Raw genomic sequence first — 111,179 nt, 5'->3', positions numbered from 1 at the left:
TCGGACTTGGCCACTGCGGCGTCCGCCTTCGCTTCAGTTGTCGTCATCAGGTGTCACTCCTTGATCAGGAGTTACACCGAAAACCGTACAGTCCCCCGGCACCGTCACGCGCTGCCGGGGTTCTGTGGCGGGGTGTGTGTCTGGTTGGTGGGAGTTGGCGGGATTTGAATCCGCTGTTCGGCGTGGAGGTTGGTGGTGCGGCGGATGGGTGGTTTTGGCGGGGGGTTGAGTGGCGTGCTGGTTTTGGGATTGTCACGCGGTGTTGAGGTTTTGTGGCGGGGTGTGTTTCTGGCTGGTTGGGGTCGGCTGGTTGGGGGGTGTGGGGCGGTGTGTTTGGTGGGTGGTGCGGAAGGTGGGGGTGGGTGGGGCTGAACATTTATGGGTGGTCGGGGTGTTGGGGCGGTTGTTTGGGTTTGTGTCGGCGTTATATGGGGGCGGGATCCAATTTCGGGGGTGAAGGATTCTTGCGGTCGTTGTTGTCGTTGTCAACGTCCGCTTCTTGTCATGGGCGCGTCGTGGATATTCGGATTGCGCTGACTGGCGGTGTGGTGGTCTCGGGGGGTGGTTCGGTGGGGTGCTGTAGGGCCAGTTCAGGGGCTTGGCGCAGGTTCCGCTGGGGGTGTCGGACGGGGTGGGGGCTGTTGACCACATCAGGTCAGGGAGATGACTCGTCTCTTTAAAGGTGCCTATATATAGGGGCGTCGACGTCGCCGGGAAACAGAGTCCATCTTCGAATCCCTCTTGTGGTGCCACAGCAGTTCCCGTCCGGCTGTCCGACCATCTCCCGGAGACGGCCAGTGACCAGCGCGGCGGATTCGTGAATTGTGCCGTGACCTGGTCTTACCCCTCGGTGCGGCCATGAATGGCCGTACTGGTGAAAGGCGAATTGCGCATGAACAACCCCCTCGGCGGCGCCGTGCGGCGCTGGAGAAGAACCGTGGTCGTGGCCGCTGCCGCGGCTTCGCTCGGCACGGTGACGTTCGGGCTGCCCGCGGCCGGCGCCGCGGCCACGGCGACGCCGGACCGTAAGGTGGCCGCGGCGAGTGCCGACACGCCGGTGGCCAGGTCCAGCAGCGGCAGGACGTCCGTCGGCCAGGCGCCCGTGGCCAAGGCGACCGCGAACTCGTCCAGCGGCTTCCGCGGCACGGGAGATCTCGCCGACGCCGACGGCGTCAGCTTCTCGCGCAAGTTCCCCAAGAATGTGAAGATGCTCGGCGGGGACTTCACCACCCAGAGCGTCATCGGCACCGATGAGCGGACGCAGGTGACGGCGACCACCACCTATCCCTACACGGTCGCCGGGAAGCTGACGTTCACCGCGCCCAACGGCCTCACCTACGGCTGCACCGCGTGGCTCTACGACGCCGACACCGTCGCCACCGCGGGGCACTGCGTGTACTTCCATGAGGGGAGCACGCACGGCTGGAGCAGCAACTTCGTGTTCTGGCCGGGACGCAACGGCTCGTCGACGCCCTACGGCTCGTGCGGCTGGGCTACTGCCTACTCGGTGAACGGCTGGATCAACGACCAGAACCCGGAGTACGACTACGGCGCGATCAAGCTGAACTGCAGCATCGGCAACACCACCGGCTGGCACGGGCTGCGCTGGCAGGCCGCCTCCTACGACGGAACGCAGGCCAACATCACCGGGTACCCGGGCGACAAGCCGGCCAACACCATGTGGCAGATGTCGGGTCCGATCGCCTCGTCGGCGACGCGGCAGCTGTTCTACTCCATCGACACCGCCGGCGGGCAGAGCGGCTCGGCGGTGACCATTCCGGGTTGCGGTGCCAACTGCGGGATCGCCGTCCACGCCTACGGCGTCTATGGCGGCTCGGCCTACAACCGCGGCACCCGCATCACCGAACCCGCGTTCAACAACTACGTCAGCTGGAGTGCATGACGCGGTCATCTTCCCGTGAGGACGTCGGGGCTTCGGTGTCGGGCGACGCCGGAGCCCCGGCTCACGTCGTTGAATCGAGGCCATGAGACGACATCGGCTGCTGACGGCCGTGACGCTGACGGCGGCCTGCATGACCGGCGCGCCGATCGGAGCGGACGCCTCGCGTTCCAGTGACGATCCACCGCCGGACACGGGTCCGGCCTCCCCGCGGTCAGGGGTGGTCACGGGGCGTGTGCTGACACGGTCCGGTGCACCGGTGGCCGGTTGTGCTGTGGTGCCGGAGGCGACGTCCCGGCCGCGTCCGCCCGTTCCCGAGATGGCCGTCCTGTCGGACGCCGACGGCCGTTACCGCTGGCCGCTGCCGCGCGCCACCTACGACCTCACCGCGCGGTGCCCGGACGCCCGCGGGAGCGGCCGGGTCACCCGCGTGACCGTCCGGCCGGGCGAGGAGACCGTCGCGGACATCGTCCTCGGCTGAATCGCCGGTGGGATCCCGCGCGTCACGGCGTCCGGCCGGGGGACGCCATCTCCTCGGGTGGCCCGTATGGCGGCACGCCCCTTCCGCCCCGTGACAGATCCGCGGCCGGTTCGTCGTCCGCTTCGATCGTCCACCTCCGGGGTACGGGTTGACCGGGCCGGTTGCGGCCGGGTGCGTCGCGCGGTGTCCGGCGGGGGCGGGCGTCCGTTGTGCCGGGGGTCACAGGCGTCGTAGGCTGCACGCAGTCGAAGCGTTTCGAAAGTTCTTCGGGGTCATCGCCGAAAGCTTTCGCGAACCCCTCCGAGGAGGACCATGCTCGTCGCCGGGATCGACTCCTCCACACAGTCCACGAAGGTCGTGCTCTGCCGGGCGGAGGACGGCCGGATCGTCGACCAGATCTCCGCGCCCCACCCCGACGGTACCGAATGCCACCCGCGGCACTGGAGCCATGCCCTCGACCAGGCCCGCGAGCTGCTGGAACGCGCCGACGCCGTGGCGGTGGCCGCGCAGCAGCACGGCATGGTGGCGCTGGACGAGGGCGGCGAGGTGGTCCGCCCCGCCCTGCTGTGGAACGACACCCGCTCGGCGCCGCAGGCCCGCGCGCTGGTCGACGAGCTGGGCGGCGCCAAGACCTGGGCCGAGCGGACGGGCTTGGTGCCGGTCGCCTCGTTCACCGTCACCAAGCTGCGCTGGATGGCCGAGCGGGAGCCGGACAACGCCGCCCGCACCGCCGCCGTGCTGCTCCCGCACGACTGGCTGACCTGGAGGCTCGGCGCCGCCGGGCACGTCACCGACCGCGGCGACGCGTCCGGCACCGGGTACTGGTCGCCCGCCGAGGGCCGCTACCTGCCGGAGATCGCGGCGGCGGCGCTCGGCCACGAGCCCGGCCTGCCCCGCGTGGCGGCGCCGGGGGAGACGGTCGGCGAGACGGCCTGGGGCGCGCGCATCGGCCCCGGCACCGGCGACAACATGGGCGCCGCGCTCGGCCTCGGCCTGCGCACGGGCGACGTCGTGCTGTCGATCGGCACGTCCGGCACGGCGTACGCGGTCGCCGACCGTCCCGCCGGGGACCCGTCCGGGCTGGTCGCCGGATTCGCCGACGCGACCGGACGGTTCCTGCCACTGGTGTGCACGCTGAACGCCGCGCGCGTCCTGACCTCGGCCGCCGCCATGGTGGGCGCCGACCTGGACGAGCTGTCGCGCCTGGCGCTGGCGGCCGAGCCGGGGGCGGGCGGGCTGACGCTGCTGCCGTACCTGGACGGCGAGCGCACCCCCGACCGCCCGGACGCCACCGGCGTGCTGTCCGGGCTGACCACGTCCAACGCCACCCGCGAGAACATCGCGCGGGCGGCCGTCGAGGCGCTGCTGTGCTCGCTGGCCGACGCCGTCGACCACCTGGCCGCGCAGGGCGTGCGGCCGCGGCGCACGCTGCTGATCGGCGGCGGCGCGCGGTCGGCGGCCGTGCGGGCGCTGGCGCCCGCGATCCTCGGCACGCCCGTCACCGTCCCCGAACCGGCCGAGTACGTGGCGCTCGGCGCCGCCCGGCAGGCCGCCTGGGCGCTGGCCGGGACGCCCGAACCGCCCGCCTGGCCCGACCGTCCCGCCAGCGAGCACGAGGCCGCCCCCGGCGACGCGGCGGCGGCCGAGTCCGTCCGGGCCCGCTACGGCGTGCTGCGCGACGCCACCGCGACCTGGTGATCCCACCGCAACGGCAACGCATGAGGAGGAATTCGTGACCGAGGAGCGCTTCACCCCGCGCCCGGAGGACAAGTTCTCGTTCGGGATCTGGACGGTGGGCTGGCAGGGCGTCGACGTGTTCGGCCCCGGCACGCGGCCGCCGATGCCCGCCGAGCGGGCCGTGCGCAAGCTGGCCGAGATCGGCGCGTACGGCGTCAACTTCCACGACAACGACGTGTTCGCGTTCGAGGCGACCGCGGCCGAGCGCGACGAGCGGATCGGCGCGTTCCGCAAGGCGCTGGACGAGACCGGCCTGGTCGTGACGACGGCGACGACGAACCTGTTCGGCCACCCGATCTTCAAGGACGGGGCGTTCACCGCCAACGACCGCGACGTGCGCCGGTTCGCGCTGCGCAAGGTGATGGACAACATCGACCTGGCCGCCGAGCTGGGCGCCCGGGTGTACGTGTGCTGGGGCGGCCGGGAGGGCGCCGAGTCCGGGGCGGCCAAGGACGTGCGGGCCGCGCTGGACCGTTACAAGGAGGCGTTCGACATCCTCGGCGCCTACGTCCTGGACAAGGGCTACGACCTGCGGTTCGCGATCGAGCCCAAGCCCAACGAGCCGCGCGGCGACATCCTGCTGCCGACCGTCGGGCACGCGCTGGCGTTCATCGAGGAGCTGGAGCACTCCGAGCTGGTCGGCCTCAACCCCGAGGTCGGGCACGAGGAGATGGCCGGGCTGAACTACGCGCACGGGCTGGCCCAGGCGCTGTGGCACGGCAAGCTGTTCCACATCGACCTGAACGGGCAGAACGGCCCGCGCTACGACCAGGACCTGCGGTTCGGGGCCGGCAACGCGCGCGGCGCGTTCTGGGTCGTCGACCTGATCGAGGGCAGCGACTACGACGGGCCGATCCACTTCGACTTCAAGCCGCCGCGCACCGAGGACGACGAGGGCGTGTGGGAGTCGGCGCGCGGCTGCATGCGCAACTGGCTGATCCTGCGGGAGAAGGTCCGGGCGTTCCGGGCCGACCCCGAGGTGGGGGAGGCGCTGCGCGCGGCCCGTGTGGACGAGCTGGGCACCCCGACGCTGGCCGAGGGCGAGGACTGGCGGTCGGTGCGCGAGTTCACCCCGGACGTCGAGGCCCTGGCGGCGCGCGGCGCGGCGTTCGAGCGGCTGGACCAGCTCGCGCTCGAGCACCTCTACGGGGTGCGCTGACCAGGGCACTTGAGAGTAAGCGCTTTCCGGCCTAGGGTGCGGGAAAGCGCTTACTTCATTTTTCCTCCGGCCCCAAGGAGAACGATGACCGTACGCACCCTCGGCGTGGTGATGAACGGCGTGACCGGCCGCATGGGCTACCGCCAGCACCTGCTGCGTTCCGTTCTGGCGATCAACGAGGCGGGCGGCGTCCCGCTCACCGGCGGCGGCCGCGTCCGGCTGCGGCCGATCCTTGTCGGCCGCAACGCCGGCAAGCTGCGCGAGCTGGCCGGACGGCACGACATCGCCGACTGGACCACCGACCTGGACGCCGCCCTCGCCGACCCCGACACCGAGATCTACTTCGACGCCCAGGTCACCTCCGCCCGCGTCGGCGCGGTCACCCGGGCGATCGAGGCGGGCAAGCACGTCTACGCCGAGAAGCCCACCGCCGAGTCCCTCGAGGACGCCATCACGCTGGCCAAGACGGCGCAGGCGGCCGGCGTCAAGAACGGCGTCGTCCAGGACAAGCTGTTCCTGCCGGGCCTGCGCAAGCTCAAGCGGCTCATCGACGGCGGCTTCTTCGGCCGCGTGCTGTCGGTGCGCGGCGAGTTCGGCTACTGGGTGTTCGAGGGCGACTGGCAGGACGCCCAGCGGCCCAGCTGGAACTACCGCGTCGAGGACGGCGGCGGCATCGTGCTCGACATGTTCCCGCACTGGCACTACGTGATGGAGAACCTGTTCGGGCGGGTGGAGGCGGTGACGGCCCGCGCGGTCACCCACGTGCCGCGCCGCTGGGACGAGAGCCGCTCGCCCTACGACGCCACCGCCGACGACGCCGCCTACGGCATCTTCGAACTCGCCGGCGGCGTCGTCGCGCAGATCAACTCGTCGTGGACCACACGGGTGTTCCGCGACGAGCTGGTGGAGTTCCAGGTGGACGGCACCGAGGGCAGCGCCATCGCGGGGCTGCGCCGCTGCCGCGTCCAGCACCGCGCGATGACGCCCAAGCCGGTGTGGAACCCCGACCTGCCCGCCACCGAGAGGTTCCGCGAGCAGTGGCAGGAGGTCCCCGACAACGAGGACTTCGACAACGGCTTCAAGGTGCAGTGGGAGATGTTCGTCCGGCACGTCGTCGAGGACGCCCCGTTCCCGCACGACTTCGCGGCCGGCGCGCGCGGCGTGCAGCTCGCCGAGGCGGGCCTGCTGTCGTCCGCCGAGGGACGCCGCGTCGAGCTGGACCCGATCGACCTCGGCGAGGAGTGAGCCTCATGATCACGCCGAACACGTTGAAACTGCCGACCGCGGACGGCCGTCTGGAGCCGTACTCCCCGGGCGAGCCGCGCGCCTGGCGGACGCCGTCCGGGCCGCCGTCGTCCCGCATCGCCTATGCCGCCGGGCACGTCGTGGCGGACCCGCGCGCCGACAACGGCCCCGGCGTCCCCGCGACCGTGGACTGGGACGCCACGCTGCGCTTCCGCCGTCACCTGTGGTCGCTCGGGCTGCGCGTGGCCGACGCGATGGACACCGCCCAGCGCAACATGGGCCTGGACTGGGACGCCACCCGCCAGCTGATCCGCCGCAGCGCCGCCGAGGCCGGGGCGCACGGCGACCCGGCCGAGCTGGTGGCCTGCGGCGCGGGCACCGACCACCGGCCCGACGCGGCCACGCTGGACGACGTCGTCGCCGCCTACGAGGAGCAGATCGAGGTCGTCCGGGACGCCGGCGCCGGAGTGATCATCATGGCGAGCCGTCAGCTCGCCCGGATCGCCGCCGGCCGTCCCGAGGACTACCGCGCCGTCTACGGCCGCCTGCTGGAGCAGGCCGACCGCCCGGTGATCCTGCACTGGCTGGGGGAGATGTTCGACCCGAACCTGGCGGGCTACTGGGGTTCGGACGACCTGGACAAGGCCATCGGCCACTTCCTCGACCTGGTGCGCGAGCACGCGTCCCGTGTCGACGGCGTCAAGGTGTCCCTGCTGGACGCCGACCGGGAGATCGAGATCCGCGCCGGGCTGCCCGACGGCGTCCGCCTCTACACCGGCGACGACTTCAACTACCCCGACCTCATCGCGTCCGGCAGCGACGCGCTGCTGGGCATCTTCGACGCGATCGCGCCCGCGGCCGCCGCCGCCCTGCACGCGCTGGACGCGGGCGACACCGCCGCCTACGCCGAGATCTTCGGGCCGACGGTGCCGCTGTCGCGCAAGATCTTCGAGACGCCCACCTACAACTACAAGACCGGCATCGTGTTCCTGGCCTGGCTCGCCGGGCACCAGGAGGCGTTCACAATGGTGAACGGCGCGCAGAGCGCCCGCTCCGTCGTCCACCTGGCCGAGGTGTTCCGCCTGGCCGACGCCGCGGGCCTGCTGCCCGACCCCGACCTGGCCGTCCGCCGCATGCGCGCGCTGCTGGCCGTCCACGGGGTGGACGCATGAGCCGGCTGTCGCTGAACCAGTGGACGACCCGGCGCTGGTCGGTGCCCGATGCCGTGGACGGCTGCCGGCGCCACGGCATCGAGGCCATCGGCCTGTGGCGCGAGCCCGTCGCCGAGCACGGCCTCGCCGCCACCGCCAAGCTCGTCCGCGACGCGGGCCTGCGCGTCTCGTCGCTGTGCCGGGGCGGCTTCCTGACCGGGGGCTCCGGGCTGGACGACAACCGCCGCGCCATCGACGAGGCGGCCGAACTCGACGCGGCCTGCCTGGTGCTGGTGGTCGGCGGCCTGCCGGGCGTCGTCCCGGGGGAGCCGCTGGGCGACGGCGTCTCCCGCGACCTGGGGGCCGCCCGCGCGCGCGTGGCCGAAGCGCTGGAGGAGCTGGCGCCCTACGCCGCCGAACGCGGCGTCCGCCTGGCGCTGGAGCCGCTGCACCCGATGTACTGCGCCGACCGCGCGGTGCTGTCCACGCTGAAGCAGGCGCTCGACCTGGCGTCCCCCCACCCGGCCGACCAGGTCGGGGTCGTGGTCGACACCTTCCACATCTGGTGGGACCCCGAGGTCTACGACCAGATCGCCCGTGCGGGCGCGGAGGGCCGCGTCGCCAGCTACCAGGTGTGCGACCAGCTGCACCCGCTCCCGCAGGACGTGCTGCTGGGCCGCGCCATGATGGGCGACGGCGTCATCGGCTTCACCCCGCTGACGGAGGCCGTCACCGCCACCGGCTACGACGGCGACATCGAAGTCGAGATCTTCAATGCCGACGTCTGGGCCGCCGACCCGGACACGGTGCTGGCGACGATGAAGGAACGCTTCGCCACCCTGATCGCCCCCGCCCTCGCCTGAACCCCGGCGGCCGGTGCCGCACCCCTCCGTGGCACCGGCCGCCTTCCGGCGTCATCTCCGGTCCCGTTACGGCGTTCTCGAACAGCTGCCAGACGACTCCGGACTTTTCAGTAAATGACGCCACTTGTTGAGTAAAGGCATGGCAAATACGCTCGGGCCGACCTTGCGGCAGCACCGTTCCGACACAGGAAGGCCCCCGCCATGCTGCATCGCACCGTCGCGCGCACCCTCGTCGGTGCCGGCGCGATCGCCCTGTCCCTCACCCTCGCCCCCGCGGCCGGCGCCGCCCCGTCCCTCGCCGTGACCACGCTGTACTACGACGACAGCCAGGCCGCGGAGTTCAAGAGCGCGGTCGCCGCCGGCGCCCAGTCGTGGAACTCCAGCGTCCAGAACGTCCGCCTGGTCAAGGCCCCCGCGGGCACCCGCGCCCAGATCCGCGTCATCGCCGACGACGGATGGCCCCGCGCCACGCTCGGCCCCGTCCGCCCCGGCGGCCAGGTCACCGTGTGGTTCGGACGGCAGGCGGTGAACGAGGGCTACAACACCACCCGCATCGCCGCCCACGAGCTCGGCCACAGCCTCGGCCTGCCCGACCGCAAGCCCGGCCCGTGCTCGTCCCTCATGTCCGGCTCGACCGGCGGCGTGACCTGCACCAACGCCACCCCCAACGCCTCCGAGCGCGCCGCCGTCGAATCCAACTACGCGAGCCTGGCCGCGACCCGGAGCACCGCCGGCGCCGTCGTCGTCGACGCGCCCTGACCCACGGTCTCCCGCCCGTCGCCCTGACGCCGAAAGGCTGAGAGGGCGACGGGCTATTCGCGATCGGCCAGGGGAGCCGGCGGTTCCAGCATGGGCACGAGGAACCGCCGGGCCACCATGGCCAGCTGCTCGTCGTCGTCGAGGTCGACGAGGTGGCTGGGGATCCCCAGGAACGAGGCGGAGATCCGGACCATCATCTCCGCCACGAGGTCGGCGTCCAGGTCGCTCGACACGTTGCCCGCGCGTTGCTCCTGGCGGAGCTGGCCCGCGACGAACTGCCGCACGGTGGCGAGGGTGCGCCCCCCGTCATTGATCATGGAGGGCACGAGCAGGTCCGGTTCCGTGGCGATCAGACCGCCGATCAGCGGGTTGCTCCGGATGGCGCGCAACGAGCTCACAAAGCCCAGCACCACCCGGTCGGCGGCGGTCTCGGCCTGCTGGATGTCGCGCAGGAACTGGTCGAAGTACCGGCGGAACTCCCGCCGCACGACATGTTCGACCAGCGCGTTCTTCGTGGCGAACCGCCGGTAGACCGTGATCCGCGAGACCCCCGCCCGCCGGGCCACGTCCTCCATGGTGGAGCGCTGGACGCCCATCCGGCAGAACTGCTCGTACGCGGCGTCCAGTATCTGTGCGCGGGTCTCGTCCATGTCGTCGACCTGTTCGACGGCGTCGATGTACGCGCGTTCGAGCAACGACTCCGCGCCCGAGGCCGTCATGAGGGCGGACAACGCAGGTTCCATGGGCTCCTCCTGAGTCGCCTGATTCTGCCTCACCCTCCGACAGCCTCCCTCACGTTCGGGTCTTGTGGCGGCCGCCACAGTGTGCTGTATTGGACATGCCGTCGATGATACGCAGATACGAACCACGTATCACCGTATCAGAACGGCTCTCGGCCCCGAGGAGGAGCAAGGCATGGAGAATCCCAGCAGGCGCAACGTGTTGATGGCGGGCGGGACGCTGGGCGCAGTCGGCGCGCTCAGCGTCGCCGCGCCCGCGCAGGCGGGCTCACTGTGGACGTGGTCGCCCAAGGGCTCGGTGGCGGGCGCCGGAGAAGGCGCCGACCCGCGGTGGGTGTGGGACCCGGAGGCCGATGAACTCGTCGCCTCGATCATCGACCGGGGGGACGTCGCCAAGGCCAACAGGGCACTGCGCAAGTGGACCAAGAACGGCCAGCCGCTGCCCAGCGACCTGCCGGCGGACCTGCGGGACTTCATGGAACGCGCCCGCCGGATGCCGGCCTGGGCCGACCAGGGCAAGCTCGCCACCGCGGTCGACTTCAACGAGAAGCGGGGCCTCTACCTCGGCGTCACCTACGGCTTCGCCAGCGGGATGATGAGCACGGTCATCCCCAGGGAGGCGCGCGCGGTCTACTACTCCAAGGGCGGCGCGGACATGCGCGACCGCATCACCAAGACCGCCAAGCTCGGATACGACATCGGGTCGTCGAACGCCTACAGGCCCGACGGCGAGATGATCGTGACCTGCGTCAAGACCCGGCTGGCGCACGCCGGCGTACGCCACCTGCTGCCGAAGTCCCCGCACTGGAACAAGGTCGCCGAGGAGACGATCCCGATCAGCCAGGCGGACATGATGGTCACCTGGCACAGCCTGCCCACGACCGTCATGCAGAACCTGGTCAAGTGGAAGGTGCCGATCCCCGCCGCCGAGTCCGAGGCGTTCCTGCACTCGTGGCAGCTGTGCGCGCACATGCTCGGCATCAGGGACGAGTACATCCCCAGCTCGTGGGACGAGGCCAACGCCCAGGCCAGGCAGGTCCTGAACCCGATCCTGGCCCCGACGCCCGAGGGCATCAAGCTGGCCGACATCCTGCTCAACCTCGCCACGATCGTCCCGGGCGGCCCCCTCAGGTACGTCACCAAGCCCATCCTCGGTTCGCTCACCCGCTACGTGCTCGGTGACGAGATCGCCAACTGGCTGAAGATCCCCAGGGAACCGCTGTGGGACGGCGTCTTCGAGACCCTCTGGGAGCCCTTCGTCGCCGTCCGCGAGGGACTGCTCTCGATGGAGCAGGCGCCGGGGGCCCTGCAGAAGTTCTACTGGGCCTTCGACGAGATCCTCCGCCTGGCGGCCCTGCTCGTCCTGTCCGGCGGGGACCTGCCGATCAGCATCGAGATCCCCGACGCCAACAACCCCAACTACCCCTGACCCACCCCCTGCGGCCTCAAGGCCGCAGCAAGCACCCCGCCCCCGGCCGCACCTCCCGCAGGCCGGAGCGCCGCCTCGATCCCAGGGCTCGGAACCCGTCCGGTTCCGAGCCCGAGGCGTTCGCGTCCCGTATCGGGGCACGATCCCGCGGCGGCGGGAGACGAGCCCTCCAAGGCGCCGGGCCCGTTCAGACCCGGCGGGTGCTGGTGCGGAGGATGACCTCGGCGGTGATCTGCTCGGTGGTGGGTTCGGGGGTGTCGGAGAGGGCCAGGTCGAGCGCCCGCTCTCCCATCTCCGTCAGGGGCAGGCGCACGGTGGTCAGGGCGGGCACCAGGTCGCGGAGGGTGGCGATGTCGTCGAAGCCGGCCACCGAGACGTCGCCGGGAACGTCGACGTCGCGGTCGCGCAGGGCGGCCAGGGCGCCCAGGGCCATGACGTCGTTGACGGCGAACACGCAGGACACGTCGCCGAGGCCGGAGCCGGCCAGCTCCGCCGCGGCCGCGTAGCCGCCGTCGCGGTCGAAGTCGCCGTGGAGCACGCGGGGGGCGGGGAGGCCGAGGTCGGCCAGCGCCGCCGTGAATCCGGCGGTGCGGTCGGCGGCGGTGAGCAGGCCGGGCGGACCGGCCAGCACGGCGAAGCGGCGGTGGCCCAGTCCGGCCAGCGACCGGGCCAGGGCCGCCGCGCCCTCCCGGTTGGCGGGGGCGACGGTGTCGACGCCGAGCAGGTCCTGGCCGACGCACGCCACCCGCCCGCCGGAGTCGCGGTAGCGGGCCAGCTCGGCCGCCAGCCGCTTGGTGATCGTGTCGTCGCTGGTGCGCGAGCCCGCCAGCACGATCGCGCGGACCCGCTGCACCCGCAGCGTGGACACCACCGCGATCTCGCGCTCCGGGTCGCGGTGCGTGGTGCCGACCATCACCGTCAGCCCGTGCCGGTCGGCGGCGCGCATGGCGCCCTCGGCCAGCGCCGCGAAGTAGGGGTCGGTCAGCGCGTGCACGACCAGTCCGATGACGTTGCTGGACCCCCGGGCCAGCGCCTGCGCGGTGACGTCCGGCTCGTAGCCGAGCTCGGCCGCCGCCAGCTCCACGCGCTGCCGGAGGGCCGCCCCCACCCGCCGGTTGCTGCCGTTGAGCACCCGCGAGGCGGTGGCGAGGGAGACCCCCGCGTGCCGCGCCACGTCCTCCAGAGTGACCATCTGACCCCCCGCCAGGTGGAAAGCGCTTTCGACCAGTCTAGTGAACCCATGAAAGCGTGAAAGAGCCGTTCACCCGACCCGTCGGCGCCGGTTACGTTCCAGCGCGACGGACGTCGCCGTCCGGCGACGGCCAGAGGCCACCATCAGGGGCGGAGAACGGAGGCGTTTCGATGAGTCAGCGGCGGCGGGCGGTGCTCGCCGGAGGAGCGCTCGGAGCGGCGGCGGCCGTGTTCGGATCCGTGTTGACGGCCGCCCCGGCGTCGGCGCACGGCGCGATGATGGTTCCGGGGAGCCGCACGTACCTGTGCTGGAAGGACGGGCTGACCTCGACCGGCGCGATCCAGCCCAAGAACCCCGCCTGCGCCGCCGCGGTCGCGCAGAGCGGCACCAACTCCCTCTACAACTGGTTCGCGGTGCTGCGCTCGGACGGCGCCGGGCGCATGCGCGGCTTCATCCCCGACGGCAAGCTGTGCAGCGGCGACGCGAAGGTGTACGACTTCAGCGGCTTCGACCTGCCGCGCAACGACTGGCCGGTCACGCACCTGACGTCCGGCGCGCAGATCCAGATGCGCTACAACAAGTGGGCCGCGCACCCGGGCACCTTCCGGTCGTACATCACCAAGGACAGCTGGAGCCCCACGCGCCCGCTGACCTGGGACGACCTTGAGGAGCAGCCGTTCGACTCGGTCACCGACCCGCCGAGCGTCGGGTCGCCGGGCAGCGAGAGCGCGTACTACTACTGGAACGCGCGGCTGCCGTCGGGCAAGAGCGGCCGGCACCTGATCTACTCGGTGTGGCAGCGCTCCGACAGCCAGGAGACGTTCTACAACTGCTCCGACGTGGTGTTCGACGGCGGCAACGGCGAGGTCACCGGAATCGGCTCGGGCAACGGCGGTCCCACGACCCCGCCGACCACGCCGACCGACCCGCCCACGCAGCAGCCCGGCGCGGTGTGCACCGCCTCGTTCCGCACGGTGAGCTCGTGGAACGGCGGGTTCCAGGGCGAGGTGAAGGTCACCAACTCCGGCACCGTCCCGATCAACGGCTGGCGGGTGCACTGGACGTTCGCCAACGGCGGCACCGTCGACGGCCTGTGGAGCGGCTCCTACACCCAGACCGGGGCGGACGTGGAGGTCGCCAACGCCTCCTGGAACGGCTCGCTGGCGGCCGGCGCGTCCACCACGTTCGGCTTCACCGCCAAGACGTCCAGCGCCGTCAGCGGCCTGGACACCCACTGCATGACCTCCTAGCCCATGACCCCTGGACCATGACCCCTGGACCATGACCCCTGCAAGAGCGGACAGGCGCCCCCGGGGACCGGCCGAATAAGCTGCCAGGCATGTCGCAGATCCCCGGGGGCCGTCTGGGCGGGCGCTACCAGCTGGTGGCGCCCGTCGGCTCGGGTGGCATGGCGACGGTGTGGCGCGCCGTCGACCTGGTCCTCGACCGGCCGGTGGCGGTCAAGCTGCCGCGCGACGGCTGGCCGCGGGAGCTGACCCCGCGGCTGCACGAGGAGGCCAAGGCCGCCGCGAGCCTGACCCACCCGCACATCACCGGCGTCTACGACTACGGCGAGGCGGACCTGCCGGACGGCGAACGCCTGCCGTACGTGGTGATGGAGCTGCTGGACGGCGAGAGCCTGGCGACGCGGCTGGCCCGCGGCCCGCTGCCGTGGCGGGAGGCCGCGGTGCTGGGCGCGCAGCTGGCGGACGCGCTGGCCGCCGCGCACGCCGCGGGCGTGGTCCACCGGGACGTCAAGCCCGGCAACGTGCTGCTGACCGCGACCGGCGCGAAGATCCTCGACTTCGGCATCGCGTTCACCGCCCCGGCCGGCGGGCGGCCGGACGGCGCCGGCCCGGTGCTCGGCACCCCCGCCTACGTCGCGCCCGAGCTGCTGGGCGGCGCCGCGCCGACCCCCGCCGCCGACGTGTACTCCCTGGGCGTTCTGCTCCGCGAGTCCCTGGCCGGCGACGAGCCTGCGCAGGGCGCGCCGGAGCAGGTCGAGCGTTTGTGGCGGCGGTGCGTGGACGAGCGGCCCGAGGCGCGGCCGTCGGCGGCCGAGGTCGCCGCGGTGCTGCGCGCGGCCGCCGGGATCCCGCAGGACGCCGTCGTCGGGGCGACCACCGCGCCGCCGCCGCACGGCCCGGCGCGCGACCACCACACGCGTGTCCTGGACGACCCCGACCCCCCGCCGGCGCCGTCTCCCGGCGGCGGCGCCCGCAGGCCGCTGCTGCTGGTCGTCGGCGGCGTGGTGGGCGCGCTCGGCCTGCTCGCCCTGCTGCTCGTCGCGCTGTCCCCCGAGTCCTCCGGCGGAGGGGCGGCGGGGCCGGCGCCCGGTCGCGGCACGTCGTCGTCCGGGGCCGGCGAGTGCGCCGTGTCGTACGACGTCGTCGGCGAGTGGCCGGACGGCTTCCAGGCGCGGGTGCGCGTCACCAACCTGGCGGACGCGCCGCTGGACGGATGGCGGCTGGCCTGGTCGTTTCCCGACGGGCAGCAGGTCGCCCAGCTGTGGAACGGCGCGCAGCGCCAGCAGGGCTCCGACGTGGAGGTGACCGCGGCCGGCTGGAACCGCACCATCCCGCCGCGCGGCGTCGTGGAGTTCGGGTTCATCGGCCGCCAGGACGGCGGGAACGGACGTCCCGGCCGGTTCACGCTCAACGGCCGGGACTGCCGGTCCGCGCAGTGACGGGAGGCGCCATGCCCAGGGTGCTCGTGTTCGCCAAGACCACCGGCTACCGTCACGACTCGATCCCCGCGGGGGCCGAGGCCGTCCGCGAACTGGGCGCCCGCAACGGCTTCACGGTGGACGTCACCGACGACACCGTGCTGTTCTCACCCGACATCCTGGCCCGCTACCGGGCGCTGGTGTTCCTCAGCACCACGGGGGAGCTGTTCGCCGACGCGCACCGGCGGGCGCTGGAGTCCTACGTGCGGGGCGGGGGCGGTTTCGCGGGCGTGCACGCCGCCGCCGACGCCGAGTACGACTGGCCCTTCTACGGCGAGCTGGTGGGGGCGCGGTTCGCGCACCACCCGCACGTGCAGCCCGCCACGATGCTCGTCCAGCACCACGACCATCCCGCCACGGCCCACCTGGGACGGACGTGGACGCGCACCGACGAGTGGTACGACTTCGCGTCCGCTCCAAGCGCGCGCGTCCGGGTGCTGCTGACCGTGGACGAGTCCAGCTACGAGGGCGCCCGCATGGGGGAGCCGCATCCGCTCGCCTGGTGCCACGACATCGATGACGGCCGTTGCTTCTACACCGCGCTCGGCCACACCGTCGAGTCGTTCGCCGAGCCGGAGTTCCGCGCCCACCTGCTGGGCGGCATCCTGTACGCGGCCCGTCTCGCGGGGGCCTGAACGTTGGCAGACCCCCCGCACCGGGGCAGGGTAGGGGCGCCGGTGCGGGGAGCCTTCATCGCCATAGTCGTCTGGGGCGCCCCAAGAGGTTGCCGCGGTTCCCCAGAACTTCTCGAGTGTGTTGACGCGGACGCGCGGAGTGTTTAACGTCGGCGGCAAGCGCTTTCCTTCTGGGAGGTGATGCGCGCACCGCAACGAGGGAACGCAAGCGTCTCCGCTCGTCGCCTGGGTCAGAAGTGGCCTTCGGCTGGGTCGGACGGGCCGTCCCGCACGGCCGCCCGCACCGAGTAGACGTCCTTGCCCGGATCGTGGGCGGCGGTCCGGCTGTACTGGGCCGCCAAGGTGTACGAGCCCGGCGACACGGTACGTCCGGGCAGCAGCGTCCACTTGTAGACGATGACGTCCGGCGTCGTCTCGATGGACGAACGGAAGTCGCCGTTGGGCAGCGACAGCCACGAGCCCGTGGACGACACGCGTTCGCCGCGCCGCACCCGGATGGTGACCGTCAGCGCGTGCAGCGGCTCGTGCACCCGCAGCACGACGTTGTTCTGCGCCCAGTACTCGTTGCTCCCGGAGTCCAGGGCGCCGCGCGCCGCGAACGGCGACTTCTCGGGACGCTCCGTGCGCCTGCCCTCGCCGGACGCGGAGCGCCGGGGCGGTGGCGAGGACTCGCTCTCGCCCCGTGAGGACGGTGCCGCCGGTGCGGTCCTGCCGGTCAGCGGGCTGCCGGCCGGCGTGGAGGAATCGGTGCCGGCGGGCGACTCGGGCTGGTTGCCGCTCCGCCCGGCCAATGGCAGCGCGGGGCCGGTGTCCCCTTCGTTGAATCCCCAGAACACCCCTGAGGTCAGGCCGACGACGCCCGCCGTGGCCAGGGACGCCACGCCCGCGCGCAGCCAGCGCCGCCTGGAGTCGTGCGGCGGCTCGGCCGCGTGACGGCCGCCGCGCCGTCCACCCTCGTGGCCGCCCACGCGCACCCCTTCGCGGCCGCCGCGCGCGCCCTCGTGGCCGCCCTCGGCGCCGTCCGCGTGCCCGTTTCCGGCGGGGTCGCCGGGGTGCGTGCCGCCCGCCGTGATCGTCTCGGCGGGACGGTCCATGGCCGCCTCGATCCGCGCCCAGATGCGTTCGCGGTCGGGCTCGTGCCGCTCGGCCTCGGCGTGCAGCCAGTCCCGCAGCCGGGCCAGGGACTCCTCGGTGCGCTCCGGATCGTTCCCTCGGCCCCCCATCACGCGCCCTCCTGCGGCCGTTCACCCGCCCGGACCGCACCCAACAGGACGCCGACCGCGCCGCGCCGCCACTGTGCCCCGCCGGGCCGCCCGCCGCCCGGCCGCCTGCCACCCGAGGCGGTCTCCTCCGGCCGTGCCGAACCGGTGAGCATCGCCCCCGGCCGCCGGTTCCCGGAGCGTCCGCCGTCGTCGCCGGACCGCCCGCCGTCACCGCCCGCGTCCGCGGGCCCGTTCTCCTTAGCATGCACGTCCGCGAGCCGCCTGTCCTCCTGATGGGCGTTCGCGCTCGGCTGCGGCCCGGCGCCGCGGCCCTCCCCGCCCGGCCGCTCCGCACGCGGCGACTCCGGGTCGCCGAGCGCCCGCTGCAACTCGGCGATGCCCTTGGAGGTCTGGCTCTTGACGGTGCCGACCGTGATGCCCAGCACCCGCGCGGTCTCCTTCTCCGACAGGTCGAAGGCGAACCGCAGCACCACGCAGGCGCGCTTGCGCTCGGGCAGCCGCTGCAGGGCGGCGCGCACGTCCAGCACGGCGGGCACGTCCGGCCCGTCGGCGTGCTCCTGCACGGTCGCGCCGAGCGCCGCCAGCCGGTCCCGCTCGCGCACCAGGGCGCGGATGCGGCTGTGGCACATGTTCAGCACGATCCGGCGGACGTAGGCCAGCGGATGCTCGGAGCTGCGCACCCGGTCCCAGCGGTGCCAGGCGGCGGCCAGGGCGTCGGCGGCCAGGTCGTCGGCCGAGTCGGGGTCGCCGAGCATCAGGTGCGCCAGCCGGGCCAGGTCGCGGTGGTGCCGCTCGAAGAACCGCCGGAACTCCAGGCGGAACGCCTCCTCGTCGCGCTCCTCCTCCGCCGCCGCCCCGCCCGCCTCCCCCGGCATCCCGCCCGGCTGTGCGGCCTCCTCGTCGTGCGTCCGGTCGCCGGACGCCATGTCGTCGGACGCCGGGTCGAACGTGTCGTCGGTGGACCTCATGAGGAGCACTCCCGCGCTTGCTGCGGCACGGCCGCCACCGCCTTCGGGTCGACTTGTCCTGATCATCCCTGGCTTCCGGGCGTCCGAGGGTAACAGCGGCGTGCCGCCGCGGCCGCCGGAACGGGGCCGGGCCGCCGATGCTGGGAGCGCTCCCATAGAAAACCCCTGGTCAGCTCGGGTACAAGGGATCTTTCGGTAACTCTCCTATTGTGTCCCAGGTCACGCGGGTCTACGATCCCACAATCGAAGCGCTTCGACACCCCTTTCGACACCCGCGTTCACGACCGAGCGTCCACCGGCCCGTCCGCGACCGGAACGTTCGCGTCGCCCGGCGCGGGGGCCGCGAGTTCCCACCCCCGGAGGAGCACCGATGAACAGACCAGGCAGGGGCACGGCGCTGCTGGCCGCGCTCGCCGCGGGCTCGCTGGCGCTGACCGCGTGCGGCGGCGGAGACGACCAGTCCAACCCCAACGAGCTGCGGCTGTGGCACTACGAGGCGCCCGACAGCGCCATGGGCGTGGCCTGGAACCAGGCCATCAAGGAGTTCGAGCAGACCCACCCCGGGGTGAAGGTCAAGTTCGAGGAGAAGGGCTTCGAGCAGATCCAGAAGACGGCGCCGATGGTGCTCAACTCCAACGACGCGCCCGACATCCTGGAGTACAACAAGGGCAACGCCACGGCCGGGCTGCTGTCCAAGCAGGGGCTGCTGGACGACATGTCCGCCGAGGTCGCCAAGCGCGGCTGGGACAAGATGCTCAGCCCGAACATCGCCGCCACGTCCAAGTACGACGCCAAGGGCACCATGGGTGGCGACAAGTGGTTCGGCATCCCCAACTACGCCGAGTACACGCTGATCTACTACAACAAGGACCTGTTCGACAAGCACGGTGTCAAGGTTCCGACCAGCTACGACGAGCTGGTGCGGGCGATGGACCAGTTCGTCGCCAAGGGCGTCACGCCGTTCACCAACGCGGGCGCCGAGGTCATGGCGCAGCACTTCATCTACCAGCTCGCCCTCGACAAGGCCGACCAGAGCTGGGTGGAGGCCTACCAGCGCTACACCGGCAAGGCCGACCTGACCGATCCGGCGTGGACGGCCGGGGCCACCACGTTCGCCGACTGGGTGAAGAAGGGCTACGTCGCCAAGAGCTCGGTCAGCCTGAAGGCCGAGGACGCCGGGGTGGCGTTCATGCAGGGCAAGTTCCCGATGATGTTCTCCGGCACCTGGTGGTTCGGCCGGGTGGTCAAGGAGGCCAAGTTCGACTGGGACACCATGGTGTGGCCGGGCGGGAAGATGACGGCCGGCTCCGGCGGGAACCTGTGGGTGGTCCCCAAGGGCTCCAAGAACAAGAAGCTGGCCTACGACTTCATCGACATCACGATGAAGAAGAACATCCAGAACGCCCTGGGCAACGCGGGCGGCGTGCCGGTCGCGGCCGACCCGGCGGCGATCACCGAGCCGAAGGCCAAGAAGCTCATCGAGAACTTCGACGACCTGGCCAGGAACAACGCGCTGGCGTTCTACCCGGACTGGCCCGTGCCGGGCTTCTACGACAAGTGGGTGTCGGCCGGGCAGAAGCTGATGAACGGCAGCTCGCCCGGCTCCGTCCTGGGTGACCTGCAGAAGGACTACGACAGCGGCGTGCCGAAGTGACCGAGCGGGCCCCGAAGCAGGCGGCTGCCCGTCACCGCGACAGCCGCCTGGCCTACCTGCCGTACCTCGTCCCCGGGGTGCTGCTGTTCGCAGGCGTCATCGGCGTGCCGTTCCTGATGAACCTCTACACCAGCTTCACCGAGTGGGAGGGCATCGGCACGCCGCGCTGGATCGGCCTGGACAACTACACCGAGCTGGCCGGGGACGGCGAGTTCTGGTCGTCGTTCCGCAACAACGTCCTGGTCATCGTGGGCATGGCGATCGCGCCGACCGCGGTCGGGCTGGTGCTGGCCGCCGTGCTCACCGACCTGATCGACCGGCACTTCGGGCCGCGCACCGCCAGCGTGCTGCGCGCCTGCGTCTACCTGCCGCAGGTGCTGCCGGTCGTCATCGCCGGGATCGTGTGGAGCTGGCTGCTCAACCCCGAGAACGGCGCGGTGAACGAGCTGCTGGACGCGGTCGGCCTGGGCTCGCTGGCGCACGACTGGCTCGGCGACCCGGGCACCGCCCTGTGGACGGTCATGGCCGTGATGGTGTGGGTGCAGATCGGGTTCCCGCTGGTGGTGTTCATGTCCGGGCTGCAGCGGGTGGACCCGTCCCTGTACGAGGCGGCCGAGATCGACGGCGCGTCCTGGGCGCGGCGGTTCCGGCACGTCACCGTGCCGCAGATCCGCCCGGAGATCTTCGTGGTGCTGCTGTGGACGACGATCGCCGCGCTCAAGGCGTTCGCGCACATCTTCGTGCTCACCAAGGGCGGGCCGGGCGGCGCGACGAACGTGCCGTCCTACTACTCCTACGTCAGCTTCTTCGAACGCACCGACGTCGGCTACGGCTCGGCCATCTCCACCGTGCTGACGCTGATCATCCTGGCCCTGACCGTGGTGTTCCTGCGGATGCAGAGCCGTGACCTGGGGGAGGAGCGGTGACGACGCTGACCACGAGCACGGCCGGGGCGCCGGCCGGCGAGGAGCGCGGCCCCGCGCGGCGGACCCGGCGGCGGCGCCGGCGCGGGCCGTCGGCGTACGCGGTGCTGATCGGCATGACCGCGCTGGCCGCGATCATGCTGATCCCGTTCGTGGTGGTGGTGTTCAACGCGCTGAAGTCGCCGGCCGAGTACACGGCCAACGGACCGCTGGCGCCGCCCGAGGGCGTGCACCTGCAGGGCGTGCGGGACTTCTGGGAACGCGTGGACTTCGGCCGGGTGCTGCTCAACAGCGCACTGATCAGCGGGTCGGTCGCGGTCGGCGCGGTGCTGCTGTCGGTGCTGAACGCCTACGCGCTGGGCATCGGCCGGGTCAAGGGCCGCATGTGGGTGCTGGTGGCGCTGCTGATGGCCAACACGCTGCCGCAGGAGGCGCTGGTCTACCCGCTGTTCTACCTGTCCAAGCAGTTCGGGCTGTACGACACCCGGCTCGGCGTGATCATCGTGTTCACCGTCATCCAGAGCGCGTTCGGCACCTACCTGCTGTCGTCGGTGCTGTCGACGTTCCCGCGGCCGCTGCTGGAGGCGGCGCGGATCGACGGCGCGGGCCGCCGGCAGATCCTGTGGCGGGTGGTGGTGCCGGTGGTGCGGCCCACCCTGTCGGTCCTGCTGGTGTTCTTCTTCATCTGGACCTGGAACGAGTTCCTCATCCCCATGGTCTTCCTGCAGTCCAACGACAATCAGACGGTCTCGGTCGCGCTCGGCGTGCTGCACGGGCAGCGGCTGATGGACGCCACCATGTCCAGCGCCGCGGCGCTGCTCGGGCTGATCCCGACCGTCGTCTTCTTCCTGATCTTCCAGCGCACGTTGTCGCGCGGGCTCACGGCTGGAGCCATCAAATGAAGTTCACCGACGGCTACTGGATGATGCGCGAGGGCGTGCGCGCGTCCTACCCGGCGGAGGTGCTCGACGTCGACGCCGGGACGGGCTCGTTCGTGGTGCACGCGCCCGTGCAGCGCATCCGGCACCGCGGCGATCTGCTCAAGGGCCCGGTGGTGACGCTGACCTGCTCCTCGCCCATGCGGGACGTCGTCGGCGTCACCGTCACCCACTTCGCCGGGGAGCGGGCGCCGCGTCCGGAGTTCGAGGTGGCCGCCGACCCCGACGTCGCCGCGACGGTGGCCGTGGACGACGACGCGGTCGCCCTCACCTCCGGCGACCTGACGGTGCGGGTGGCGCGCGGCGAGGAGTGGCGGGTGGAGTTCCTGGCCGGGGGACGGCGGCTGACCGGCAGCGGCTCCAAGGCCATGGCGTTCATCGACACCGACGACGGCCGCCACTACGTGCGCGAACAGCTCGACCTGGGCGTCGACCACTTCGTCTACGGGCTCGGGGAGCGGTTCGGGCCGCTGGTCAAGAACGGCCAGTCGGTCGACATCTGGAACGCCGACGGCGGCACCGCCAGCGAGCAGGCGTACAAGAACGTGCCGTTCTTCCTGACCAACGCCGGGTACGGGGTGTTCGTCGACCATCCGGGCCGGGTGTCGTTCGAGGTGGCGTCGGAGGCCGTGGCCCGCGCGCAGTTCAGCGTCGAGGGCCAGTCGATGCGCTACTACCTGATCTACGGGCCGACGCCCCGGGAGATCCTGCGCAAGTACACGGCGCTGACGGGCCGTCCGGCGCGCGTGCCGGACTGGTCGTACGGGCTGTGGCTGTCCACCTCGTTCACCACCTCCTACGACGAGGAGACCGTCACCTCGTTCATCGAGGGCATGGCGCGGCGGGACCTGCCGCTCAGCGTCTTCCATTTCGACTGCTTCTGGATGCGCGAGTTCCAGTGGTGCGACTTCGAGTGGGATCCGCGGGTGTTCCCCGACCCGCCGGGCATGCTGCGCCGCCTGAAGGACCGCGGGCTGCGGATCTGCGTGTGGATCAACCCCTACATCGGGCAGCGGTCCCCGCTGTTCGAGGAGGGCAGGGCGCGCGGCTACCTGCTGACGCGGCCGAACGGGGACGTGTGGCAGTGGGACAAGTGGCAGCCGGGCTGCGCGGTCGTCGACTTCACCAACCCGGAGGCCCGCGAGTGGTACGCCGCCAAGCTGGACGCGCTGCTGGACATGGGCGTGGACTGCTTCAAGACCGACTTCGGCGAGCGCATCCCCACCGACGCGGTGTTCTTCGACGGCTCCGACCCCGAGCGCGCCCACAACTACTACACCTACCTCTATAACCAGACGGTTTTCGAGTTGCTGCGCAAGCGGCGGGGCGAGGCCGAGGCGGTGGTGTTCGCCCGGTCCGCCACGGTGGGCGGGCAGCGTTTCCCGGTGCACTGGGGCGGCGACTGCGAGTCGACGTTCGAGGCGATGGGGGAGAGCCTGCGCGGCGGCCTGTCGCTGGGCCTGTCCGGGTTCGGGTACTGGAGCCACGACATCGGGGGCTTCGAGGGGACGCCCGACCCCGCCCTGTTCAAACGGTGGATCGCGTTCGGTCTGCTGTCGTCGCACAGCCGCCTGCACGGCAGCCACTCCTACCGGGTGCCGTGGCTGTTCGACGAGGAGTCGGTGGACGTCCTGCGCGACTTCACCCGGCTGAAGATGCGGCTGATGCCCTACCTGGCGGGCGCGGCGCGGCAGGCGTACGGCGAGGGACTGCCGATGATGCGCGCGATGGTGCTGGAGTTCCCCGGCGACCCGGCCTGCACGCACCTGGAACGGCAGTACATGCTGGGCGACGACCTGCTCGTCGCGCCGGTCTTCTCCGCCGACGGCCAGGTCGCCTACTACGTGCCCGACGGCGTGTGGACGCACTACCTGACGGGCGAGAAGGTGCAGGGCGGGCGCTGGGTGCGCGAGCGGCACGGCTTCGACAGCCTGCCGCTGCTGGTGCGGCCCGGCGCCGTGATCCCCGAGGGCGCCGTGGACGACCGGCCCGACTACGACCACGCCGACGGCGTGACGCTGCGGGTGTACGAGCTCCCCGACGGCGCCCGCGTCACCACCGAGATCCCCGCCCCGGCCGGCGGGGGGACCGCCGCGTCGTTCGTCACCTCCCGGGACGGCGCGGCGGTCCGGGTGACGGCCGAGTTCACCGGCGGCGCGGACGTGTCGTGGAACGTGCTGCTGGCCGGTGTGCGGTCCGTCGCCCGCGTGGAGGGCGGCACGGCGGCCGAGCACGAGCAGGGCACGCTCGTGCACGCCGCCGGCCCGCAGATCGCCATCACCCTGGAGGACCGATGACCTTCCCCGACGACTTCCTGTGGGGCGCGGCGACCGCGTCGTACCAGATCGAGGGCGCCGCCGCCGAGGACGGCCGCACCCCGTCCATCTGGGACACCTTCAGCCACACCCCGGGCCGCGTGCTCGACGGCGACACCGGCGACGTGGCCACCGACCACTACCACCGGTGGCGCGAGGACGTGGCGGCCATGGCCGAGCTGGGCCTGAAGGCGTACCGCTTCTCCGTCTCCTGGTCGCGGGTGCTGCCCGAGGGGCGGCTCAACCCGCTCGGCATCGGCTTCTACTCGCGCCTGGTTGACGCGCTGCTCGAACACGGCATCGCCCCCGTCGTCACCCTCTACCACTGGGACCTGCCCCAGGAGCTGGAGGACGCGGGCGGCTGGCCCCGGCGCGACACCGCGTACCGTTTCGCCGAGTACGCCGCCCGCGTCGGCCAGGCGCTCGGCGACCGCGTCCACACCTGGACGACGCTGAACGAGCCGTGGTGCTCGGCGTTCCTCGGCTACGCCTCGGGCGTGCACGCGCCGGGCCGGACGGAACCGGTGGCCGCGCTGGCCGCGGCGCACCACCTCAACCTGGCGCACGGCCTGGCCAACCGGGCGCTGCGCGACGTGGTGGCGCCGTCGGCGCGGCATTCGGTCACCCTCAACCTGCACCACCTGCGCGGCGAGCCGGAGGCGGTGCGCAAGGTGGACGCGGTCGCCAACCGGATCTTCCTCGGCCCGATGCTCGGCGGCGGCTACCCGGGCGACCTGCTGGACGACACCGCCGCGCTCACCGACTGGTCGTTCGTCCGCGACGGCGACGAGAAGACCGCCGCGGCGCCGCTGGACATGCTCGGCGTCAACTACTACAACCCCACCCGGGTGCGGCGGTGGGACGGCACGTCCCCGCGCGAGACCGACGACGGCCACCGCGACGGCGCCGCCACCCCCTTCGTCGGCTGCGAGGACGTGGAGTTCCCGCGCCAGCCCGGCCCGTACACCGCGATGGGCTGGCCGATCGACGCCACCGGACTGACCGAGATGCTGCTGCGGCTGCACCGCGACCATCCCGGGGTGCCGTTGGTGGTCACCGAGAACGGCGCCGCGTTCGACGACGAGGTCGACCGGGACGGCCGCGTCCACGACGACCGCCGCGTCGCCTACCTGCGCGACCACATCGCCGCGGTGCGCGCCGCGATGGACGCCGGGGCCGACGTGCGCGGCTACTTCGCCTGGTCGCTGCTGGACAACTTCGAGTGGGCCTACGGCTACTCCAAGCGGTTCGGCCTCATCCACGTCGACTACCCCACCGGCCGCCGGACCTGGAAGGACAGCGCCCGCTGGTACCGGGACCTCATCGCGGCGGGCGGCGCCCCCGCCGGCACCCCGTGACCACGGCCGACGCCGTCGCCGCCGCGCGGGTGCCCCGGCGGGCGCTCGGGGCGGTGGCGGCGCCGGCGGCCGGGCCGCTGCCGCGCGGCCGGGAGCCGCCGTGAACCGGCCGCTATCCTCTCCAGAATCGAATCGCTTCACATATCCGCAGACGAGGACGGCACGTGGTAAAGATCACTGACGTGGCGCGCCATGCCGGGGTGTCCCCGAGCACGGTCTCCTACGTGCTGAGCGGAAAGCGCTCGATCTCGGCCGAGACCCGCGAGCGGGTGCTGGCCAGCATCCGCCAGCTCGGCTACCGGCCGCACGCGGGCGCCCGCGCGCTGGCCAGCAGCCGGTCCAACGTGGTGGCGCTGATGATCCCGCTGCGCAGCGGCATCCACGTGCCCGTGGTCATGCAGTTCGCCGTCGCCGCCGTCACCACCGCCCGGCGGCACGACCACGACGTGCTGCTGCTCACCCAGGAGGAGGGCGTGGACGGGCTGCGCCGGGTGGCCGACAGTGCGCTGGTGGACGCGCTGATCGTGATGGACGTGCAGATGGACGACCCGCGCGTCCCGCTGCTGCGCACCCTGGACCGGCCCAGCGTGCTCATCGGGTTCCCGGCCGACGCGTCCGGCCTGACCTGCATCGACCTGGACTTCCGCGCCGCCGCCGAGGCGTGCGTGCGGCACCTGGCCGAGCTGGGGCACCGCTCGGTGGCGCTGGTCGGCTCGCCGCCGGAGGTCTACCGGAGGCGCAGCGGCTACGCCGAACGCGTCGCCGAGGGCTTCCACGCGGCGGTGGCCGAGCGCGGCATGACCGGCGCGCTGCACCCCTGCGAGGCCACCGCCGACGCGGCCCGCGCGCTGGCCGCCCGGCTGCTGGCCGACGCCCACGGGCCGACCGCGGTGGTGGTGCACAACGAGCCGATCGTCGACCCGCTGGTGCGGGCGTTCCGCGCCGCCGGCCGGCGCGTCCCCGACGACCTGTCGGTGGTCGCGATCTGCCCCGACGAGGTGGCCGAGCACGCCGAGCAGCCGCTGACGTCCGTCGCCGTCCCGGCCGAGGAGGTGGGGCGGCAGGCGGTCGAGCTGCTCATGGCCAAGCTGGAGGGCGACCGGGTGCCCGCCGCCACCCTGGTGCCGCCCCGGCTGACCGCGCGGGCCAGCAGCGCGCCCGCGCCTGTCCCGTCCTGACCGATCTCCCGCTCGCTCACCGCTCGATCCGCTCACCGCTAGGAGGACCTGGGACAAGCGATCCCGTCGGCTAATCGAAGCGCTTCGATTTCGCCGGTGCGGACGGCGCGGGCGGCGCCGCCGGACCCGGACGTCGAACGCCGACACGACCGAACACAACCGCACGTAACCGAACACAACCGCACGTAACCGAACACAACCGCACGTAACCGAACACAACCGCACACAACCGCACACCTCGGGGGATGGGGCCGAATTTCCTGATCGTCGCACGAGTCGAGGAGGCGTGGTGCCGATCACCCGTCCATGGTCGTCCAGACGTACCCGTTCGCCCGGCCGCTTCCGGCGGCCGCTGATCCCCGTGGTCGCCGCGGCCCTGACCGCCGTCACCGGGGTCGCCTCGGTGGGGCTGACCGCCGCACCGGCGGCCGCGCGCGACACCCTGCCGTTCCGCGATCCCCGCCTGCCGGTGGACGCGCGGGTCGAGGACCTGCTCAAGCGGCTGACGCTCGACGAGAAGGTGTCGCTGCTGCACCAGTACCAGCCGGCCATCCCGCGGCTGGGCATCAAGCGGTTCAAGACCGGCACCGAGGCCCTGCACGGCCTGGCCTGGTCCACCGACGTCAACGCGGGCGGCGCGGTGCGCACCGCCACCGCGACCGTCTTCCCGCAGTCGGTGGGCCTGGGCGCCACCTGGAACCCGGACCTGCTGAAGAAGGTCGGGTCGGCGGTCGGCGACGAGGCCCGCGGCTACAACAAGGAGAACTCCGACGTCTGGGGCCTGCAGCTGTGGGCGCCGGTGGTGAACCTGCTGCGCGACCCGCGCTGGGGCCGCAACGAGGAGGGCTACTCCGAGGACGCCCTGCTCACCGGCGCCCTGGCCACCGCGTACGGCAAGGGCGTCCAGGGCGAGGACGGCAGGTACCTCAAGGCCGCGCCGGTGCTCAAGCACTACATGGCCAACAACAACGAGGTCCGCCGCGACCAGACCAACTCCAGCCTGCGCCCCCGGGTGAAGAAGGAGTACGACGAGGTCCCGTTCAAGCTGCCGTTGCAGGCCGACGCGGCGACCGGCGTCATGACGGCCTACAACCTCGTCAACGGGCGTCCCGCCACGGCGCACTCCGACGTCAACGACCTGGTGCGCAAGTGGGCCACCAAGCCGCTGTTCAACGTCACCGACGCGGGCGGCCCCAACAACCTGGTCAACTCCCAGCGGTACTACGGCACGCTGGCCGAGGCCGACGCCGCCACCATCAAGGCGGGCGTGGACAGCTTCACCGTAGACGACACCAACTCGTCCATCACGATCAACGCCGTCAAGGAGGCGCTGTCCAAGGGCCTGCTGGCCGAGTCCGACGTCGACCGGGCCGTGCGGCACATCCTGAACCTGCGGGTGCGGCTCGGCGAGTTCGACCCGGACGGCGGCCCGTACGGCCGGATCGGCAAGAACGTCGTCGACAGCCCCGCGCACCGCGCCCTGGCCCGGCAGGCGGCCACCGAGCAGATGGTCCTGCTGAAGAACCAGGGCAGGACGCTGCCGCTCGACGCGGGCCGGACCAAGAAGGTCGCCGTCGTCGGCCCGCTCGCCGACACGCTCTACACCGACTGGTACTCCGGCGCCCTGCCGTACCGGGTGACGCCGCTGGACGGCATCAAGAACCGCCTGGGCAGCAGGGGCACCGTCGCGGGCACCGAGGCCGCCGACCGCGTCGCGCTCAAGGACGCCGCCACCGGCCGCTACATCACCGGCGGCGGCACGGCCGAGGGAGACTTCCTCAGGCTGGGCGCCACCACCGCCGACGCCACCACCCAGTTCGACGTGTTCGACTGGGGGCAGGGCAAGCTCACCCTGCGCAACGTCGCCAACGGGAAGATCGTGGGCCGGTCGGGCGACAACTTCAAGAACGACCAGGCGCAGCCGAACGGCTGGTTCGTCCAGCAGATGTTCGACCTGGAGAAGCAGGACGACGGGTCCTACCTGGTCCGCTACACCGGCTACGAGAAGGACGAGAGCTGGGGCGAGCCCGACAAGAACTACCTGAAGGCCGCCGCCGACGGGCGGCTGGCGCTGGGCACCAAGGCCGAGGCCGCCCGCTTCACCCGCGAGGTGCTGCGCAGCGGCGTGGACGAGGCGGTCAAGGCCGCCACCGGCGCGGACGCCGCCGTCGTGGTCGTCGGCAGCATGCCGTTCATCAACGGCCGGGAGGCCCACGACCGCACCTCCATGGCGCTGGCCGGGGCCCAGTCCGAGCTGGTCAAGGCCGTGCGCAAGGCCAACCCCAACACGGTCGTGGTGGTGGAGAACAGCTACCCGACCACCCTCAACTGGGAGCAGGACAACGTCCCGGCCCTGCTGTGGACCAGCCACGCGGGCGCCGAGACCGGCAACGCCCTGGCCTCGGTGCTGTTCGGTGACGCCGGCCCGTCCGGGCGGCTGCCGCAGACCTGGTACCGGTCGGACAAGGACCTGCCCGACATCCTCGACTACGACATCATCAAGAACGACCGCACGTACCTGTACTTCAAGGGCAAGCCGCTGTACCCGTTCGGGTACGGGCTGTCGTACTCCTCGTTCCGGTACGGCACGCCGAAGCTCAGCGCGCACTCGGTCGCGGCGAACGGCACGGTGAAGGTCGCCGTCCCCGTCACCAACACCGGCAAGCGCACCGCCGACGAGGTCGTCCAGCTCTACACCCACCAGAAGTCCTCGCGGGTGAAGCAGCCGGTCAAGCAGCTGCGCGCGTTCGAGAAGGTGCGGCTGGCGCCCGGCCAGACGAAGACCGTGACGCTCACCCTGCGCGCCGCCGACCTCGGCCACTGGGACGTCACCCGTAACAAGTGGACGGTCGACAAGGCCGCGCACGACGTGCTGATCGGGGCGTCGTCGGCCGACATCCGGCAGCGCGCCGCGCTGAAGGTCCGCGGCGAGACGATCCCCGCCCGCGACCTGGCCAAGTCCACCCGCGCCGCCGACTTCGACGACCAGCAGGGCGCCGAGCTGGTCGACGAGTCCAAGGTGCGCGGCGACGCGGTCGGCGCGGGCTCCGGCGACTGGATCTCCTTCGCCGGCGCCGTCCTCGGCCGCGGCGTGACGGGGATCACGGCGCGGGCGTCCCGCGCGGACGTGGGCGACGCGACGATCGAGGTCCGGCTCGGCGGGCCGGACGGCCGCCGCGCCGGGACGATCACCGTCCCGTCCACCGGCGACAGGTACGCCTACCGGGACCTCACCGCGTCGATCTCCGGCGCCACCGGACGCCAGGACGTGTACCTGGTGTTCCGCGGCGACGTGCGGCTGAGCTCCTTCTCCTTCACCAGGTAATCCGCCGATCCACGGACGGCGCCCCGCCGCCTCGCGCGGGGCGGGGCGCCGTCCGTCTCCTCCGGCTCCACCCCCTCCTGGAAGGACGCCGACATGCCAGGAAGTCCCCGAACGAAGCTCACCGTCCTGCTCGCCGCGTTCGCGGCGGCGGGCGGCCTCTGGGCGCCCACCGGCGCCGCCGCCACCGAGAAGACAGCCGAAACAGTGACCGCCGGGAAACCCGCGCACCGCGTCACCTACGACCGGTACTCGATGATGGTCGACGGCAGGCGCGTGCTGCTGTGGAGCGGCGAGTTCCACTACTTCCGCCTGCCCAGCCCCGACCTGTGGCGGGACGTGCTGGAGAAGATCAAGGCCGCCGGGTTCAACGGCGTGTCGCTGTACTTCCACTGGGGCTACCACTCGCCCGCGCCCGGCGTGTACGACTTCACCGGCGTCCGCGACGTCGACCGGCTCCTGCGGATGACCGAGGAGGCGGGCCTGTACGTCGTCGCGCGTCCCGGCCCGTACATCAACGCCGAGACCACCGGCGGCGGCTTCCCCGCCTGGCTGAAGAACGTGCCGGGACGCGCCCGCTCCAGCGACCCCGGCTACACCCGCGCCTACCGCGAGTGGCTGTCGCACATCAACCCGATCATCGCCCGGCACCAGCTCACGCGCGGCGGCTCGGTGATCGCCTACAACGCCGAGAACGAGTACGCCGCCAACACCGACGCCGCCTACATGGAGGACGTCCAGAAGCAGGCGCGGGCCGCCGGCATCGACGTGCCCATCACCCACAACCAGTGCTGCGACGCGTCGTGGACGCCGACGTGGGCGTCCGGGCAGGGAGCGGTGCAGATCCCCGGCGTGGACGACTACCCGCAGGCGTTCGAGTGCCGCGAGCCGGACGTGTGGGGCACCTGGGGCGAGGGCGTCACCGAACGGCTCAGCGACGACGCCCCCGTGTACGCGGCCGAGTACCAGGCCGGGGCGATCGACGGCAACAAGGCCGGGTACGAGGGCTGCCGCGAGCTGACCGGCCCGAGCTTCATGAAGGTGTACTACAAGTCGAACCTGATCACCTCGGGCGCGACGATGTTCGGCTACTACATGTCGTTCGGCGGCACCAACTGGGGCCGCCTCGCCCAGCCCAACGACGTCTACACCTCCTACGACTACGGCGCCGCCATCACCGAGAACCGGCAGCTCACCGGCAAGTACGACGAGTTCAAGCGGCAGGGGCTGTTCACCACCACGGTCGCGCCGCTGACCAAGACCGACCCGGCGGCCGCGCCGTCGTCCGACGACGCCGCCGTGCACACCGAGGCCCGCGCCAACCCCGACACGCGCACGCAGTTCGTGCTCGTCCGGCATCCCGACCGCAAGACCGACGCCGACGCGTCCGCCACCCTCACGTGGAACGCGCCGGACGGCACCTACCTCGTCCCGGTGCGGGTGAAGGGACGTGACGCCAAGGTGCTGGTCGCCGGGTACGACATGGGCGGCCAGCGCCTGGCGGTCTCCAGCTCCGAACTGCTCACCCACACCACCGCCGACGGACGCGACGTCGCCGTGCTCTACGGCACTGAGGACGTTCCTGGCATGACGGTGCTGCGCTACGCGTCCAAGCCGACCGTCAAGGTGCTGGACGGCGACGTCCGCGCCACCTACGACGCCAGGGGAGACCTGCGGCTCGACTACACCCACAAGGGGCTGGCCCGCGTGCTGGTCACGGGCGGGGGACGGCGGCCGCTGCTGCTCTTGCTCGGCACCGAGGCCGAGGCCGCGAAGTTCTGGAAGTCGGGAGACGTCCTGGTGCGCGGCGGTTCGCTGGTGCGATCCGCCCGCGTCACGGGCGACACCGTCCACCTGCGCGCCGACACCGACAGGGCCGCCGACATCGAGGTGTTCACGAACGCGTCCCGCATGACCGTGAACGGCGCCCCCGTCCCGACCCGAAACACCTCCGACAGCACGGTGATCGGCCGCGTGCCAGGGCCCGCCAAGGTCCGGCTGCCCGAGCTCACCGGCTGGCGCACGGCCTCCGAGGCGCCCGAGGCCGCCCCCGGCTTCGACGACCGGACCTGGACCGTCGCCGACCGCACCACCACCGTCAGCCCCATCAAGCCGAAGACCCTGCCCGTCCTGTACGCCGACGACTACGGCTACCACCACGGCCACGTCTGGTACCGGGGCCGCTTCACCGCCACCGGCGAGGAGAGCGAGGTGCGGCTGAACGCCATCACCGGCAAGGGCGGCATCTACCAGGTGTGGCTCAACGGCCGCTACCTGGGCTCGGCCGCGGGCGGCGAGCAGAAGGACTCCGACGCCCCCATCAACCCCGACCCCGGCCCCGGGAACTTCACCGTCCCGTCCGGGCTGCTGAGGAAGGGCGAAACAGCCGTACTGTCCGTCCTGGTCGAGAACATGGGCCACAACGACGACTGGACGGCCGAGGACACCCGGCAAAAGCAGCCGCGCGGCCTGGTCGGCGCGTCCGTCGCCGGCGCCGGCCCGATCGCCTGGAAGATCCAGGGCACGGCGAAGACCGACCGCGTCCGCGGCCCGCTCAACAACGGCGGCCTGTACGGCGAGCGCACCGGCCGGCACCTGCCCGGCTTCGCCGACCGTTCGTGGACGCCGGCGTCCCCGGCCGCGCGCCAGGTCGGCCCGGGCGTGACGTGGTTCCGCAGCGGCTTCCGGCTCGACCTGCCCAAGGGCCACGACGTCCCGCTGACCCTGCGTTTCGGCGGCGGAAACGGCGCGAAACACCGCGTGCTGATCTACGTCAACGGCTGGAACCTCGGCGAGTACGTCACCGGGGGACCGCAGCGCGACTTCACCCTGCCCGCCGGCATCCTGCGGCAGCGCGGCGCCAACACCCTCGCCCTCGCCGTGGTCGCCGAAGGTCAGGCCACGGTCGGCCCGATCAGCCTGAACGCCGTGGCCGCCCATCGCGGCGGCGTCCCCGTCAACGACGTCCCCTCACCCGGGAGGACCTCATGACGCAGCTCAACCGCCGCACCTTCCTCGGCGCGGCCACCGCCACCGCCGGAGCCGCCACGCTCCTCGGCGCGCCCGCCCCCGCCCAGGCGACGATCGGGTCGCGGGGCAACCGCTACGCCCTGCAGAAGCGTTTCGTCGACTGGCGCTTCGGCATGTTCCTGCACTACAACATGGGCACCTACCACGACGCCGAATGGGTGGAGCCCGAACAGGACCCGCAGTCCTTCAACCCCACCCGCCTCGACTGCGGCCAGTGGGCGGACGCGGCCAAGTCCGCAGGCATGAAGTTCGGGGTGCTGACCGCGAAACACCACGACGGCTTCTGCCTATGGCCGTCCAAGCACACCTCCTACTCGGTGGCGTCCAGCCCGGCACGGGGACGCGACATCGTGCGTGAGTACGTCCAGGCATTCCGCTCGCGCGGCCTGGCACCCTGCCTGTACTTCTCGATCTGGGACCGGACGAACGGCGTCGGCCCCACCGGCTTCGACGACCGTCCGCCCATCACCCCCGAGGCGATCGCGTTCGTCAGGAACCAGCTCACCGAGCTGCTCACCGGCTACGGGCCCATCCCGCTGCTGATCTTCGACGGCTGGGCCTGGCACTGGGCGTTCGGCCACCAGTCGCTGCCGTTCCACGAGATCCGCGAGCACGTGGCGTCACTGCAGCCCGACTGCCTGGTCCTCGACCTGAACGGGCTGAGCGTCCCCTGGCACTCGGAACTGCTGTTCATCGAGGAGACCAAGGGCGGGGTGTTCTGCCCGCCCGGCAACCTCTACGCCGCCTCCCAGGGGCAGACGATCGCCCCGGCGGGCTGGTTCTGGCACCCGTCGACGCCGACGAACCTCCTCGGCGTCGAGCAGATCGTCGACGGTCACCTCAGAACACTCGAAGCCCGGTACTGCACCTTCATCCTCAACTGCCCGCCCAACCCGCAGGGCCTGCTGGACGACACCGTCGTCCAGACCCTCCGCGACGTGGGACGACGCTGGAGCCCCGACCGGACCCGCCCGCCGCTCCCACCCCAACCCGACGCGATCATGCACCCGCTCACCCCGGCAGCGGCCACCGCCACCAGCGGTGACGCCACCCGGGCCGTGGACGGCCACAGCGACTTCGGCTGGAACGGCCAAGCCGACCAAACACTGTGGACGTCCGACACCGCCCCCACCAAGACGTCCCCGCAATCCGTCACCCTCGACCTGGGGCGCGTCTACTCCGGCATCGACGTCCTCACCTACCTGCCCCGCCAGGACACCCGCACGGACTTCGTCCTGGAGGACTTCCACACCGACGGCAACATCACGTCCTACCGGATCACGGTAAGCACCAACGGCAGCACCTTCCGCCCCGTCGCCCAAGGCGACTGGCCGGCCGACCACACCCTGAAACAGATCACCTTCCGCCCCTCCACCGCCCGCCACATCCGCCTGGAGGCCCTGGCGGCGTCCGGCAACACCCCGGCCACCGCCAGCGAAATCGGCTGCGGCGGCCTCACCACCCGCCCCCGCCCGCTGTAACCGGCAGGCCGATGAGACGCCGTTCCGCGCGGGGCGACGGCCCTTGGCCGTGTAGACCAGCCTGCGGGAATCCGGCGGCCGGTGCCCGGGGAGGACGGGGTGTCTCTGCGGCGGCCCGGCGCCACGCCGGACCGCCGCAGCTCTGAAGCCGCGGCACCTCGCCTTTCGATGCCCGTGGCAGACGCCGTGTCCTTGTACGTCGAGTTCAGGCAGGTTTAACGACCTCTGCTTCGCAGGCGAGGCACATCAGTGTGTGCTCCACCACGTGGCCCTGCTCGAACCGCTGACCCAACTCGACGGCGTACTCGTCGCACTCAGGGCACGTCCAAGGGCCGGGCTCGCCCTGCTTCGCCGAACGGATGATGTGATTCCACTCATCGTCACTCATCCCGGGATCCTACGGCTCTCCGGAGCGTCGGCTGAGGCTGAGATGCCGGCTCCCATGAGCGACGGCCTCGTGTACGTCGACCTGGCGGGCGGTCCTTGCGATGGTGGGACGCTTCCGGTCCGTCTCCGGCCCGGAACCCACCGCGGAATGATCTCGGGGGCCGATCATGTGAGGCCCCAGTCGGCCTGTAGTGCATAGGCACCAGGACACGTGAGTGGCTGGTCCGGGTGCACCAGATCTAGACGGTGGCGGGGGACGATGCCCGGCGGGGGTGCCGGAGGGGAGTGTGGGAGGCGCGTGAATCTCGCGCTGCGCCACGAGAGGGCAGCGCACGCATCAAGCAGGTCCACGCGCTTGCTGGCAACCTCCGATGAAAAGGACATGCATGTCCGAAACTGTGCTCTCCCCTCCGGTCCGCATCGGGAGACCGTCGATCGGCGTCCTCGGCATCCTGGCACTCGCCCTCGGCGCCCTGCAGTCGGTGGTGGAGCCCGCGCTCCCGCTGCTGCAACGTGAGCTGGGGGTCGGTCCCGCCGAAGGGGCATTGGTCGCCAACACGCTGCTCATCACCGGCGCGGTCGTCACACCCATCGCAGGCAAACTCGGCGACCGCTACGGCGGAAAGCGGGTGCTCGTCCGGCTGATGGCCGTGGTCTCGGCCGGTGGTCTGCTGGCCGGGCTGGCGCCGAACCTGCCGGTGCTGCTGCTCGGTCAGGTATTGCAGGGCGTCATGGTGGGTGCGCTGCCCCTCTCGTTCATCCTGGTGCGCAAACACCTCCCGCCCGGACGGTCACAGGTGGCGATCGGGCTGGTCATGGCGCTGTTCACGGGCGGCGGCATGGTGGGAACGCTGGTCGCCGGGCCGATCGCGGAAAGACTGTCGTGGCATTGGATGTTCGCGCTGCCGACGATCGCGATCATCGCGACCACGGTGGCCGTGACCCGGCTGATGCCGCATGACCCACCGATCCCATCGGACGACAGGATCGACTGGCCCGGCGTGGTCCTGCTGAGCGGCACGCTGCTCGCGGTCATGCTCGGGCTCGTGACGGTGACGAGCGCCGACCTGCCGCCATACGCGGTCGGGGCCATCGCGGTGGTCGTGGCCGCCCTCGCGACCGGATGGGTGGCCGTCGAGCGCCGGGCGGCCTCGCCGATGGTCGATCTGCGGATGCTGGCGAAGCCCGCGATGTGGAGTGCGAGCGTGCTCACCTTCGTCATCACCACGAGTTTCGGGATGGTGGTCTTTCTGATCCCGCAGATGTTCGCGGTGTCGGCCGACGGATACGGCTTCGGAATCAGCACCACCGACATCGGGCTGTTCCTGATGCCCGGTGCCGTCGCCGGGGCGGTGAGCGATTCGGTCGGCGGGATCGCGGTGCGGCGGTTCGGGCCGCGGGCCGTGGTCATCGTGGGCTCCGTCGTCACGGCGGCCACGATGATCGCCCTGGCGTCGCTGCACACCGCGGCATGGCAGCTCGCCCTCGCGAAGGTCCTGACCGCGTTCGCCGCGGGCGTCGGCACCACGGCGTTGCTCGCCGGCACCGCCACCGCCGTCGAGGCCAGGGAGACCGGCATCGCCACCAGCCTGCTCGTGGTGACACGCGTGATCGGCGTCGCCCTGGGCGTCCAGATCGGCGGCGCGATCCTCGCCGCCGGGGCCGACCCGATGACGGGCCGGCCGGCCGAATCGGCCTTCGTCACGGGTTTCACAGTCGCCGGCCTCGTCGCCGCACTGTCACTGCTCGTTGTTCGTGTCGCGAAGAAAGGAACCCAGAAATGACACCCACCGGTCTGCCGATGACGGTGAGCACCACCGCCGAGCGCGAAGTTCTGATCTCCGGGGCCGGTATCTCCGGACCCGCGCTGGCGTACTGGCTGCACCGGTCCGGATTCGCGGTCACAGTGGTGGAGAAGGCAGGCGCACTGCGCGACGGCGGTTATCCGATCGACGTCCGCGGTACCGCGATAGAGGTGGTCCGGCGGATGGGGATACTGCCGCGACTGCGGGACGCGCACATCGACTCGCGTCGCTGCACTTTCCTCGACGCCGAGGGCGGTGTAGTGGCCTCGCTCAACCCGCACGCCGTTGCCGGCAGTGTCGAGGGACAGGACCTCGAGGTGCGTCGTGGGGATCTGGCCGCGATCCTCTACGCGAAGGTCCGCGACGACGTGGAATTCCTGTTCAACGACTCCATCGACACCCTCGACCAGTCGGAACGAGGGGTCGACGTCACTTTCCACAGTGGGCGACGGCGCACGTTCGACCTGGTGGTCGGCGCCGACGGTATGCACTCACATACCCGGGAGTCCCTGTTCGGCCCCGAAGAACAGTTCCACCGCTACCTCGGGTACTGCTTCGCCATATTCACCATGCCGAACACCTTCGGGCTCTCCCACGAGCTCATGTTGTGGAACACCCCGGGGAAAGCCGCGGCCCTCTACGCCGTCGGGGACAATGACGAACTGCACGCCTTCCTTAACTTCCACCAACCAGAACCGCCGTTCGATGCCCTCCGGGACCCCGACGCCCAGCGGGACCTGGTCGCCACGACCTTCGAAGGCGCGGGATGGGAGATTTCCCGCATGGTCAACGCCATGCGCGACGCGGACGACCTGTTCGTCGACATGGCCGGTCAGATCCGCATGCCCCACTGGTCCCGCGGCCGCGTCGCGCTCGTCGGCGACGCCGCGTACGCGCCCTCGTTCCTCACCGGACAAGGCTCGAGCCTTGCTCTGGTCGGCGCCTACATGCTCGCCAACGCCCTGGCCGCGAACCGGGACCACACCGCGGCCTTCGCCGCCTACGAACGCGACGTCCGCGGGTTCGTGGCCATGAATCAGGCACTGGTCGACAACGGTGAGGCCACACTCTTCCCCACCACGGCGCGGGCCCTGGAGCAACGCAACACCATGCTGCGTGACCTCGTCACCATGCCCTCCGCGACGGCACGACCGGCCCATTCGGCCCTTACGCTGCCCGAATTCGCCCCGGCGCCCTGACCTGATACGGCTGCCGGCTCAGCTCGGGCGGTGCGTACGCTCCGCCGGTCGAGAGGACACGGCCCACGGGCGGTCGCCAGGCGGCGGTTCTCCGAGCCTGGCGGCCGTCCGGGGCCGCGGCCTCGTCCAGCCGAAGGGCCGATCGGACTACGACAGCCGGTCGGTGCCGCCGTCGGGGGCGGCGCGGGCCAGGCCCGTCCGGTAGGCGATGACGACGAGTTGCGCCCGGTCGCGGGCCTCCAGCTTCGTCATGGCGCGCTGCACGTGGGCGCGGACGGTGAAGGGGCTGAGGAACATCCGCTCGGCGATCTCCTGGTTGGACAGACCGGTCGCGACCAGAGCCACCATCTCGCGTTCGCGCGGGGTGAGCAGGGCGAGCTGTTCGTGGTGCTGCGCCGGGGCGCCGTCCGGAGTGGCCAGGAAACGGGCGACCAGGGAGCGGGTCGCGGCGGGGGACAGGAGAGTGTCGCCGTTGGCGATCGTACGCACGGCGTCCAGCAGGTCCTCGGCTCCGATGCCCTTGCCGATGAAGCCGCTGGCCCCCGCGCGCAGCGCCTGGGCGACGTACTCGTCGGTCTCGTACGTGGTGAGGATCAGGATGCGGCTGGCACGCAGTTCCGGGTCCGCGCAGATCTCCGCCGTGGCGGTGAGACCGTCCACCTCGGGCATACGGATGTCCATGATCACCACGTCCGGGCGCAGCTCCCGGGTGAGCCGCACCGCCTCCCCGCCGTCGGCGGCCTCGCCGACCACGGTGATGTCGTCGGCGGAGTCGAGAAGCAGCCGGAAGGCGCCGCGCAGCAGGGCCTGGTCGTCGGCGAGCAGCACCCGGAGCGTCACGGCGCCCCCCCGGCCTCACCGTCGCCCGTCCGTCCGTCGACGGTCGTTGCTCCGTCAGTCGTCCGCGTCGTGTCCTTGGCGGGCCGGAGGGGCAGCTGGGCGGAGACGAGGAAGCCGCCCTCCGGGCGCCTGCCCGCGGAGAGGTGCCCCCCGACCGCGGTGGCACGTTCACGCATCCCGATCAGACCGTAACCGGGCGGACGGTCCGGCACCGTGGACGCACCCGGTCCGCCCCCTCCGTCGTCGGCGACGGTGATGGTCACGCGGTCGCGGTTCCAGACGAGGCGCACCCGGGCGCTACCGGTACCGGCGTGTTTGGTCACGTTGGTCAGGGCCTCCTGGACGATGCGGTAGGCGGTGAGGTCCACTCCCGGCGGCAGCGGCCTGGCCGTGCCCTCCTGGTGCACCGACACCTCCAGACCCGCGCGGCGGAAGGACTCGAGGAGCGTGGGAAGCCGGGACAGCCCGGGCGCCGGTTCGGCGGGCGCGGCCGCGTCCCCGGACTGACGCAGCAGACCGACCGTGGCCCGCAGTTCGTCGAGCGCGTTGCCGGTGGTCTCGACGAGCTCCTTCAGGCTCTTGCGGGCCTGCTCCGGGCGGGTGTCGAAGAGGTGGACGGCGACCGTGGCCTGCGCGTTGGCCAGGGTGATCTGATGGGCCACGAGGTCGTGCAGTTCCCGGGCGATGCGCACCCGTTCCTCGGCCACCCTCCGGCGCGCCTCACTGTCCCGGCTCTCCTCGGCCCGCTGGGCCCGCTCCTCCACGGCCGCCAGGTAGGCCCGCCGGTTCTGCGTCGAGTGACCGAGGATGCCGGCCACCAGCGGGAACGCCGCCACCGCTCCCATCCTGCTCGCGTCCCGCCACGAGAGGGCCTCGAACAAGGGGATGGAGGCGACCAGCAGCGTCGCGGAGGCGAGCGACACCGCGCTCGCCACGCGCCCTTCGGTGCGCACGGCGAGCGAGTAGGCGCTGATCACGGCGGGGGCCACGATGAGCGGGGTCAGCACGAGGCCCAGGAGCGGCACCAGCATGCCGATCGCGGTCGTGGCCGCCATGACGGCCAGGGGCGCCCGGTGCCGCACCGGCAGCACGGCACAGGACACCACGGCGACGAGGTAGGCGGCGGCAGACGGCGGTGCCAGCGTGTCGTCGACCTGCACCACCCCGCCGAGCAGACAGACCACGAACGCCGTCGCCGTGATCGCTCCCTCCCGCCACCACGTGCCGCGTGGTCGCGGGCCACCGCCACCCGCTTTCGTCATCGCCGGCTCAGTGCCGTCGCGGGCCGCCGGGGAGCTGCGGCACCGTTGCGTCCGGCTCGGTCGCGGCGGCCGGGACAAGCCTGCTCAGTTTCTCGCCCTCGATATCCACTTTCGGCAGCACACGGTTCAGGATACGAGGCAGCCCCCGGCCCGGTGGCCGAGCAGCCGCCGCCACCACACGTCCGAATGGCTTTCCCGCGGTCGCGCATGTCCCGTGACAGGCGGGGCGCGTCTCGAAAAGTTTTCGGGCGTATTGGCAGGTCGTCGGGGTGGGCGTGAAAGAAGTGTGAAAGCGGCGAGGCCGCGCGGGGGTGGGGGGACTACGGTCGGGAAAGCCCTTTCCGAAAGGGTGGTGCGAACGCCGCCCGGGGCCACCGCAAGGGAGGAGCCGTGACTCGTCCACCCCGCGGACGTTACGCCCGCAGCCGCGTCGCCACCCCGCTGACATCGGTCGCCCTGGCCGCCGCCGCGGTCGCCGCCACCGCCGTGGCGGTGCCCGGCGAGCCCGCGATCCACCTCGACAGACGTGCCGCCGTGGCGCGGCAGGTGGAGGATCTCGACCGGGGGCTGATCAGCGTCCGGTCCGGTAACGGGAACTACGTCGGGTGGCGGCTGCTCGGCACCGACCCGGCGGAGACCACGTTCAACCTGTACCGCGGCTCCGCGCGGATCGCGTCGGTCACCGGCTCGACCAACTACTACGACGCGGGCGCCGCCGCCGACGCGACCTACACGGTGCGGCCGGTGGTGAACGGGGCCGAGGGGGCGGCGTCCGAGGCGTCGCTGCGGTTCGGCGACGGTTATCTCGACGTGCCGATCCAGCCGCCCTCGTCCGCCTACAGCGCCAACGACGCCAGCGTGGGCGACCTGGACGGCGACGGGCGGCAGGAGATCGTGCTCAAGTGGGACCCCGCCAACGCCAAGGACAACTCCCAGTCCGGTGTCACCGACCCGGTCTACATCGACGCCTACCGCCTCAACGGCACCCGCCTGTGGCGGGTCAACCTGGGCCGCAACATCCGGGCGGGCGCGCACTACACCCAGTTCCAGGTGTACGACTACGACGGCGACGGCAGGGCCGAGGTGGCGATGAAGACCGCCGACGGCACCGTGGACGGCACCGGCCGCGTCATCGGCGACGCGTCCGCCGACCACCGCAACTCCAGCGGCTACATCCTGACCGGGCCCGAGTACCTCACCATGTTCAACGGGCAGACCGGCGCGGCCATGCAGACCGTCGACTACGTCCCGCCGCGCGGCAGCGTCGCGTCGTGGGGCGACTCGTACGGCAACCGCGTGGACCGCTTCCTGGCGGGCACCGCCTACCTGGACGGCTCCCGGCCCAGCCTCATCATGGCCCGCGGCTACTACACCCGAACGGTCATCGCCGCCTGGGACTGGCGCGACGGGCGCTTCACCCGCCGCTGGACGTTCGACACCAACAGCTCCACCAACGCGGGCAAGGGCTACGACGGCCAGGGCAACCACGCGCTCACCGTCGGGGACGTCGACGGCGACGGCCGCGACGAGATCGTCTACGGCGCGATGGCGGTCGACGACAACGGCAACGGCCTGTGGACCACCAGGAACGGCCACGGCGACGCCGCCCACCTGGGCGACTTCGACCCGGCGCGTCCGGGCCTGGAGTACTTCAAGGTCGACGAGGACTCCGCCAAGCCCTCCTCCTGGTACGCCGACGCACGCACCGGCCAGATCCTCTGGTCGACGCCCGCGTGCTGCGACAACGGCCGCGGCGTCGCCGGCGACATCTGGAACGGGCGGGTCGGCGCGGAGTTCTGGTCGGCCTCCGACGCGAACCTGCGCAGCGTCACCGGCAACAACGCCGGGCGCAAGCCCTCGTCGATCAACTTCCTGGTGTGGTGGGACGCCGACCCGGTGCGCGAGCTGCTGGACGGCACCCACGTCGACAAGTACGGCCCCAACGGCGACACCCGCCTGCTCACCGGGTCGGGCGTGGCGTCCAACAACGGCACCAAGTCCACCCCGGCGCTGTCCGGCGACCTGCTCGGCGACTGGCGCGAGGAGGTCGTCTGGCGCACCAGCGACAACACGCGGCTGCGGATCCACACCACCCGGGACGTCACCGACCGCAAGATCTACACCCTGCAGCACGACACGCAGTACCGCGTCGCGCTGGCCTGGCAGAACACCGCCTACAACCAGCCGCCCCACCCCAGTTTCTTCATCGGCGACCGCATGTCCGCCCCTGCTCAGCCGTCGGTCTACGTCCGCTGAGCATCCCGCCACGAGGAGGAATCCCCATGAGAAGGACCGTGCTCGGACTCGCCGCCGCATCCGTCGTCGCCTCGGGCGTCACCGTGGCCGCCGGCTCCTACGGCTCGGCCGAGGCCCAACTGAACGCCGGTCCCGTCGCCGCCGCCGCGGAGAACAGCCCCGTCGGCTACGCGGCCCAGAACGGCGGCACCACCGGCGGCGCCGGCGGCACCACGGTGACGGTCAGCAACGCCTCGCAGTTCCTGCAGTACGCCAAGGCGTCCGGCCGGTACGTCATCCAGGTGAACGGCACCATCTCGCTGTCTGGCATGCAGGACGTGGCCTCCGACAAGACGATCGTCGGTGTGGGCACCAACGGCCGCATCACCGGCGGCGGCCTGGACATCGACGGCGTCCGCAACGTCATCATCCGCAACCTGACCTTCACCGGCGCCGGCGACGACGCCATCAACCTGCAGGACGGCTCGACCAACGTGTGGATCGACCACAACGACCTGTCGGGCGCCAATGACGGCCTGCTCGACATCAAGCGCGGCTCGGACTTCGTCACCGTGTCGTGGAACCGCTTCCACGACCACGACAAGACCTCGCTGGTCGGCCACTCCGACGACAACGCCTCCCAGGACCGGGGCCACCTGCGGGTCACCTACGTGCACAACTGGTTCCAGGGCACCAACCAGCGCCACCCGCGCGTGCGCTTCGCCAACCCGGTGCACGTGCTGAACAACTACTACAGCAACATCGGCAGTTACGGCGCCGCGTCCACCATGGGCGCGGGCGTGTTCGTCGAGGGGAACTACTTCGAGAACGTCCGCCGTCCCACCTCCATCCAGGAGGGCGACTCCGACGAGGGCAACATCCGCGAGGCCGGCAACCACTTCGTGAACTCGGGTGCGATCGTCACCCGCAACCCCGGTTCGGTGGCGGCGATCCCGTACTCCTACACCCGTGAGAACGCGGCCAACGTCAAGGCCACGGTCACGGCGGGCGCCGGCGTCGGCAAGATCTGATCCCCGTCCTGATCCACGTCCGGGAACGCCCCCTCGCCGTCGCGGCGAGGGGGCGCGGTCATGTCCGGGGCGTGCGACGCCGGCCGGGTCAGGCGGTCTTGCGGGCGCCGCCGTCGATGGCCACGTCGGCGCCGGCGATGCTCGCCGCCAGCGGCGAGGCGAGGTAGGCGATGAGCGCGCCGACCTCCCCGGGTTCGGTGATCCTGCCGGTGGTCATGCCCATGACCTGTGGCATCCCGGCCACGAGTTGCTCGCGTTCCATCCCGTACGCCTTGGCGAGCTCGGCGCCGTAGCCGTCCGGCGACTCCCACATGGCGGTGCGCACCGGGCCGGGGGAGACGGTGGCGACGCGCACCCCCTGCGGCCCGAACTCCTCGTCCAGCGCCTTGCCGAACGCCGTCAGCGCCGCCTTCGCCGTCGTGTACGGCATCGGCCCGGTGTGCGGCAGGCGCGCGCCGACGGACGAGACGTTGACGATGACGCCGCGCCGACGCAGCAGGCTCGGCAGCGCGGCCCGGGTCGCCCGCACCGCCGCGAACAGGTTCAGCTCGAAGGTGGCCTGCCAGAGGTCATCGTCCAGGTCGAGGAAGCCCGCGGTCATGCCGCTGCCGCCGTCGCCGCCGCCGACGTTGTTGACCAGCAGGTCCAGGTCGCCCAGCTCGTCCAGCGCCCGCTCGATCAGCCGCCGCGGCCCGTCCGGGGTGGACAGGTCGACGGTGACGGTGATCGCGTCGGTCTTCTCCAGCTCGGGTGTGACGGTGCGCGCGGCGGCCACCACCCGCATGCCCTCCTCGGTCAGCCGCTCGACCGTGGCCAGGCCGATCCCCTTGCTCGCGCCGGTGACCACCGCGGTCCTGCCGTCCAGCCGCAAATCCATGACTCGCTCCCATCCGCATCACTGAAGACGCCATCACCGTAGAACTTGCAACACTGATGATGCAAGTCGGGTCGCAACGGCCACGCGCTAGTCTTGGTCGCGTGACGTCACAGCACCTTCGCAAGCCGCTGCGCGCCGACGCCGAGCGGACCGTGCGGGCGATCCTGGAGGCGGCCGAGCGGGTGCTGTCCGCCGACCCCGCGGCGACCATGGAGCAGATCGCCGAGGCCGCCGGGGTCGCCCGCACCACCGTGCACCGGCGCTTCGCCACCCGCGAGGCGCTGATCGAGGCGCTCACCGCGTGGGCCACCGAGCAGTTCGCCGCAGCCGTCGAGATCTCCGACACGGCGCCGCCGCTGGTCGTGCTGCACCGGGTCACCGCCAGCGTGCTGCGCGTCAAGCTCGACTGGAACTACGCGATGGCCCGGGCCGCCGCCTCGGCCAACCCCGAGATCGCCCGCGTGCACGCCGACGTGATCGACCGCTGCGACCGCTTCTTCCGGCGCGCCCGCGCCGAGGGCCTGCTGCGCGCCGACGTCGACCTGGAGTGGGCCCGCCGCTGCTACTACGCGCTCATCGGCGAGGTGACCCACGGCGGCACCGCCCCCGACGGCGACATCGACGCCCTCGCCACCCGGATCGTCGACACCCTCCTGCACGGCCTCGGCGCACCCCGCTGACCGGAAACGACACAATGGGCGGCGTGGACGTTCGTGACGTGCTGGGCGAGCACCTGCCCGGATATCCGGTCGAATCGGTGGCGGCGCTCGGCGAGGGCGAGGACAACGTCGCCTACGAGGTCAACGGCGAGCTGATCGTGCGGTTCGCCAAGGACGACGACCCGGAGAGCCGGGCCGGGAAGGTGCGGCGGGAGGCCGCGCTGCTCGGCTTCGTCGCCGGGATCTCACCGCTGCCCGTTCCCGAGCCGAAATTCGTCGCCGCGGAACTGGGATGCCTGGCGTACGCCAAACTCCCCGGCGTTCCATTGATCAACGTGGAAAGGCCGGCAGCGGCCGTCGCGGAAGTGCTCGGTGAATTCCTGCGCGCCCTGCACGACGTGCCGGTGAGCCGGGTGTCGGAATTCGCCGAGGTGGACGACGAGCCGACGGACATATGGCTGCAGGAGGCCGCGGAGACGTACGCGGAACTCGTCGAGGAAGTGCCCGAGGAGCACCGTCCGGGCGTGGAGAGGTTCCTGGCGGCGCCGCCCCCCGAAGGCGGCACGGATCTGGTGTTCTCCCACAACGACCTGGGCATCGAGCACGTGCTCGCCGACGGGGCGCGCGTGACCGGCGTCATTGACTGGAGCGACGCGGCGATCACCGACCCGGCCGTCGACTTCGGCAAGCTGTACCGGGACCTCGGGCCCGAGGCGCTCGACGCGGCGCTGCGCGGGTACGGAAGCGGCGAGCCCGCGGAGCGCGCGGTGTTCTACGCCCGGTGCGGGGTCCTGGAGGACATGGCGTTCGGGATCGAGACCGGCGACGAGAAGTACCTGCGCAAAAGTCTGCACGCGCTCGAATGGCTGTTCCCGTCACGCGTGTAGCGGGGCGCCGCCGGACTCCCGCAGGGCGGCGCGGGCGGCCTGGCGCAGGGCCGCGACGGCGGGACGGTCGCCGTTCTCGGGCAGCCACGCCAGCGCGCTCGTCCACGGCGGCAGGTCGGTCACGTCGACGTACGACACGCCCGGCCGCGGATACATCTCGCGGGCCAGGGACGGGACGAACCCGATGCCCTCGCCCAGCGCGACCAGCGACAGCAGGGACTCCAGGTCGGTGACGCGGTGGGAGGTGCGGCGGACGGGCCCGCCTTCGGGCCGCGGATCGGCCGACCAGTAGTCCCGGCACACCCTGGGCACGCCGGGGGACAGGCCGACGACGGGGCGGTCGGCCAGATCCGCCAGCGACACCGCGTCCTTGCCGGCCAGCGGGTCGTCGGAGGGCATCGCCGCGCACCGCGGCCCGGTGGCCAGCGGCAGCGCGCGGATCCCGGCGGGCACCGGCAGGAACACCAGCGCCGCGTCGACCTCCCCCTTCAGCACCGCCTGCGGCGACTCGGCGAACCCCGTCCGCAGCACGCGGATGTCCAGGCCGGGAAGCCGCTCGCGCAGCCCGTTCAGCACCGCCGGTACGGGCGGCACCGCGGTGACCGCCTCCGACGCGCCGATGACCGCGCGTCCGGCGGCGGCGTCCCGGTGCCGTTCGGCGGCCTGCCGCAGCTCGTCGAACGCGGTGAGCACCGCGCGGGCGTAGGGCACCAGCTCGGCGCCCGCGCGGGTGAGGGACACCCGCCGCGTCGTCCGCTCGACCAGCGGCACGCCCAGCCGGCGCTCCAGCGCGCTGATCTGCTGGGAGAAGGCGCCCTGCGACATGAAGACCCGCTGGGCGGAGCGGCGGAAGTGCAGCTCCTCGGCGAGCGTGAGGAACAGGTGGAGCTGGTGCGCGCTCGGCGCGTTCTGCCGTCCGGCGATCGGTGCGTCGGCCCCCCGGTCGCTCATACGACGACCGTATCAACGGACGGAAGGGCCCGACGCGGGGGACGCGTCGGGCCCTTGGTCATGCGCTCACCGGGTCAGGGGAGCGGCGGGTAGGCGTTGCGCATCAGTTCCTGGAACTGGGCGGAGAACCAGTGCCCGGACAGGGGCGCGTCGGGCAGCGCGCCGGACATGTTGTTGTTGTTGCGCGGGTTGCCGGTGTACGTGGGGTCGCACATCCGGTCGAAGCCCTTGCCCTCGTCGTTGGGGATCTCCTTGCTGGCGCCGTCGGACTCGCCCGGCGGCTTCATCCACACGTAGGCGTCGATGCCGGCCACCGGGGCGGCCTTCGGGCGCTCGCCGAGGCCGGCGCCCTTCTGGTTGCACCAGTTGCCCAGGTGGATGCGGCGGTCCAGGCGTCCGCCGTCGACGTAGGCGTCCACGCTGGTCTGCGGGCCCGGTCCGGTCGGGCGGGCGGAGCCGCCCCAGCCGTTGCGGGAGGTGTCGATCAGCATGCCGATGCCGCTGTCGAAGCCGGCCTGGATGAGCCGCTGCCGCATGGCCAGGGCGTAGGACTGCTCGTCGGTGTAGCGGTTCCAGTCCACCCACTTGGACTCGCGCACCGACTTGCCGGCGATGTTGTCGTTGATGGAGAAGTAGGGCTCGGTCGTCGCGCCGTAGTTGGCGGTGTTGGTGATGAATCCGTGCACGTTCGACATCGCGCCCGAGTCGCGGCCGACCTGGGCGAGCAGGTCGGCGGTCGGGCCGAAGTTGTCGTCCCAGCCGATCCAGCCGTGGTGGCCGATGTCGATGTAGTTGTAGACGTTCGGAATGGCGCCGAGCGTCTTCAGGGCGTAGGCGATGCCCTTCTGGTAGTTGCCGTTGGCCTTCATCGTGTCGCAGTTGGCGGTGGCGGTCGGCCGCGGCGACACGTTGGTGATCAGGTTGGGCAGCGAGTCGATCTCGACGACCGTGACGATCCGCAGATTGGCGTACTTGGGATCCTTGAAGATCGCCGCGATCGGGTCGATGAACTCGGTCTGGTAGGTGGCCAGGTCGTTGGGCCCCAGCTCGCCGTTGGACGCCAGCGCGGAGCAGTCACGGCCGGGCAGGTTGTAGACGACGACCTGGATGACGTTGGCGCCCTGCTGCAGCGCGGTGTCGAGGTGGGCGCGCAGGCCGCGGGCGCCGGAGGTGCCGGCGATCGCGGCCCGGCGGTCCATCCACACGCCGGTGGGCTGGTTGGAGATGCGGTTGCCGCCGGGCTCGGCGTTGGCCTTGGCCGCCCAGTCGGGGTTGACGTAGACCTTGGCGCCCGCGTACGGGTTGTCGACGCGGCTGCCGGCCGGCGGGTCGGTGGGCGGATCCGTCGGCGGGTCGGTCGGGGTGGTGGTGCCGGTGCAGGTGGTGCCGTTCAGCTTGAACGTGGTCGGGATCGCGTTGGTGCCCGAGTAGGTCGCCTGGAAGCCGGGCGTGACCGTGGCGCCGGTCGCCAGCGCGGCGTTGTAGGAGGCGTTCTTCAGCGTGGCGTGCTGCCCGGACTGGGTGTAGGAGCTGTTCCAGCTGCCGGTGATCCGCTGGTCGCCGGAGAAGTCCCACTCCAGCGTCCAGTTGCTCAGCGCGTCGCCCAGGTTGGTGATCGCCACGTTCGCGGTGAAGCCGGTGCCCCACTGGTTGACCGTGTAGCTCACCTTGCAGCCCGCGGCGGCGGCCGCCTGGGTGTTGGCCACGGCGACCGCACCGGAGGCCAGCAGCAGCGCTGCGGCTCCGGAGGCGACGCCGCGGCGCGCGATCCTTCTCATCGGGGTCCTCCTCGGGGGTGGGGGATGGGCGGACAGGGGCGGGTCATCGGTGTTCGGCAACCTTTCTGGGTGGGTGGGACGACAGAGAGTCAAAGGCCACGGCCGCCGCCGGCCGTCCGTAGTGGGAGCGACGCGGCTCGGGTGGACGCTGGCCTGGCGGTCCGCCCGGCGCGCCCGGGCGGGCCGCCGAGCGCGGTGCGCGCGGCCCGGTCCCCGGACCGGTCGCGGGCGCCGTCACCTGGTCCCCTCGGGAGGGGAGGTGAGGATCTGCGCGGCCGTCGGCTCGGCGACCTGGGGCCGGGCGCCGAACGCCGACAGCTCGACCGTTCCCTGGACGGTCTTGGCCTGGGACGCCTTCTTCCCCGACGTCCCGCCGGACCCGGCCCCGGCCTGCCCTCCGGCGGGCAGGGTGAGCCGCACCCGGCCGGGCCGTCCGGCGTCGTCGGTCCACAGGTCGAAGCCGGTCCGGGACGGCAGCAGCCGCACGAACTCCTTCAGCGCCGGGTCGGGGCTCGCCTTGAGCGCCGCGTCCCGGTCGATCTCGCCCCGCACGTGCCAGATGCCGCCCGGCGTGCCGGACGCGGCGGGACGCGTCGCGGCGCGCAGGACCATCGCGACGCGGTGCGGGTCGGAGAACCCGGCGAAGGTGCGGGTGCCGCGGGCCGCGCGCAGCCAGCTGCGGCCGGTCCGGCGCTGCAGCGCGGGCGGCAGCGAGACGTACTCGGTGCCGTCGATCGACAGCACGGTGGCGCGGGCGTCCCTGAGGACGCCGTCCATGCGGCCCGCGGGCCGCCGCGCGTCCCACACGCCGGTCATGTCCATCCGGTGGGCGGGACGGCCGTCGCCGCCGGGCATGGCGACCCGCATGGTGAGCCGGAACGACGCCGAGCCCTCCAGGTTGCCGGTGCCGGCGGCCAGCAGCGTGGCCGCGTCGTGCGGGAAGCGCGCCGCGGCCGCGCCGTGCCGGCCGTGGTGCCGGTGGCCGTCGCCGCCGGCGCAGGCGGCGACGAGCGCCAGCGCGACCGCCGACGCCCCGGCCAGCGCCGCGAGCGCCTTCAGCACGCGGCCCCTCGCGGGGCCCGTCGCGGGGCTCGTCGCCCGTGCCCGCATCCGACCTCCTCGTCCGATTGATGGGAGCGCTCCCACACTCTCGATTTCGAGGCCGAACCTAAACCGGCCGCGGCGCGGCGAGAAGCGTTCTTCCACGTTCTTTCACGGTTTTCACGTCGTCCCCGAACGGGTGTGCGGTGCGTTTTCGCTGATCAACACCGATTCGCGGGGCGGTCATCGTGATCGGGGAACGGCCCGAAACCGGGCCTTAACCTGATTGCCACATTTCTCTTGACAGCGCTGACCGGCGAACGGATTCTTGGGAGCGCTCCCACTACACCCCCCGCCCCTCCCGGCCGCCACCCCCGCGGGCCGGGAACCCGAAGGGAGTGCACGCGTGACGATCACCGAACCGTCCGCCGGTCCGGCCTGTCCCCCGGCCGACGGCCGAACCCCGACCCTGGCCCACGTCGCCGAGCTCGCCGGTGTCTCCCCGGCCACCGCCTCCCGCGTGCTCAGCGGCTCCACCCGGGTCAGCCGCACCGCGCGCATGCAGGTCGAGGAGGCGGTGCAGCGGCTCGGCTACGTGCGCCGCCGCCCCGCCTCCCGTGAGCCCCGCACCTCCGGCGCCGTCGCCGCGGTGTTCTGCGAGGACAGCGCCCGCGTCTTCGCCGACCCGTTCTTCGCCCGGGTGCTGTGGGGCGTCAAACGCGAGCTGGACGGCCGCGCCCCGCTGGTGATCCTCATGGCCGGACGGCCGGAGGAGTGGCGCACCACCGCCGAGTACCTGCGCGGCGGGCACGCCGCCGGGGTGCTGCTGATCAGCTCGCACCGGGACCACCCGGCGGCGCTGGTGCACGCCGCCGCCGGGGCCCCGGTGGTGCTGGCCGGGCGGCCGCTCAGCGACGTGCCGCTGCCGTACGTGGACGCCGACAACCGCGGCGGCGCCCGCGCGGCCGTGCGGCACCTGGCCGCCTCCGGGCGGCGCGCGGTGGCCACCATCGCGGGGCCGTCCGACATGGCCGCGGGCGTGGACCGGCTCGCCGGGTACCGGGCCGCCGCCGAGGAGGCGGGCCTGGACGTCACCGGCCTGATCGGCCGCGGCGACTTCGGCCAGCTGTCCGGCGAGCACGCCATGAACCGGCTGCTGGACCGCCGTCCCGACCTGGACGCCGTGCTGTGCGCGTCCGACCCGATGGCGGTGGGCGCGCTGCGGGCGCTGCGCCGCGCCGGCCGCCGGGTGCCCGACGACGTCGCGGTCGTCGGGTTCGACGACGCCCCGATCGCCCAGCGCGTGCGGCCCCGGCTCACCACCGTCCGCCAGCCGATCGAGGACCTCGGCGCCCGCATCGTGCGCGAGCTGCGCGCATGCATGGGCGGCAAGGGCCTGACCGACCGCGGCGTCGTGCTCAAGACCAAGCTGATCGTCCGAGATTCCGCCTAGCGGGGGGACGCCCCGCCGTCCCCGCCCGGGCCCGGCGGAGCCCGCCCCACCGGCGCCGGAGAGGCGCCCGACCGACCCCGCTCACCCCGAGTGCGCACGCCGCCGGCGCTTCCACCGCGCCGGCGGCGGGCTCCGCCCTGCCCGAAAGGAAACCCTGTGAGACGACGATTGCGATGGCGCGACCGAAGGCGCTCGTTCACCGCGGTGAGCGCGGCGCTGGTGCTGCTCGGCGGCCTGTTCACCGCCGTGGCGGCACCGGCGCAGGCCGCCGCGGGCTGCAAGGTGGTCTACAAGAAGAACGACTGGGGCAACGGCTTCACCGCCAGCCTCGACATCACCAACACCGGTGACGCCCTGTCCGGCTGGGAGCTGACGTACTCCTACGGCGGCAACCAGCGGCTGACCAACGGCTGGAACGGCACCTGGTCCCAGACCGGGCAGCAGGTCAGCGTGAAGAACGCCGGGTGGAACGGCGCGCTGGCGTCCGGCGCGACGGTCAACGTGGGCGCGCAGTTCACCTACTCCGGCGGCAACGCCGACCCGACCGCGTTCTTCCTCAACGGCACCCGCTGCAACGACACGGCCGCCGCGCCGACCGTCACGCTGACCAGTCCTGCCGCCGGCGCCACCTACTCGGTGGGCGCCGCCGTGCCGCTGGCGGCCACCGCCACGGCCGGGACCGGTGCCACGGTCAGCAAGGTCGAGTTCTACAGCCAGGACGGCCTGCTGGCGGCCGGTGACACCACCGCGCCGTACACGCTGAACTGGACGCCGACCCAGGCGGGCAACTACTCGCTCTACGCCAAGGTCACCGACAGCACCGGCGCGACCGCCGAGTCGGCACCGGTCGGGATCACGGTGACCGAGGAGGCGAGCATCGTCGCCAGCCCGACCACGCTCACGGTCACGCAGGGCGGCAAGGTCACCTACGGTGTCAAGCTGTCCAAGGCGCCGGCGTCCAACGTCACGGTCAGCACGGCCCGCACGTCCGGCAACACCGCGCTGACCGTCAGCGCCGGAGGCCAGCTCACCTTCACCCCGCAGAACTGGTCCACCGCGCAGAACGTGGAGATCAGCGCCGCCGCGAGCGGCACCGGCACGGCCACGTTCACCTCGACGGCCACCGGCTACGCCGCGGCCCGGGTCACCGTCGCCCAGGCCGACACCAGCGGCGGTGTCTACCAGCAGCGGTTCCTCGACCAGTACAACAAGATCAAGGACCCGGCGAACGGGTACTTCAGCCCCGAGGGCATCCCGTACCACTCGGTGGAGACCTTCATGGTGGAGGCCCCCGACCACGGGCACGAGACGACCTCCGAGGCGTACAGCTACCTGATCTGGCTGGAGGCCATGTACGGCAAGGTGACCCAGAACTGGGCGCCGTTCAACGCCTCGTGGGCGTTGATGGAGAAGTACATGATCCCCACCCACGCCGACCAGCCGACCAACTCCTTCTACCAGGCGAACAAGCCCGCCACCTACGCGCCGGAGCACTCCGACCCCAGCAACTACCCGTCCCAACTGGACGGCAACATCCCGGTCGGGCAGGACCCGATCGCCGGTGAGCTGAAGTCGGCGTACGGCACCGACGACATCTACGGCATGCACTGGCTGCAGGACGTGGACAACGTCTACGGCTACGGCAACACCCCGGGCGGCGGCTGCGAGAACGGACCGTCCGCCGACGGCCCGTCCTACATCAACACCTACCAGCGCGGCTCGCAGGAGTCGGTGTTCGAGACGATCCCGCAGCCCACCTGCGACGCGTTCAAGTACGGCGGTACCAACGGCTACCTGGACCTGTTCACCAAGGACGCCGGCTACGCCAAGCAGTGGAAGTTCACCAACGCCCCCGACGCCGACGCGCGCGCGGTCCAGGCCGCGTACTGGGCCGACGTGTGGGCCAAGGCGCAGAACAAGGGCGCCGACGTGTCCGCCACGGTGGCCAAGGCCGGGAAGCTGGGCGACTACCTGCGGTACTCGTTCTTCGACAAGTACTTCAAGAAGATCGGCAACTGCTACCCGGCGTCGTCCTGCCCGGCCGGCTCCGGCAAGGACAGCTCGCACTACCTGCTGTCGTGGTACTACGCCTGGGGCGGCGCGCTGGACACCAGCGCGGGCTGGGCCTGGCGCATCGGCGACGGCGCGTCCCACTTCGGCTACCAGAACCCGATGGCGGCCTACGCCCTGGTCAACAACTCGGCCCTGGCGCCCAAGGGCGCGACGGCCAAGACGGACTGGTCGACCAGCCTCACCCGGCAGATGCAGCTGTACAAGTGGCTGCAGTCGGCCGAGGGCGGCATCGCCGGAGGCGTGACCAACAGCTGGGACGGCAGCTACAGCACCCCGCCGTCCGGCCTGACCAAGTTCTTCGGGATGGCCTACGACTGGCAGCCCGTCTACCACGACCCGCCCAGCAACCAGTGGTTCGGGTTCCAGGCGTGGTCGATGGAGCGCGTCGCCGAGTACTACTACGCCACCGGCAGCGCCGACGCCAAGACCATCATGGACAAGTGGGTCGCCTGGGTGCTGGACAACACCACGGTCAACGCGTCGACCGGCGAGTACCAGATTCCCTCCACGCTGCGCTGGGAGGGACAGCCGGACGCCAACTGGTCCAGCACCAGCGGCATGCCGCCCGCCAACACCGGGCTGCACGTCACCGTCGTCGACCACACCCAGGACGTCGGCGTGACCGCCGCGCTGGCCAGGACGCTGACCTACTACGCGGCCAAGGCGAACCACGCGCAGGCCAAGCAGACCGCCAAGAACCTGCTGGACGCGCTGTGGCGGCACCAGGACGCCAAGGGCGTGTCGGTGCCGGAGACCAAGGCCGACTACAAGCGCGTCACCGACCCGGTGTACGTGCCCCCGGGCTGGACCGGCAAGATGCCCAACGGCGACCCGATCAACTCCAGCTCCACGTTCATGTCCATCCGGTCGTTCTACAAGAACGACCCCGACTACCAGCGCGTGTGGGCGTACGCCACGGGCGCCAGCTCCACGGCGCCGGTGTTCAACTACCACCGCTTCTGGGCCCAGGCCGACGTGGCGATGGCGATGGCCGACTACGGCAGCCTGTTCAACGAGTGACGCCCTGAACCACCCGAGGGAATGACGGGCGGGGGCCGCGCGGCCCCCGCCCGTCGCGTCGCGTCCGGCGCTCGATGCGGCTCGGCGGCCGAGGCTGCTCGGTGGCCGAGGCGGTTCGGTGGTGACGCGGCTCAGTGGTGGATGCGGCGGCCGCTGATCTCCGACGGGACCATGCGGATGTGCGCGCCGCGCTCGCCGCCCGGCCACGGCTCCACGGGCGCGGCGGTCACGCACTCGTCGTCCGACAGCTGCCGGGCGCCCCCGCGCAGCATCACGCTCCAGCCTTCGTGCCGCACCTCGTCGATCCGGTCGACCTCGAAGGCGATCCGCACCTGCGCGCCCTTCAACGCGGTGCGCAGCGCCTGGCTGAGACGGCCGGTCAGGTCGGTGCGGAACACCACCGTGCCGTCGTCGACGACGTAGTTCACCGGGATCACGGCGGGCCCCTCGCCGTCGTTGAAGGCGACCCGGCCGACGCCGCCCGGCGCGATCAGCCGCAGGCACTCCTCGCGGTCCAGCTCCTCCAGGACGGCCCCGCCGCCCCCGCCCGTTGCCGTGTTCATGGATCTCCCCAGATTTGCGCGATCGCGTGGTACGAGATCCAGCCTTCCCACGTTGGGGCCGCTCCACCCCCCGGCGGCGGGGGGCGCCGGCTCAGCCGGCGGTGGACCGGTCGGCGGCCTCGTAGGCCTGCAGCAACTGGGCCTCGGCGTCGTCGAGGTAGGCGCGCAGCTCGCGTTCGGCCGCCTCGATCCGCCCGTGCGTGATCAGCTCGGTGAGCAGCCGGTTGCGCCGCAGGTAGGGCTCGTGGAACTCGCGGGGCGAGACCATCTCGTGGAAGGCCAGGCGCAGCTCGGTCAGCGTGCGGTACAGCATCTCGTCCACCCGGCGGCTGCCGACCAGCGCGCCGACGGCCTCGTGGAAGCGGATGTCGGCGGCGCCGACCTCGGGCCAGCGGCCCTGTTCGGCGGCCCGCTCGCCCCGCGACACCGCTGCGTCCAGGCGGGCGAGGGCCTCGGGCGCGGCCGCGGGGGCGGCCCGCACGCCCTCGCACTCCAGGATCCGCCGCACCAGGTACAGGTCGGTGACGTCGCCCGGGGTGACGCGGCGCACGAACACGCCCCGGTTGAACTGGTACACCAGCAGCCGTTCCTCGACGAGCATCCGGAACGCCTCGCGCAGGGTGTTGCGGGACACGTCGGCGGCCTTCTGCAGCTTGCCCTCGGGCAGCCGCTCCCCGGGCTTGAGCAGGCCGTCGATGATCTGTTCGCGCAGCAGCCCGGCGACGCGGGCGGCGGTGCTGGAACGGGCGAGGTCCGCGCGCGCCGCCTCGATGTTGGCGATCCATCCGCCGTCCCGTGCCCGGTCCCCGCCGCGGCCCTCCGCCTGCTCCCCGACCTGCTCCCGCACGGGCATCGCGCTCCCTTCCCCGGACGAAACATCGCCGTGACCGACCCGAAACCATGCACGGCCAGGGTAGCCCGGACGTGGTGAATTGAAGGATACGAGGATTAGGGGATTGCTCGATTGTTGAACAATCCGTACGCTGCGGGAAAGTCGGATCGTCGCAAGGGGAAGCCATGACGGACCCGAGCACCACACGGTCGCCGAACGCTCCCGTCTCCCGGGCGCCGGCGCGCGGCGCGCTCGTCGGCGCCATGTTCCTGATGGCCACCAGCGCCATCGGTCCGGGGTTCATCACCCAGACCACCACCTTCACCGCCCAGCTCGGCGCCGCCTTCGCCTTCGCGATCCTGGTGTCGGTGCTGGTCGACATCGCGATCCAGCTGAACGTCTGGCGCGTCGTCGGCGTGTCCGGACGGCGCGCCCAGGACCTGGCCAACGACGTCGCCCCCGGCGCCGGATACCTGCTGGCCGCGCTGGACGTCTTCGGCGGCCTGGTGTTCAACATCGGCAACGTGGCCGGATGCGCGCTCGGCCTGAACGCGCTGTTCGGCCTGGACGTCAAGATCGGCGGGGCGGTGTCGGCGGCGCTGGCCGTGGCCATCTTCCTGATCCGCCGCGCCGGGGTCGCCATGGACCGGATCGTGGTGGTGCTGGGCGCCGTCATGATCCTCATGACGCTGTACGTCGCGGTGGTGTCCGGGCCGCCGCTGGGCGACGCGCTGCGGCAGACCGTGCTGCCCGAGGAGGTCCGGTTCCTGACGATCACCACGCTGATCGGCGGCACCGTCGGCGGCTACATCGTCTACGCGGGCGCGCACCGCATGATCGAGTCCGGGCTGAGCGGCCCCGAGAACATCCGCGGCATCACCCGCAGCTCGATCACCGGCATCCTGATCACCGCGCTGATGCGGACCCTGCTGTTCCTGGCCGTGCTCGGGGTCGTGGCGGGCGGCGCGAAGCTCGCCGCCGACAACCCGGCCGCGTCGGCCTTCGAGCACGCCGCCGGGGACACCGGCATGCGGGTCTTCGGCGTGATCATGTGGTCGGCCGCCATCACCTCGGTCATCGGCGCCTCCTACACCTCGGTGTCGTTCCTGGTGTCCTTCGCGCCGTGGATCGAACGCAACCGCAGCCGCCTGGTGGTCGCGTTCATCGTCGTGTCCACGCTGATCTACCTGGCCCTCGGCAAGACCCCGGTGACGCTGCTGATCCTGGCGGGCGCGCTGAATGGCCTGATCCTGCCGGTGGGGCTGGGCGTGCTGCTGTGGGCGGCGGCCCGCCGCCGCGACCTGCTCGGCGGCTACCGCTACCCGGCCTGGCTGCTGGCCCTCGGCGCCGTGGCCTGGGTCCTCACCCTCTACCTGGGCTACAACTCCCTGACCGGGATCGCCGACCTGTGGAGCTGACCGCCCGGATTCGGGTACCTGACCGGGGGAGACCCGCGGCCGCGCATCCCCCGCCGCACCACCCCCGCCCCCGCGTGCCCGCGGGGGCGGTCGGGCCGGCCGGGCCGTTCAGCGGCCTCTGCCCCATGGAGGCGCCGGGCGGCCGGCGGCTCATAGGACGTACCGATCCGACCCTTCTGCCCGGCGCGCTGCGGCCGGGTGTGCAGGTCCACTTCACACGGAGGCACCGATGAAGGATTCGGCCATGCTGACGCCCGACGAGGCCCGCGCCCTGTTCCGGGGCGGCCTGCGCACCCCCACCGCGGGCTGGTGCGCGGGCTGGACGCAGGCCAACCTCATCGCCGTCCCTCGCGAGCACGCCTACGACTTCCTGCTGTTCGCCCAGCGCAACCCCAAGCCGTGCCCCGTGCTGGACGTGACCGAGCCGGGGGAGACCTCCTGCGCGCTGTTCCGCGGCGACCTGCGCACCGACCTGCCCGCCTACGTCGTCTACCGGGACGGCGAGCCGGTGGCCGAGGTGACCGACGCGTCCGAGGCGTGGCGCGACGACCTGGTGGCCTTCCTGATCGGCTGCAGCTTCACCTTCGAGGACGCGCTGCTGGCCGCCGGGGTGCCCGTCCGGCACATCGAGCAGGGCCGCAACGTCCCCATGTACCGGACGAACCGCCCGTGCCGCCCGGCCGGGGCCATCGGCGGCCCGCTGGTGGTGTCGATGCGTCCCGTCCCGGCGAACCAGGTCGCCGACGCCGTCCGGGTGACCTCGCGGTACCCGGCCGTGCACGGCGCGCCCGTCCACGTCGGCGACCCCGCCGCCCTGGGCATCACCGACCTGGACGCCCCCGACTTCGGCGACGCGGTGGACGTGCGTCCCGGCGAGGTCCCCGTCTTCTGGGCCTGCGGGGTCACCCCGCAGGCGGCCGTGATGGTCTCCAAGCCCCCGCTCGCGATCGGCCACGCCCCCGGACACATGGCCGTCACCGACGCCCGCGACTCCGACTTCCTCGCCCCCTGACCGCCGGAGCGCCCGCCCGGAAAATCGTTCGCGATGTGCCGGAGGCGGCCGCTAACCTCGGCTCCGTCCCGTCCGACCAGACTTCGCGCAGGTGATTTTTGACGACCCGGCCGGCGCCGAGCGCGCCTCTCCACCGTCGCTGACGAGCACGATCCACGCTCCGGCGAGGCCGCTCGGCGCTTCCTTGCTGTCATGTGCCCCACCGTTCTCCGACGGACCCGGGGTCCGTCGGCGTTCCGGCAAGGAGTTTCCGGGTGTCCACCCTCAGAACCGATACCTTCACCTGCGTGCGCTGCGGCCTGACCGTGTCCGCGTTCGCGCCCGACGGCGCACGCCGCAACCACTGCCCGAGCTGCCTGCACTCGCTGCACGTCCTCGACCACGCCGAGGGCGGGCCGTCCGAGTGCCGGTCCCGCATGGCGCCGATCGCCATCGCGGTGCTGCGCGAGGGCGACTGGATGCTCATCCACCGGTGCGCCGGGTGCGGAGAGCTGACGTCCAACCCCGTGCGGCAGGACGACAACCAGCTCATCCTCATGCGGATGGCCGTGCGGCCGCTGGCCGAACCGCCGTTCCCGCTCGAACCGTTCGGCGGGCTGTGACATGCCGCGCCGCAAACCGAAGCGGCCGGACGGGCGGCGGCAGGGCCGCTCCGGGTCGTTCCGCTCCGGGTCGTTCCGCTGCGTGGGCTGCCGCCTGGACGTGCCGCTGTCCGCGCCGGGCACCGCGCACCGCAACCACTGCCCGCACTGCCTGACCAGCCTGCACGTCGACGACCGGATCCCCGGCGACCGGCGCGCGGGCTGCGGCGGGCGGATGGCGGCGCTCAGCGTCACGGCCCGCCGGGACGGCGAGTGGATGATCATCCACGAGTGCCTGGCGTGCGGACGGCTCAGCGCCAACCGCATCGCCGGTGACGACAACGCCCTCGCCCTGATCCGCATGGCCGTCCGGCCGCTGGCCGACACGCGCCTGCCCATCAGCACCCTCCTGGCGCTGTAACGGCCCGGCGCCGCCCCCGGTCCAGCGCGGCCGGGGGCGGCGCCGGGCCGCCGTGGATCAGCCGGAGGTGTCGCCGTAGACGATGCCGCGGCCGTTGGTGCCCAGGTAGACGCGGCCGTAGACGCGCGGGTCGCCGGTCAGTGCCTCGCCCATGTTCCCGTACTGGTGCTGGTCGTCGTTGACGCGGACCCAGGTCGCGCCGGTGTCGTCGGAGCGGAAGACGCCCGTGACGCCGCCGACCGTCCCGACCAGGTACAGGGCCTGGTACGAGCGGCCGGGCGCGGCCTTGCCGAAGCCGACGTTCACGGCCTTGGTCACCGCCGAGACCTTGGTGAACGAGGCGCCCGAGTCGGTGGAGTGGAACAGACCGCCGTCACCCGCCAGCCAGATGTCGCCTTCGCGGCCGGGGACGGCCTTGAACTTCGCCGACGACGGCAGCCCGGACGCGGCGGTGGCGGTGAACGACTGGCCGCCGTTGGTGCTCACGTAGAAGCGGCCGCCCGAGAACGCGTAGAACTTCTGCGGGTTGACGCGGTCGGACTCGACCGTCGCGTTGGCGGGCACGCCCGACGACTGCGACCACGAGTTGCCGAACCCGACCGAGTACACCACCGGCTGGCCGCTGTCGCCCGGCGCCCACACGAACCGGCTGCCGTCGGCGGCCGCCGCGACCGTGCCGCCGTTGTTGATCCCACCGGGCTCCGAGGCCTGCCACCAGTTCGCGCCGCCGTCGGTGGAGAAGGCGACATGGGAGTCGTTCGGCCGCTCGGAGTCGGTGAAGTTGCCCGCCCGCACCATCACCGACGGGTTGTTCTCGGCGTAGTCCAGGCTGGTGGTGCTGGTGAAGGACGGCCGCACGAACATCGTCGACGGGACGGTGCCCAGGTTGTCGTGCCGGAAGCCGCCGATGTCGCCGAGGGCGCTGACCAGCGGCGCCCCGGACGGCGGGCTGGCCAGGTCCAGGACGGCGGTCTCCTCCAGCCCCGCCACCATGGGCCGGATGGTGAACTGGCCGCCGGAGTCCCACTGGGTCAGGTCCTCGGTGCCGTAGACGGTGGCGCCCGTCCCGTACATCATCCGGTTCGAGTTGAACGGGTCGATCTCCACCGACTCGGTCATCCAGCCGAGCTTCGGCGTGACCTCGGGCGGCGACGGGTTGGTGCCGAACGTCAGCCACGGCACGGACGAGATGTCCATCCGGTAGCGGAAGCTGCGGTTGGGGTAGCTCGTCCAGTCCCAGATCCGCGTCCAGGTCTGTCCGCCGTCGGTGCTGCGGAAGAAGATGACGTCCGGCCACCAGGAGATCTGCGTGGCGACCATGAGGGTGCCGGGGCGCTGCCGGTCGACGGTCAGGCCGCTGTAGCCGAAGTAGGCGTCCGAGCTGGTCGACGGGACGGGGCTGATGCGGGTCCACGCCGACGTCCGGGTGTCGAGCTTCCACACGTCGCCCTTGCCGCCGCTGTAGGGGCCCGCGGTGTCGGACGTGGCGATGTAGAGGGCGTGGCCGGCCGTGTCCAGCACTCCCTTGTGCGCGATGTAGCCGGTCGGCTGCCCGGGGACGCGCTGCCAGGTGGCGCCCGCGTCGGTGCTGCGGTAGACGGTGTTGTCCTTGTCGGCCACGCCGGCGTAGATGGTGCGGGTGGGGCTGCCGGACGTGCCGGTGCTCTCGTCGAACGTCACCCACACCACGCCGGGCCGGTGGCTGCCGTACCCGTTGGGGTCGGACGGGTCGTCGCTGTAGTTGCCGGGGTTGGGGAAGCTCGACACCTTCGACCAGGTCACGCCCCGGTCGGTGCTGCGCCACAGCCCGTTGCCCTCGGGGGCGCCGAGGTAGAGCACGCGGTTGTCGTTGGGGTCGACGACGAGCCGTTCGCCCATGCCGCGTCCGGGCATGTTGCCGCCGAGCTTGAACGGCAGTCGCGTGACCTGCCAGGTGGTGCCCCGGTCGGACGAGCGCAGGACGGCGCCGTTGTCGGGGTCCCAGCTGTTGGTGTACATCCCGGCGGCGACGTAGACGCGGCCGGCGTCCACGGGGTCGGCGGCCAGGCTGACCACGCCGTTGTAGCCCCACCGGTCCCAGCCGACCCAGTCCAGCAGCGGGATCCAGCGCCGGGACGACTGGTCCCAGCGGTAGGCGCCGCCGATGTCGGTCCGGGCGTAGATCAGGTTGCGCTCCTTGCGGCTGAAGACGATCCCCGGGACGAACCCGCCGCCCGCGATCTGCACGTTCCGCCACGTGTAGGTCTCGGCGGCGGCCGTCGCGGGGAGGGCGACGGCGGGGGCGGGGACGGCCAGCGGCGCGGCGCTCAGCGCGAGCGCGGCCAGCAGTGTCACCGTGCGGCGGGGGCTGCGGGGTTTGCGACGGTCTCCTCGCATCGGGGGGCCTCCTCGTGACGCGGTTGCCCCCGGAGGGTGGTCGAAGCGTTTCGACACGGTCAAGGAAAGCGCCCGCCGGGCGGCAACTTTCACCCGGCCGCCGCGCGATCCCGCAGGTCGCCGGGCGACCGCCCGGCGACCACAGGAAAGGGCCGCTCAGGGCTCGCCGTCGAGGGGCGAGTACTCGAACCAGTCGAAGTCGGCGAACCGTTCGGGGTCGGGACCGGACGCGAACATGCCGACGTAGACGCCGGTGAACCCGCCCGCCGTCTGGGTGTTGAGGAACCGCCCGTCGAACGGTTCGCCCAGGGGCTCCCAGGCCCCGGGCCGGGTGGCGAAGCGCGCCTGGTACTCCTGCCCGTGCGCCTCGAACCCCAGCCAGAGCCGGTGCGGGACGGAGGTGTGCTCGGCCAGCACCGTGTCCCGGCCCTGCTCGCGGCGCACGAGCCGCAGCCCCTGCGCGGTGGACGCCAGGACCACATGGAACTCGTGGTTGAGCACGAGCGCGAGCCCCGCCTGTTCCTCTTCGTGCTCAGGCGTGAACTGCATGGCCGCGTACGCGGCGAAGTCCATGTGCTGCTGCCGCCGTCCGACGAACGACGGATTGGCCAGATCGGCCAAAGTGTGGCGGCGCAGCCGCAACCGCAGGTGCCCGGGGCGGTCGGTCAGGCTCCACCACTGTTCGCGCGGGGTGCGCAGCATGTTCCAGTACGGCGCCAGGTCCGGGGCGTCGAAGTGGTCGCATGCCGGGGCGGCGGGCCAGCGGTGCTCGGGGAGCGACGGCGCGTCGTGGACGGCCTCCACCGGCCCCGCCACGGGCCAGCCGTCCTCCCAGCGGACGGGCGTCAGGAACGTCTCGCGGCCCAGGTTGCAGTAGTAGCCCCCGTAGGGACGCCAGGCCAGCAGCACCATCCACCATTCCCCGTCGGGGGTGTCGACCAGGTCGGCATGGCCCGTCCCCACGATCGGGTGGCCCCGCCCGAGGTGCCGGTGCGTCAGCACGGGGTTGCGCGGGTTCCCCTCGTAGGGGCCGGTGACGGCGTCGGAGCGGGCGACCACCACCGCATGGTCGTGGAAGGTGCCGCCCTCGGCCGTCACCAGCATGTACCGGCCGTCGACCTTGTAGAGGTGGGGCGCCTCCGGCCAGATCGCCTGCCTGACCGCGCCCTCCCAGATCACGTGCTCGGGCCCGGTCGGCCGCAGCGCGGCGGGGTCGAACTCCCGCAGCAGGATCTGGCACTCGTCGTTGAGCTCCCCGGTCGTCTTCGGCCGGGTCTCGGTGAACCACACCCGTCCGTCGTCGTCGAAGAACAGCGACGGGTCGATCCCCTTGCCCTCCAGCCAGGTGGGCTCCGACCACGGCCCGGCCGGGTCGGTCGCGGTCACCACGAAGTGGCCCGGCCCGTCGACGAGCGTGCACACCACGTAGAACGTGCCGTCGTGGTGACGGATCGTCGGCGCGTACAGCCCGGCCGAGGGCCGGATGCCGTCCAGGTAGAGCTGCGACGGCCGGTCCAGGACGTGCCCGAGCTGCCGCCAGTGCACCAGGTCGCGGCTGTGGAACACCGGCAGGCCGGGAAACCACTCGAACGTGGACGTCACCAGGTAGAAGTCGCCGCCCACGCGGCAGATCGACGGGTCGGGGTTCATCCCCGGCAGGATCGGGTTGCGAAACCTCTTCGGCGCGCTCACAGCGGGGTCACCTCCACCGGGACGGTCATCACGCGATCGGCGCCGAGCACGCGACGCGGCCCCTCCAGGGTGAACGAGCCCCGCAGCGGAAGGTCCTCACTGGACCGCCCCACCAGCACCTCCACGACTCCCGGCTCCACGACGCGCGTCAGGTCGCACCCGGTGAACGAGGTGCGGTCGGCGTGCACCGTGAACTCCACCCGTACGGCCCGCCCCGGTTCGATGCGCGTCTTCGCCCATCCGGCCAGCCAGCGCGTGGGCCGGACCACGGACGACACCGGGTCGGCCAGGTACAGCTGGACGACCTCCGTGCCGGCCCGTTCCCCTACGTTGCGGACCACCGCGCTCACCCGTACCGACCCGTCGGTCGCCGCGACGGGGTCGACGGTCAGCTCCTCGTAGGCGAACGTCGTCCAGCTCAGCCCGTGCCCGAACGGGAACAGCGGCGTGGAGTCCACCGTGCTCCACTGGTGCGGGGAGTCCAGGCGGGAGCGCAGGTACACCACCGGGGCGCCGTACGGCCTGCGCGGCATGCTCACCGGGAGCCGCCCCCGGGGCTCGGCGCGCCCGGTCAGGACCGCCGCCAGGGCCGCGCCGCCCTCCTCCCCGGGGAAGAACGCCTGCACGACCGCCGCCGCCCGTTCCGCGATGGCGCCCAGCGCGTACGGGCGTCCCGACAGCATCACCACGACGGTGGGCGTTCCCGTGGCCAGGACGGCTTCGGCGAGTTCGGCCTGACGGCCCGGCAGCGCCAGCGTCTCGACGTCGCAGCCCTCGCCGGAGGTGCCGCGCCCGAACAGCCCGGCCCGGTCGCCGAGCGCCAGCACGCACACCTCGGCCTCCCGGGCGGCGGCGACGGCGGCGGCGATCTCGGTGTCGTCGGCCCCCAGCACGTCGCCGCCCGGCACGACCCGCAGCTCGGCGAACTCGCCGCGCAGCGCGTCGGCCAGCGTCGGGAACTCCACGCCCAGCGGCAGGTCCGGGTCCGACCGGCCGACGTGGTTGGGGAAGGCGTAGCAGCCCATCATCCCGTACCGCTCGTCGGCCAGCGGCCCGACCAGGGCGACCCGCGCGTCCGGGCGCAGCGGCAGCGTCCCGTCGTCGGCCAGCAGGACGACCGACTCCTCGGCCAGCCGCCGCGCCAGCTCGCGGTGCGCGGGCGGGTCGAACACCGGCGCCCCGTCCGCGGCCGGGACGAAGACCGGCACCCCGTCCGCGGGCTCACCGTCACCGGGCCCGTCCAGCAGGCCGAGCTCCGCCTTGAGCGTGAGGACGCGCGACGCGGCCCGGTCGAGCAGCTCCTCGGGGATCTCGCCCTTGCGCACCGCCTCCACCAGCGGCTCGCCGTAGCAGCGCACCGACGGCAGCTCCACGTCGATGCCGGCCGCCAGCGCGCGCGCCGCCGCCTCCTCCCGGGACCCGGCCACCCCATGCCGCGACTGCAGGAACGAGACCGCGAAGTAGTCGGACACCACCACGCCGGTGAAGCCGAGCTCCTCGCGCAGCAACCGGGTCAGCAGCCATTCGCTGCCCGACGCGGGAACCCCGTCGATATCGGTGTAGGAGGGCATGACCGACCGGGGCCGGCCCTCCCGCAGCGCCATGACGAACGGTTCCAGCAGCACGTCGGCGACCTCGCGCGGCCCGGCGGCGGTCGGCGCCATGTTGCGCGCGTCCCGCGACGCCGAGTACCCGGCGAAGTGCTTGAGCGTGGCGACGACGCCGCCGCTCTCCAGGCCCTTGACGTAGGCGGTGCCGAGGGTGCCGACGAGATACGGGTCCTCGCCGATGCACTCCTCCGTCCGGCCCCAGCGGGCGTCGCGCACCACGTCCAGCACCGGCGCGAACCCCTGGTGGACGCCGACGCGCCGCATGGACGCCGCGATGGCGGCGGCCATCTCGCCGACCAGCCCGGGGTCGAAGCTCGCACCCCACGCCGGCGGGCTGGGGAACACGGTGGCCTGCCAGGTCATGAAGCCGGTCAGGCACTCCTCGTGCGCGATGGCGGGCAGCCCGAACCGGTTGGCGGAGACGACCACGCGCTGCAGTTCGCGCAGCCGGGCGGCGCCCTCGGCCGGGGCGACCGGGGCGGTGCCGAACACCCGGGTCAGGTGCCCCAGGCCCCAGCGGGCCTGCTCGTCCAGCGTCAGGGCCCGGTCGCCGGGCATGGGCTCGTCGGCGTCGTCCTCGCGCGGCGACACCGGCTCCCCGGGCTCGGCGGGCAGCGCCCAGAACGAGCCGAGCTGACCGGCCTTCTCCTCCACGGTCATCCGGGCCAGCAGGTCGGTGACGCGTTCGGCGACCGGCAGCCGGGGGTCGCGCCACGGGGGGCTGGCCACGGGCGCGTGCTGCGGCAGCGCTTCGGTCATGAGTCCTCCAGGAATGCAGGGGCGCGCCGGCGCCCGCGGGCGCGACACGGCGGGACGGGGCGGGCTGCGGCGGTCGGGGGCGGGCGGCAGGGGACGAGCGCTCGAACGGCGGCGGTCGAACGCGTCGGACGGGCAGGGACGGGAGCCGCGGAGGCGGCGGGCGGATGGCCGGATCCGGACTGCGCGGTCAGGCGGTCGGGGGCGGGGCGGTGGAGTGCCGCACGCGCAGCTCCGTGGCCAGCTCCACGCGCGGGCTGAGCAGCGGGCGGCCGTCCAGCAGCTGCAGCAGCTTGCTGGCGGCGGTGCGGCCCATCTCCTCCAGCGGCTGGCGGACGGTGGTCAGCGGCGGCGACATCCACTCGCACGTCGGCAGGTCGTCGAAACCGACCACGCTGAGGTCCTCGGGCACGCGCAGCCCGGCCTGGCGGGCGGCCTCGTAGGCGCCCATGGCCTGCTCGTCGCTGCCCGCGAAGATGGCGGTCGGCCGGTCCGGCAGCGCCAGCAGCTCGCGGGTGCGGGCGAAGCCGCCGCGGTGCCGGAAGTCGCCGTAGCGGATCAGCTGCCGGTCGACCGCGACGCCCGCGCGTTCCAGCGCGGTGCGGTAGCCGTCCACCCGGGCCTGGGTGCACAGCATGTCGGCCGGGCCGCCGATCATCGCGATCCGGCGGTGGCCGAGCTCCAGCAGGTGCTCGGTCGCGGCCAGGCCGCCCGCCCAGTTGGTGGCGCCGACGCTGGCGATGTCGGCGTCGGGCAGGTTGACCGGGTCGACCAGCACCAGCCCGACCCCGGCGCGTTCGAGCTGGCGGCGCTGCTGGCGGGTCATCCGGGAGGTCACCAGGATCACCCCGTCGCTGTGGTGCAGGGCGGGCAGGTTCTGCCAGCTCGGCGGGCGGGCGTCGTCCTCGCGGACCAGGGAGACCACCACGCCGATGCCGCGCTCGGCGCACTCGGCCTCCACCCCGCGCAGGATCTCCACCGCCCACGGGCTGTCCAGCCCGGCCAGCACCAGGTCGATCAGCCCGGACCGGCGGGCGCGCCGCCCGCCGCCCGGCCCGGCGTAGTTGTGCGAGCGCAGCAGCTCCTCGACCCGCTCGCGGGTCGCCGGGGCCACGTCGGTGCGGCCGTTGAGCACCTTGGAGACCGTGGCGGGGGACACCCCGGCCTCCGACGCGATCAGCGCGAGGGTGGGACGGGACGGCTGGTCGGACATGGACGCTCCTCCCCGATGGACGATTGCGAACAGTATCGCAATCTTTCGGGGCCGGATAGCCCCATTTGCCCGCCTTTCCCTTTCGCCGGAATGAGGTCTTGACCATAAGAAGGGGCTTTCTTAGAGTTCCTCGGCAACACCACCTTCCGCAGCATTTCGAAAAGTTTCGAAGGCGGCCGGCGGCGACCCGCCGATCCGTCCGTCTCGATCCGTCCGTCTCGATCCCCTGACGACACCCCCAACCCACCCCGAGCCCAGGAGGACTCCGATGGGCACCGCACCCCTCTCGCGCCGCACGTTCCTGGCCGCAGCCGGACTGGCCGGACTGTCCGCCCCCCTCCTCAGCGCCTGCGGCGGCGGCTCCGGCGGCTCGTCCGACAAGACCATCGAGTGGTGGAACATCGCCACCACCGATCCCGGCAGGACGCTGTGGCCGCAGGCCGTGAAGGAGTACCAGGCCGCTCACCAGGGCGTGACCATCAAGCAGAACTCGATGGAGAACGACGCCTACAAGTCGAAGATGACCGCGCAGACCGCCTCCGGGAAGCTGCCCGACATCTTCCACACCTGGGGCGGCGGCGTGCTCAAGCAGCAGGTCGACGCGGGGCTGGTGCGGGACATCACCGACGACGTGGCGCCCTGGATCAACAACCTGTCGCCGGTCGCGCGGCAGGCGTACCAGTTCGACGGCAAGACCTACGCCATTCCCTACGACGTCGGCATGGTGGGGTTCTGGTACAACAAGGCGCACTTCGAGAAGGCCAAGATCGAGGCGCCCCCCGCCACCTGGGCCGAGTTCCTGGAGGCCGTCCGCAAGCTCAAGGCGGCCGGCGTGGCCCCGATCGCGCTGGCCGGCAAGGAGAAGTGGCCCGGCCACTACTACTGGGCCTACCTGGCCATCCGCGTCGGGGGAGTGGCCGCCGTACAGCAGGCCGCCAAGACCAACGACTTCGGGAGCGACCCGTTCGTGCAGGCCGGACGGCACCTGAAGGAACTGGTCGACCTGCAGCCGTTCCAGACCGGCTTCCTCGGCGCCAGCTACCCGTCGACCGACGGGCAGGCCGCGCACATGGCCAACGGCAAGACGGCCATGGAGCTGATGGGCCAGTGGGCGCCCAGCGTGCAGAAGGACATGGGCAAGGGCCTCGGCGACGACCTCGGCTTCTTCCCGTTCCCCGCCGTGGAGGGCGGCAGCGGCGCGGTGACCGAGGTGTTCGGCGGCGGGGGCGGCAACGCCGTCGGCCGCGACGGGTCCGACACCGCCATCGACTTCCTGAAGTTCTTCGCCTCGGTCGAGAACGACCGCAAGCGCGTCGCCTCCGGCGGCTACCTGCCGATCACCAAGGGCGCCGAGACCGCGCTGAAGGACCCCAACCTGCGGACGGTGTGGGAGACGCTGAACAAGGCGACCGGCTTCCAGCAGTTCTTCGACCAGGCGTTCCCGCCCGCCGTCGGACAGGAGGTCAACGACCAGGTCGCCGCCCTCATCGCCGGCAAGGCCACGCCCGAGCAGGTCGCACAGGCCGTCACCCAGGCCGCCAAGGGGCAGTGAGCGAGCCGATGGCCGTATCGGTCCGCAAGTCCCCGCCCGGCCAGGACGCGGCGGCGCTGCCCGCCCGGCACCGCCGCGTCCGGCGCGACCGGCGGCGCCTGCGCGAGCGGGCGACGATCACGGCGTTCCTGCTGCCCGCGCTGGCGCTGTTCGCCGCGCTGGTCATGGTGCCGATCGTCTTCGCCCTCTACACCAGCCTGTTCCGCTGGGGCGGGTTCGGCTGGCCGGACGAGTTCGTCGGCCTGGAGAACTTCACCAAGCTGTTCCAGGACGAGGTGTTCCTCGGCGACCTGTGGCGCGGGTTCGTCCTCATCGCGCTGTCGATCTGCGTCCAGCTGCCGTTCGCGCTGTCCATGGCCGTGCTGCTCAACCAGCGGCTGCGCGGCCGGGCGTTCTACCGGCTGCTGTTCTTCGCGCCCTACGTCCTGTCGGAGGTGATCACGGGTGTGCTGTTCACCATGATCTTCTCCCCGGACACCGGGCTGGCCGACCACATCATGGACGCGGTCGGGCTGGGCGGGCTCGGCATCACCTGGTTCGCCTCGTCCTCCACCGTGCTGTTCACCGTGTTCCTGGTGATGACGTGGAAGTACTTCGGCTTCCACATGATCCTGTACCTGGCGGGCCTGCAGAGCATCCCCAAGGACGTGCTGGAGGCCGCCTCGATCGACGGCGCGGGCGCCTGGCAGCGGTTCCGGCACGTCACCCTGCCGCTGCTCGGCCCCACCATCCGGATCAGCGTGTTCCTGTCGGTGATCGGCGCGATCCAGCTGTTCGACCTGGTCTGGGTGATCACCGCGGGCGGGCCGGTGCACTCCTCGGAGACCATGGCGGTGACGATGTTCCAGTTCGGCTTCAAGCGCTACCAGGTCGGCTACGCCAGCGCGATCAGCGTCGTGATGTTCCTGATCAGCTTCGTCTTCGCCCTCTTCTACCAGCGCTACGTCCTGCGCCGCGACCTGGAGGGCGCCGTCACCAGCATGCGAGGCCGCCGATGACCCCGACCGCACCGTCCCGCGCCCCCCGGCTGTGGTCCCGGATGCGCGGGCTGTCCATGCACGCGATCATCTGGGTGGTCGGGGCGATGATCGTCGTCCCGCTGCTGTACGGGCTGGTGTCGGGCTTCAAGAACACCAGCGAGCTGTCGAGCAACCCGTTCGGCCTGCCCAGGGAATGGGTCACCGCGAACTACACCGGGCTGCTGGCCTCCGGTTCGTTCTGGCGGCAGATCTTCAACAGCACGGTGATCGCGCTGGCCACGGCGCTGGTGACCGTCGCGGCGTCGGCGCTGGCGGCGTACGTGTTCGCGCGCTTCGCCTTCCGCGGCCGGGAACTGGTGTTCACGCTGTTCACGATCGGGCTGATGTTCCCGTTCGCGGTGGCGATCCTGCCGCTGTTCATCATGCTGCGCACCTTCGGGCTGCTGGACAACCCGCTCGGCGTGATCCTGCCGCAGGCCGCCTTCGGCCTGCCGATGACGATCATCATTCTGCGCGGCTTCTTCCGGAACGTGCCCGGGGAGCTGGAGGAGGCCGCCATCATCGACGGCTGCACCGCGTTCGGGTTCTTCTGGCGGATCCTGCTGCCGATGGCCCGGCCCGCGCTCGCCACCGTCTCGGTGCTGGCGATCGTGACGAGCTGGAACAACTTCTTCCTCCCGCTGCTGGTGTTCACCGAGCAGGACTGGTGGACGATCCCCGTCGGCGTCCAGCAGTTCAAGGGGCAGTACGCCCAGGACACCGCCCGCATCCTGGCCTACGTGGTGCTCGCCATGGCGCCCGCGCTGGCCTTCTACGCCGTTGCCGAACGCCAGCTGATCGGCGGTCTGACCGCCGGCGCGACGAAAGGCTGAACCACGATGGCCAAGCGAACGGACCCGGCCGCCATGCCCGGCGGGCGCCGCCCGACCGGGCGTGCGCGCCGGATCGTCACCCTGGTCACGGCCGCCGCCTGCCTGGGCGCCCTGACCGCCGTCCCCGCCCGCGCCGCCGACATCACCGGCAGCGTCCGCTTCTCGGCGCGGCTGCAGCCGATCGACGGGTTCGGCATCTCCCAGGCGTTCCAGCGGGCGTCCCTGATACGCGGCGCCCGCGGCCTGTCGCCGGCCAAGAGCCGCGAGGTGCTGGACCTGCTGCTCAGCAAGGACAAGGGCGCCGGCCTGTCGATCCTGCGGCTGGGCATCGGCTCGTCGGCCGACGACGTCTACGACCACATGAAGTCGATCCAGCCGGTCGACCCCGGCGGTCCCGACGCGCCGCCCAGGTACGTGTGGGACGGCGACGACGGCGGGCAGGTGTGGCTCGCCAAGGAGGCCGCCAAGTACGGCGTGAAGCGGTTCTACGCCAACGCCTGGAGCGCCCCCGCCTACATGAAGGACAACGGCGACGACGCCAACGGCGGCGCCCTGTGCGGCCTGTCCGGGACCGACTGCGCCAGCGGCGACTGGCGCACGGCGTACGCGAACTACCTCGTCCAGTACGCCAGGTTCTACAAGCGGGAAGGCATCCGCATCAGCGACCTGGCCTTCACCAACGAGCCCGACTACACGGCCACCTACGCGTCCATGCGGTTCACCCCCGCCCAGGCGGTCGAGTTCACCAAGATCCTCGGCCCGATCGCCAGGAAGGCCGGGCTCGGCGTGATCTGCTGCGAGCACACCGGATGGATGGGGCAGATCGACTACACCAAGGCGATCGAGGCCGACCCGCAGGCGCGCAGGTGGATCAGCACGTACACCGGCCACCGCTACTCCAGCGCGGCCGACGCGCCGATGCCCACCACGAAGCGCACCTGGATGTCGGAGTGGTCGCCCAACGGAGGCACCTGGAACGAGAACTGGGACGACGGCAGCGGCTATGACGGCATGACCGTCGCCGAGGACATCCACCACACCCTGACCAGCGGCAACGGCAACGGCTACGTGTACTGGCTCGGCGCCTCGCTCGGCGCGACCCGCGCTTTCATCCAGCTCGCCGACCCCGGCGACTCCTACCGGGTGTCCAAGCGGCTGTGGGCGATGGCCGCCTACAGCCGGTTCGTCCGTCCCGGCGCGCACCGGGTCCGGGCCACGGCGACCGACCCGGCGGTGAAGATCACCGCGTTCCGCAACGCCGACGGCTCACGCGTGGTGGAACTCCTCAACACCGGCGCAGCCACCCGCGCCGACCTCGCCCTCGACCAGGCCGTCCGCCGCCCCGCCGGCTACGTCACCGACTCGGCCCGCTCGCTGACCCCCGCCGACGTCGCCACCGCCAAGGGCGGCCGCCTGTCGGTCGACCTGGCCCCGCGCTCCCTCACCACCGTGGTGATCCGGTGAGCGGCGGACGCAGGGTCAGGGTCGCGATCGTCGGGACGGGCGGCATCGCGCGCATCTGCCACATGCCCGCACTGCGCGCCGAACGCGGCCGCGCCGAGGTCGTCGCGGCCATGGACGTGGACGCCGCCCAGGTCGGCACCTTCTGCGCCGAACACGACATCCCCGCCGGCTACACCGACCTCGACCGCATGCTGGAGGAGACCCGCCCCGACCTCGTGCACATCTGCACCCCGCCCGCCGCGCACGCCGCCCAGGTGATCACCTGCCTGCGCGCCGGCGCGTGGGTGCTGTGCGAGAAACCGCCGTGCCTGTCGCTGGCCGAGTACGACACGATCACGGCGGCGGAGGGGCCGGACGGCCCGTACGCGGCCATCGTCTACCAGCACCGGTTCGGCTCGGGTGCGCGGCGGCTGGGCGCGCTCGTCGACGTCGGCGCGCTGGGCCGCCCCCTCGTCGCCCAGTGCGTCACCACCTGGTACCGCGACCAGGACTACTTCGACGTCCCGTGGCGCGGCCGGTGGGACACCGAGGGCGGCGGCCCCACCCTCGGCCACGGCGTCCACCAGATGGACCTCATGCTCGCGCTCCTCGGCGACTGGGCCGAGATACGCGCGATGGCCGGCCGCCTGGACCGCCGCGTGGAGACCGAGGACGTGTCCATGGCCTCGGTGCGGTTCGCGTCGGGCGCCATGGCGACGGTGCTCAACAGCGTCCTGTCGCCACGCGAGGAGAGCTACCTGCGCTTCGACTTCACCGACGCGAGCGTCGAACTGCGGCACCTGTACGGGTACGGCGACGGCGACTGGGTCTACACCCCCGCACCGCACGTGCCCGCCGAGACCGCCGCCGCCTGGACGGCCCCCGGCGCCGAGATCCCCAGCTCGCACCTGGCCCAGCTCAGCGCCCTGCTCGACTGCCACGAACGCGGCGAACGCCCGCCCACCAGCGGCGCCGGCGGCCGCCGGGCCCTGGAGTTCGTCACCGGCCTCTACAAGTCGGCGTTCACCGCACGCCCCGTCACCCGCGCCGAACTCACCCCCGACGACCCCTTCTACCACCACCTGCACGGCGACGTACCGGGCTGGGCGCCCCAGGCCGCGGCGGAGGCGGTGTCGTGAAACTGGAGCACTCGGCCGACGCCCTGTCCGTCCTGGCCGGAGGCGTGGAACTCCTCCGCTACGTCTTCCGGCCCGACATGGACCCGTTCGAGGGGCCCAAGCCCTACCTGCACCCGGTGCGCACCCTCGCCGGGGACGTGGTCACCGCGTACCGCCCCCACGACCACCGCTGGCACAAGGGCATCCAGATGACCGCGTCCCACGTGTCGGGGGAGAACTTCTGGGGCGGCGGCAGCTACGTCCGCGGCAAGGGCTACGTGGACCTGCCCAACGTCGGCACCATGCGGCACGAGGAGTTCACCGAGATCGCCGCCGACGACGACCGCGTGCTCATCGCCGAACGCCTCACCTGGCACACCCAGAGCGGCCGGCACTGGATCGACGAGAACCGCACCCTCACGATCCACGACGTGGCCGACGGCGCGTGGTCGCTCACCTTCACCACCTCACTGCGCAACGTCCGCGACGCCCCCCTCACCTTCGGCAGCCCCACCACCAACGGACGCGAACTGGCCGGATACACCGGGCTGTTCTGGCGCGGCCCCCGCCCGTTCACCGGCGGCGAGATCGTCGCGTCCGACGGCCGGGGCGGCGAGGCGGTGATGGGCGAACCGGGCCCGTGGCTGGCCTTCGTCGGCCGGCACGACGAGGTCGACCGCGCCTCCACGCTGCTGTTCGTGGACCCGCCCGGGGCGCGCACCCGCTGGTTCGTGCGGTCCGGCCCGTTCGCCGCCGTCAACCCGTCCTTCGCCTTCCACGACGAAGTGGTCCTCGACGCGGGTGACACCCTGGACCTCGCACATCGGATCGTGATCGCCGACACTGCATGGGACCGCGACCGCATCGAGGCACACGCGAAGGAACAGACATGGTGAGCACCTTCCCCGGCGGCGTCGGGGTCTCCGGGCTGAGCGTCTACGACTGGCCCACGGCGGACGGGCTGTGCGGCGGCTCCCCGCACGTCCACCTGACGTGCGCCGAGTCGTACGTCGTGGTCGGCGGCGCCGGACGCGTGCAGACCCTCAACCACAAGGGTTTCACCGAGACGCCCCTGACCCCCGGCACCGTCGTGTGGTTCACCCCCGGCACCGTCCACCGGGCCGTCAACGACGGCGACCTGCGCATCGTCGTCGTCATGCAGAACAGCGGCCTGCCCGAGGCGGGCGACGCGGTGTTCACCTTCCCCGCCGAGGTGCTCGCCGACCGCTCCGCCTACGACCGGGCCGCCGCGCTCGCCGACGGCGCCCACGTGCACGCGACCAACGAGGAGTCGGCGCGGCGCCGCCGCGACCTGGCCATCGAGGGGTTCCTCGACCTGCGCCGCCGGTTCGAGTCCGGCGACCAGGCGGCCCTGGACGACTTCTACACCGCCGCCGTCCGCCTCAAGTCCGACCGGTTCGACGAGTGGGAACGCCGCTGGCGCTCGGGCGCCCTGGCGTCGGCCGAACGCACCGGCGACAACCTCGCCGCCCTGCGCGCGGGAGATTTCACCCATCTCCGCGACGCCGAACTGCACCACCACCCCGCCCCCGCCCCCGACGACCGCCGCCTGGGCATGTGCGGCCGCCTCGACGTCTACGACCTCACCTGACTTTCATCCCCGGCCACCCCCGCCCCGTGGCCGCCGGAAGGTACATCCGGCCCCGCCTTCCGGCGGCCACGGCCCCTCCCGCGTGAAAGATTCCGCTGACACGCCCCGGACGGCAACCTCGCGCGTGCGCTGGACGACCACGGGCGTGAGGGCCCACCCCCCGAAAGGCCCTCACGAAAGGAGCCCCCCGCCATGCGCATCCGTTCGGCACTGACCAGCGTCGTCCTGACGGCGACTCTCGGCCTGGTCGCCGCCCCCGCCGCGCACCCGGCCACTGGTCCCGTCGGCGCGGCCGCCACCACGTGCGACTCAGGCGGCAGCATCACCATGGGCAAGTACTGGCTCAACAACAACCTGTGGGGCGCCGGCACCGGGTCGGGGACGCAGTGCGTCTCGGACTCCTACCAGTCGGGCACCACCATCGGCTGGAGCACCAACTGGAACTGGACGGGCCAGCAGAACTCGGTGAAGTCGTACGTCAGTTCCGTGCTGGGCTGGCACTGGGGCTGGAAGACGTCCGGCACCGGCCTGCCCGTGCAGCTGTCGGCGAACCGCAACGTCAACACCGGCTGGACCTTCCAGCCGAACGCGTCCGGCACCTACAACGTGGCCTACGACCTGTGGCTGCACACCATCCCCAACCCCGACTGGAGCAACAACCCCACCGACGAGGTCATGATCTGGCTGTACCGGGCGGGCGGCGCCGGCCCGCTGGGCAACAAGGTGGCGACCGTCTCCCTCGCGGGCGCCACCTGGGACCTCTACCAGGGCAACATCGGCTGGGAGGTGTACTCGTTCGTCCGCACCTCCAACACCACGTCCGCGAACTTCAACATCAGGGACTTCCTGAACCACCTGCGCTCCAGCCGGGGCCTCAGCTCATCGAAGTACCTCACCAGCGTCCAGGCGGGCACCGAGGTCTTCACCGGCGGCGGCCGCCTCGACACCGCCTCCTACTACACCAACGTCGGCTGATCGGCCCCGGCCCGTGGTCATAGTGGGGCGAGGGCCATGAGGATCTCGTCGCGGTCATCGCCGGGGGCCAGCCGGAGGGCGCCTTGGCGGCGGCCGATCTCCTTGTAGCCGAGCCGGCCGTAGAACTCTTCCAGCCCCATGCCGGATCGGGCGGCGAGATGGAGCTGTTCCAGGCCCATCTCGTCCCGGGCCACGTGGCGGGCGTGGCGCATGAGCGTGGCCCCGACACCGCGGCCACGGTAGGCGGGGTGGCGCATGTGGAGGGGGTCATGGCTGGTCACGGGGCGATTGTGTCAGCCGCCCCCGCCGCTGGAAGCCGCCGCCGCCACGCCCGCAAGGGCCTTGGACGTCGCGTGCGAAGTCACGACGGGCCGGGGTCGCCGCGGAGAGCGTGCAGGATGGCGGTCTCCAGGGCGGGCTCTCGTGGGTCTCCTCCGGGCGGTGATGAAGACTGTGCCGATGGAGTTCTTCTGCTACCACCGCGACCGGCCCGGCTCGATGGCGCTGCGCCACGAACTGCTGGAAGCGCATTGGGCCTACATGGACCGGTTCGACAAGGAGATGATCGCCCGCGGCCCGACCTTCGGCGGCGACGGCGCCACGCTCACCGGCAGCGTGCACATCGTCGACCTGCCGGATCCCGCCGCCGCCCGCGCGTTCGCCTTCGACGAGCCGTGCTACCAGGCCGGCGCGTACCGGGACGTGCTGCTGCGCCGGTGGCGCAACATGCTGGGACGCACGATGTGGGACTTTCCCGGCGGCCGGACCGGCGGCGACCGGTACCTGGTGCTCGGCCTCGGCTCGGGGGAGGCCGCCGACCTGGCGGTGCCGCCCGGCCGGGACGATCTGATCGCCTACGGGCCGCTGCTGTCCGACGACGGCACCACCTGGCTGGGCACGGCGGCGCTGGTCCGGGCACCGGACCCGGAGACGGCACGCGCCGTCCTGACCCCGGACCGGTACGCCGACATCGAGATCCACGCCTGGGAGTTCGGCGGGCGACGGTAACCCGGCCCCCTTGAGGGCAATCCTTGGAGGCTCACGCTGGGAGCGGCCCGCCACCACGATCACGGCTGGTCAGCGGCGGATCGACGGACGCCTCTCGGGCCTCGCCCGGCATGCCACCGCCGTCGGCTCCTCGCTCATCGCGGACGCCCTCCGTGGGAATGCCGCCCGGCGGCAGCGCTGGGGGATCGTGCCAGAGGACGAGTACGGCACCCGGCCCCAACTCATCACCGCCTGTCCAGCAGCCTGGACGTGACGGGGTACCGCTCGCGGACACGACGAGCGGCGGCCGAGGCCCCCGGATCCTCCAGCCCGTAGGCGGCGAGCACCTCCTGCCACATGCGGGCCTGCCGCCGCACGTAGCGGACGCGAGGCGCCATGACGATCCGGACCAGCCGGTCGAACACGGCAGGTCGACTGCTCACGGCGCCTTCAACTCCGCCCACACGACCTTCCCGCCGCCCTCCGCCGGGCACCACCCCCACTGCTCGCACAGGGCGCCGACGATGAACAGCCCCCGGCCGCCCTCGGAGTCGAAGTCGGGCAACTGTTCGTCCGGCGGCGCGTCACACCCGTCCCACACCTCGACGAGCAGGTGCCGGTACGCGTGCGACAGGCGCAGCCGGATGACACCGACCTCGATCAGCTTGGCGTACGGCACCGATCGCGGGCAGTCGGTGTAGTCGCGGTACGCCTGCGCGTCCAGAATTCCCGTCGCCTTCACGGCATTGGTGACCAGTTCCGTCACGACCAGATTGGCATTGGCCACCAATCCGCCCGCATGCCATTCAGTCAGGATCGCCTCGGTGTGCCGCCGTGCCCAATACGACGCGTTCGGCAGTGCGACCAGCGTGACTTGCCTCCGGTGCGGCCACTCGTTCATTGGCGCCATTCCCTGCGTGCGGGACGATTGATCGCAGGGCTGACGCGTGACCCGGGAGTCCAGGGGGACACTCGCCACCATGTCGGCCCTTCCGTATGAGGCGACCGGCAAGCCCCCTCCTGCCGGCGCCGTTCGCGTGTTCCTCGGGGCGGGGGGTGACCAGCGTGTGATCGGGCAATGGGCCGGACCACCCGACCTCTCCTTGATCGGCATTCCTTTCTGACATAACCGCGCGGACAGGCGCTGACCTGGCACCTAAACTGTGCGTGAGCGATCGATTCGGAAGGGTGATCGGCCCGCATGGACAGACGTGCAGCCATCCGTTTTTGCCGCTTTTGCGGCGGCCGCCTCGCCTCGGGACAACCCAGTGCGCAATTCGCCGACAAGTCCGGGCGGCGTGCATCATCCTGAACGAGTACCGGCCTGAACCGTCTCGCCTGATCTTCGGAATGCCGCAGGTGACGGGGCGGAGGCGGAGAGGGCGACGGAATCGGCGCGAGGGGATCTATGAAGATCGCGTTTTTCGGGGACGTGCACGGCTGCGTGCTGCATGCGCTCGGCGCGGCGGTCATGCTGCAAAGGCGCCGCGGGCTGCGGCTCGACGCCGTCGTCCAGGTGGGGGACCTGGGCGCCTTCCCCTCTCCGGACCGCATGGACGAGTCCAGCCGCAGGTTCGCCGAAAGCGACCCCGCCCAGGGCGACCTCCTCCGCCTGCTCGACCCGCCGCCGTCCCTCGCCGCCGCCGTCCGCCGGGCCCTCGAAGAGATCCCCGCGTTCCACTTCGTCAGCGGCAACCACGAGGACCACGACTGGCTCGCCGCCGTCCACGAGGCGGCCGGCGCCCCCGTGGTCGCGCCGATCGATCCGCTCGGCGCCTTCCGGCACGTCGCCTGCGGAAGCGTCGTCCAGGTCGCCGGACGGCGCATGGCCTTCCTCGGGCTGATCGAGAGCGAATCGATGGACTTCGACCCGGACGCCTACGCCGCGCTGCTGGCCGCCGAGCCCGGCAGCGTGGACGTGCTGGTCACCCACGACGGGCCCTATGCCATGTCCGAGTACCGCGGCGCCGTCCAAGGCTCCGCGAAAATGACCCGGCTCATCGAGCACCTGCAGCCGCGTCTGCACGTCAGCGGCCACTACCACCACGAGAACGGGCCCCGCCACTACGGCGCGACGACCTCCTACGCCCTGTCCCAGCTCGTCTACCCGAGGTTCGCCAGGGACGCCACCCCGCTCAACCCCGCCCAGCAGGTGATGCCGGGCAGCATCGGCCTGCTCGACACCGACACCTACGCCTTCGAATACATCCACGACCCGTGGCTGGCCGAGGTGAAGGGCCACCCGCTGAACCTCGCCGACCTCCTCACCTGAGGGGGAGGCCCAGGCGCTCAACGCTGTTGTGCTGTTCAACAGCCTCTACATCGACGCCGCCGTCAAGCAGTTGGCCGCCGACGGCTTCCCCGTCACCGACGAGCTGCTCGGCCGGCTGTCCCCGCTCCAGTACGACCACATCGACTTCCTCGGCCGCTACGCGTTCACCCGGCCGCTGGCGCCGGGCCTGCGGCGGCTACGCGACCCGTACAGCGACGACGAGACCGACAACGACGAGGACGGATGGCTGCGGGCCCCTTGCTCGGGGTGCCCACCGCATTCATGCCACGTTCTCCTGGCCTTGGAAGCTCGCGTCGTCGGTCGCGGCGGCGTGTTCGGCCGGTGCGGTGAGGTGCCTGGTGGCGTGCAGGGTTTCCCGAATGTGTCGGGCGAGGGTGTGCTGGTCGGGGTCGTCGATCCAGCGTTCGAAGGCGACCTTGAAGGCGGCGATCCCGATTTCGGCCGCGAGTGCCGCGGTGGTGGCCTCCAGACCCCGTTCCCGGAGCGCGTGGGCGAGGGTGGAGACGAGTGAGGCCTGTTTGGCCAGTTCGCGTTCCTGCAGTTCGGGATTGGCGGCGATGACGGCTTGGCGCTGCCGTACCAGTTCTGCGCGTTCTTCGAAGACGGGAGCGGCTTCGGTGAGGGCGTGTGTGATCACCTCCAGTGGCGCCAGAGGGTCGGCGGCGGTGGCCGTGGCGTGCGCGAGGACGTCGGCCAGGGCGTTGGTCTGGAAGAGGACTTCCCGTTTGTCGGCGAAGTGCCGGTAGAAGGTGCGTTCGGTGACCCCGGCCCGGGCGGCGATCTCCGCCACGGTGGTGGCGTCGAAGCCCTTGTCGTTGTAGAGCTCCATCGCCGCCTTCTCCAGGCGGCCTCGTGCGTCGGGTTTCCATCGGCCCATGCTCCGATCCTACACAGCGATGACAGATTCTGACATCAGAGTGATGACAGAGGCTGACATGGGCGCTATAGTGATGTCACGAACTGACATCACGGCTCTTCGCCCCTGGTGGGGAGCCCGCAGCAAAGGCAACACCATGCGCGTATTCGTCACCGGAGCCTCCGGACATCTCGGCTCCGCCGTCGTCCCCGAGCTCCTCGAAGCGGGACACCAGGTCGTCGGGCTGGCACGCTCGGACAAGTCCGCCGCCGCGTTGACGGCTGCCGGCGCCCAGGTGCACCGAGGTGACATCGATGGTCTCGACGGCCTCGCCGCGGCCGCCGCTGCGGCTGACGGGGTCATCCACCTGGCCTTCAAGCACGACGCCATGTTCGCCGGCGACTTCGACGGCGCGGTCGCAGCGGATCTGCGCGCCATCGACACGCTCGGGAACGCGCTCGCCGGCACCGGCAAGCCTTTGGTGGCCACGTCGGGAACCGCGCTGTTCGCCTTCGCGGGACTGCAGGGCTTGCTCACCGAGGCCGACGTGCTCGACGCAGGACCGCGGATCGAGGCCGAGAACGCGGTGGTCGCACTTGCCGAGCGCGGCATCCGGTCGTCCGTCGTCCGGCTCCCTCCGACCGTGCACAGCTCTCTCGACCACCACGGCTTCATCCCGACCTTCATCTCCATCGCCCGCTCCAAGGGCGTCTCGGCTTACGTCGGCGACGGGGCCAACCGCTGGCCCGCCGTGCACACGCTCGACGCGGCACGCCTGTACCGGCTGGCGCTGGAATCCGCCCCGGCCGGGTCACGGCTGCACGCCGTCGACGATGAAGGGATCACCTTCCGCCAGATCGCCGAGGGCATCGGCCGCGGGCTGAACCTGCCCGTGGTCAGCATCGCGCCGACCGAGGCCGAGGCCCACTTCGGCTTCCTGAGCGCCCACGCCCAGGCCGACAACCCGTCCTCAAGCAAGCTGACCCGCGACCTCCTGGGCTGGACGCCTGTCCAGCCCGGTCTCGTCGACGACCTCGGCCAGGGCCACTACTTCGACACCGGCGCCACCGCCGCGGGCTGAGCCCGCCCCCTTCTCCATCCCGGTCGTTCCCCGCGCCCATCCACACGGCTCGGTGGAACCGGCCCGAACGACCAACCATCCCCCTGCACGACCGGCCGGCCCGGCTGGACGACCTCGCGATCAAACGTCCCCGGCGGACGCCTTTCCCTTGACGGGCGAGGCGTCCATCGGGTGAAACGGCGAAATCGCGGTATGGGTAGGCCACACGAGCCATCGTCGCCATACCGGCATATAAGGTCATTAAGGCGTGTACGTGGATATCGTGGAATTGGCGGGTAGAAAAAATTTCCTGGGCGAGGGTGTCCCTTCCGCCATATGTGACTGAGGTTCGGGTGCGGACGTATTGCCGTTGCGTTCATGGCGTCGTACCGGACGCCGGAGAGAGGATTTCCCCGCCCCTCATCGCAAAGGAGACGCCTGTGCTGCGTAAAGTGGACGCCGACCGCTGGAACGAGGCCCTGGACGTCAACCCCCTCTACCACGACATCGTCCCCGAGGGCGGCGTCCCCCGCCTGCACCTGCCGGCCCGCCCGATGACGGCCGACGCGGCCGCCGCCCTCATCCGCGACGAGCTCATCATGGACGGCAACGCCCGGCTCAACCTGGCGACGTTCTGCACGACCTGGATGGAGCCGCAGGCGCGCGACCTCATCGCCGAGACGCTCGACCGCAACCTCATCGACCACGACCAGTACCCCCGGACGGCCGAGCTCGAGCGCCGCTGCGTCAACATGCTCGACAATCTCTGGAACGACCCCGACGGCCAGGGCGTGGGCTGTTCCACCGCCGGGTCCAGCGAGGCCGCGATGCTCGGCGGGCTGGCGATGAAGTTCCGGTGGCGGGAACGGATGCGCGCTGCCGGCGGGCCCGCCGAGCGGCCCAACCTGGTGATGGGGAGCGCCGTCCACACCTGCTGGCCCAAGTTCTGCCAGTACTGGGACGTCGAGCCCCGTTACATGCCGATCCAGGAGCCGGCGTTCACTCTTGACCCGTCCCGCGTGGCCGACTACTGCGACGAGAACACCATCGGGGTGGTCGGCGTGCTCGGATCGACCCAGGTCGGCAGGTACGACCCGATCGACGAGCTGGCCGCCGAGCTGGACCGCCTGCACGCCGAACGCGGCATCGACGTTCCCCTGCACGTGGACGCGGCCGTGGGCGGATTCATCACGCCCTTCCTGGAACCCGACCGCGTCTGGGACTTCCGGCTGCGGAGGGTCCAGTCGATCAACGCCTCGGGCCACAAGTTCGGGCTGGTGTTCCCCGGGGTCGGCTGGATCATCTGGCAGGAGCGTGCGGCCCTGCCCCAGGACATGGTCCTGGAGTGCGACCTGCTGGGCGGCGACATCGACACCTTCACCCTGAACTTCTCCCGGTCCGGGGCGCCGGTCGTGGCGCAGTACTACAACTTCCTGCGCCTGGGGTTCGACGGCTACCGCGCCGTCCAGCAGACCTGCCAGGACGTGGCCGTCTACCTGGCCGGACGGATCGCGGAGATCCCCAGCCTGGAGGTCGTCTCCGACGGGACGCACCTGCCGGTGCTGACGGTCCGGGTCCGTCCCGGCCACGAGCCCCTCACGGTGCGGGACATCTCCGAACGGCTCCGCCTGCACGGCTGGCAGGTCCCCACCTACCAGCTGCCGCCCGACCTGGAGCACGTGGAGGTGATGCGGCTGGTCATCCGCAACGGCTTCAGCCAGGACATCGCCTCCCTCCTGGCCGAGCACCTCCACCAGGAGGTCGCCCACCTCCAGAGCCGCCAGACCGTCTCGGCGAACGTCTGACGACCTGCGGTGCCGGGATGGCGGTGAACGGGACGCATCACGCGTGCACCGCCGTCCACGGTCCCTTGCCATGAGTCCCACCGGCCGGGGCCGGGACGCGGGCCGCCGTGCGGAGTCAGCGCTCGTCGGCGAGCCGCCACAGCTGCAGGCTGGTCCGATCCGCGGAGACGGTGTACCAGGTGCCGTTGTCCGCCGTGCGGGGACGACCGGAGACGGGGAAGGGGTAGGAGATCTCGCCGCGCAGCGTCATCCCGCGCACGTCGACGAGCCAGTGGCGGGCCGTGCCGTACGGGGCGTCGCACTCGGAGGTTCCGGCGACGACGGTGTCCTCGTCCACGAAGGCCGCCTCGTAGTCCCAGTACACGCGGTCGCCGCCGGTGTTGCCCGGGTGCGGCGGCACCGTTCCCTCGGCGTCCAGTTCACGCAGGACGGAGCCGTCCTCCACCCGGTGCAGCGAGAGCGTCCACTGCCCGACGTCAACCGTCAGCAGGTCCCGGCCGGACGGGCTCACCGCCAGCAGGATCAGCTCGGTGTCGACCTGCTCGGCGGTCAGCCGTCGCCCGTCCCAGCGTCCCCACAGCACGGGCGAGCCCTCCTCGCCCTCGCCGACGCTCAGTCCCATCTGCGCGGGGTCGGGGTGCGGGACGTGCTCGGACCCGGAGGCCACGGTCATGGTGTCCGCGCGTCCCAGGACCGTGCCGTCGGCGGCGTCCAGGACGAGCCACAGTTCCTGGTCGTCGCCCTGCTCCCCGTCGTCACCCAGCGGGCCGCGGACGTGCGCCCAGACCAGCTTGCCGTCCGCGGAGACGGCGGCCGATCCGCTGTCGGCGTACTGGTGGTCCTCGTCGTCGGCGAGTCCGGCGAACGACGTGTGCATCGCGGAGCACCCGGCCTCCCAGCAGGCGTGCCGCACCTCCCACCGCGTCGCCCCGGTCGCGTCCACGGCACGCACCGCGTGCACGCCCGCGAACACCGCCGCGTCGCCCTCCGGCGACACCGCCACCGACCCGAAGCGGCGCGGCCAGGGAGCCGGGAAGCGCGCCTCCGCCGGCGGTTCGCCCGCCTCGGCCCCGTTCAAATCCAGGACCACCAGCTCGGTGTCGCCGCGCTGCACGAGCAGCCTGCGTCCGGGCCAGTGGAGCACCTGGGGTGCGTCCGCGGACGCCGGATCCAGCGGTGCGGCGACGGTGGCGACGAGACGAGCGACGGTCAACGAAAGCTCCGGGGGAGTGGGACGAGGCAACGATTCGGACGAGCGACATCCGGGGCGCCGAGCCGTCGACCGTGCCGTGTCCCGGACGCGGCCGGACGCTGGTTCGCGTCCCTCCTGATGCGAGACCCGGCCGGGCGGCCGCTGCCCGCCACGGACGATACCGCCCGCCGCGAAGCTCACCGCCGCCCCGGTCCGCGCCGGAACACCTGCCGCGACCAGGACGGCGAGCGTGGGCTCACTCCTCGCCGGAGAACCGCTCCCACGCCGACTGGCGGGAGACGCCCAACGCCGAGATGCACGCGGTCGACGAGCGGATCGTCGCGCGCAAGCCGCGAAGTCTCACCTTCGCCGAGGCGGCGGCCATGCCGCTGACCACGATCACGGCCTGGGAGACCCTCTTCGAGCATTTCCGTCTCACCACCGAGTCCACCGGGGCCCTGCTCGTGCTCGGCGGCGCCGGCGGCGTGGGGTCGATGACGATCCAGCTCGCCAAGCGGCTGACCGGCGTCACGGTGCTGGCCTCGGCGAGCAGGCCGGAGTCCACCGCGTGGGTGCGCACGCTCGGCGCCGACCACGTCGTCGACCATCGCGATCTGGCCGCCGGGACGAGGGTCGCGGCGCCCGGGGGCATCGACTTCCTGCTGAGCCCGCACACGCGCGGCAACATCGAGGTCTACGCCGAGATCATGCGTCCGTTCGGCCACATCACCGCCATCGACGAGCCGGAAGGGCTGGAGCTGCTGCCGTTGAAGTCCAAGAGCGTCACCTGGCACTGGGAGTTCATGTTCACCCGCCCGCTCCATCAGACCCCCGACATGATCGAGCAGAAGCGCCTGCTGGAGCGGGCCGCGGCGCTGGTCGACGACGCGCGGATCCGGACCACGCTCACCACCACCCATGACGACTTCTCCGCGGCGGGCATCCGCGAGGCGCACCGGCTGGTCGAGTCCGGCCGGATGATCGGCAAGGTCGTCGTCACCCGCTGAGCGGGACGCGAGGGCACCACCGGGCACCGCCAAGCCCATGAACATGTCCGTCGGGCTTCGCCATCATCGTCGTCGTTGCGGTGACGCGGCATGGGGGCCGCAGTAAACCCCGGGCCGAGAGCGAGTTCCGGCGGATTGTCGTCCTGGTTGACTCGCAGGTCCGGACAACGCCGATTTCGTCGTCCTCGCCGACCCCGACGGAACCGCTTCTGCGTCATCGACACCGCCGAACCTGGTCGTCCTTCCGCTTCACACGACCATCAGGACGGCTGGCGGCCGAGCGGCGACACGCCCAGGCGGCGGGCGGGGATGCGCCGACATACGCTGGTGTCCGTGACGGAGTCGCAGGCCACGGGCTATGACTGTCTGTCGTCCCGCCCGGTTCCGCAGTCCGAGTTGCGGACGTTCCTGCTGGACTGCTTCGCGATCGCCGAGGATGAGCTGTTCGTCGGCCATGCCGACCGCACCGACGACGAACTGCGGGCCTACCCGCCGGATGCGGCGTTCGCCGCGTTCTGCACCTACGACCACCAGGTGTCCGGCCACTTCGCGATGAGCCTCAGCGTCGGCATCGAGGGCCGCCTGGCCGATCAGGTCGGCCGCCGGGAGTTCGCCGAACGGTTCGCTGCGCGCTTCGACGCCTACGTGTTGTACGGCGACACCGAACCACCGGGACTGTGGACGGTCATCCTGCCGGACGGCAGCCGTCTTCGAGCCGCGCTGGAGGGGGACGACGACCGCTGTGTGCTGTATGCGGCCACGGCACCGGTCCCCGGCCTGCCCCAGGTTCGCGTGGACGAGGGACTGTGGCAGATCCGATGAACTCCACAGGCTCGTTCGAGCCGCCGCCTACCGCCCCGTGTGGGCGAGTGCGCGTCCAGGCGGTTGTGGCGACGGGTCGTTGCTGACAGAGGGCGATGGCATAACCGGTCGTCGGCCGGGGTGTTCGCCCAGGTTACGGCCGAGGTCGTCCGGGAGGTCAGTCGAACTGGCTGACCACGGCGGCGAGCCCGCACGGCTCGTGCAGGAAGAGGAACAGGACGCCATGGTCCTGCCCGATGGTGTCACCGCCGGCCACGGCGCCGACGTAGTTCATGAGCCTTCCGCAGGCGGGACAGTCCGGAAAGTCGGGGTCTTGGATCCAGCCCGGACGTCCGCCGAGCGTGGACCCGCCTGCGCAGTCGTGTCCCTCGTATCCGCCGGGCCGTTCCTCTCCCGGCACGAGACGTACGGCGGGCGGATCTTCGGGTGTCGGCTTCCGTTCCTTCAGGTAAGGGGGCTGGGTGGTGTACGCGGACCAGGTCGCGCCGCCGTCCGGGCTCACCTGCGTGTAGACGGTGGTGTAGGTGGAGCACACGAAGCAGGTGAGGATCCGCAGCCGTCCCCGCCAGCCGGTGTGGGCCAGGGCGGTGACGAATCGCGGGTCGGCGGTGTCGCCGTCGAGTGCGGTCCACAGCGCGGCGGTGCACCACGGGCACCTCTCCTCGGCGGGTGCGCTACCGGCAGGCGACGGGCCGGGCACCTCGGGCACCAGGCGGTACGCGACGTTCCCGCAGATCTCCCGCCGACGTCCGCGATCATCGAAGTCCCAGCCGTACCGGCGCAGGAATCGAGCGAGGGCGTCCGCGTCCATGCCGGACGGCGGTCGTTCCAGCCAGCCGCGGAATGCGGCTTCCACGACCGGACCGCGGGTCGCCGTGAGGATCGCCACGAGGTCCTGCTCGGAGTCTTCGCCCGACTCGACCCGCCGCACGGCTTCGCGCTGGAAGGCTTCGTCCGCTTCGCCGAACAGCTTCACGGGGATGTACACCTCCGCATCGATCAGCCGCAGGAGGTGCGGGCGCAGCCGCCGCAGCAGGGCCGGATCGTCGTCGACCTGCTCCTCCAGTTCGAAGGCCGCATCGTCGTCGCCGGTCAGGATCCGGTCGACAAGTTCAGTGATCACGACCGGATGCTACTGAGTGCGGCCGTGGCGGGCCCGCCGCCCTGCTCGACCAGCAACTCGCCGGGCTCCGTCCGCGCATGGCTGCTGCCGAGCCCGGGACACTGCCCTGCGCTGCGCCGGGCAACCGGGGGTAAGGGCGTCCGGTTCACCCTTACCCCCGCGACCCTACGAGCCGGCACGCGAAAGTGCGCGCGCCGGGGAACGCGGATCAGTGCACGCGAAGAGGAGAATCAGGCGTCAGATCACACACCCCCGAGGACGATCTCGGCCTGCCCGCGGGGCGGGTGGCTAGCTGGACAGGAGGGGGCGGGCGAGGTGGAAGGGTCTCGGTGAGGTGCGGTTTCAGCGTCCTGGCCTTCGAATACGGCTGCTCCGGGGAACTCCTATGACGCCCCTGCGCTGACGGCGATCAGGTGGCCTTGCCGCGGGCGATGTAGAGCTTCATGTCGGTGAAGTCGACAGTGATGTTGTAGGGCTTGAAAAAGCTGTGGAAGAAGCTGGCCACCACGTCGAACCCGTACTCGGCGACCGGCGTGTTCGGGTTCGCGACGCAGTAGATCTCCTTGGCGGCGGCGTCGCCGACGCGGATCTCCTCCGGGTAGCAGGGGTAGACGACGGTCGGGTGGCTGTGGGCAGCGGTCTCGAGCGGGCGGTCGTAGTCGGTGCGGACCCCGAACTGCTTGGCCCATTGCTCGGGTATGCCCGCGGCGCACTCGCTGGTCCCGCCGAAGTTCACGCCCACCACCCGGGTGCCGGAGCCTCCGATGCTGCCCCTGCTGTGCAGATACTGCTCGCGGGCCAGCCACAGCGGCAGGGGTTGCGCGCCCGCCCGTATGGCGTCGGCGTGTGCCTTCCTGGCCGTTTCGGGGGTCCGGCGGCGCAGGATCAGCGATTTGCCCGCGTAGTCGAAGGTGGTCAGCAAGTGTTGGAAGACCCACCCGCCGATGAGGCCGTCGCCTTGCATTTCCTGGTCCGTCTCCCTCCACTCCACGGGGATGTTGCGCAGTTCGATGCCGCCCAGCTTGAAGGAGTCCAGCACCCCGAAGTACATCCATGCGGTGCCGTTCAGGTAATCGATCTTCTGGCTGGCGACGGGGCTCAGCCCGGCTTCCTTGGCCACTTGTGCGGTCATGTTCAGCCACGGGGCGCCGGTGTAGAACGAGAAGAGCTTCGGCGGCCCGCCGTTGACCGAGACCTCCACCAGCGGCCACGGATCCATCTGCTTCCATGGCAGTTCCGCGATGTCGCCGTGGATCTGGTACGGCTCGCCGCGGACCGCCGAGAACCATTTGGCGCGGGTTTCGCTGCCGGCCGCTTGCCAGCATGGTACGGAGAGGGAGAGTTTGTCCTGCCGCATGTAGCAGTCGCCCAGGAGGTTGTTGGTTTCCTTGTCGTCGGGCGCCAGCCGGCGGGCCATCGTGAGGTACTTCTCGGCTTCGGGGAACTTGTTGGCCAGTAGCCCGACATAGCCGCGCCGGCGGGCCGCGTGCAGGTTCGTGGGGTCTGTTTTCAGGATCTCCTCATACGCGCGGCCGGCCTGTTCGAACTCGCCGGCCTTGAACAGCGCGTCCGCGTCACCGCCGCCGCCGGCGTGCGCCGTGGCCGCCTTGCCCAGCAGCGGCGCGGTCGCGGCGGCACCGGCCACCACGGCGGCGCCCCGGAGCAGCGAACGCCGGTCCCATTCTCCGTCATGAGCCACGGCCTTCTCCTTTGCGTGATCACCTTCCGAAGCCGGGGCACCATGCCCTCGGCCCGGACCGCTGCGGTCCATGCCTCACTGAAGACAGAAGATCGTTGCGGTGGCGTATGCGTTTTTCGATACGCCCGCGATACACCCGACCCCATCAAGGAACTGGCGCACGCCGACAGTGCGATGGTCCCGCCGCCGCTGACCGCGACAGCCCGGCAACCGCAGGTGCTGGACGGCTCGCCGGTGAACATCGCACCGCCGCGCATCCAGTACGAGTTCGCCGCCACGCCCGCCCATCCGCCTGGACCGTGAACGCCTGGGACCCGCGGCGGCGAAACGCGCATCCACCGGAAAGGTGCAGACAGGTCTGCCCAAGCGGATGGCGGAGCCGGTCACAGAACCGTTGCCGTTGGAGTCCCCGAATGAGTCGACGGGCCGCGGACCGCCTGCTCCTTCAGATCCTGGCCATGGTTGCTGCGTTGGAGGTCGACCTGAGGCGCCTGCGCATCCGCGAGGGCATGGCTCTGGCCGAGCGCGTGGTGATCAACCCGCCTACCAGGAGCTTCGCTGCGTCACGGGCCGAGCGGGCAACCCGCGCTCGTGCTGTGATCAGACGGCATCCGCCACGGGGTGAAAAGAGTTCACTGATCCGCCCTCGCGTTGATCACCATGCGTTCCATGTATAACCGCGCGGACAGGCGCTGACCTGGTGCCTAAACTGTGCGTGAGCGATCGAGTCGGAAGGGTGATCGACGCGCATGGACAGACGAGCAGCCATCCGCTTTTGCCGCCTTTGCGGCGGCCGCCTGGCCCGGGACAACCCCAATGAGGAGTGCGCGCCCTGCCAGGCCAGAAACCGTGATCGATTCCTGGCCCCGCCGAGCGTTCCTCCGGACTTCTGGCAGGCCGAACCGCTCCGGTCGGCGCTGGACGACTGGCACATCGGCCGGGCCATCCGCGCCTACCGGCACCACTCGTTCCACGGACACAAGCCGCTGTCACAGGAACTCGTCGGGCACTGGCTGGGAATGACCCAGGCGCAGCTCAGCCGTGTCGAAAGCGGCCCGCCCATCACCGATCTTGATCGGCTCGTCCCCTGGGCTCGCGCCCTTCGTATTCCGCCCGACCTGCTGTGGTTCAAGCTGCCCGAAAACCGTGGGCGGACGGCGGTCGAAATAGGACGCCCTCCCCGGAAGCCGGACGTCGTGGGTACCGTGGATCTCGATTCCACTCCCGACGTCGGGGAGAACGATGTGAAACGCCGCGTCGCACTCCAACTGCTCGCCTACCTCGGCATAGGCGCGGGAACGCTCGGCACCGAGTCATTCCGTCATCTGCTGGATCTGTTCCTCACGGCCGAACCCCGCGACCTCAACGACTGGCATCTCGCCTGTGACGATCACTATCACGCGCTGCGCACCCGGCCCCCTGCGCAAGTGCGGGAAGACGTGCTGATCGATCTGGTGATGCTCAAGCGCCAACTCGAAGAGGCCGACACCGGCTCTCTCACCGAACTGAAACGAGTCGAGGCCGCGCTCGCGACGCTGCACGCCAACGTGCTGACCCGCCTCGGCGATCACGGGACCGCCATCCGCTGGTGGCGCACCGCCAAACGGGCCGCCGACGTCACGGGTGATCTGGAACTGAGACTCGCCGTACGCGCCACCGAAGCAGGTCACGCCCGGCATGGCCAGCGCTCTCCCCAAGCCGTGCTGCGGCTGTCGCAAGACGCCATGCGGCTCGCAGGCGAGCACCCGTCCTTCGGCAGGGCGCTGGTGGCGTGCTCGGAGGCGAAGGCCCTCGGCGCGGTCGGACGACACGCGGAAGCCCAGCGATCGCTGCGGACCTGTGAAGATCTCTTCGCGTCCGCGGGAAGGCCGCCCGACGTCATGCCGACTTACTGGACGTCTGCGTACCTTGAGTTCGCCGAGCTCGTGGTCCACGCGGGCGCGGGAAACGAGGCACAGCTCGGGACGGCCATCGATCAGTACGCGACGGTCTATCTCAGCCGCACGCTGGATCACCACTATGTGGCTCAAGCCCAGCTCCACATGGCGCTGTGCGCCGTCGTGAACGGCGGGATCGATGCGGGGGCGAAGAAGGCCGCAGCGGTGCTCGACGCCGTTCCCGTGGCCTCCCGGAACAACATCCTCACCGAAACCGGTCACGTGGTGCTGCGCGCCGTTCCATTCGACAAGCTGGAGCGTCCCGCCGTCCGGGAGTTCCGCGACGTCCTGGTCAAGACCGCCCCGCCGAAGCCACTGGCGTCCCACGCCTGATGGCCGGATGGAGGCGCTTCAAGGCCCGCACCCGGAGAAACGGAGGATCCGCTCACGATGAACGATGCCCCCTTGGTCAACCCGCGCGACCGCTTTCCGCTCGGGCTTCCCGGGCATGTCGTACCCGTCAGTTCCGAGCCGCCTTCGGGGCCGGGGCGTCCGTGGGGAATGGATCGGGCGGTACGTCCCGCCCCGGTCCGGGGTGCGGGCAAGCATGAGAAGCCCACGAGCACCCGCAAGGAGAAGGTGCCCACCGAGTACACGGACGACAGCAAGACCAAGAAGGACGACTACACGCAGACGGTGACCGACTGATGGTCGCCGACACCGTACTGCTGACCGCTGAGCGGGACGACGGTGAGGCGCTCTATGTCTCGGACGCCCTCGCGAGGCGCGGTGTACGGGTCGTGTGGTTCGACACGGGGTGGTTTCCGGCGCGGGCCGACGTCAGCGCCCGGCTGGGACGCGACGGCTGGCACGCGGAGATCACCACTCCGGAGGGGGCCGTCCGGCTGGACGAGGTCATGGCGGTGTACTACCGGCAGCCTCGGCCGTTCCGCTTCCCCGCCGGTCTGAGCGAGCCGGAGCGCCGCTTCGCGACCGTCGAGGCCCGCTTCGGCTTCGGCGGGTTGTTCATGTCGCTGCCGGTTCGCTGGGTTTCGCACCCGGGGCGGCTGGCCGACGCCGAGTACCGGCCGCTGCAAATGGCGACCGCCGCACGGTGCGGATTCGCCGTCCCCGCGAGCGTCCTGACGAACCGTCCCGGAGATGCCCGCGAATTCGTGGGCTCCCGTCACGGGGCCGTGTACAAGGCGACCATGCACAAGCTGATCAGCGAAGCCGGTCAGGTGAAGCTGATCTACACGACGCCGGTGGACGTCGCCGCGATCGACGACCGGGTGGCCACGACGTTGCATCTGTTCCAGGCCAACGTGCCCAAGAGCCATGATGTCCGCGTGGTGGCGACCGGAGCCGGTCACGTCCAGGCCATCGCGATACGGTCCGACGACCCGGCCGCCCGGCAGGACTTCCGAACCGGGTACGGCACCTTGACGTACCACATCACCGGTGTTCCCGGCGGCGTGGCGCGTTCCTGCCATGCCTACCTGAAAGCGCTCGGCCTGCAGTTGGGCGTGTTCGACTTCGCGGTGACCGATGACGGGACGTGGTGGTTCCTCGAATGCGGTCCCGGCTCGCAATGGGCCTGGTTACAGGAGGAGACAGGGGCGCCCATCGCCGACGCCATAGCCGACACCCTGACGGGAGTATCCGCATGACCGGCCTCTCCGACGACTGGAGAACTCACGCGGCGGCACTGGCCGATCGGCTGGCCGAGCAGGGAGTCATCACCGATCCGGCATGGCGGCGGGTGGTCGCGGCCGTCCCCCGGCACGTCTTCGTGCCCGAGTTCTACAGCGACGACGACCCGCCCGAGCTCATCACCGCCCGCGACCCCCGGTGGCTGGGCCTGGCGTACTCCGACGACACCCTTGTGACGCAGCGCCGGGAACACCCCGACCAACCCGGCTTCGCGTGGTCCACCAGCTCCAGCACCCGCCCGAGTTTCATGCTCCGGCTGCTGCACCTCCTCGACGTCCGGGAGGGAATGAACGTCCTGGAGATCGGGACCGGCACCGGGTACACCGCCGCGTTGCTGTCCGAACGGCTCGGCGCGCGGCGCGTCAGCACGGTGGACATCGACCCCGAGCTGACCGACGCCGCGCGGCTCCGGCTGGCCGACGCCGGGTACCGTCCCAGCGTCGCCGCGAACGACGGGCTCCTGGGGTACCCCGCCGGTGCCCCGTATGACCGCGTTCTCGCGACCGTGGCGACCGAACGCGTGCCGTACGCGTGGTTGGAGCAGACCCGGCCCGGCGGGATCATCCTGGCCGACGTCCGGCCGCGTGGCATGACCTGGGCCGGGGCGCTCGCACGGCTCACCGTGGCCGACGACGGCACCGCAGGCGGCCCCCTGATATCGACCACCTGGGGGTTCATGTCGACCCGCCGCGACGTCGAACGGCCGGGCATCCCCGAAGTCGTCCCCATCGACGCGACCACCGTGCACACCCGGACGAGTGAGATCGGCAGCGGAGCACTGCACACCCCGGGCCTGTCGCTGCTGGTCTGGCAGCGTCTTCCCGGCGTCAACGCGTTCCCGGGCCGCGACGGAACCGAGATCGTCACGCCGGACGGGTCATGGGCCAAGGTCACCAAGGCCATCCCCGCCAAGGTCGAGTACGGCGGTCCGGCCGACATCTGGGACCGGGTTGAGGGGGCCCACGCGTGGTGGATCGGCCACGGCAATCCTGACGTGGCGGCCTTCGGGCTGACCATCGGCCCCGGCGAGCAACGACTCTGGTTCCGGTCACCGGACGGAGAGAGCTGGTCCGCCCCCGACCATGGATGAGCTGCTGGTCGTGCCGTGCGTTCTGTGCGATGGGACGGGGAAGCGGTGAAGGCCCGCGATGCCGTCGCGGCCGTCCCCAGGGAGCCGTTCATTCCTGATCGGGTCTTCGTGCGTGATGAGGTGGGGTGGCTTGTGCCGGTGCACCGGTGTGATGACCCGGAGCGGTGGCGGGAGCTGGTGACGGCGGACGCCCCGGTCGTGACCCGGGTGGGGCCTGATCCTGCGCTGCCGGCCGAGGTGTGCGATCCGGCGACGGGCAAGGGGATGACGTCCACGAGTTCGAGCAGTGCTCCTTTCGCCATGGCGCGTGTCATCGAGGCCATGGAGGTGGAGCTCGGAATGCGGGTCCTGGAGATCGGTACCGGCACCGGCTACAACGCCGCGGTTCTCGCTCGCCTCGTGGGGGCCGGGAACGTCGTCAGTGTGGAGATAGACCCGGCGGTGGCGTCGCAGGCCGGGGAGGCTCTGAGGTCTGTCGGGTCGCCGGTGAGGGTGGTCGTCGGGGATGGGGAGGAGGGGTTTCCGCCGGGGGCGCCGTATGACCGGATCGTCGTCACGGCGTCCGTTCACACGGTGCCCCATGCGTGGGTTCGGCAGACGCGGCCGGGTGGGTTGATCGTCGTGCCTCTGGCGCCGGTGGTTCATCCCGACTGGCCTCTTGCGGTGCTTCGGGTTCGTGGTGATGGGACGGCGCGGGGGCGTTGTGTCGGGCCGTCCCCTTTCATGCCCCTACGTGCCCAGCAGGTGAGCGCCCGGAGCGTCCAGGAGGCCGAGGAGCGGTGGGAGGCCGCCGGTAGGCCGGAGCCGGCCCGGTACGGCCTCACCGTGACCCCCGAGGGGCAGCGCGTCTGGCTGGACTCGCCCGCGAACACGATCACCTGATGTTCGAACGCGGTGCTGGCCGACGACGGTCCTGATGTCACCGAGCAACTCCCCACCGCACGCCCGCCGGGGGACCAAGCCGGGGGCCGGACGCACGAGGGGAGCGGCAGGGGTGCTCGCCGGTGGCCCGGTACCGGCACGGGGTCGCGCCCCGCACTCCCGTGCGGGAGTGCGGGGCGGTCAGTTGAGCCGGTCGCGGCCGTGTGCACGGGGGTGGCCCGGGGGCTCGCCGTGGTGCGGAAGGGGAGTGGTGTCGGGTGACCAGGTGAGGCGCGGCCAGGCGGGGGCGAGGTCGGGCATCCACATCCAGGCGCGGGCACGGGTCTCCTTGACCGCCACGTCGATCTGGAGGAACGCGGCCGGGTCGATCAGGCCGGGGCCGCCGCAGACGATCTCCTGGTAGAGGTCGTCACTGGTGATCAGTCCCAGGTCCGCGTGGTGGTCGTCCAGAATGGTCTTGAACGCGGGGGCGTCCAGCAGCCGGTGCAGGTGGACCAGCGCCCGGCCGCCGGCGCCGTGCCGGTCGAGGTGGACGTAACCGGCGTTGACCGCCAGCCGCAGCCGCAGCCGGGCCGCCCGGGCCGACATCTGGTTGTGGTGGCGCAGCGCGGCGTGCAGGTGGGCGGGCAGGTGGCACAGCAGGGCCTCGATGCCCGCGTCCGGCGGGGCGATCACCAGGATGCCGTCGCCGCGGTCCTCGTGGTCGCACAGGTGCAGGGGCAGCCCGACGGAGGCGAAGGCTGTTTCGGTGACGTGGTACAGCGCGGCGCGCAGGTGCGGGTGCAGGGCCGGGACGCGGCGGCCGAACCCGATGACGTCGACGGCGACGACGGCCCGGTGCAGCATGCCGGGCACCACGGGCGGCCGCACACCGGGCAGTTGCGCCGCCGTGGGGCGGCAGTGGGAGGCCGGGATGTCGAAGGACATGGTGAGCGCCTTTCACGGGGCTTGTCGGTGAGATGGTCATCGGCCCAGAAGTCGATGAGCTGGGCCGCGGTCAATCCGTGCGCGAGCGGGCCGGGGCCGTTCAGGCGGCGGCCGGTGACGAGCATCCACCGGACGGTCAACGCGGTGGCAATGATCATTTCGTCGGGGTTCTGTGGGCCGACGGTGATTTCGCCGTCCGATATGCCGTGAACCGGCGGATCGCCGGCAGGGGATGCGGTGCCGCGGGGGTGCGGGTCGCGCCTCACTCCGCGGCGGCGGGTACGAATCGGTGGTTCATGCCCGGAATGCTCGCGCGGCTCTCCGCCGCCCGGCGGGAGTCCGATCAAACACGTGTGCGTCGGCAGCGTCGCCGAACGCGCGGCGACGCCGTTGATCGTTTTCGTCCGTGCGGAGGGCGCCGGGGCGTCGGTGCGGCGCCGCGGTGGAGGCCGGGCGAAGGGCCGGTCGCGAACGTTCGGTGCCGTTCACCAGTGGCGACACGAAGAGGAAAGAGCCGGTGCCCCGCCCGGCCGGGCCGAGATCGGCGGACCCGCCGGGCTCCTGCCGCCAACAGGAGATGTGGTCCCGGTGGGTCCGCCGTGCCAGGTCGGCCACCCGGTCCAGGCAGCCGTCCTCGAAGAAAAACGCCGCGAATGTGTCACATGACGCGGCGCCTGCTCTCCGATTATGACTCCGATCGCGCGGGCCCGCCGGGTCTGGACAACATTGGACGCCCTCGGCGGGGGGTGAACGGTGGCCATTGGGTCACATCGCCGCCCGGGCGAACCAGGCCGGATACCGTTCGGTGTTCTGTTTCGGACAGAGCGCGAGGAGTCCGGTCAAAGACTCCGCACGGCAGGGATCACATGAGTCATCATTCAGGGTAAAGGCACCCGATGGCCGCCAATCGTCGGGTGCCGATGCCGTTGTCCAGGTATTCACCCGGTCCACCAAGCAGTCGACCCCGTTGAGAAAGACGAAGGCAATGGACAGTGACGTCCCCTCTGCCTGCCTGCATGCGCTGACGCCGGTCGCGCTCGTCCCGCCCGCCGCCGTCCCCGGGCGGGAGCGGCCATGAACTGGATCCGACCCCGTCTGGGCCGCGTGGTCCGCAGGGGCCGCGGCACCGTCGACAAGGCCGAGTTGATCCAGCGCCTCGAACTGGCCTATCCCGGCGAGGCCCAGGCCGTCGACCGGCTCAAATGGATCCTCCTGGCGGCGCTGCTGCCGGTGCGGGACCATGGCACCGTGCTGGAGCACGCGCGCCGCCGCGGCATCAGCCGTCACCGCGCCGAGCAGCTTCTGCGCGGTGACGTCGCGTTCGGCTTCCGCTGGGAGACGGTGGAGAAGCTGCTGGCCGACTGCGGCGCCGACCCCGTGCACATCGAGGTCGCCCGTGAGCTGTTCGCGCAGTTCCCGCGCGGGGACCACGCGTCCTACGCGGGCGCCGCGCCCCGGCGGCCGCCGCGACCCGCCGGCCTCCCCGCCCGGAGCGACACAGGAGCCGGCGTGGACGTGGACACCGCCTGCGAGACCGGCGTGGCCGAAGCCGACTCGACCGCGACCGGCGGCGGGCGGCCCGACGTCACCGCCGCCCTGTCCGCCTCCCGCACGCCCACCGTCGCCGACGCCGACCGCGCCGTCCGGCAGCCGACGGGCCCGAGCGCCGCCGACGATGACGAAGCCCGGTCGGGGACCAGGCCGGCGGACGGCGCCGCGCTGGTGCGTGAGCCGGACCCCGCGACGGCCACGACCGCGCGGGAACTGCTGGACCTGGCGGACACCTACCGCGTCTGGAAGGGCGAGCCCAGCTACCGCCAGATGTCGGAACGAGCCCGCAACCAGTACGTCGCCTCCACCTTCAACACGTTGACCAAGCGGGAGACCCTGCCCAAGGTCGAGGTTCTGCTGGCCTACCTGGAAGGGTGCGGCGCGGGCGAGGCCGAGCGGGAGCGCTGGCGCCAGGCGTGGTTCCGCATCAAGGTCGCCGAACGCGGCGGCACCGACACACCGCCCCAGCCCCCGTGACCGGGAGCCGCGCCGTTCGGGTCTCCACGGCCGCGCGGCGGAGTGCCTCCAAGCGCTCGGAAGCCGTCTCGTCCGCTGCCGTCATGACCTGCATCGCAGCCGCCGGTGACGGTGTCGGCCGCCATGGTCCGATGACCGAGTGATCGCCGATGACGCTCGCGGCGACGATCCGGGACGGTCGGGGCGCCGTTGGTCGTGCGGCCCGGCGGAAGGAGCCGCGCGTGCCGACCAGGTCGTCCCGAGCGCCCCGGATCGCGTTGAGCGTCGCGGTCACCGCGTCAGGCGGTGGTGCAGGTACTGCCGTTGAGGGTGAAGGAGGCCGGTTTGGCGGTGTTGCCGGTGTGGGTGGCCTGGAAGCCGATGCTGACCGATGCGCCGGGGGCGATGGCGGCGTTGTAGGAGACGTTCCTCGCGGTGATCTGCCCCGTGGCGGGGGAGTATTCGGCGTTCCAGCCGGAGGTGATGGTCTGGCCGCTGGGCAGGGTGAACACCAGGGACCAGCCGTTGATCGCGGAGGTGCCGGTGTTGGTGACGGTGATCTCGGAGGTCAGGCCGCTGTTCCACGCGTTGACGGTGGTGCCGACCCGGCAGGCCGCGTCCCCGGTCGGCGGCGGATCGGTCGGCGGGTTGCCGCTCTCGAACTGCGTGAAGAAGTTCCAGGTCTCACCCGGGAGCCACGTTCTGGAGCCGCTGTCACCGCGGGCGCCGTCCTGCGGGGCGGCGATGTGACCCTCGTCGAACGCGATCCAGCGGACGGGGTGGCCGGACCGGCACCCCGAGTAGGTGGTGCCGATGTGCCTCAGGCTGCCCTGGGCCGGCTCGGGCGGGTTCTGGGCGGTGCAGCCGTTGTTCCGGACGAACCTGTCGCGCAGCGAGCGTCCGCCGGAGATGTTCAGCACCGAGTCGCTGATGCCGTGGACGCCGAGGTAGGCGATGGGCTGGGTGCCGCCGCTGCACCCGCTGAGCTGTCCACCCGAGTAGACCGCGACGGCGCGGAAGACGTCCGCGCGGGCACAGGCGAGCGCGTAGCTCATGGCGCCGCCGTAGCTGAAGCCCATGGCGAAGCGCTGTGTCGTGTCGACGCACAGGTCCGCCTCGATCTGCCTGATCATGTCGTCGACGAAGGTGACGTCTTCGCCGCCGGAATTGGCCCAGCCGTTGTTGAAGCCCTGAGGCGCGACGAAGATGGCGCTGTTGTTCGCCAGTCTCTGGAGTCCGTAGTAGGCCCACACGTCTCTCTGCACGGTCTGTCCCGTGGCGACGTCGGTGGCGGTCCCGCCCAGCCAGTGGAACCCGAAGATCAGCCGGTAGGGATGGCTCCGGTCGTAGTTGTCAGGGATTCTCAGGATGTAGCTGCGGTTCTTGCCGCTGCTCTGGATCGAACGCGTGCCGCTGGTCAATGTCGGCGCCTTGCCGCATCCGGCGCTCGTCGCGGCGGCGCGAACATCCCCGGGCGCCGTGGCGGCATCGGGGCCGGTGCCGCTCTGTGCCGTGCCGCCCATGGTCAGGACGAGAACCGCCGCGACCACGATCGGCACAAGGAACGATCTGTGCCTCATGTACTCCTCTTTCGTCGGGGTGGAAGCGCCGTCCGACCGGCGTGCACCTGCCGGTCGGCGGACGCCGCTCGAAAAGAAGTCCGCCGGTCGATTCCGCGCCGGCCGGGCGGCGCCGCAAACGGTGGCGGGATCACTCGTCCGCGGCGCCGGGCGAGCCGTTGCGCCCGCCGGTGGCGTTGAACTGCCACCAGTTCACGTTGAACAGGTAGCCGCTTGCGCCGGTGAACCTGAGATACAGGTCGTGGGTTCCCGTCGCGCCGTTCACCGGGCAGGAGACGGTCGTCCACGTCTGCCAGCCGCCGGTACCCGGGACATTGCACGTTCCCACGAGTGTGCCGGTGGGACCGCCCAGGCGAAGTTCGATCCTGCCGCCACCGGCCGCCGAGGCCACCCTCGCGGTGAAGGACGCCGCACCGGCGCCGAAGGCGACGCCCTTGACCTTGACGTAGTCGCCGTTCTCGATCCAGCCGACGTTCATTCCGCCTTCGCCGGAGGTCTCCGTTTCGACGCCGGACGCCCAGGCGATCGTTTCGGCCTCCTGGCGGACGTAGGGATTCAGCGTTCCCACCTGGGGCGCCCCGGCCGTGGTCATGTTGATCGTCGGAAAGGTGCCGTTGGCGTTGTAAGCGAACTTCTCCACGGCGACCGACCGGGTGAAGCCGCCGCCACCCGGCAACGCGCCATTGTGGTAGAAGAAGTACGAGCCCCCGTTGAAATCTATGACGCCGGGGTGGTTGGTGAAGCTGCCGCCCTGCGTGGGCATGATCGTGCCGCGGTAGGTCCAGGGCCCGGTGGGGCCCGGAGCCGTCGAGTAGGCGATGAATTCGGAGCAGCAGGCGGCCGCGAACACCATGTAGTAAAGACCGTTGCGCTTGTAGACCCAGGGACCCTCTTCATACAGGGTCGGACGGCTCGGATTCCCGGTGCGGGTGCCGAACCCCGCGGTGGTGAGGGGAATCTGGGTCGGCGCGCCCGAATACGAGATCATGTCGGGGTTCAGCCTGACGTACCACAGGTTTGGATTGCCCCAGTACATGTAGGCCTGCCCGTCGTCGTCGATGAAGACGGTGGGGTCGATCTCACCGTTCTCCACCAGCGGGCGCCCGAGAGCGTCCCGGAAGGGCCCGGTGGGGCTGTCCCCGACCGCCACGCCGATGGCCATCCGTCCGGTCGCCCGGTTCTTCACGGGGACGTACCAGTAGAACCTGCCGTTCCTGAAGACGGCCTGACCCGCCCACGCGTCCGCGCTCGCCCAGCCGAAGGTGGACAGGCTGAGCGGGGAGCCGTGATCGGTCCAGTTCACCATGTCCGAGGACGACCACACCCGCCACTCTTTCATGGTGAAATACGTGGAGCCGTCTTCGTCGTGCCCCGTGTAGAGGTAGACGCGGCCATTGTGCACCAGCGGAGCCGGATCGGCGGTATAGATGGTCTGGATGATGGGATTGTCCGCCCTGGCCACGCCTGGAGACATTGTCGCCGCGGCGCAGAGCAGGGCCACGATCCACGCGGACCTTCGTCTGGATGCGATGCCGGCCGGACGCGGGAATGTGAATGTCACGACGCTCCCCTGCCTATTCGTCTCCGGTGTGCGTGCCTCGTGTTAGCGCTAACATTTTCGTCGTGACCGCTGCGGCGGCCAGGTTCACGGATACACCACGCAGGAGGCCGAGGAGTCGCCATCCCGCGTCAGAATCTCTCTCGACAATCTGGTCGGACCGTACTTAACGCGGCATCGGGCGTCAATGGTCCTCCGTGTCGCCTTCCGAGAGGTCTCCGCTCACCTGCGGATTCCGGCGCGGCCCCGGCAGCCGGCCGTGAAAGAACCATGAACGCGGGCGTGCCGGGCGGCACCCGTCCGGGCGACCGCCAGGCGAGGCGGACGTCGGCCGGATCCAGGCGGCGGTGCAGGGACGCGACGCGGTCATCACGGCGATCGGCCCGCCCGACATGCGCGTCCCGGCCGCGGTCAGTTGTCCGGGTGGACCATGAGGAGGACGGCGCGGTTTTGCTTGGCCCGGCCCCGGTAGAGGTGGGGGCGGGCGGCGTCGAAGCGGATGGAGTCGCCTTCCGCCAGGTCCGTGGGGGAGTCGGCGGGGCCCGTGGTGACGCGTCCGCGGGTGAGCACGAGGCATTCCTCCACGCCGGACAGGTGCGCGTCGGAGTGCTGGGTGCCCTCGGCGATGGCGATGTCGTAGACCTCCACGGTGCCGCGCAGCCTGATGCGGTGCAGAAGGCGGGCGCTGACCGCGTCGCCCTCCACGCGCGGCCGGCCGTCGCCGGCCCGCACCACCTCGACCGCCGCGGCCGGTTCCTCCAGCAGCTCGCCGAGGGACACCTGCAACGCCGTGGCCAGCGCCCACAGGGTGCTGAGCGTCGGGTTGCCCTGGCCCTGCTCGATGCCGTGCAGCGTGGTCTTGCTGATGCCGCCGGCGGACGCCAGGTCGGCCAGCGAGATTCCGGCCGCCGTGCGGAGGCGGTGCACGTTGCGTCCGACCACTTGCGGTAGATCCATGCGTATCAGCATAGTGGTATGCACGTACCAGCAAAGTGGAGGACGGCATGACGGTGACGCGGCTGCGCGACATTCCGGGCATCGGCGTGGACGCCGTGGGCGACGCGGCCGACGCCGTGGGCGACCCGGAGTTCCTGCGGCTGGAGAACCTCGACACCGACCTGCGGCCGCCCGCCGTCGCCCTCGCCGCCACGCGCGCCGCGATCGACGACGACGCGGCCAACAGCTACCTGCCGTTCCAGGGGCACCGCTCCCTTCGTGCGGCCGCCGCGGCGCATGTCGGACGCATCGCGGGACGCGCCTACGACCCCGAGACCGAGTGCGTCAGCGTGGCCGGCGGGCTCAACGGCATCCTCAACACGCTGCTCGCGACCGTGGAACCCGGGCAGGAGGTCGTGCTGTGCGACCCCATCTACGCCGGGCTGGTCAACCGGGTGCGGCTCGCGGGCGGCGTCCCGCGCTTCGTGCCCGCGCAGGCCACCGCCGAAGGATGGACGGTCGACCCCGCGGAGCTGGCCGCCGCCGTCGGGCCCGGCACGGCGGCGGTCCTGATGATGGGGCCGGCGATGCCGACCGGCCTGGTGCTGGACGACCGCCACTGGTCCGCCCTCGCGGACGCGTGTGAACGCCACGACGCCTGGCTGGTCTACGACGCCGCCATGGAACGCATCCGCTTCGACGGCCGCCCGCCGAACCACCCGGCGGCCCATGACGGCCTGGCCCGGCGCACCATCACCGTCGGTTCGGCGTCCAAGGAGCTGCGGCTCATCGGCTGGCGCGTCGGCTGGGTGGTCGGCCCCGCCGACATCGTCGCCGACATCCGGCTGGTCGGCCTGACCAACGTGGTCTGCCAGGTCGGCCTGGCCCAGGACGCCGTGGCCGCCGCGCTGGACGCGCCCGACGCCGACGCCGACGTCGCCGCAGCCACGGCCGAGTGGCGGCGGCGCTGCGACACGGTGCTGCGAGAGCTCGCCGAGTACCCGGTCATCCGGCCGCACGGCGGATGGTCGCTGCTCGTCGACACCAGGCCCCTGCGAATGACCGCCGCCGAACTGTCCCGGCGCCTGTTCGACCGGGCGAAGGTCGCGGCCACCCCCATGGACGGCTGGGGCCCCAGCGGAACGCACTACCTGCGGCTCGTGTTCGCCAACGAACCCGTCGACCGCCTCACCGGCCTAGCCGAGCGCTTCCGCCACGCACTCGCCGCGGGGTGAGCCGGTACGCGCCAACGGCGTCTCCGCCGAAGGCGCCCCCGCCCGCGCCGCCGGGCCTCCCCAGTCAGGTCGCGGGCGGGATGTTGTAGTTGGCGGCGCGCCGATGCGCACGAGCCGCGTGCTCACTGCTCGGGGGTTCGTTCGCCGTGCCGGACGGCCGCCTGGCCGAGGGTGCGTCGCAGCCAGGTCTCGGTGGTGTTGACGTGCATCAACGCCGCCGCCTGGGCGAGGGTGGGGTCGCCGGCGGCCAGCGCGTCGTAGATGGCCTGGTGCTCGACGATCGCGCGCTGGAAGGCGTTCGCCTCCACCAGGCCGCGCCACACCCGCATGCGCAGCGTGCCGCCGGACACCCCGTCCAGCACGCTCGTGAGGGTCTCGTTGCCGGTGGCGGCGACGACCGCGCGGTGGAACGCCGCGTCGAACCGGGTGGCCTTCTCCACGTCGTCGTCGGCGGTGGCCTCGCGCATGGCGTCCAGGTGGTCGCGGAGGCCGGCGAGCGCCTCGGGGGAGATGCGGGTCGCGGCCAGGCCGGCGGCGGCGGGCTCCAGCAGCCGCCGCGTCTCCACCAGTTCCAGCAGCGAGTCGTCCCGCAGCAGCTCGACGGCCAGGCCGAGCCCCTCCAGCAGCAGTTTCGGCTCCAGGCTGGTGACGTAGGTGCCGTCGCCGCGCCGCACGTCCAGCACCCGCGCCACGACCAGCGCCTTGACCGCCTCGCGCAGCGGGTTGCGGGACACGCCGAGCTGGGCGGCCAGCTCCGGTTCGGACGGCAGCCGTGCCCCGGGCGGCAGCTCCCCCGACTGGATGAGCCGCCGGATGCGCGCGATGGCCTCGTCGGTCCGCGACATGGGCGCACCGTAACAGACGTCCCATGTCCCGGGAAGAATTTCGGTCCGCGCCCCCGTATCTAAAGCGATCTTTCGGAAAAAATGGACGAAACGCTTAGGCGGGCCGACACATACATCCCATGTCCCTGTGGGGGATCCTCTCATCGGAGGAGTGAGGGGAGTAGCGATCTAGGTATTCGTACTCAGGCGGCGGCCCGGCCGGACGGTGACACTGGGCCCATGACCTCCGCCACCGGCACGGGCCGCCGCACGGCGCTGACCTGGCTCACCGACGTCCTGTTCGCGGTGACCTTCCTCGCCGTGGAGGCGGCCGCCGTGTTCGTCATCTGGCTGCGCGAGGGCATGGCGGCCTGGGCCGCGTCCTACGACGACGGGCCGCCGCCGGGCCACGGTGGCGCGCTCGTCGCCCTCGGCGTCGTCACGGCCTTCGCCGTGCTGCTCGCCGTCCTGCTGGCCTGGAGGAGATGGCCGCTGTCCGCCGTCACCCAGGGGCTGGTCGCGGGCGCCCTCGCGCTGCTGATGGTGGGCATCGCCGCCTCGGAGCACCGCGACGACCGTCCCGCCCCCGCACCGACCCACGGCTCGTACCGGCCCTGCCTGAGCGGCGGCGACAGCCACGAATGCCCCGGGGGATAGGCGTCACTCGCCGGGACGGAGGATGCCGCGTTCCAGGGCGGTCGTCACGGCGGACGTGCGGTCGGAGACGCCGAGCTTGCCGAACGCGCGCAGCAGGTGCGTCTTGACCGTCGCCTCGCTGATGAACAGCTCCCGGCCGATCTCGGCGTTCGTCCGGCCGCGGGCGACCAGCCGCAGCACCTCGATCTCGCGCGGCGACAGCTCGACCGGCGAGCGCATCCGCGTCACCAGCTTGGCCGCCACCGAGGGGGCCAGCACGGTCTCGCCGCGCGCCGCCGCCCGCACCGCCTGCGCCAGGTCCTGCCGGGAGGCGTCCTTGAGCAGGTAGCCGGTGGCGCCCGCCTCCACGGCGCGCAGGATGTCGCGGTCGGTCTCGTAGGTGGTCAGCACCACCACCCGGGTCCGCGGCCGCTGGGCGAGCACCCGCGCCGTGGCCTCCACCCCGTCGGCGTTGGGCAGCCGCAGGTCCATCAGGACGACGTCGGGCTCGTGCCTGCGGACGGCCGCCACCGCCTCGGCCGCGTCGCCCGCCTCCGCCACCACCTCGATGCCGTCCTCGGCGGAGAGCATGCCCCGCAGCCCCTCCCGCACCACCGGGTGGTCGTCGACGAGCATCACGGTGATCACGTCCGCGTTCATGCCGGCACCTCCACGGTCAGGACCGTACCGGTACCGGGCGCGCTGCCCACCTCCAGCCGCCCCCCGACCTGCGTCACCCGCTCCCGCATGCCGCGCAGGCCGAAGCCGCGGGCCGCCCCGGTGGCGGCGTCCGGATCGAACCCCGCGCCGTCGTCCCGGACCTCCAGCACCGCCGCGTCGCAGCCGTAGGCCAGCCGTACCGACACGTGCGCGGCCCCCGCGTGCTTGCGGATGTTGGCCGTGGCCTCCTGCGCGGCCCGCAGCAGCACCACCTCGGCTCCCGCGGCCAGCGGCCGGGGCGGCCCCGACGTCGCGAACTCCACCGGGATGCCCATCTCCTCGCCGAACCGCTCCGCCAGCCGTCCCAGCGCCTCCTCCAGGGAGGACGACTCCAGCCCCGCCGGGGGCAGCGCGGCGACCAGCGCCCGCGCCTCGGCCAGGTTCTCCCGGGCGGTGCCGGCCGCGAGCGTGAGCTGCCGCCGCGCCTGCGCCGGGTCCCGGTCGAGCTGGGAGTCGGCGGCCTGCAGCAGCATCAGGATGCTGGTGAAGCCCTGCGCCAGGGTGTCGTGGATCTCGGCCGCCAGCCGTTCCCGCTCCGCCATCGCCCCCGCCCGGCGGTTGGCCTCGGCCAGCTCGGCCTGGGTCGCGCGCAGCTCGGCGATCAGGTCCCCGCGCTCGCGGCTCTGCCGGATGATCCGGTCGACCCAGAACCCGAAGAACGCCGAGAAGCCCATGGTCACCGCGGTCCACAGGACGAAGGACACGACCGCCCCGACCGTGGTGGACTCCAGCAGGAACCGCAGCGCCGGCGTGGCGTTGAGGGCCAGCACCGTCAGCATCGCGCCGCGCCAGCTCAGCACCATGAACGCCTGCGGGCACAGCGCGAACAGCACCAGGGAGCTCTCCGGGGCCGCGACCGACGCGGCCCCGGACAGCACGACCGCTCCCGCCAGGTAGGCCAGGGACGCCGGGTGCGGGGCCGCCCGGTCGACGGCGCGCCGCCCCAGCAGCAGGTACCACGGAGCCAGCGCGGCCAGCAGCACCGCCGCCACCCCGTCGTTCTTCCACGAGCCGCCCCCGGCCAGCACGTAGATGATCGTGGAGACCAGCACGAGTGCGAAGTACGCCTCCCAGCGCCCCACGCCCCACCGCCACGCGTCGGCTTCGCGGGTCACCGCTCGTGGCGCCGCTTCCAGCGGAACGTCGTCAGGCACAGCACCAACCCCCCAATGCACCAGGCCGCCAGCACCAGGGCGGTCCTGCCGTGCTCCCAGGAGCGGGCGGGCTCGGCGGCGAGCAGCGCGTCGGGCAGCAGCGCCGAACGCAGCCCCTGGCACATCCACTTGAGCGGGAACAGCGCGCCGATCCGCTGCACGCCGGAGGGCAGGTCCCCGAACACGAAGAACACCCCGGAGATGAACTGCAGCACAAGATAGGGCAGGTTGAGCACCGCGGCGGCGCTGCGTCCCGACCTCGGGACGCTGCTCACCGCGATCCCCAGCAGCGTGCACGCCGCCACCCCGAGCACGAACACCCAGGCGAACGTGAACCAGCGCTGCGGCGTCGCGGGCGGTTCCAGGCCGAGCAGCGCGCCGCCGACCGCGAACAGCACCGCCGTCTCGGCCACCGACAGCACCAGCGCCGAGACCGTCTTGCCGATGAAGTAGGACGCCCTCGGCATCGGCGTGCCGTACAGCCGCTTGAGGGTGCCGTCGTCGCGCTCGGTGGCGATGCTGATGCCCAGGCTGGTGAACGTCGTGGACATGATGCCGCTGGCGATGATCCCGGCGGCGAAGTACTGGCGGAAGTCCACGCCGGTGCCGCCCACCTCGCCCCTGAAGATCGTGCCGAAGATCAGCAGCAGGACGACCGGCAGGCCGAAGGAGAACACCACGGCCTCCCGCTCCCGCACGAACATCTTCAGCTCCATGGCGCCGCGCGCCAGCCCGAGCCTGAGGGCGAGGGTCACTTCGTCGCTCCGATCATGGACAGGTAGACGTCTTCCAGGGACGGCCGGGTGACGGTCAGCTCGGGCACCTCGCCGCCGAACCGGTGGCTCAGCTCCGCCACCACCTGTGTGGGGGAGTCGGTGTCGATGCGCCGCGGGCCCTCCGGCCCCCGCCAGCTCACCTGCGCGGAGGCCGTGGCGCGCCCGCCCAGCCGCCGGGGGCTGTCCACCGCGATGACCCGGCCCGCGGTGATGACGCCGACCCGGTCGGCCAGCGCCTCCGCCTCCTCCAGGTAGTGCGTGGTGAGCAGGATCGTCGTGCCGCCGCCGGCCAGACCCTGGATCAGCTCCCAGAACCGGCGGCGGGCGTCCGGGTCGAACCCGGTCGTCGGCTCGTCCAGGAACAGCAGCTCCGGGCCGCCGACGATGCCGAGCGCGACGTCGACCCTCCTGCGCTGCCCGCCGGACAGGCGCCCGACCCGTCGTCCCGCCTGCTGGGCCAGCCCCACCGCCTCGATCACCTCGTCCGGGTCGCGGGGCCGCGGATAGTAGGCGGCGAAGTGCCGCACCATCTCCCGCACGGTCAGCTGCGGATCCTCGGTGGAGGTCTGCGGGACGATCCCGATGCGGGCCCGCCAGCCCCGGTCCGCCCCCGCGGGATCGGCGCCGAGCACGGACACCTCGCCGGCCGTGCGCCGGCGGTGCCCTTCCAGGATCTCGACGGTGGTGCTCTTGCCCGCCCCGTTCGGGCCGAGCAGCGCGAACACCTCGCCGTGCCTGATGTCCAGGTCGACGCCGTTCACCGCGTCGACGTCCCCGTACCGCTTGCGCAACCCGCGCACCCGCACCGCTGTGTCTGCCATGCCTCAAGCGTCGACCCGCGGCGCCCGCCGCGGGATCGGCGCACCGGTCATCCCCGTGTCCACCGATCGGTGGACACGCCCCCGCGGCCGGCCGGCGGCGCGCCGGTGAAGACGTACTCGCGTTCCCATGCCCCCTGCGGCTGGGTGTGCAGCCGCCAGTAGTGCTCGGCGATGTCGTCCGGATCGAACGCCGTGCCGGGGGCCACGGGGCCGTCCACCGTGACCGTCGCCACGTGCACGCCGGACGGTCCGTACCGCATGTCCAGCAGCGTGACGAGCGCCCGCACACCCGCCTTGCCCAGGGAGAGGCTCACGTAGCGGGGATCGGGCTCCGGCATGCCGCCGGTGACGATGAACGACCCGCCGCCGCGACGCGCCATCTTCGGCGCGACGTGCGCGGCGGTGTTGAGCGCGCCCACCACGTTGACGGCCCACGCCTGCTGATGCTCACGCACCGACAGCTCCCCGGGCGCGTCCGCTCGGACGACCGCCGCGTTGTAGACGACGGCTCGCAGCGCTCCCAGCTCCCTCTCGGCCCGGTCGAGCACCGCTCGAAGCGCCGCCTCGTCCGTGACGTCGGCGGCCAACGCCACCATGCCCGCGTCGGCGACCTCCCGCAGCGTCCGCTCCGACCGGGCCACCACCGCCACGGGCAGTCCCTCCCGCGCGAACCGCCGTGCCACCGATCGTCCGATGCCGGGACCCGCCCCCAGAACCACAGCCGCCATGACCTTCCCTCCGTTCGCCTACGCTGGGGACGCTAAACGGTCACATCCATGTGAAGGTCAAACCGTGCGCATCGGCGAACTGTCCCAACGCACCGGCGTGAGCCGCAGGCTGCTGCGCTACTACGAGGAGCAGGGCCTGCTTCGTCCCACCCGCTCGCCCAACGGCTACCGCGCCTACGCCGAGACGGACGTCGCCGCCGTCCGCCACATCCGCACGCTGCTGGAGGCAGGGCTGCCGACCTCGGTCATCGCCGAAATCCTCGACTGCGTCCATGACGAGGGCGAACGCGTCGTCCCCGACAGGTGTCCCGGCATGGTCGCCCACCTGGCCCGCGAACACGCCCGCATCACCGACGCCATCACCCGGCTCCAGACCTCGCAGCGGGCCCTGGACGGCCTGCTCGCCACGCTCCGCGACCGGACCGGCTGACGACACCGGCCCGCACGGCCGCGACCGCCCGCCGGCTGCGGCACCGGGCGCGTTCATCGGCAGTTCCCGAAGCGCCGTCCCGGGAACGCCGGGCGGCCGGCGTCAGGACCGGGCGCCCTCCCACATGCGCAGGTACATCTCCGCGCCCCGCGCCATGTCGGCGATGATCTCCTCGCCCGCGACGTTGCGCATGTCGGCGATCCAGTCGGGGACCAGCCCGTAGTTGGCGACGCCCTCGGTGTTGACGTCCCAGGTGCGCAGGCCGGTCCGCTGGCGGTCGAGCGTCACGCCCGGGTCGATGGGGGAGGTGAACGGGTAGCGCACCGGGTTCGCCTGGTTGTCGCGGCGGGGAGCCGGCAGCGGTCCCATGCCGTTGGCGTCCAGGCCGTAGCCGTAGCCGAACAGCCGCCCGGGATCGCGCGCCTGCCTGGCCCGGCGCCACTCCGCGGCGAACGTGTCGGCCGCGGACCCGTACGAGGTGATCATCCCACCGAGCCGGTAGATCCGCGGCGCGTATCCCGTGTCGGACCAGCCGTGCCCGGAGACGACCCCCGGATACTTCTCCTCCTCCAGGATCGACAGCGTCCGTTCGGCCGCCTTGACGCTCATGTGGTCGATCTCCACGATCATCCCGCGTTCGATCATGCCCCGGAGCATGTGCTCGCCGAGCTCGGTCAGGCCGTTGACGTTGCAGTGCGGGGCCTTCGGATAGACCGGCAGGGTGACGCCGAGCGGACGCAGGTGCGCCAGCGGGCCCGCGAGCAGCGCGGTGAGGTCGTTCGCCGGGATGATCGTGTTGTCGTGCTCGGGCGTGGTGCAGGTGTCGGCCTGCCAGAAGCGCCCGCTGCCCACGAAGTTCCCGAGGTTGAGGATCACCCCGGTGGTGTCGGCGTCGAAGCGGGCCCCGCACAGCGCGTTGTCGAACTTGTGGCACAGGAACATCGAGCTGACGCCGAGGCTCCGCATCTCGTCCAGGCCCTCGTCGATCTGCTTCTTCGTGCACTGCGGCACCCCGCCGATCTGGCGGCAGCCGAACGGCTCGGAGGTCTCCACGCCCAGGACGACCGCGAGCTTGCCCTCCGCGATGACCTGGCGGGCCTCGGCCGGGCTGCGCACCACGCGGAACCATCCCCTGCCCGGACCGCCGCTCCGCGCGTCCACGTAGGACTGCAGCTCGTAGGTGCGCCGGGCCTGCAGCCGGATCGACTCCATCTCGTCGCAGGAGTACTTCTTCAGCGGGTAGATCTCGCACAGCGTCCGGTTGGAGACGAGCTGGTTGACCAGGATCCGCTGCCCGGCCCGCCACGACCGCTCCACCCACGTGTAGTACGTCTGCTGGTGGGTGAGCGAGCTGTGGCTCGGCCAGTCCTTGAAGGTCGGCCATCCGGTGGTGTCGTGCGTCCCCACCAGGCTGCCCTTGCTGGTGAAGTTCTCGAACCACGCCAGTGAGCCGTTCGGGCCGTGGTCGAGACAGTCGCGCAGCGCCTCCTGGATGCCGCGCGGGTCGAAGGACCTGCCGCACATCACGCTGCCGCCGAAGCCCTCGAACGACATCAGATGGGTGTGCAGGTCGGCGTATCCGCGCACCTGCCCGTCGGAGGCGGTGCCGCGGAACGGCGTGCCGACGGCGTTCACGCCGTCGCGCGAGGACGCGGCGGCGGAGGGCACGGCGGCCGAGGCGAGACCGGCCGCGACGAGCGCGCTCGTCAGAACGGCCAGGGCGACCCTGCTGATCGGATTTCTGAGGGGCATGGCGGGGGACCCTCCGGGAGGCGAAGCGTTCGCGCGTCTCCTCCGGTACCTACCACGTCCGCGGCAATACGTGAATACCCTTCACGTCCGCGGGGTTCGGGGCCGGCTGGGCCGCCGCCCGTCACCGGTCCGCGGCCGGGGGGCGGTTCGCGCAGGTCGCGAGGCAGACGGCCCCTCAGTCGGGCAGCGTGCTGAAACGGAAGGTGGTGGTGGAGCGGTACTCCTCGCCGGGGCGCAGCACCGTGGACGGGAAGGACGGCTGGTTGGGGGAGTCGGGGAAGTGCTGCGTCTCCAGGCAGAACGCGTCGCCCTGCCGGTAGGCCAGGCCGCTGGTGCCGATGTGCGAGCCGTCCAGGAAGTTGCCGGAGTAGAACTGCACGCCGGGTTCGCTGGTCAGCACCTCCAGCACGCGGCCGGACCTCGGGTCCTCGGCGCGGGCGGCGACCTCGCCGCCGTTGAGCACGAACGTGTGGTCGTAGCCCTTGCCGACCAACAGCTGGGGATGCGTCTCGCGGATGCGGGCGCCGATCGGCTGCGGCTTGGTGAAGTCGAACGGCGTGCCCGCGACCGGGGCCGGCTCGCCCAGCGGGATCTGGTCGCCGTCCACCGGCAGGTAGCGGTCGGCGTCGATGACGAGCCGCTGGTCGTACACCGTGCCGCTGCCCTCGCCGGCGAGGTTGAAGTACGAGTGGTTGGTCAGGTTCACCACGGTCGGGCGGTCGGTGGTGGCGTGGTAGTCGACGCGCAGCGCGTCATCGGTCACGGTGTAGGTGACGGTGGCGCGCAGCGTCCCCGGATAGCCCTGTTCGCCGTCGGGGCTGACGTAGGTCAGGGTGATCGAGCTGTCGTCGGCCTCGGCGACGTCCCAGACGCGCTTGTCGAACCCCTCCTCGCCGCCGTGCAGGCTGTTGGCGCCGTTGTTGCGCGGCAGCGTGTGCTCCCGGCCGTCCAGCCGGAACCGGCCGCCCGCGATGCGGTTGCCGTAGCGCCCCACCACCGCGCCGAAGTAGCGGCTGCGCGTGACGTAGTCGTCGAGCGTCGCGCAGCCGAGGACGACGTTGGCCGGGGCGCCGTCGCGGTCGGGCGCCTCCAGGGTCTGCACGACGCAGCCGTACGTCAGGACGCGGACGCGCAGGGCGCCGCCCGTCAGCGTGTAGCGGTGCACGGGCGTGCCGCCGGGCAGCACGCCGAACCTCTCCTCGTTCATGTGGCCTCACGGGATGACAGGCGGGCGGCCCGCCCCTCGACGGGCGCCGCGGTGGACTCGCGGACGACGAGCGTGGTCTCCAGGACGGTCAGCGCGGCGGGCCCCGGCTCGTCGGTGCCGACCAGCTGCAGCAGCATGTCCACGGCGGTGCGGCCCGCCGCGATCGTCGGCATCGCCACCGTCGTCAGCTTGGGCCGGTTCAGCCGCGCCTGCATGATGTCGTCGACGCCCACCACGCTGAGGTCGGCGGGCACCCGCACCCCCAGCTCGGCCAGCCCCTCGACCAGCCCGATCGCGACCAGGTCGTTGTAGGCCAGCACGCCGGTGACCGCGGCGCGCGCCACCTCGGGCGCGGCGATCTGCCCGCCCTGCTCGGTGGGGGAGTTGGGGCCGATCACGGTCAGCTCGGCGCCGGCCGCCGCGGCGGCGTCCGCCGCGGCCTCGCGGATGCGCCCGCTGTTCCACGATCCCTCCGGCCCGGACAGCAGCGCCAGCCGCCGGTGGCCGAGACCGGCCAGGTGCTCCACCGCCAGCCGGGCGCCGTGCCCGACG

General features: G+C 71.7%; 95 protein-coding genes and 1 pseudogene (1 of these 96 running past the window's edge). 59 read left to right on the top strand and 37 right to left on the bottom strand.

From position 1 onward, the window contains the following. The first annotated feature begins 892 nt into the window (after positions 1-892). From ABZ801_RS19840 to ABZ801_RS19805, 8 genes are all read left to right on the top strand, one after another. Positions 893-1,903 (top strand): serine protease, encoded by a 1,011-nt coding sequence (locus ABZ801_RS19840; protein WP_360699518.1) that lies wholly within the window; start codon positions 893-895, stop codon positions 1,901-1,903. 82 nt (positions 1,904-1,985) lie between these two features. Then, positions 1,986-2,381 (top strand): carboxypeptidase-like regulatory domain-containing protein, encoded by a 396-nt coding sequence (locus ABZ801_RS19835; RefSeq protein WP_360699516.1) that lies wholly within the window; start codon positions 1,986-1,988, stop codon positions 2,379-2,381. A gap of 312 nt (positions 2,382-2,693) precedes the next feature. Beyond that, the gene (gene xylB / locus ABZ801_RS19830; protein ID WP_360699514.1) at positions 2,694-4,079 is read left to right on the top strand and encodes a xylulokinase; all 1,386 of its coding nucleotides are present in this window, start codon (positions 2,694-2,696) and stop codon (positions 4,077-4,079) included. Between the two features lie 34 nt (positions 4,080-4,113). Beyond that, entirely contained in the window at positions 4,114-5,277 is a 1,164-nt protein-coding gene (gene xylA / locus ABZ801_RS19825) for a xylose isomerase (protein WP_360699512.1), read from the top strand. A gap of 84 nt (positions 5,278-5,361) precedes the next feature. Next, complete coding sequence (locus ABZ801_RS19820; protein ID WP_344956081.1) at positions 5,362-6,522, top strand: Gfo/Idh/MocA family oxidoreductase; 1,161 nt, start codon at positions 5,362-5,364, stop codon at positions 6,520-6,522. Positions 6,523-6,527: 5 nt separating this feature from the next. Then, positions 6,528-7,694 (top strand): dihydrodipicolinate synthase family protein, encoded by a 1,167-nt coding sequence (locus tag ABZ801_RS19815; protein ID WP_344956079.1) that lies wholly within the window; start codon positions 6,528-6,530, stop codon positions 7,692-7,694. Beyond that, complete coding sequence (locus ABZ801_RS19810) at positions 7,691-8,536, top strand: sugar phosphate isomerase/epimerase family protein (protein WP_360699510.1); 846 nt, start codon at positions 7,691-7,693, stop codon at positions 8,534-8,536. The genes ABZ801_RS19815 and ABZ801_RS19810 overlap by 4 nt, the downstream gene beginning before the upstream one ends. Positions 8,537-8,737: 201 nt before the next feature. Continuing rightward, complete coding sequence (locus tag ABZ801_RS19805; protein ID WP_344956075.1) at positions 8,738-9,295, top strand: snapalysin family zinc-dependent metalloprotease; 558 nt, start codon at positions 8,738-8,740, stop codon at positions 9,293-9,295. Positions 9,296-9,348: 53 nt separating this feature from the next. On the opposite strand, the gene ABZ801_RS19800 is transcribed toward ABZ801_RS19805, so the two are convergent. After that, a complete protein-coding gene (locus ABZ801_RS19800; RefSeq protein ID WP_360699507.1) occupies positions 9,349-10,038 on the bottom strand; it encodes a helix-turn-helix domain-containing protein in 690 nt (229 codons plus the stop codon). Positions 10,039-10,210: 172 nt separating this feature from the next. On the opposite strand from ABZ801_RS19800, the gene ABZ801_RS19795 reads away from it, so the two are divergent. Next, entirely contained in the window at positions 10,211-11,464 is a 1,254-nt protein-coding gene (locus ABZ801_RS19795; RefSeq protein WP_344956072.1) for an oxygenase MpaB family protein, read from the top strand. Between the two features lie 187 nt (positions 11,465-11,651). On the opposite strand, the gene ABZ801_RS19790 is transcribed toward ABZ801_RS19795, so the two are convergent. Next, on the bottom strand, positions 11,652-12,656 hold the full coding sequence (locus tag ABZ801_RS19790) for a LacI family DNA-binding transcriptional regulator (RefSeq protein ID WP_344956070.1): 1,005 nt from the start codon (positions 12,654-12,656) through the stop codon (positions 11,652-11,654). A 170-nt stretch (positions 12,657-12,826) separates the two neighbouring features. Here ABZ801_RS19790 and ABZ801_RS19785 point away from each other — a divergent pair, with 170 nt between their 5' ends. From ABZ801_RS19785 to ABZ801_RS19775, 3 genes are all read left to right on the top strand, one after another. Further along, positions 12,827-13,906, top strand: coding sequence for a lytic polysaccharide monooxygenase (locus ABZ801_RS19785; RefSeq protein WP_344956069.1), 1,080 nt, complete (start codon positions 12,827-12,829; stop codon positions 13,904-13,906). An 89-nt stretch (positions 13,907-13,995) separates the two neighbouring features. Continuing rightward, positions 13,996-15,342 (top strand): cellulose binding domain-containing protein, encoded by a 1,347-nt coding sequence (locus tag ABZ801_RS19780; protein WP_360699504.1) that lies wholly within the window; start codon positions 13,996-13,998, stop codon positions 15,340-15,342. 11 nt (positions 15,343-15,353) lie between these two features. Next, on the top strand, positions 15,354-16,016 hold the full coding sequence (locus ABZ801_RS19775; RefSeq protein WP_360699502.1) for a ThuA domain-containing protein: 663 nt from the start codon (positions 15,354-15,356) through the stop codon (positions 16,014-16,016). A gap of 230 nt (positions 16,017-16,246) precedes the next feature. Here ABZ801_RS19775 and ABZ801_RS19770 read toward each other — a convergent pair whose 3' ends face one another. Together ABZ801_RS19770 and ABZ801_RS19765 are read right to left on the bottom strand one after the other, a co-directional pair. Next, positions 16,247-17,239: a hypothetical protein gene (locus ABZ801_RS19770; RefSeq protein WP_344956064.1), complete on the bottom strand. Its 993-nt coding sequence runs from the start codon at positions 17,237-17,239 to the stop codon at positions 16,247-16,249. Continuing rightward, positions 17,239-18,207 carry a SigE family RNA polymerase sigma factor gene (locus ABZ801_RS19765; RefSeq protein ID WP_360699500.1) on the bottom strand — a complete coding sequence of 323 codons (969 nt, stop codon included), beginning with the start codon at positions 18,205-18,207 and terminating at the stop codon, positions 17,239-17,241. The genes ABZ801_RS19770 and ABZ801_RS19765 overlap by 1 nt, the downstream gene beginning before the upstream one ends. Positions 18,208-18,577: 370 nt before the next feature. Here ABZ801_RS19765 and ABZ801_RS19760 point away from each other — a divergent pair, with 370 nt between their 5' ends. From ABZ801_RS19760 to ABZ801_RS19720, 9 genes are all read left to right on the top strand, one after another. Next, positions 18,578-19,861 carry an extracellular solute-binding protein gene (locus ABZ801_RS19760; protein WP_360699498.1) on the top strand — a complete coding sequence of 428 codons (1,284 nt, stop codon included), beginning with the start codon at positions 18,578-18,580 and terminating at the stop codon, positions 19,859-19,861. Then, positions 19,858-20,787: a sugar ABC transporter permease gene (locus ABZ801_RS19755; RefSeq protein WP_344956059.1), complete on the top strand. Its 930-nt coding sequence runs from the start codon at positions 19,858-19,860 to the stop codon at positions 20,785-20,787. Before ABZ801_RS19760 ends, ABZ801_RS19755 begins: the two co-directional genes overlap by 4 nt. Further along, on the top strand, positions 20,784-21,686 hold the full coding sequence (locus ABZ801_RS19750; protein WP_360699496.1) for a carbohydrate ABC transporter permease: 903 nt from the start codon (positions 20,784-20,786) through the stop codon (positions 21,684-21,686). The genes ABZ801_RS19755 and ABZ801_RS19750 overlap by 4 nt, the downstream gene beginning before the upstream one ends. Then, complete coding sequence (yicI, locus tag ABZ801_RS19745; protein WP_360699494.1) at positions 21,683-24,019, top strand: alpha-xylosidase; 2,337 nt, start codon at positions 21,683-21,685, stop codon at positions 24,017-24,019. The genes ABZ801_RS19750 and yicI overlap by 4 nt, the downstream gene beginning before the upstream one ends. Further along, a complete protein-coding gene (locus ABZ801_RS19740) occupies positions 24,016-25,395 on the top strand; it encodes a GH1 family beta-glucosidase (protein WP_360699492.1) in 1,380 nt (459 codons plus the stop codon). Before yicI ends, ABZ801_RS19740 begins: the two co-directional genes overlap by 4 nt. Positions 25,396-25,559: 164 nt before the next feature. Next, the gene (locus tag ABZ801_RS19735; RefSeq protein WP_360699489.1) at positions 25,560-26,573 is read left to right on the top strand and encodes a LacI family DNA-binding transcriptional regulator; all 1,014 of its coding nucleotides are present in this window, start codon (positions 25,560-25,562) and stop codon (positions 26,571-26,573) included. A gap of 289 nt (positions 26,574-26,862) precedes the next feature. Then, positions 26,863-29,898, top strand: coding sequence for a glycoside hydrolase family 3 C-terminal domain-containing protein (locus ABZ801_RS19730; RefSeq protein ID WP_360699487.1), 3,036 nt, complete (start codon positions 26,863-26,865; stop codon positions 29,896-29,898). Positions 29,899-29,991: 93 nt separating this feature from the next. Further along, entirely contained in the window at positions 29,992-32,886 is a 2,895-nt protein-coding gene (locus tag ABZ801_RS19725; protein ID WP_360699485.1) for a beta-galactosidase, read from the top strand. After that, positions 32,883-34,406, top strand: a complete 1,524-nt coding sequence (locus tag ABZ801_RS19720; protein ID WP_360699483.1) for an alpha-L-fucosidase — start codon at positions 32,883-32,885, stop codon at positions 34,404-34,406. The genes ABZ801_RS19725 and ABZ801_RS19720 overlap by 4 nt, the downstream gene beginning before the upstream one ends. A gap of 205 nt (positions 34,407-34,611) precedes the next feature. Here the strand turns inward: ABZ801_RS19720 and ABZ801_RS19715 are convergent, their stop codons facing one another. Next, entirely contained in the window at positions 34,612-34,794 is a 183-nt protein-coding gene (locus tag ABZ801_RS19715) for a hypothetical protein (RefSeq protein WP_360699481.1), read from the bottom strand. A 385-nt stretch (positions 34,795-35,179) separates the two neighbouring features. Between ABZ801_RS19715 and ABZ801_RS19710 the strand changes: the two genes are divergently transcribed. Both ABZ801_RS19710 and ABZ801_RS19705 read left to right on the top strand, forming a co-directional pair. Beyond that, positions 35,180-36,577: an MFS transporter gene (locus ABZ801_RS19710; RefSeq protein WP_360699479.1), complete on the top strand. Its 1,398-nt coding sequence runs from the start codon at positions 35,180-35,182 to the stop codon at positions 36,575-36,577. Continuing rightward, positions 36,574-37,797 (top strand): FAD-dependent monooxygenase, encoded by a 1,224-nt coding sequence (locus tag ABZ801_RS19705; protein ID WP_360699477.1) that lies wholly within the window; start codon positions 36,574-36,576, stop codon positions 37,795-37,797. Before ABZ801_RS19710 ends, ABZ801_RS19705 begins: the two co-directional genes overlap by 4 nt. 147 nt (positions 37,798-37,944) lie before the next feature. Here ABZ801_RS19705 and ABZ801_RS19700 read toward each other — a convergent pair whose 3' ends face one another. Further along, positions 37,945-38,637 (bottom strand): response regulator transcription factor, encoded by a 693-nt coding sequence (locus ABZ801_RS19700; protein WP_360699475.1) that lies wholly within the window; start codon positions 38,635-38,637, stop codon positions 37,945-37,947. Then, a complete protein-coding gene (locus ABZ801_RS19695) occupies positions 38,634-39,899 on the bottom strand; it encodes a histidine kinase (protein WP_360699473.1) in 1,266 nt (421 codons plus the stop codon). Before ABZ801_RS19695 ends, ABZ801_RS19700 begins: the two co-directional genes overlap by 4 nt. Positions 39,900-40,385: 486 nt before the next feature. Here ABZ801_RS19695 and ABZ801_RS19690 point away from each other — a divergent pair, with 486 nt between their 5' ends. Both ABZ801_RS19690 and ABZ801_RS19685 read left to right on the top strand, forming a co-directional pair. Beyond that, positions 40,386-42,155 carry a rhamnogalacturonan lyase gene (locus ABZ801_RS19690; RefSeq protein ID WP_360699541.1) on the top strand — a complete coding sequence of 590 codons (1,770 nt, stop codon included), beginning with the start codon at positions 40,386-40,388 and terminating at the stop codon, positions 42,153-42,155. Positions 42,156-42,181: 26 nt separating this feature from the next. Continuing rightward, positions 42,182-43,165: a right-handed parallel beta-helix repeat-containing protein gene (locus ABZ801_RS19685; protein WP_360699471.1), complete on the top strand. Its 984-nt coding sequence runs from the start codon at positions 42,182-42,184 to the stop codon at positions 43,163-43,165. Positions 43,166-43,253: 88 nt separating this feature from the next. Here ABZ801_RS19685 and ABZ801_RS19680 read toward each other — a convergent pair whose 3' ends face one another. After that, the gene (locus ABZ801_RS19680) at positions 43,254-44,042 is read right to left on the bottom strand and encodes an oxidoreductase (protein ID WP_360699469.1); all 789 of its coding nucleotides are present in this window, start codon (positions 44,040-44,042) and stop codon (positions 43,254-43,256) included. Positions 44,043-44,143: 101 nt separating this feature from the next. Between ABZ801_RS19680 and ABZ801_RS19675 the strand changes: the two genes are divergently transcribed. Both ABZ801_RS19675 and ABZ801_RS19670 read left to right on the top strand, forming a co-directional pair. After that, on the top strand, positions 44,144-44,722 hold the full coding sequence (locus tag ABZ801_RS19675) for a helix-turn-helix domain-containing protein (protein WP_360699467.1): 579 nt from the start codon (positions 44,144-44,146) through the stop codon (positions 44,720-44,722). A gap of 23 nt (positions 44,723-44,745) precedes the next feature. Further along, positions 44,746-45,588 carry an aminoglycoside phosphotransferase family protein gene (locus tag ABZ801_RS19670; RefSeq protein ID WP_360699465.1) on the top strand — a complete coding sequence of 281 codons (843 nt, stop codon included), beginning with the start codon at positions 44,746-44,748 and terminating at the stop codon, positions 45,586-45,588. Here the strand turns inward: ABZ801_RS19670 and ABZ801_RS19665 are convergent. The 3 genes from ABZ801_RS19665 to ABZ801_RS19655 all read right to left on the bottom strand — a co-directional run bounded on the left by ABZ801_RS19665 (position 45,577) and on the right by ABZ801_RS19655 (position 49,379). Continuing rightward, positions 45,577-46,539 carry a LysR family transcriptional regulator gene (locus ABZ801_RS19665; RefSeq protein WP_360699463.1) on the bottom strand — a complete coding sequence of 321 codons (963 nt, stop codon included), beginning with the start codon at positions 46,537-46,539 and terminating at the stop codon, positions 45,577-45,579. The two genes, ABZ801_RS19670 and ABZ801_RS19665, sit on opposite strands and share 12 nt — an antisense overlap. Before the next feature lie 74 nt (positions 46,540-46,613). Beyond that, entirely contained in the window at positions 46,614-48,317 is a 1,704-nt protein-coding gene (locus tag ABZ801_RS19660) for a glycoside hydrolase family 6 protein (RefSeq protein ID WP_360699461.1), read from the bottom strand. A gap of 234 nt (positions 48,318-48,551) precedes the next feature. Continuing rightward, positions 48,552-49,379 (bottom strand): hypothetical protein, encoded by an 828-nt coding sequence (locus ABZ801_RS19655; RefSeq protein ID WP_360699459.1) that lies wholly within the window; start codon positions 49,377-49,379, stop codon positions 48,552-48,554. Positions 49,380-49,764: 385 nt separating this feature from the next. Here ABZ801_RS19655 and ABZ801_RS19650 point away from each other — a divergent pair, with 385 nt between their 5' ends. Both ABZ801_RS19650 and ABZ801_RS19645 read left to right on the top strand, forming a co-directional pair. Next, positions 49,765-50,811, top strand: a complete 1,047-nt coding sequence (locus ABZ801_RS19650; RefSeq protein WP_344956475.1) for a LacI family DNA-binding transcriptional regulator — start codon at positions 49,765-49,767, stop codon at positions 50,809-50,811. A gap of 156 nt (positions 50,812-50,967) precedes the next feature. Next, complete coding sequence (locus tag ABZ801_RS19645; protein WP_360699457.1) at positions 50,968-53,904, top strand: glycoside hydrolase family 48 protein; 2,937 nt, start codon at positions 50,968-50,970, stop codon at positions 53,902-53,904. 131 nt (positions 53,905-54,035) lie between these two features. Here ABZ801_RS19645 and ABZ801_RS19640 read toward each other — a convergent pair whose 3' ends face one another. Together ABZ801_RS19640 and ABZ801_RS19635 are read right to left on the bottom strand one after the other, a co-directional pair. Next, complete coding sequence (locus ABZ801_RS19640) at positions 54,036-54,467, bottom strand: pyridoxamine 5'-phosphate oxidase family protein (RefSeq protein WP_344956479.1); 432 nt, start codon at positions 54,465-54,467, stop codon at positions 54,036-54,038. Positions 54,468-54,558: 91 nt separating this feature from the next. Further along, positions 54,559-55,320 (bottom strand): GntR family transcriptional regulator, encoded by a 762-nt coding sequence (locus tag ABZ801_RS19635; protein WP_344956481.1) that lies wholly within the window; start codon positions 55,318-55,320, stop codon positions 54,559-54,561. A 164-nt stretch (positions 55,321-55,484) separates the two neighbouring features. On the opposite strand from ABZ801_RS19635, the gene ABZ801_RS19630 reads away from it, so the two are divergent. The 5 genes from ABZ801_RS19630 (at position 55,485) to ABZ801_RS19610 (ending at position 58,731) form a co-directional block, all read left to right on the top strand. Then, complete coding sequence (locus ABZ801_RS19630; RefSeq protein ID WP_344956483.1) at positions 55,485-56,717, top strand: NRAMP family divalent metal transporter; 1,233 nt, start codon at positions 55,485-55,487, stop codon at positions 56,715-56,717. Further along, the gene (locus ABZ801_RS19625) at positions 56,708-56,950 is read left to right on the top strand and encodes a carboxyltransferase domain-containing protein (RefSeq protein ID WP_360699454.1); all 243 of its coding nucleotides are present in this window, start codon (positions 56,708-56,710) and stop codon (positions 56,948-56,950) included. Before ABZ801_RS19630 ends, ABZ801_RS19625 begins: the two co-directional genes overlap by 10 nt. Further along, on the top strand, positions 56,947-57,729 hold the full coding sequence (locus ABZ801_RS19620; protein WP_360699452.1) for a putative hydro-lyase: 783 nt from the start codon (positions 56,947-56,949) through the stop codon (positions 57,727-57,729). Before ABZ801_RS19625 ends, ABZ801_RS19620 begins: the two co-directional genes overlap by 4 nt. Before the next feature lie 254 nt (positions 57,730-57,983). Continuing rightward, entirely contained in the window at positions 57,984-58,331 is a 348-nt protein-coding gene (locus ABZ801_RS19615; protein WP_360699450.1) for an RNHCP domain-containing protein, read from the top strand. Position 58,332: 1 nt separating this feature from the next. Beyond that, positions 58,333-58,731 (top strand): RNHCP domain-containing protein, encoded by a 399-nt coding sequence (locus tag ABZ801_RS19610; protein ID WP_360699448.1) that lies wholly within the window; start codon positions 58,333-58,335, stop codon positions 58,729-58,731. A 57-nt stretch (positions 58,732-58,788) separates the two neighbouring features. Here the strand turns inward: ABZ801_RS19610 and ABZ801_RS19605 are convergent, their stop codons facing one another. The 4 genes from ABZ801_RS19605 to ABZ801_RS19590 all read right to left on the bottom strand — a co-directional run bounded on the left by ABZ801_RS19605 (position 58,789) and on the right by ABZ801_RS19590 (position 66,378). Next, entirely contained in the window at positions 58,789-61,107 is a 2,319-nt protein-coding gene (locus ABZ801_RS19605) for a xyloglucanase (RefSeq protein WP_360699446.1), read from the bottom strand. A 156-nt stretch (positions 61,108-61,263) separates the two neighbouring features. Further along, positions 61,264-62,799 carry a glycoside hydrolase family 43 protein gene (locus ABZ801_RS19600; protein ID WP_360699444.1) on the bottom strand — a complete coding sequence of 512 codons (1,536 nt, stop codon included), beginning with the start codon at positions 62,797-62,799 and terminating at the stop codon, positions 61,264-61,266. Further along, on the bottom strand, positions 62,796-65,168 hold the full coding sequence (locus ABZ801_RS19595) for a glycoside hydrolase family 3 N-terminal domain-containing protein (RefSeq protein ID WP_360699442.1): 2,373 nt from the start codon (positions 65,166-65,168) through the stop codon (positions 62,796-62,798). The genes ABZ801_RS19600 and ABZ801_RS19595 overlap by 4 nt, the downstream gene beginning before the upstream one ends. 187 nt (positions 65,169-65,355) lie before the next feature. Continuing rightward, the gene (locus ABZ801_RS19590; protein ID WP_344956492.1) at positions 65,356-66,378 is read right to left on the bottom strand and encodes a LacI family DNA-binding transcriptional regulator; all 1,023 of its coding nucleotides are present in this window, start codon (positions 66,376-66,378) and stop codon (positions 65,356-65,358) included. Between the two features lie 268 nt (positions 66,379-66,646). Between ABZ801_RS19590 and ABZ801_RS19585 the strand changes: the two genes are divergently transcribed. The 8 genes from ABZ801_RS19585 (at position 66,647) to ABZ801_RS19550 (ending at position 74,930) form a co-directional block, all read left to right on the top strand. Beyond that, a complete protein-coding gene (locus tag ABZ801_RS19585) occupies positions 66,647-67,930 on the top strand; it encodes an extracellular solute-binding protein (protein WP_344956493.1) in 1,284 nt (427 codons plus the stop codon). A gap of 8 nt (positions 67,931-67,938) precedes the next feature. Then, a complete protein-coding gene (locus tag ABZ801_RS19580) occupies positions 67,939-68,928 on the top strand; it encodes a sugar ABC transporter permease (RefSeq protein WP_344956494.1) in 990 nt (329 codons plus the stop codon). Continuing rightward, positions 68,925-69,782, top strand: coding sequence for a carbohydrate ABC transporter permease (locus ABZ801_RS19575; protein ID WP_360699439.1), 858 nt, complete (start codon positions 68,925-68,927; stop codon positions 69,780-69,782). The genes ABZ801_RS19580 and ABZ801_RS19575 overlap by 4 nt, the downstream gene beginning before the upstream one ends. 6 nt (positions 69,783-69,788) lie before the next feature. Next, entirely contained in the window at positions 69,789-71,246 is a 1,458-nt protein-coding gene (locus ABZ801_RS19570) for a glycoside hydrolase (RefSeq protein ID WP_360699437.1), read from the top strand. Further along, positions 71,243-72,364: a Gfo/Idh/MocA family oxidoreductase gene (locus tag ABZ801_RS19565; protein WP_360699435.1), complete on the top strand. Its 1,122-nt coding sequence runs from the start codon at positions 71,243-71,245 to the stop codon at positions 72,362-72,364. Before ABZ801_RS19570 ends, ABZ801_RS19565 begins: the two co-directional genes overlap by 4 nt. Next, a complete protein-coding gene (locus tag ABZ801_RS19560) occupies positions 72,361-73,239 on the top strand; it encodes a PmoA family protein (protein ID WP_360699433.1) in 879 nt (292 codons plus the stop codon). Before ABZ801_RS19565 ends, ABZ801_RS19560 begins: the two co-directional genes overlap by 4 nt. Further along, complete coding sequence (locus tag ABZ801_RS19555) at positions 73,233-73,955, top strand: cupin domain-containing protein (RefSeq protein ID WP_360699431.1); 723 nt, start codon at positions 73,233-73,235, stop codon at positions 73,953-73,955. Before ABZ801_RS19560 ends, ABZ801_RS19555 begins: the two co-directional genes overlap by 7 nt. A 192-nt stretch (positions 73,956-74,147) precedes the next feature. Continuing rightward, positions 74,148-74,930 (top strand): hypothetical protein, encoded by a 783-nt coding sequence (locus ABZ801_RS19550; protein WP_360699429.1) that lies wholly within the window; start codon positions 74,148-74,150, stop codon positions 74,928-74,930. 17 nt (positions 74,931-74,947) lie between these two features. Here ABZ801_RS19550 and ABZ801_RS19545 read toward each other — a convergent pair whose 3' ends face one another. Beyond that, positions 74,948-75,211, bottom strand: a complete 264-nt coding sequence (locus ABZ801_RS19545; protein WP_360699427.1) for a GNAT family N-acetyltransferase — start codon at positions 75,209-75,211, stop codon at positions 74,948-74,950. Between the two features lie 163 nt (positions 75,212-75,374). On the opposite strand from ABZ801_RS19545, the gene ABZ801_RS19540 reads away from it, so the two are divergent. Then, positions 75,375-75,938: a YciI family protein gene (locus tag ABZ801_RS19540; RefSeq protein ID WP_360699425.1), complete on the top strand. Its 564-nt coding sequence runs from the start codon at positions 75,375-75,377 to the stop codon at positions 75,936-75,938. Positions 75,939-76,162: 224 nt separating this feature from the next. On the opposite strand, the gene ABZ801_RS19535 is transcribed toward ABZ801_RS19540, so the two are convergent. Together ABZ801_RS19535 and ABZ801_RS19530 are read right to left on the bottom strand one after the other, a co-directional pair. Further along, positions 76,163-76,360, bottom strand: coding sequence for a hypothetical protein (locus ABZ801_RS19535; RefSeq protein ID WP_360699423.1), 198 nt, complete (start codon positions 76,358-76,360; stop codon positions 76,163-76,165). After that, a complete protein-coding gene (locus tag ABZ801_RS19530; protein WP_344956504.1) occupies positions 76,357-76,818 on the bottom strand; it encodes an ATP-binding protein in 462 nt (153 codons plus the stop codon). The genes ABZ801_RS19535 and ABZ801_RS19530 overlap by 4 nt, the downstream gene beginning before the upstream one ends. A 507-nt stretch (positions 76,819-77,325) precedes the next feature. On the opposite strand from ABZ801_RS19530, the gene ABZ801_RS19525 reads away from it, so the two are divergent. Next, positions 77,326-78,189, top strand: coding sequence for a metallophosphoesterase (locus ABZ801_RS19525; RefSeq protein WP_360699421.1), 864 nt, complete (start codon positions 77,326-77,328; stop codon positions 78,187-78,189). 28 nt (positions 78,190-78,217) lie between these two features. Next, a pseudogene (locus tag ABZ801_RS19520) lies at positions 78,218-78,289 on the top strand (hypothetical protein); the annotation flags it as partial. A 180-nt stretch (positions 78,290-78,469) separates the two neighbouring features. On the opposite strand, the gene ABZ801_RS19515 reads toward ABZ801_RS19520, so the two are convergent. After that, positions 78,470-79,087, bottom strand: a complete 618-nt coding sequence (locus tag ABZ801_RS19515) for a TetR family transcriptional regulator (RefSeq protein WP_360699419.1) — start codon at positions 79,085-79,087, stop codon at positions 78,470-78,472. A 43-nt stretch (positions 79,088-79,130) separates the two neighbouring features. Between ABZ801_RS19515 and ABZ801_RS19510 the strand changes: the two genes are divergently transcribed. Both ABZ801_RS19510 and ABZ801_RS19505 read left to right on the top strand, forming a co-directional pair. Next, positions 79,131-80,147 carry an SDR family oxidoreductase gene (locus ABZ801_RS19510; RefSeq protein WP_360699417.1) on the top strand — a complete coding sequence of 339 codons (1,017 nt, stop codon included), beginning with the start codon at positions 79,131-79,133 and terminating at the stop codon, positions 80,145-80,147. Between the two features lie 419 nt (positions 80,148-80,566). After that, positions 80,567-81,931, top strand: coding sequence for a glutamate decarboxylase (locus ABZ801_RS19505; protein WP_360699415.1), 1,365 nt, complete (start codon positions 80,567-80,569; stop codon positions 81,929-81,931). A 115-nt stretch (positions 81,932-82,046) separates the two neighbouring features. Here the strand turns inward: ABZ801_RS19505 and ABZ801_RS19500 are convergent, their stop codons facing one another. Further along, positions 82,047-83,144 (bottom strand): hypothetical protein, encoded by a 1,098-nt coding sequence (locus ABZ801_RS19500; protein ID WP_360699412.1) that lies wholly within the window; start codon positions 83,142-83,144, stop codon positions 82,047-82,049. A gap of 293 nt (positions 83,145-83,437) precedes the next feature. On the opposite strand from ABZ801_RS19500, the gene ABZ801_RS19495 reads away from it, so the two are divergent. Beyond that, positions 83,438-84,130, top strand: coding sequence for a zinc-binding dehydrogenase (locus tag ABZ801_RS19495; protein ID WP_360699410.1), 693 nt, complete (start codon positions 83,438-83,440; stop codon positions 84,128-84,130). Between the two features lie 333 nt (positions 84,131-84,463). Continuing rightward, entirely contained in the window at positions 84,464-84,952 is a 489-nt protein-coding gene (locus tag ABZ801_RS19490; RefSeq protein WP_360699408.1) for a hypothetical protein, read from the top strand. A gap of 157 nt (positions 84,953-85,109) precedes the next feature. Here the strand turns inward: ABZ801_RS19490 and ABZ801_RS19485 are convergent, their stop codons facing one another. Together ABZ801_RS19485 and ABZ801_RS19480 are read right to left on the bottom strand one after the other, a co-directional pair. Then, positions 85,110-86,075, bottom strand: coding sequence for a hypothetical protein (locus ABZ801_RS19485; RefSeq protein ID WP_360699406.1), 966 nt, complete (start codon positions 86,073-86,075; stop codon positions 85,110-85,112). A 409-nt stretch (positions 86,076-86,484) separates the two neighbouring features. Then, positions 86,485-87,774 (bottom strand): aspartyl protease family protein, encoded by a 1,290-nt coding sequence (locus tag ABZ801_RS19480; RefSeq protein ID WP_360699404.1) that lies wholly within the window; start codon positions 87,772-87,774, stop codon positions 86,485-86,487. Here ABZ801_RS19480 and ABZ801_RS19475 point away from each other — a divergent pair. The 6 genes from ABZ801_RS19475 (at position 87,766) to ABZ801_RS19450 (ending at position 93,336) form a co-directional block, all read left to right on the top strand. Beyond that, complete coding sequence (locus ABZ801_RS19475; RefSeq protein ID WP_360699402.1) at positions 87,766-88,077, top strand: hypothetical protein; 312 nt, start codon at positions 87,766-87,768, stop codon at positions 88,075-88,077. The two genes, ABZ801_RS19480 and ABZ801_RS19475, sit on opposite strands and share 9 nt — an antisense overlap. A gap of 446 nt (positions 88,078-88,523) precedes the next feature. Continuing rightward, complete coding sequence (locus ABZ801_RS19470) at positions 88,524-90,044, top strand: helix-turn-helix transcriptional regulator (RefSeq protein WP_360699400.1); 1,521 nt, start codon at positions 88,524-88,526, stop codon at positions 90,042-90,044. Between the two features lie 168 nt (positions 90,045-90,212). Continuing rightward, the gene (locus ABZ801_RS19465) at positions 90,213-90,359 is read left to right on the top strand and encodes a hypothetical protein (protein ID WP_360699398.1); all 147 of its coding nucleotides are present in this window, start codon (positions 90,213-90,215) and stop codon (positions 90,357-90,359) included. Further along, positions 90,359-91,321 carry an MvdC/MvdD family ATP grasp protein gene (locus ABZ801_RS19460; RefSeq protein ID WP_360699396.1) on the top strand — a complete coding sequence of 321 codons (963 nt, stop codon included), beginning with the start codon at positions 90,359-90,361 and terminating at the stop codon, positions 91,319-91,321. The genes ABZ801_RS19465 and ABZ801_RS19460 overlap by 1 nt, the downstream gene beginning before the upstream one ends. Then, positions 91,318-92,454 carry a methyltransferase domain-containing protein gene (locus tag ABZ801_RS19455; RefSeq protein ID WP_360699394.1) on the top strand — a complete coding sequence of 379 codons (1,137 nt, stop codon included), beginning with the start codon at positions 91,318-91,320 and terminating at the stop codon, positions 92,452-92,454. The genes ABZ801_RS19460 and ABZ801_RS19455 overlap by 4 nt, the downstream gene beginning before the upstream one ends. A gap of 45 nt (positions 92,455-92,499) precedes the next feature. Beyond that, the gene (locus ABZ801_RS19450; RefSeq protein WP_360699392.1) at positions 92,500-93,336 is read left to right on the top strand and encodes a methyltransferase domain-containing protein; all 837 of its coding nucleotides are present in this window, start codon (positions 92,500-92,502) and stop codon (positions 93,334-93,336) included. 180 nt (positions 93,337-93,516) lie between these two features. On the opposite strand, the gene ABZ801_RS19445 is transcribed toward ABZ801_RS19450, so the two are convergent. After that, positions 93,517-94,263, bottom strand: coding sequence for a hypothetical protein (locus ABZ801_RS19445; RefSeq protein ID WP_360699390.1), 747 nt, complete (start codon positions 94,261-94,263; stop codon positions 93,517-93,519). A 1,074-nt stretch (positions 94,264-95,337) separates the two neighbouring features. Here ABZ801_RS19445 and ABZ801_RS19440 point away from each other — a divergent pair. Beyond that, positions 95,338-96,291 carry a hypothetical protein gene (locus tag ABZ801_RS19440; protein ID WP_360699388.1) on the top strand — a complete coding sequence of 318 codons (954 nt, stop codon included), beginning with the start codon at positions 95,338-95,340 and terminating at the stop codon, positions 96,289-96,291. A gap of 278 nt (positions 96,292-96,569) precedes the next feature. Here ABZ801_RS19440 and ABZ801_RS19435 read toward each other — a convergent pair whose 3' ends face one another. The 3 genes from ABZ801_RS19435 to ABZ801_RS19425 all read right to left on the bottom strand — a co-directional run bounded on the left by ABZ801_RS19435 (position 96,570) and on the right by ABZ801_RS19425 (position 100,365). Then, positions 96,570-97,850: a cellulose binding domain-containing protein gene (locus ABZ801_RS19435; RefSeq protein ID WP_360699386.1), complete on the bottom strand. Its 1,281-nt coding sequence runs from the start codon at positions 97,848-97,850 to the stop codon at positions 96,570-96,572. Between the two features lie 130 nt (positions 97,851-97,980). Continuing rightward, positions 97,981-99,312, bottom strand: a complete 1,332-nt coding sequence (locus ABZ801_RS19430; RefSeq protein ID WP_360699383.1) for a glycoside hydrolase family 43 protein — start codon at positions 99,310-99,312, stop codon at positions 97,981-97,983. A gap of 507 nt (positions 99,313-99,819) precedes the next feature. Further along, complete coding sequence (locus ABZ801_RS19425; RefSeq protein ID WP_360699381.1) at positions 99,820-100,365, bottom strand: XRE family transcriptional regulator; 546 nt, start codon at positions 100,363-100,365, stop codon at positions 99,820-99,822. Between the two features lie 47 nt (positions 100,366-100,412). Between ABZ801_RS19425 and ABZ801_RS19420 the strand changes: the two genes are divergently transcribed. Beyond that, entirely contained in the window at positions 100,413-101,579 is a 1,167-nt protein-coding gene (locus tag ABZ801_RS19420; RefSeq protein ID WP_360699379.1) for a pyridoxal phosphate-dependent aminotransferase, read from the top strand. 122 nt (positions 101,580-101,701) lie between these two features. Here ABZ801_RS19420 and ABZ801_RS19415 read toward each other — a convergent pair whose 3' ends face one another. Then, positions 101,702-102,424 carry a FadR/GntR family transcriptional regulator gene (locus ABZ801_RS19415; RefSeq protein ID WP_360699377.1) on the bottom strand — a complete coding sequence of 241 codons (723 nt, stop codon included), beginning with the start codon at positions 102,422-102,424 and terminating at the stop codon, positions 101,702-101,704. Positions 102,425-102,643: 219 nt separating this feature from the next. Between ABZ801_RS19415 and ABZ801_RS19410 the strand changes: the two genes are divergently transcribed. Beyond that, positions 102,644-103,060: a DUF6234 family protein gene (locus ABZ801_RS19410; protein ID WP_360699375.1), complete on the top strand. Its 417-nt coding sequence runs from the start codon at positions 102,644-102,646 to the stop codon at positions 103,058-103,060. A gap of 3 nt (positions 103,061-103,063) precedes the next feature. Here the strand turns inward: ABZ801_RS19410 and ABZ801_RS19405 are convergent, their stop codons facing one another. The 5 genes from ABZ801_RS19405 to ABZ801_RS19385 are packed head-to-tail and all read right to left on the bottom strand — an operon-like array spanning position 103,064 to position 107,238. Continuing rightward, a complete protein-coding gene (locus tag ABZ801_RS19405; RefSeq protein WP_360699539.1) occupies positions 103,064-103,687 on the bottom strand; it encodes a response regulator transcription factor in 624 nt (207 codons plus the stop codon). An 8-nt stretch (positions 103,688-103,695) separates the two neighbouring features. Beyond that, positions 103,696-104,913, bottom strand: a complete 1,218-nt coding sequence (locus ABZ801_RS19400; protein ID WP_360699373.1) for a sensor histidine kinase — start codon at positions 104,911-104,913, stop codon at positions 103,696-103,698. Then, positions 104,871-105,668 (bottom strand): ABC transporter permease, encoded by a 798-nt coding sequence (locus ABZ801_RS19395; RefSeq protein WP_360699371.1) that lies wholly within the window; start codon positions 105,666-105,668, stop codon positions 104,871-104,873. The genes ABZ801_RS19400 and ABZ801_RS19395 overlap by 43 nt, the downstream gene beginning before the upstream one ends. Continuing rightward, on the bottom strand, positions 105,665-106,510 hold the full coding sequence (locus tag ABZ801_RS19390; RefSeq protein ID WP_360699369.1) for an ABC transporter ATP-binding protein: 846 nt from the start codon (positions 106,508-106,510) through the stop codon (positions 105,665-105,667). Before ABZ801_RS19390 ends, ABZ801_RS19395 begins: the two co-directional genes overlap by 4 nt. A 47-nt stretch (positions 106,511-106,557) precedes the next feature. Further along, complete coding sequence (locus ABZ801_RS19385) at positions 106,558-107,238, bottom strand: SDR family NAD(P)-dependent oxidoreductase (RefSeq protein ID WP_360699367.1); 681 nt, start codon at positions 107,236-107,238, stop codon at positions 106,558-106,560. A 64-nt stretch (positions 107,239-107,302) separates the two neighbouring features. On the opposite strand from ABZ801_RS19385, the gene ABZ801_RS19380 reads away from it, so the two are divergent. Next, positions 107,303-107,668, top strand: coding sequence for a MerR family transcriptional regulator (locus ABZ801_RS19380; RefSeq protein ID WP_360699365.1), 366 nt, complete (start codon positions 107,303-107,305; stop codon positions 107,666-107,668). Between the two features lie 102 nt (positions 107,669-107,770). Here the strand turns inward: ABZ801_RS19380 and ABZ801_RS19375 are convergent, their stop codons facing one another. The 3 genes from ABZ801_RS19375 to ABZ801_RS19365 all read right to left on the bottom strand — a co-directional run. Next, positions 107,771-109,420, bottom strand: a complete 1,650-nt coding sequence (locus ABZ801_RS19375; RefSeq protein ID WP_360699363.1) for a Coagulation factor 5/8 type domain-containing protein — start codon at positions 109,418-109,420, stop codon at positions 107,771-107,773. A gap of 175 nt (positions 109,421-109,595) precedes the next feature. After that, complete coding sequence (locus tag ABZ801_RS19370; protein WP_360699361.1) at positions 109,596-110,627, bottom strand: aldose epimerase family protein; 1,032 nt, start codon at positions 110,625-110,627, stop codon at positions 109,596-109,598. After that, positions 110,624-111,179 carry the 3' portion of a LacI family DNA-binding transcriptional regulator gene (locus tag ABZ801_RS19365; protein WP_360699358.1) on the bottom strand. Its footprint extends 467 nt past the window's final position, so only the last 556 of its 1,023 coding nucleotides appear in the window; the start codon falls outside the window, past its right edge; it ends in the stop codon at positions 110,624-110,626. Before ABZ801_RS19365 ends, ABZ801_RS19370 begins: the two co-directional genes overlap by 4 nt.

Origin of the sequence: Actinomadura sp. NPDC047616, assembly GCF_040642915.1 — a bacterium.
Lineage (GTDB): Bacteria > Actinomycetota > Actinomycetes > Streptosporangiales > Streptosporangiaceae > Spirillospora > Spirillospora miaoliensis.
Note: the sequence above shows the minus strand (reverse complement) of the source record. Positions and strands in the feature narration are given on the sequence as shown.

Bases quoted from the DNA above. Each gene is read 5' to 3' on its own strand.
- ABZ801_RS19715 (WP_360699481.1), bottom strand. From the start codon at position 34,794: ATGAGTGACGATGAGTGGAATCACATCATCCGTTCGGCGAAGCAGGGC.
- ABZ801_RS19705 (WP_360699477.1), top strand. From the start codon at position 36,574: ATGACACCCACCGGTCTGCCGATGACGGTGAGCACCACCGCCGAGCGC.
- ABZ801_RS19780 (WP_360699504.1), top strand. From the start codon at position 13,996: ATGTCGCAGATCCCCGGGGGCCGTCTGGGCGGGCGCTACCAGCTGGTG.
- ABZ801_RS19765 (WP_360699500.1), bottom strand. From the start codon at position 18,207: ATGAGGTCCACCGACGACACGTTCGACCCGGCGTCCGACGACATGGCG.
- ABZ801_RS19460 (WP_360699396.1), top strand. From the start codon at position 90,359: ATGGTCGCCGACACCGTACTGCTGACCGCTGAGCGGGACGACGGTGAG.
- ABZ801_RS19815 (WP_344956079.1), top strand. From the start codon at position 6,528: ATGATCACGCCGAACACGTTGAAACTGCCGACCGCGGACGGCCGTCTG.
- ABZ801_RS19800 (WP_360699507.1), bottom strand. From the start codon at position 10,038: ATGGAACCTGCGTTGTCCGCCCTCATGACGGCCTCGGGCGCGGAGTCG.
- ABZ801_RS19415 (WP_360699377.1), bottom strand. From the start codon at position 102,424: ATGTCGCGGACCGACGAGGCCATCGCGCGCATCCGGCGGCTCATCCAG.
- ABZ801_RS19495 (WP_360699410.1), top strand. From the start codon at position 83,438: ATGCACGCGGTCGACGAGCGGATCGTCGCGCGCAAGCCGCGAAGTCTC.
- ABZ801_RS19540 (WP_360699425.1), top strand. From the start codon at position 75,375: ATGAAGACTGTGCCGATGGAGTTCTTCTGCTACCACCGCGACCGGCCC.
- ABZ801_RS19720 (WP_360699483.1), top strand. From the start codon at position 32,883: ATGACGCAGCTCAACCGCCGCACCTTCCTCGGCGCGGCCACCGCCACC.
- ABZ801_RS19610 (WP_360699448.1), top strand. From the start codon at position 58,333: ATGCCGCGCCGCAAACCGAAGCGGCCGGACGGGCGGCGGCAGGGCCGC.
- ABZ801_RS19770 (WP_344956064.1), bottom strand. From the start codon at position 17,239: ATGGGGGGCCGAGGGAACGATCCGGAGCGCACCGAGGAGTCCCTGGCC.
- ABZ801_RS19375 (WP_360699363.1), bottom strand. From the start codon at position 109,420: ATGCCCCTCAGAAATCCGATCAGCAGGGTCGCCCTGGCCGTTCTGACG.
- ABZ801_RS19570 (WP_360699437.1), top strand. From the start codon at position 69,789: ATGGCCAAGCGAACGGACCCGGCCGCCATGCCCGGCGGGCGCCGCCCG.
- ABZ801_RS19820 (WP_344956081.1), top strand. From the start codon at position 5,362: ATGACCGTACGCACCCTCGGCGTGGTGATGAACGGCGTGACCGGCCGC.
- ABZ801_RS19725 (WP_360699485.1), top strand. From the start codon at position 29,992: ATGCCAGGAAGTCCCCGAACGAAGCTCACCGTCCTGCTCGCCGCGTTC.
- ABZ801_RS19835 (WP_360699516.1), top strand. From the start codon at position 1,986: ATGAGACGACATCGGCTGCTGACGGCCGTGACGCTGACGGCGGCCTGC.
- ABZ801_RS19470 (WP_360699400.1), top strand. From the start codon at position 88,524: ATGGACAGACGAGCAGCCATCCGCTTTTGCCGCCTTTGCGGCGGCCGC.
- ABZ801_RS19680 (WP_360699469.1), bottom strand. From the start codon at position 44,042: ATGGATTTGCGGCTGGACGGCAGGACCGCGGTGGTCACCGGCGCGAGC.
- ABZ801_RS19580 (WP_344956494.1), top strand. From the start codon at position 67,939: ATGGCCGTATCGGTCCGCAAGTCCCCGCCCGGCCAGGACGCGGCGGCG.
- ABZ801_RS19710 (WP_360699479.1), top strand. From the start codon at position 35,180: ATGTCCGAAACTGTGCTCTCCCCTCCGGTCCGCATCGGGAGACCGTCG.
- ABZ801_RS19555 (WP_360699431.1), top strand. From the start codon at position 73,233: ATGGTGAGCACCTTCCCCGGCGGCGTCGGGGTCTCCGGGCTGAGCGTC.
- ABZ801_RS19665 (WP_360699463.1), bottom strand. From the start codon at position 46,539: ATGAGCGACCGGGGGGCCGACGCACCGATCGCCGGACGGCAGAACGCG.
- ABZ801_RS19510 (WP_360699417.1), top strand. From the start codon at position 79,131: ATGACAGAGGCTGACATGGGCGCTATAGTGATGTCACGAACTGACATC.
- ABZ801_RS19605 (WP_360699446.1), bottom strand. From the start codon at position 61,107: ATGCGAGGAGACCGTCGCAAACCCCGCAGCCCCCGCCGCACGGTGACA.
- yicI (WP_360699494.1), top strand. From the start codon at position 21,683: ATGAAGTTCACCGACGGCTACTGGATGATGCGCGAGGGCGTGCGCGCG.
- ABZ801_RS19840 (WP_360699518.1), top strand. From the start codon at position 893: ATGAACAACCCCCTCGGCGGCGCCGTGCGGCGCTGGAGAAGAACCGTG.
- ABZ801_RS19465 (WP_360699398.1), top strand. From the start codon at position 90,213: ATGGATCGGGCGGTACGTCCCGCCCCGGTCCGGGGTGCGGGCAAGCAT.
- ABZ801_RS19590 (WP_344956492.1), bottom strand. From the start codon at position 66,378: ATGTCCGACCAGCCGTCCCGTCCCACCCTCGCGCTGATCGCGTCGGAG.
- ABZ801_RS19440 (WP_360699388.1), top strand. From the start codon at position 95,338: ATGAACTGGATCCGACCCCGTCTGGGCCGCGTGGTCCGCAGGGGCCGC.
- ABZ801_RS19810 (WP_360699510.1), top strand. From the start codon at position 7,691: ATGAGCCGGCTGTCGCTGAACCAGTGGACGACCCGGCGCTGGTCGGTG.
- ABZ801_RS19695 (WP_360699473.1), bottom strand. From the start codon at position 39,899: ATGACGAAAGCGGGTGGCGGTGGCCCGCGACCACGCGGCACGTGGTGG.
- ABZ801_RS19525 (WP_360699421.1), top strand. From the start codon at position 77,326: ATGAAGATCGCGTTTTTCGGGGACGTGCACGGCTGCGTGCTGCATGCG.
- ABZ801_RS19620 (WP_360699452.1), top strand. From the start codon at position 56,947: ATGAAGGATTCGGCCATGCTGACGCCCGACGAGGCCCGCGCCCTGTTC.
- ABZ801_RS19775 (WP_360699502.1), top strand. From the start codon at position 15,354: ATGCCCAGGGTGCTCGTGTTCGCCAAGACCACCGGCTACCGTCACGAC.
- ABZ801_RS19685 (WP_360699471.1), top strand. From the start codon at position 42,182: ATGAGAAGGACCGTGCTCGGACTCGCCGCCGCATCCGTCGTCGCCTCG.
- ABZ801_RS19435 (WP_360699386.1), bottom strand. From the start codon at position 97,850: ATGAGGCACAGATCGTTCCTTGTGCCGATCGTGGTCGCGGCGGTTCTC.
- ABZ801_RS19760 (WP_360699498.1), top strand. From the start codon at position 18,578: ATGAACAGACCAGGCAGGGGCACGGCGCTGCTGGCCGCGCTCGCCGCG.
- ABZ801_RS19595 (WP_360699442.1), bottom strand. From the start codon at position 65,168: ATGACCGAAGCGCTGCCGCAGCACGCGCCCGTGGCCAGCCCCCCGTGG.
- ABZ801_RS19550 (WP_360699429.1), top strand. From the start codon at position 74,148: ATGCGCATCCGTTCGGCACTGACCAGCGTCGTCCTGACGGCGACTCTC.
- ABZ801_RS19740 (WP_360699492.1), top strand. From the start codon at position 24,016: ATGACCTTCCCCGACGACTTCCTGTGGGGCGCGGCGACCGCGTCGTAC.
- ABZ801_RS19630 (WP_344956483.1), top strand. From the start codon at position 55,485: ATGACGGACCCGAGCACCACACGGTCGCCGAACGCTCCCGTCTCCCGG.
- ABZ801_RS19660 (WP_360699461.1), bottom strand. From the start codon at position 48,317: ATGAGAAGGATCGCGCGCCGCGGCGTCGCCTCCGGAGCCGCAGCGCTG.
- ABZ801_RS19785 (WP_344956069.1), top strand. From the start codon at position 12,827: ATGAGTCAGCGGCGGCGGGCGGTGCTCGCCGGAGGAGCGCTCGGAGCG.
- ABZ801_RS19575 (WP_360699439.1), top strand. From the start codon at position 68,925: ATGACCCCGACCGCACCGTCCCGCGCCCCCCGGCTGTGGTCCCGGATG.
- ABZ801_RS19425 (WP_360699381.1), bottom strand. From the start codon at position 100,365: ATGGATCTACCGCAAGTGGTCGGACGCAACGTGCACCGCCTCCGCACG.
- ABZ801_RS19805 (WP_344956075.1), top strand. From the start codon at position 8,738: ATGCTGCATCGCACCGTCGCGCGCACCCTCGTCGGTGCCGGCGCGATC.
- ABZ801_RS19475 (WP_360699402.1), top strand. From the start codon at position 87,766: ATGAGCCACGGCCTTCTCCTTTGCGTGATCACCTTCCGAAGCCGGGGC.
- ABZ801_RS19445 (WP_360699390.1), bottom strand. From the start codon at position 94,263: ATGTCCTTCGACATCCCGGCCTCCCACTGCCGCCCCACGGCGGCGCAA.
- ABZ801_RS19530 (WP_344956504.1), bottom strand. From the start codon at position 76,818: ATGAACGAGTGGCCGCACCGGAGGCAAGTCACGCTGGTCGCACTGCCG.
- ABZ801_RS19385 (WP_360699367.1), bottom strand. From the start codon at position 107,238: ATGGCGGCTGTGGTTCTGGGGGCGGGTCCCGGCATCGGACGATCGGTG.
- ABZ801_RS19790 (WP_344956070.1), bottom strand. From the start codon at position 12,656: ATGGTCACTCTGGAGGACGTGGCGCGGCACGCGGGGGTCTCCCTCGCC.
- ABZ801_RS19795 (WP_344956072.1), top strand. From the start codon at position 10,211: ATGGAGAATCCCAGCAGGCGCAACGTGTTGATGGCGGGCGGGACGCTG.
- ABZ801_RS19585 (WP_344956493.1), top strand. From the start codon at position 66,647: ATGGGCACCGCACCCCTCTCGCGCCGCACGTTCCTGGCCGCAGCCGGA.
- ABZ801_RS19390 (WP_360699369.1), bottom strand. From the start codon at position 106,510: ATGGCAGACACAGCGGTGCGGGTGCGCGGGTTGCGCAAGCGGTACGGG.
- ABZ801_RS19455 (WP_360699394.1), top strand. From the start codon at position 91,318: ATGACCGGCCTCTCCGACGACTGGAGAACTCACGCGGCGGCACTGGCC.
- xylB (WP_360699514.1), top strand. From the start codon at position 2,694: ATGCTCGTCGCCGGGATCGACTCCTCCACACAGTCCACGAAGGTCGTG.
- ABZ801_RS19370 (WP_360699361.1), bottom strand. From the start codon at position 110,627: ATGAACGAGGAGAGGTTCGGCGTGCTGCCCGGCGGCACGCCCGTGCAC.
- ABZ801_RS19420 (WP_360699379.1), top strand. From the start codon at position 100,413: ATGACGGTGACGCGGCTGCGCGACATTCCGGGCATCGGCGTGGACGCC.
- ABZ801_RS19410 (WP_360699375.1), top strand. From the start codon at position 102,644: ATGACCTCCGCCACCGGCACGGGCCGCCGCACGGCGCTGACCTGGCTC.
- ABZ801_RS19640 (WP_344956479.1), bottom strand. From the start codon at position 54,467: ATGAACACGGCAACGGGCGGGGGCGGCGGGGCCGTCCTGGAGGAGCTG.
- ABZ801_RS19635 (WP_344956481.1), bottom strand. From the start codon at position 55,320: ATGCCCGTGCGGGAGCAGGTCGGGGAGCAGGCGGAGGGCCGCGGCGGG.
- ABZ801_RS19515 (WP_360699419.1), bottom strand. From the start codon at position 79,087: ATGGGCCGATGGAAACCCGACGCACGAGGCCGCCTGGAGAAGGCGGCG.